This window comes from Chitinophaga sp. Cy-1792 (assembly GCF_011752935.1).
Classification (GTDB): domain Bacteria; phylum Bacteroidota; class Bacteroidia; order Chitinophagales; family Chitinophagaceae; genus Chitinophaga.
This window is the reverse complement of record NZ_VWWO01000002.1, coordinates 2,017,735-2,133,077: the sequence shown is the minus strand read 5'-3', so window position 1 is coordinate 2,133,077 and position 115,343 is coordinate 2,017,735. Positions and strand designations below refer to the sequence as shown.

Here is a 115,343-nt window from a genome sequence, read left to right as displayed (position 1 = left end):
GTTTCCTACTCTCAGAACTGGCAGGCCCTGATCAATGCATACGTACCTGCATGCGATCCCCAGGTGAAGCTGACAGTATTCAATGCCAACGGACATGATGCATGGTCCAAAGCTTATGATCCCGCTTATCGTGAAAACGGAATGAACGTTTATGAATGGATGCTCCAGTACAGTAAAGACAAAAGACGTACGGTCATCTCTCCACCAACCACTACACCTCCGGTAACAACACCCACCAATAAACGCGTGGTGCTGAAACCAAACTACGGAACAGACCCTACTTTCTATTACCCGGATGCCATGAACCAACTGGGCCTTATCCCCGGTGATACCATCTGTATCCCCGCCGGAGATTATATGGATATGAACCTGGCCTGGCTTAAAGGAACTGCTGAAAAGCCCATCGTAATCACCAACTGCGGCGGCCTCGTACGCTTCGGCGTTGGCAGTAAAGGCAACCAGTGGTCTTCTGTTGTACAAATCGAAAACAGCCAGTTCGTGGAATTCACCGGCACCGGCGACCCCTCCCTCGAATACGGCTTCGATATCAAAGGAAGTAACCTCCGCAACGAACCCATGTTCGCCATGTACTGGACCTACGGCTCCTCCGACTTCAACGTACATAACGTGTACATCCATGATGCAGGCATGTTCATCGTTGCCAAAACAACGATGGAATGCAATGCGCCACAGTACTGGGAAGCCAACTACATTATGAAAAACTGCCGGATCCACCATATCAAGGGCCGGACCTCCAGTAATGAAGGATTCTATATCGGCAACTCCTGGTATATCGCAAAGCAGGCCTGCGGAGATAGTATCCGCTCTCACCACGTAGCCAACCTGGAAATTTACGACAACGACCTCCAGGACATGGGCAACGATGGTATCCAGGTAGGTATGGCCTACGACGGTACCAACCTTATTCACCACAACCGCGTTGTCAACTACGGCAAAAACGGAGATAACGCCAACGGCTATGGGATTCTCATGAACCCCGGTACCAAAGCGGATGTCTACAATAACATTATTGATAAAGGTTTTGGTGATGCCATCTGCTTTTTCGGCTCCGGCACCAGCAGGGCGTATAATAATGTGGCGTCCAATATCAATGCTGCCGGATTCCTGGTGGCAGACAGGCCCGTGTTTGAACCGGTTTCGGCATGGGTATATAATAATACCTTCGTCAACGTTCTGAGAGGGGGCACCGTGTATGACTGCGGTGGCGTGCCCGGTCATAAGATCATCAACAATGTGATTGTTCAGCCACAAGGCGCCGGCGCCGACAAACCTTACCCGGGCTTCTATATCTGGAATACTGACTGCACCATCAAATATGAATTTTCACACAACCCTTTCTATACAAAGGCCGATGATGTGAAATTCGTGAACGCCGCCGCTGGCGACTACCATCTGCAGGCAACGTCACCACTGGTCGATTCCGGCACCAACGTCACACAGTCCCTCAACCTGACCATCGATTATGATGGTGTTACCAGGCCGCAGGGAACCGGTGTCGATATCGGTGCATATGAATACCACAGTACTACTACCAATCAGCCGCCACAGGTATACGCAGGCGCAGATGTAATCCTTACCCTGCCCACCAACTCCACCCAGCTGGATGGTTCGGCCACCAGAGACCCGGATGGCACCATTGCCAGCTATGCATGGTCGCAGGTAAGCGGCCCCAATACGGCCGGTATTTCTTCACTGAATACCGCTAAAACGGTTGTATCAGGTCTGGTAAAAGGCGTATATACGTTTAAGTTAACTGCCGTAGATAACGGCGGCCTGTCCGGCACTGCCACCGTGAAAGTGACAGTCCAGGATGCTGCAGCAGGTCAGCACCCGCCGGTAGCCATTATCGGCGCCGATACCACGATCGTGCTGCCGGTAAACAGTATTGTGCTGGACGGCTCTCCCAGCTATGACCAGGACGGCACCATCACTACCTACGCCTGGACGCAGACCAGCGGCCCGCCGGTGACCATCAACGCTGCTTCGGCGGCAAAGGCTTCTGTGGCTAATATGCCACTGGGTACTTATACTTTTAAACTGGTGGTGACGGATAACGACGGGTTGTCAGGTACGGCCACGAAAAAAGTGAACGTAATAGATACAAACGATAATAACGCTACTACCAATATTATCAGCTTCTATCCAAACCCTACCCGGACAAAAGTACGGCTCGACCTGAAAAACCCTACTGTCAGGGCTATCTGGGTAAGCATCTATACGGTGAGCGGTGTCCGCGAATCCACATATGCGTACCCGTTAGGCGGTAACTTCTATGTAGATCTCGATATCAGCAGTCTCCCGAGTGGGGTACACCTGGTAGAGGTATTGGGGGATACTTCCTTCAAATGGACGGGGCGGATCGTGAAACTCTGATCCTTTTATCAACTTATTTTTAGCCCATCTCTATACGGAGGTGGGCTTTTTTATGGCATCGATGGCGGCATAAATGCCCGCTACCGAATTTTCCCAGGTATGTGACAAAGCAAAGGCACGGCGTGCGGCCCCCAGGTCCGGATTGTTTTCTGCCAGCGCCCGGGCAGCCAGCTGGATATATTCGTTGACGTTAGCTGCCAGGTATACATGTTCCCGGAACAGCTCCATGGTAGGCGTAGCTGTTGCCAGCACCGGTTTGCCCATGGCCAGGTATTCATCTACCTTCAGTGGGTAATTGCCGACGGTCATATCATTCACCAGCTGCGGGTTCATACATACATCAAAATATTTTACATACCCGGATAGCTCCGTCATCGCTTTTCTTCCTAAAAAATAAACATTCGGCAAATGGTGCAGTGCGGAGGCTTTGAAGTCCTCATCTTCCGGACCCACCAGCACAAAGTTCCATTCCGGCCGTTGCTGCGCCATGTCATATATTAATGGTATGTCCAGGCGTAAGCTGGTCAGCGCGCCCACATAACCGATAATAGGTTTGCCGTCTGCCGGCAGATCTGCTGGCCTTGCGATGGGCTGTTCCGGATCGAACAGGCCCAGCTCACAGCCCTGACCTATATAATAACTGTTAGGGTTATACGATTTTAACCGGTCTGCCAGGTATTTGGAGTTGGCAACGCCGATATCTGCCTTGGCAATATGCAGCGGTTCTATGACCTCCCCGTGTTTGCGCCAGTAGTCTACCGCCAGGAGATAATCCCTGCTGTAATAGATATAGATATCAGGTTGAAGTAATTCTTTCAGATGGTATCCGCGGAAGATGTCATTATCGTTGAACAGGATAATATCCCTGAATCCCAATGCGTTGATGGCTTCCGTTATCGCGGCAGCAAACCTGCGGTTGTTTACTTTGTTAAATACCTGGAAGAGGTGGGTAGAAGGCAGCCAGTTGACGGATTCCATGACGGAAAGAGGGTACAGGTTCCACATATTGTCGTTTATCCTGACCAGGGAGCTGTCTTTTGCCTGTAATCTTTCCATGTGGTGCAGGATGTTGGCATCGCTCTTTTCGGTGTACATCGTTTTGCGGTCCAGTGGAACATTCACATATAAAACGCGGTTATGTCTGGAGAACTCCGTGGCGATATTCTTACAGTTACTACCAATAGGGGTATACCAGGGCTGAAGGCCAATGACAACTATGTCACGGTTTTGAACAGGCATAAGTGGTGCTGATTAAATCGTTGAATTAGGCGCAGGTGATTCGGTGGACGGTTAAAATTATCAGAAACTGTAAGGTAATAAAAATCCGGGAAACTTTAAGCCGCTGGCAGGGCTTCCCGAAACAGCCACCACGGCGTGTCGGTATTTATCTCCCTAAAAATGCTTAAATTAAGTATAATAATCATCCAGTTATGTCTGATATAGTAGAAATTCGAAATCTTACCGTGGAGGACTATTTCGATCTGAAACAATCGATGGTTTCTGCCTATAGCGATATGGAAGGCAGTTATTGGCGGGAACCAACGATCCGCAGACTGATCAGTATTTTCCCCGAAGGACAGATAGCCGTTACCGTTAATGACAAGGTAGTAGGCTGCGCATTGTCAATCATCGTTGATTACAATAAGTTTGGCGATGACCATACCTATGAGCAGATCACCGGGTATTATACCTTCAATACCCATAACCCCAAAGGCGATGTGCTCTATGGTATTGAAGTTTTTGTGGAGCCGGAATACCGGGGGCGGCGACTCGCACGCCGGTTGTACGATGCCCGCAAGATCCTCTGTGAAACGCTGAACCTCCAGGGTATAGTGGCTGGTGGCCGTATCCCCAACTATGAAAAGTATGCAGACAAGCTAACGCCCCGCGAGTATATCCGCAAAGTAAGAGATAAGGAAATTTATGATCCGACCCTCACTTTTCAGTTCTCCAATGATTTCCAGGTAACGAAGATATTACGGAATTACCTGCCTAATGATGAAGCCAGTAAAGGCTTTGCGACGTTGCTGAAATGGTACAATATCTACTACGAGCCCGACAGGGATAACGTCCGCTATACTAAATCCACCGTTCGTATCGGACTGGTACAGTGGCAGATGCGTGACTACCGCAACCTGGAAGGCTTCCTGCAGCAGGTGGAGTTTTTCATTGATGCCGTGAGCGATTACGGTTCTGATTTTGTGGTGTTCCCTGAGCTTTTCAATGCCCCACTGATGGCGGAGTTCAACCAGCTAGATCCGGCAGGGGCCATCAGGGGCGTGGCCAAGTATACGGAGCGTATCCGGGAAGTCATGCTGGCACATGCCGTGTCATATAACGTCAACATTATCACTGGCAGTATGCCGATCCTGATCGATGAGCTGCTGTATAATATATCCTACCTGTGCCGGCGGGATGGTACCTATGAAGAATATATGAAGATTCACCCGACACCCAGTGAGGTGCAGGCCTGGGGGATCAAGGGAGGCCATGAGATCCAGGTATTTGATACCGATTGCGGCAAAATAGGTATCCAGATCTGTTATGATGTAGAGTTCCCGGAGCCTTCCCGCATTCTGGCGAACCAGGGGATGCAGATTCTTTTTGTACCTTTCATGACCGATACGCAGCATGCGTATAACCGCGTGCGTTTCTGTGCGCAGGCGAGGGCCATCGAAAATGAGTGTTATGTAGCCATTGCCGGGTCGATCGGTAACCTCCCCAAGGTGAATAATATGGACCTGCAGTTTGCACAAAGTTGTGTACTGACGCCTTCAGATTTCCAGTTTCCGGTAACGGGTATTAAAGCGGATGCTACTCCTAATACAGAGATGGTGGTGATCGCAGATGTAGACCTGGTACTGCTCAAAGAACTGCATACATTTGGCAGTGTACAAACGCGGAAGGATATACGAAATGATTTGTATGGCGTGGTAGATAAGAGTAAGAAGAAGAACGTGTAGTCGTGTAGGTTAGGTAGATGTAAATCACTGATTGTTAGGTAGATGATCTACATTTGTTCATAGGAGGCTTTAAGGAGATTTTCGTCTTTTGCTGGTGTTTCAGAAAATAACTGCCGTCTAAAAGCATGTTTTTATTAAAGTAATAATTTAGATAATTTCAGATAAATAATTATAAATCAATAAATAAGTAAAAGAATAAAAGATGAGTAAAACTATCAATTTAGCCCTTCAGATCATCCCGTCTGTGCCATCAGAACAGGTTTATGCCGTCGTTGATGAGGCCATCGCCGTGATTAAGGACTCCGGTGTCAAATACCGGGTTTGTCCTTTTGAAACTGTCATGGAAGGTACCTACGAGGAACTGATGGAAGTCGTGAAAAAAACGCAGGAAGTATGTTTTAAAGCCGGTGCTTCCCAGTTACTGGTGTATATAAAAATGCAGATACGCAAAGACCAGGATGTGACTATGGAAGAGAAGGTTGGGAAGTACGATAACCAGGCGTAAGCTATTTAATTGCTATCGCAAATGAAAAGGGCTGCCTACGGCAGCCCTTTTCATTTGCGATAATGTTCGCGCACCGAAGGTGCGCGAACATTATCGCAATAACAGTATACTAATCTTTATGCTTTTGCTGAAAACGAATACTGCAATAAATACTAATAAACGCAATACCTGCAAAAAACACTATCAGCGACAGCGGATTATCATCAGACAGCCGGGCATGTTGCAGCAGCATATAACCCACCACCAGGTTGATCAGCGACCATACCACATTAACAACAGGACTTGACAATCCAATACCCCTTGGTTTGGAAAATGGGGTAGGGAAAGGGTTGCCGGAGATCCCATGAACGAAATGCGGGACCGTATTGGCCAAGAACATGCCGGCAAAGAAACCGGCCACATAATGAGTTGTCATCGTTAATATTTATGTCAGATGATCGAAAGATTTTCTGGAGATACAAATATGGGCGATTCTATTTTCTGGTTATCATACCTCCCGGTAAAACGGTCATTTATGATATTTAGGCGGACAGTTTGACCACTGGGTTGTATTAAAAATACAAAAGAACGACCTGCTGGTCGTTCTTTTCATAATATGTTAGCTATAAGCTGCTTAACCTACTTTATCATGGAAGAATAAATAACCCAGCAGTATCGCGGAAAGGATACCGCAGAAATCGGCTATCAGCCCCGCTGTCAGTGCATATCTCGTTTTCTTGATATTTACGGATCCGAAGTATACGGCCAGGATATAAAAGGTAGTTTCAGTAGTTCCCTGGATAATACTGGCGAGTCTTCCTACAAAGGAGTCTGGTCCGTTATGTTCGAGTATTTCCACCATCAGGGCTCGGGAGCCGCTGCCGCTCAATGGTTTCATGAAGGCTACCGGCAACGCAGGTACGAAATCCGTGTTGAAGCCCATCCAGGCAAAAAGTGCCCCGATACCGTTTACGAGATAGTCCATGCAGCCAGTGGCCCGGAACGCCCCAATCGCCACTAAAATCCCTACCAGGTAAGGAATGATACGCACGGAGATATTAAAACCTTCTTTAGCGCCTTCAATGAATACATCATAAACATTGATCTTTTTACGGATACCAGCTATCAGGAAGGATACGACTATCAGGAAGATAATTCCACCACCCAGACTCGCAGTCTTAGGCCCGATGTCATCTGCCGGCATGGACTTTACCCAGTAATACAATCCGGTGACGATCACCCCAAATCCTGCCAGGAATATCAGTACTGGTAATTTAAACAGGTTGATACGCTGGTAGATAGCGATAGTGATCATGCCTGCAATAAATGCAATGAACGTAGATATCAGGATAGGAATGAAAACATCAGCAGGGTTTTTGGCATGTGCGGAGAGTCGCAGGGCGATGACCGAAGTAGGAATGAGGATTACCCCGGCAGTATTGAGTACCAGGAACATTATCTGGGCATTGCTGGCCTCGTCTCTTTCTTTACCGTCTTTGTCTACATTGAGGGTTTGCAGCTCTTTCATGGCTTTCAGTCCCATCGGCGTAGCCGCATTGTCCATGCCGAGCATGCTGGCGGAAAAATTCATCAGCATGGAGCCCATCGCCGGGTGACCTTTGGGAACGCCTGGAAACAGCTTGGAAAAGAAGGGGTTGACGAACCGCGAAAACCGGTCTATCATACCGCCGGCTTCACCCACGCGCATAATACCCAACCAGAAGGTCATGATACCAGCCAGCCCGAGGGAGATTTCCGCACCTGTTTTTGCATTGGAGAGCATAGCGTTCATGACGGCACCAAATACGGTGGTGTCTTGCAGGATGAACGTCTTAAACAGGGCGACAACAAAAGATATAAGGAAAAATGCCAGCCAGACGTAGTTTAAAGCCATTGATTTTTTGGTTGTTTGATCCGTGAAGATAGTTTTTTCCCGCATATACGCAAGGGGACAAGGAAACTTGCACCGCTCCGGAACGGCTTACCGCTCTGCCATAGCGCATTTCAAAAGCAACTATCCGTAATCCCCTGACAGAAAGCGATTTCGGGCTTTGCAAGACAAAAAGAAAACATTATCTTTGCGCAAATTTTAAAAAATGGCTTTGCAAGTTGGAATTGTAGGACTGCCGAATGTAGGAAAATCAACACTGTTTAACGCGGTTAGTAACAGCGCTAAGGCACAGGCCAGTAACTACCGTTTCTGTACCATTGAACCAAACGTAGGCCTGGTAGATGTACCAGATACCCGTTTACAGAAACTGGAAGAACTGGTGAAACCTAACAGGGTAGTACCAACTACTATTGAATTCGTAGATATCGCCGGATTGGTGAAAGGCGCCAGTAAAGGTGAAGGTCTGGGAAACAAATTCCTGGCTAATATCCGTGAAGTGGATGCCATCGTTCATGTGATCCGTTGCTTCGAAGATGATAATATTCTCCGTGAAGAAGGTGCTATCAACCCGGTTGGTGATAAAGGCATCATCGATACCGAGTTACAGCTGAAAGACCTCGAAAGCGTGGAGAAAAAAATCCAGCGCACCGAGAAAATGGCTAAAACCGGTGGCGACCCTAAAGCGAAAAGAGAATTCGAAATACTGAAACAGTGCCAGGAACACTTGGAACAAGGTCGCAATATCCGTGAACTGGGACTGAGCAAAGAAGACCGCGTAGCGATCGCTGACCTCTTCCTGCTCACTGAAAAACCAGTACTCTACGTTGCCAACGTAGACGAAGGTTCCCTGCTCACCGGCAACAAATACTCTGTAGCCCTGCAGGAAGGCGTTAAAGCTGAAGGTGCCCAGGTAATTGTCATGAACAATACCATCGAAGCGCAGATCTCCGAAATGGAAGAGCTGGCTGATAAAGAACTCTTCCTCTCTGAATACGGTCTTACAGAACCTGGCCTCAACCGCCTGATCCGCTCTGCCTACGACCTGCTCCAGCTGATCACCTACTTTACCGCTGGTGTACAGGAAGTACGCGCATGGACAATCGGCAAAGGCTGGAAAGCACCACAGGCTGCCTCTGTCATCCATACCGACTTCGAGAAAGGCTTCATCAAAGCGGAAGTAATCTCCTACGACGACTATGTAAAATTCGGTTCCGAGGCAGCAGCCCGGGATAATGGCCGCTTCCGTATCGAAGGTAAAGAATACATCGTGTCTGATGGTGACGTAATGCACTTCCGCTTCAACGTTTAATCTGCGTCTTATATATACCTATATATTTAAAAGGACTTCATATTCTTTATGAAGGTTACAACAAAATCTGAAGGGTCTTCTCTGCTTAGAGAAGGCCCTTCGCTATTTTCAGCTATCCTTCTGATTACTATATTGTTAATTATCGCTATATTGATAAAAATAAAAATACATCAGGACTCCAAACTCTACCTATAATTCATATCTTAGCTGACTAATTCTGGTTAACTCATGAAATTTGTCAGGAACGTGAAGCTCTTCTTCCGGGAAGGGAACTCAGATAAAACCTATGAAATCGACTTGTGTGAACTCGCCCCGGATCAATATGTTGTCAACTTCAGATACGGTAAGAGAGGTGCTGCCCTGAAAGAAGGTACCAAAACCACCAGTCCTGTAAACCTTGCCAGCGCTACTACCATATTCGATGCACTCGAAAAGGAAAAAAGAAGTAAAGGCTATATCGGTGAACAGGAATCAGAACAGGCAACGATACCGGCGGCCGACAATTCCGCTGTACTGGACGCAATCACCAATCCCCGCCATAAGGCCATCCTGCGCCGCCTGCAAGGTAATCCTGCCGGCAAAAATGCATGGAAAACCTCCCGGGTAATTTGGAGAGCCGGTGAACTGCATATTAAAGAATCAGTCCCTTATATTATCAAGCAGGGCGACAGAAAGGATGCGCTGCAACGCTATTCTGCTATATGGGCTTTGTCCCGTACCGGCGATCCCGTTGCCATCCCCACACTGAAGGCCTACTACGAAAACAGCTCTTACCCGCTGAATATCCGTATGCTGGCCGCCAATGGCATGCTCATGCTGATGACGCCCGAAGAACGTACCGCCTTCGCACAGCAGATCATTGCCGGCATGCCGGAAGTGCTGCAGCAAGCCATTGCCAAAGGGGATATCCCGGAACTGATCACCCTCATATACAACCTGGTAGTGGTACAGCAATCGCCGGATTACAATATCCTGGAAGAAATGTACCTGGTATCCGCTGCCGTGCCGGTGCTGTGGCAAGCGATGTACCATACACTGGTACGCCTGCCCATGCGGCCGTCCTGGTTTCGGCATATCCGCCATATTTATAAGCAGGCGGAAATGCGGGAAGACTATATGATTGTTGCGCTACTGGTACATCGTATCCAGAAAACGCAGCCCATGTTTAATATGCCGGTGGTATATTATGATGAGCACCAGCCAAGTGTGTTTATTAAAGAAATCAATGCTAACGTTAAAGTACAAACGGAGTTAAAAAAGCCGGGCAGCCGGGTGGCATTCTCCAACCTGACCCGCCGTTACTTCAACAGAAGGGCCTTCCGCAACCTGAAACGCCTCGGCGAAGCTGGGGATGTACAGTACGTTCGCTATGCTACCTCCCTGTTGCTCCACTACCACCAGGAAACGGATTTTTCCAAAGCCTTCGAAGAACGCTACTATGGCTACCAGAACGGACGTTACCAGTCGCTCCAGCGCCAGTACCCGGAAAACTCAAAAGCTATCTACCTTACCTATATATTAAGAGGTAACGACCATACATTACAATACCGCGCCCACCAGGAACAATGGGTGTTCAAACCGCAGGAGCCGGATACGCAAACGCAGAATGGCAGACCAACCATTCAGCCTAACCCGGATCTGTTGAAAGCCAACGAAAACAGCGGCCTCCTGAAAAAGCTCTTCGGCTGGCTCGGTGTAGATAAACAGCCTGCTTCTGCCGTTCCGCAGGAATCTGCGGAAGCTGTACTGAAAACCACGGTGCCTGTCCAGGAAAACCATCCGTCTATTCCTTTCCTGGAACTCTGGAACCAGCTGCCACAGGCCTTCCTGCAACTACTGATCAGCGGACAGATGGAAGCTGTTCATGCCTTTGCGATGGAGCATCTGCGTGCACACCCGGAGTTTAGTGCTATGAAAGAGCGTATGGGCGAAGACGTTATTGGTGCCCTGCTCGCCAACAGGTTTAGTATTCCATCCCTGTTCGGCCTGGAACTGGCAAGAGAAAAATACAATCCGGCCAACCCTTCACTGCCACTGCTGAAAGTAATGATTGGCAGTCCGTTGCAGGAAGCAAGGGAACAAGCCATGGAGTGGATCAAGGCTGCATCAGCCTTATGTTTTGGTGATACAGGTATGCTGCTGGACCTGATGTTCTGTTATTATGAAGATGTCAGAAAATTCCTCAAAGCAAACCTGGACCCTGCCACCATTCCTTTCCAGCTACAGCAGGAAGTTACCGGCCGTGCCGTCGCACGCCTCATGGCAGTAGGCAACCTCAACGAAGTACAGACCGCCATCCTTACGGACTGCTGCCAGCTGGTAGAATATTATTGCGCCAAACCACTGTCGCAATTGGATATGCAGGTTATCGCCGACCTGATGGACCAGGCATCCGTAGCAGTGCAGGCATTTGCCGCCCGCCTGCTGTTACTCAGGGACCATGATTTCGATTTCTCCCAGATCTCTAATGTACTGGTAAACAAACTACTCAAAAATTCGTACAGGCCTGTACGTGATGCCGGCTGGAACATCCTGCTGAAAGCAGGAGATGCTCCCGTTATCAACAAACCGGAAATTCTCTTCAGCGCCTGTACCAATGAATATAAAGATATACGCCAGAAAGCTGCCCTGCTGGTAGAAAGGCTGGTAGCGCAGGACAACCGCCTTGCGCACTGGCTGGTCAACGAGCTGGTGCCACTGCTGATGCGTACCGAAAAGGCAGAAGGAATGCACCAGGATATTGCGGCACTCCTCAGCGGGCCGCTGGGTAATTACCTCCAGGAAGTGGATACCGCCACCGCATTGCGCCTGCTGTACGCCAACTATCGCCCGGCACAGGAGTTTGGTGTCGTTTTATTACAGCGATATATCCCTGCCGGTGCACTGACATTGAAACAGGTGATCGCCGCCGGTGCACACGAACTGCTCCAGGTAAGGGAATGGTGCTGGAATTTCTTCCGCCAGCAACTGCCACGTGTAAAAACAGAAAGGGATACTGCTGTAGCCCTGCTGGATAGCAAATGGGATGATACCCGCGCCTTTGCCATCAGCTTCTTCAGGGATAACTTCCAGGACGAAGACTGGACACCGGAGAGCCTCATCGGTATAGCCGACAGCGTTAGACCCGACATCCAGCAATTTGGCCGTGAGTTGCTGATGCGCTTCTTCAAAGCGGAAGATGGTGTGCAATACCTGCTGAAGTTAAGCCAGCACCCAAGTGCAGCCATGCAGCAGTTTGCCACCAACTACCTGAGTCAGTATGCCGCCGGTAACCTGGAATATATCCGCCAGCTGGAACATTACTTCAGAGCCGTACTTACCCGTGTAAACAAAGCCCGTGTAGCAAAGGACAGAGTATTTGGTTTCCTGGAGGCGGAAGCGATGAAATCGCCGGAAGCCGCTGCGTTTATCGGTGGCGTTATCACGGATATTTCCGCTACTGTGGCCATTGGCGATAAAGCCAGATGTATCAGCATCATGCGTAACATCAGCCAGCAATTTGATCATGTACAACTACCGATAGTATTTGTGGAAGCACCGGTGCGTCTGCAATAAAACGTTTATCCATTTATGTTATTTAACTACAGATATAGTGGTAATTCCCAGGTGTTTAGCGATGCATCCGGCACAGGTATTTCCTTTGCCCCGGATACATTTCGTCAGCCAACTTTTTTTGTAGGCAAACTGCACAAAAAGATCGCTTTCAGGGAAGCCATCTCCGCATTGCATGATGTGGTGGTGTCTGACCTGCGCTTTAAACCAAAAGATAAAACCGCTTATAAGGAATGGGCCGCTGAACAGGAAGCCCTCTGGCTGGCAGAATACATGAACGGCTACAATGCCGAAGCCGCCAGCGAAAAAATCGCCGGACTGGAAACACAGCTGCGCGCCATCAGGGAAGAGAAAGATAAGGTGATGTCGCCCTTCTATAAGGCCCGACGTCATTACTTTGATTACCTCTACGAAAAGGACAGGGATGCCTGGTTTGTGCTGGACCCTGTGATCAGCGTACATCCGGACGAGCTGTTCTTCGAATGCTTCAGCCAGGACGAATCTACCTATGGTAAGTTAAGCGCCAGCTACAACGTATTCAAGGAAGTGAACGAATTTGAATGCGGTACCACCAACATCGATTATTCGTCTGCGTTATATAATGAATTTCAGAAGATACGCGATTATAAGGAAACAGATTTTAAAATAGACCCGGGAGGGTTCCAGGTGCAAACCAGTCAGGAAGAGCTGTACCACGAGGTAAAGATCGACCTGCCCGATAGCTGGGTACGTGGGTTCCTTCAGGTAAGCTCCGCGATGACGCTGCCGGCAGCTACCTTCGACCTGCACCCCATGGACGTCTACAATTTCTGCTCCTGGCTTCGCAGGTTTAAGGAGAAGAAGGGCCCGCGCAGTATCCGTTTTGTGCTGGAACCAGGCAAACCGGTGAAAGCCATCTTTGAGCCATGGAACCAGGAAATCGTATGTGCGAGATCGTTATATACAGGAACGCATGCACGCGAAATACGTATATGGGGAAGAAGACGCCTGCTGATACTGGAAAGACTCATTCCGATCGCACGCAAATTTACGGTACACCTCATGGGTAGCGGCTTACCATCTTTCTACGTGGCAGACCTGGGCGATATGCAGTTTACGCTCGGACTGTCCGGCTGGACAACCAACGACTGGTCACGCGCCGGGCAATTCGATCTCATGGCGCCCAGAGCAGAAGTCAGTACGGCCGATAAACAGAAGGTGTATGCTGCACTGCAAACCCGCTGGATGGCCACGCCATCAGACCTGGCTGCCGCCGCCGGCCTTAATACCGCTACGGTGCTGGGTGCATTGAGCCTCTTCACGCAGGCAGGAAAGGTGATCTACGACCTGCATTCAGGCGTATACCGACTCAGAGAACTGAGCAGGGAACCACTGCCGATGGATATGCTGCGCTACAGCAGCCCGGAAGAAGAAGGTGCGGAACAACTGCTGAAACAATCAAAGATCGCTTATCAGCAGGATGAAATAGAAGGAGTGGGGACGCAACTGAAAGGAAGTATCACCACACCTTATGCCACCTATCATCCTACGATTGTAATTGATAAAGATGAAAGAATGACCAATCCGCAATGCGATTGTGATTTCTTCCGTCAGAATAAATTATATAAAGGACCGTGCAAACACATGCTGGCATTACGAATGGCGTATAGTTCCAAATAATTTCCGTTACATCTTTTTGTAATTAGAAATTATTGTATATCTTGCCGACTCATTTAACACAAAGATCTTTATAAAGAGGAATTGATTGCACTTGCGCTCCTTACGGAGATGAATGATGTTTCGTCATTCAGGTATACTGACTATACATGCTTCACTAAATGCAATCTTTACTTTGGGAGGGGCGTACTAGTATGATATTTACTGTACAAGCCCCTGGGGCTCAAATATCACACTAGTACGCCCCTCCCTGGAGTTGATTGATTTAGTCAATGGCTTGCACGAAGCGCCTGTTCCTCTTTATAAAATTCCTTGTTCCACTATCCCCGGCAGGCATATACTCCACCCATTCTTCTTGTCACTTTACTTTAACTGATTGTAGTAATAATTTTAAGTGAATTACTATGCCTGAAGGTTTAACCCGTCAACAGCTATACGATAAAATACGCGAGTCTTCCAAAGAGGAATATATCCTGGAGGAAATGGTACGACTTGGATTCTGGCAGCGAGATACAGAAAAACCTTCTGTACCGGAAGTGCTGATAAAGCAGGAAGGTGCCCTTAATAAAGAGCTGAACCAGCTCCTGCAGGAGAAATACCGCTACCGCAATAAACAGCTTATGCTCACGGAAATGCGCAAGGCGCGCATGGCCAGGGCAAAAGCAAAGCGTGCGGAAACAAAGAAACGCAACGAAGAGAAACGTATCGCGCGCGCTGCCGCATGGGCAGAACAAAAACAACAGGATATCGTCTACCTGGGAGAGAATGTCTCCGCAGGCCTCAATAAAAAAGTTTCAGACGAAGCACAGCTGCGTAAGTTCAATTTACCGGTATGGCATACTGCGCAAGACCTCGCCAATGCCATGCAGCTTTCGCTGGGCAAACTTCGCTTCCTGGCATTCAACAGAACAGTTGGCCATCAGACGCATTACCAGCGTTTCCAGATTCCTAAAAAATCTGGCGGCACCCGCGTGATCTCTGCCCCGATGCCACAGCTGAAAGCTGCTCAGCACTGGATCCTGGAGAACGTACTGTACAAGATAACTAACAGTACATCTGCCAACGGCTTTGTACCGGGTAAGTCTATTGTCACCAACGCCATCCCGCATATCGGAAAAGATGTTGTTGTCAATATAGATCTGAAGGATTTCTTTCCTTCCATCGCCTATAAAAGGGTGAAAGGAATGTTCTGCAAACTGGGCTACAGCGAACAGGTTGCCACCATCCTGGGACTGATCTGTACAGAACCGGATGTGGATGAAGTTATGCTGGACAACCGCAAATTCTTCGTAGCTAAAACAGAACGCAGACTCCCGCAGGGAGCGCCTACCAGCCCGGCTATCACCAATATCATCTGTTTTAAATTGGACAGAAGGTTTGAAGGCCTCTCGGCTAAATACGGGTACGCCTATACGAGATATGCCGATGATATGACCTTCTCTGCAAAAGGAGAGCCTGCTGCTAAAATCGGTCAGCTACTCTGGGCCGCTAAAAAGATAGTGGCTGAAGAAGGGTTCGTACTGCACCCCGATAAGCTGAAAGTAATGCGGAAAGGCGACAGGCACGAGGTGACGGGCATTGTGGTAAACGAAAAACTGAGCCTCGACCGTACTACATTACGCAAGTTCAGGGCCCTGCTGCACCAGATCGAACTGACCGGACTGGCAAATAAAACCTGGGGCAAAGGAAATATTATCAGCAGCATGGAAGGCTACGCCAACTTTGTTGCAATGGTAAAACCTGAACAGGGAACAAAGCTGAAGAATCAATTGAATGCTCTGCTGCAACGTAATGATATCAAAGCAGAAGCACAGGCGATGTGGAAAGGGGAAGAAGTCGCATCGGCCAAACCTGCTGAGCATCTGCCTGAAAAAGAAAATAAAAAAGATAATACCAGCAACAATAATAAAACACCAGATAACGATAAACCCTGGTGGAATATACTGTAGGTGAAATCTCATAATTAAAAGGGCCGGCCTGTCAGAAAGTACAGGCCGGCCCTTTGTTGTTTTCAGTCGGAATAAATTTATGCTATATTGCTGGAAATGATAAACACCGGCTGTACTCCGCAATCATGTTCCCCTATTAAAAAGTAGCAGGGATCCTGCTTACGGATGGCGTCAAGTTTGCCCTGGTCATACAGTTGCTGTAAAGCACTATGCAATGCCAGGTAGGCATGGTACAAATAAACTTTCAGTAATTCCTCATAGCCCTCCAGTTTATATATTTCTATTTCTCCAAATACTTCTTCATCGATATTATAGGATGCAAGTTGGGCTAAATCGTTCCAGCAATCCATGGTAATACCAGGTACAGCGTAGAACCCATCTGCGAAATCATAGTGGCTATTGTTGTTGAATGGTTCCAGCTTAGAACTGTATGGTGTTCCCAGCACACTGATGCCATAGGCGTCCGCATCTATCTCAGCACCCTGAAATATATCATTGTACTCAAACAGCACTGCATACAGCGGGGCGTTTACATCGATATCTGTTTCCGGGTTTGTCCACCATTCCCGGATATTTATTTCCAGTTGTTCAAAAAAGGCAAGCGTATTCGTTTCTACATTGAGCACACTTACTTTTTCTTTCCATGGCGCCAGTAAAGGATGAAGGTTATTTATCGCCAGAAAAGCTGATTTGTTTGCTGTCAGCTCATTGGTAAAAAATGTTTTGATAGCAGTATTCATAGTTGGATCAAATCGGTGTTATTGGATTTTTCCGTTTTTATCTCTTGGGCCATTCAGCAACGCCATCAGTGTATCGGTAGCACCTGCGGGCGCCTGCGGGATTTTCTCCACCAGTTTGGCCAGGCGGGCTTTAGTTACCGGCGAATTTAACTGTTCAGCAATACTGGAAGAATAGAACATATTTCCTTCAGAATCAGTGATGGCATCTTCCGCAGCTTTGAAGAGCGTTGACTTATAAGCCGGAACATTAGGTATCTGGAAAGTAAGCACGTAGTCCTTATAAGAATAAGGGATCAGGCTCTTCGGGTTTAACGGGTTGATTCGCGTATCTCCCTGTTTGAGCAGGATGTCTGCGGAAGCATATAACGTCACCTGCCCCGCATAAGTGGAATCAGTCTGAAAATCGAACTCCGATTCAATAATCGATGGCTTATGGTTATCAATCTGGAGTCTTAAGGAATATAGTTTCTTTCCGGTAAGGGTTTTGTCCATGTAACCGGCCGAAAAATGGCAGGAACTAAATAGTGCTGCAACAGACAGAATTGCGATGATCCTTTTCATAGATAGGAAATAAATAATTACGATTGGCGCAAATATACTGATCCTGTTTGTTTATTGATAAAGTTGTTGGCCAGATGATTGTTGAGAAATCAGATAGGCATCTACGTTAGCATAGGATCATATAATAGGTTATTCCTTTTCGGGCTGTTCTATTTTCCCGTGAACAACTTCATCCAGCGGTACCTCATCCATACCCTGTGGGTCTTTCAGATAACCATTATTCCTGAATGGGTATTCGAAATATACATTGTAAGAACCTTCCTCATTAATCTGATAAAATTTACCTTTTCCGTAGAAGAATTCTCCCGGCAGCCATTTGCCTTCTACATCTTTAGTGAGGATGGTATTGTCTTTAATCATAGCATAAACGGTATCAGTAGCACGATGCTTATTTTTATAAGCGGTATTCTTTTTGCCGGGAAAACTTCGGATCTCCAGGTTGTAGTCCCAGTGTGTTACAATAATTCGCCAGTAGAAATCACTGTCAGTAAATTCAAGTGTGTTCATAAAATATTCCTTGTTGTCCCTTACCACGGGATAATTCGGATTATCTTTCACTGTTCCGCGATAGGCCTGAAAGTTTATTATTTCAGTGAATGATTTATTAGACAAATTGGTACCGGCTAATATATCAGATACACTTTTCAGATATTTCTCATTATAATGGAATAGTGCGTCTAGCACATCATCTTGCAGCTGATAGTCTTTAGGCATCAAAGTGGCGAGTGCACTGATCTCAGCAGGAGTGTAGTATTTTTTGCGAAGGTAGCTTTCTACCCAGGTTTTCAGCGGACCACTTTTAAGTTTTGCATTCATGGCAGTCACAAACTCCTTACGGGTAGTAGCAGAGAGCTTTCTTATATCGGAGAAGTCTGACTGTGCTGCCACAAAGGTAGGTAGGCCAACAAGGAGCAATAGGAATAATTTTTTCATAGGGATACAGAATAGATTTAATATAATATATTGTAGATGTAAAGATATAGTCTTAAACTTTATTATATTAAAAATGGCCACCTCTACGCAGTAGAGGCGGCCATTTTTTTATTCCTTGATAAGATGATTATCAGAGATTATATCCCAGGGAGATATACCATTGAGAGCCGACAGTAGGGTTACCCCATGACTGAATATATTGTTTATTCAGAATGTTGGCACCACCTAATTTAACCGTGGTTTTTACTTTAGGGAACAGTTTGGTTACCTGCGCGTCTAAGGTGCCATAGGCAGGGATTTCACCGAGGTTCATCACGTTGATGATGTTGTTGACGAAGCTGGACTGCCAGATGAATTTATCCTGCCATCTCCAGGTAACGTTAACGCCTATATTAGATTTTGCAATGTTTCTGTTACCTATATAGAGGTTGTAACGCACTTTAGGTGTGTTGTACATTGGCAGGAAGCTTCCCAGGTCGTTGGCATTCAGTAATTCATTGTAGGAGATATTACCGCCAGCAACAAAGTTCAGCGGCATGGTGTAGTCTATACCCAGTGCCCATCCCCATGATTTAATATCCTTGTCGAAGCTAACCGGGACAGAGAAAATATTCTGACCGGTGGTAGTAGGCTGTACCAGGATTTGAGGACCATTGAAGTTTTTGAAGTTATTCGTATATACGTAAGCGTCTACGAGCACACGATTGGCAAATAAGCCCTTGTAGCCTACTTCCCAGGCGCGGATTCTTTCCGGCTCATAATCGCGGAAGGTATACTGAGCAGGTTTTCCGGCCTGAATGGATTCCAGTGTATACAGTGGTCCGGTGTTCAGATGATAACGTTCACGCAGGAACGGTAAGCCACCGATAAGGTGTGCCTGTGGTGTCTGGAGATCGATGTACTGGTCCTGGTTGGTAGGGATACGGAAACCTGTCTGGTAGGAAGCGCGGATGTTGTGCGATTGCAGGAAGGTATATACGGCAGATAAACGTGGGCTGAACTGGCCTTTAAAATTCTGGTTCTTATCATAACGAATGGAACCGGTCAGTTTAACGTGTTCGTCCAGGATATTCTTCATGATCTGCGCATAGCCACCATATTCTTTTACGCGGAATTCGTTGCCATTATCATCCACCGCAAAAAGTGTTTTCTCAGAGTTGAGTGCATACACGCGATAGTTGCCACCAACAAGGATTTCAGCAAATTTTACCAGGTCTTTGAAGTTGTACATGAATTCTGCCTGATAGAGATTTGTTTTATCCAGGAATTTGGCGCCTACACCGGTAGCATCACCAGGGATAGGTTTACTTTTCACTTTGTCTGCAGCAGCGTTGAATTCAGGCGTACCTGGCAACAGGCGGCCCTGATCAGCTTTTGCTCTTGCTGCAGCTGCCATGGTGCCACGGGCGTTGTTTACGGCAGACTGAGCAGTTGCATAAGCGGCGGCTGGTGTTGCTCCTCCACCAAGTGCGGCTCCATATGCCTGTGCAAAGGCATTAACAGCAGCTCCGGTATAGGTAGTAAAGTATTCGCCATACCACTGCTGGCTTGTTTTCCATGCTTCATTAATACCTGAGGCCAGCGTGCCGATGGCATAGCTGTCGCCGGATCTTTCCTGGGTGGTATAAAGTCTTACATAGAAGTTGGAGCCTCTTAGTTCGGCTTTATACTGGCCCATGCGGAAGTTCTTGATGGAATATCTGTCGGCGCCGGTATAAACAGTGGTACCTGTTCCATAGCTGCCCTGGATCAGTGCTTCCAGGTTTTCATGGATTTTATAGTGGAATGCCGCATTGAATTTCAGGTTTTTGGTATTGTAATCTGCCACGGAGCTTTCGTCGTATCCGGTGCGGGTTACATAACCATTAGTTGCCGAAGGCATGGCTGCTGAGATGATCTGCTGAGGAGTGACTGTTCCGCCAAAGAGTGCCGAAACACCAGCCAGCTGCTGTGCCAGTGCGCTTGTTGGTGTATTTGCCTGTCCGAATATGGTGTTGGTCATGTTTTCATAATGCTCATCACCATACACATTAACACCATTATAGGCTTCATTATTGGCCCTGGTGCCATCCTGCAGGGTATGACCGTTCTGCATGCTCTGGTCACGCTTGTCGTAGGCCTGCCAGTCGTCTGCTTTGAGGTAGCCGAAGTTTAACTTGAATGCGAATTTGTTGTTGAATGCTTTTGCATAACGGAGGGCTATGTCGTAATAGCCGGTTGTAGGTGTGGTACGGCCGCCTTCACTAAGGATACCTGTTTTTACATTGGCGCTGAGGCCCTGGTACTGGAAGGGGTTTTTGCTGTTCAGCAGTACGATACCATTGAGTGCATTGGGGCCATAAAGAGCCGAGGCAGCTCCTGGTATCAGCTCCACGTTGTCCATGTCCAGCTCTGAAATACCAACGATATTTCCCACGGAGAAGTTGAGGCCTGGCGCCTGGTTGTCCATACCATCGGTCAGCTGTAATACCCTCGTGTTGCCGTTGGCGTTAAAACCGCGGGTGTTTACAGATTTGAAGGTCAGACTCTGGGTGCTCATTTCCACGCCTTTGAGGTTGGCAAGCGCGTCATAAAAGGTAGGAGCGGGGCTGTTTTTGATGGCCCTGGAATCTAACTTCTCAATGGATACCGGCGATTTCAGGATGCTTTCCTGTACACGGCTGGCGGCAACCACTACTTCGAGGCCCAGGATTTCCGTGGAGGCCAGCTGTACGCTGATATCCGTTTTAGGTCCTGTAACGGCCACTTCCTCGGTCTTATACCCTACAAAGGATAATACCAGCGTCAGTGGGAATGCATGCGCGGTTTTAAGCTGAAAATTACCACTGTTGTTGGTAACAGTACCAATATTACTGCCTTTGATCGCAATGCTTACACCTGGGAGGGCGTTGCCTGTTGTCTTGTCTTTTACATTACCACTAATAGTGGCCTGAGTTTGGGCGAAGAGGAATGTCGGGATAAATACTAAAGCACACAGCACTCCCCATAGGAATCGGAATTGATTGCTTTTCATAAACAGCGGAAGGGTTTAGTTTGATTTCAGTTGACACTTATCTTAAATATAAGTATTTTCCCTTACCATCAGCACTCCCGCTGTAAAATAAATAGGAATCTTTTCCGGTATGAAGCTACAAAAAGGCTAAATCCACGACTGTAGTATCTTTCCGATTTTCTCGAATTCGATCAGGAAGCCGTCATGCCCGTAAGAAGAATCGATTTCATGATAGGTGGCTTCAGGAAGATGTTTCGCCATGAACTGTTGTTCTTCCGGCGGACATAATATATCGCTGGTAATGCCTATCAGCAATACCGGCATTTTTATGTGCGAGAGGGAAGCGGTAATGTCTTCATGGCGGCCACGGGCAATATTATGGCTGTCCATCGCCTTGGTAAGCAGCCAGTAGGTTTGTGCGTTAAAACGCTTTACCAGCTTGTCGCCCTGGTAGGTGATATAGGAAGATGCCCTGAAATGGTCTGTTTTTTCCTTGTCAGGGTCCGATTGGGTACGCACAAAAGTCTGGTAGTTGCGGTAGGTAAGCATACCGATCGCCCTGGCGGCTTTAAGGCCTTTATGCCCCGCATGGGCTGTTTCCTGCTCCCAGGTGTGATCTGCCTCGATTGAGAGGCGCTGGGCCGTATGAATGGCGATGCCCCAGGCACTTTCAGCGGCTCCGGTACATAACAGGAAAAGTTTACCGATCGTATCAGGTTCCATCAATGCCCATTCCAATGCCTGGTAACCACCCATGGATCCGCCTACCAGCAGTTGAATGTATGGTATCTGCAGATGCGCACGCAGTAGCATATGCGCTTTTACAATATCCCTGATGGTGACAGCCGGGAAACTGCGGTACCAGGGCTTGCCGGTAACCGGGTTCACGGTGGAAGGACCGGAAGTACCATAGCAGGAGCCAAGAATGTTGGCACAAACAATAAAATGACGCGCAGGATCTATCGCTTTCCCTTCTCCGATAAGACCTGTCCACCAATCTGCCACATCACTGTTGGCCGTCAGTGCATGACAAACCCATACCACATTGCTGCCATCAGGCTGCATGGTGCCGTATGTATGATAGGCGATTTGTAACTCGGGTAACGTCTCCCCGGATTCAAGATGAAATACTGCTTTGCTATGAAATACCTTTGCCGACAACTAAATTAAATTTTCGCAAAACTAAGACATCAGTAACTAAAAATGCAATCAAATTGCAGAAAAATACCGTAAATCATCTGTAGCATAGGGCTGAAATACCCCGCCATGGCTGTATAAATGCCTATGCTTTGCAATGAGCTGATGAATAATTATCTTTGATATAGAAAATTATAGTTATGAAGATAGCATTACAAAGAATAGACGACGGATTCAATATGGAAGCAGTAGATGAAAACGGCCACAAAGTGCTGATGGATTCTTCGCTCGAAAATGGTGGTAAAAATAACGGCGTACGACCAATGCAGATGATCATCATGGGCCTCGGTGGCTGCTCTGCCATCGATATCGTTATGATCCTGAAAAAACAACGCCAGGAAATCACCGACTTCCGTATCGAAATTGAAGCGGACAGAGAAAAAGGTAAAGAACCTTCTCTCTGGGAAAATGCACATCTCATATTCCATCTCTTCGGTACCATCGATGCAGATAAAGCCGCACGCGCCGTTGAACTCTCCATGAACAAGTATTGCTCTGTCGCAGAAACACTGCGTAAAGGTAATACCAACCTCACCTGGGAAGTTAAAATCAACGAATAATTATAGAATCTCGAGCGATGCAAAAGGAAAACCAATACCAGCCGGAAACCAACGCAGTCAGGATCCAGATACCACGGACCGACCAGATGGAACATTCCACACCCATGTTCCTCACTTCCAGTTTTTGTTTCGACAATGCGGAAGAAATGAGAGCCACCTTCGCGGATGAAACCGACTTCAATATCTACAGTCGTTTCATGAACCCCAATGTGGACGAATTTGTAAACAAAATGGTAGCCCTCGAAGGGGGAGAAGCCGGCTTTGCAACCGCCTCTGGTATGAGCGCTGTATTTGCCAGCTTTATGGCACTTCTGAAAGCAGGCGACCACCTGTTATCCGCCCGCTCCATCTTTGGGTCCACACATACCGTAGTGACTAAATTCCTCCCTAAATGGGGTATTGAATATTCCTACTTCGATATGAACGACCCCGCCAGCATTGAAGCGATGATCAAACCGAATACCAAAATGATCTTCGTGGAAACACCATCCAATCCTGGCCTCGAAATCATAGACCTCGAACTGCTGGCCAATATCGCCAACAAACACAATATCATCCTCAATGTCGACAACTGCTTTGCCACACCGGTGCTCCAACGCCCGCTGGCTTTAGGCGCCCACCTGGTAACACATTCCGCTACCAAATGGATCGACGGACAAGGACGCGTTTTAGGCGGCGCCATCGTAGGTAAAAAAGAACTGATCAAAGAAGTATATACCTTCTGCCGAAGCGCAGGTCCGGCACTGTCGCCGTTCAATGCATGGGTGCTCAGCAAAAGCCTGGAAACCCTCTACGTACGCATGGAACGCCACTCACAGAGTGCGCTGGCCATCGCGCAGGCACTGGAAGGAAACTCACACCTCAGCTTCGTCAAATATCCTCTGCTGCCCAGCCATCCGCAATATGAAATCGCTAAGAAACAAATGAGCGGCGGCGGCGGCATCGTATGCTTCGAACTGAAAGGTGGTATCAGCAGCGGCGTTAAATTCCTCAACGCATTACAACTCCTGACACTCACCGCCAACCTCGGCGACAGCCGTAGTATCGCCTCTCACCCGGCCAGTACCACGCACGCCAAACTTACCGACGCCGAAAGAGCCGACGTAGGCATCAGCCCCGGACTTATCCGTATCTCCGTTGGCCTCGAAAACGTAAAGGATATCCTCGATGATATCCTCCAGGCACTGGAAAAAAGTAAATAATAACCGATATTTTAAAAAAGAATCCTGCCCCCATAGGCAGGATTCTTTTTTTCAGTTATATTAGAATTATGAAATCCTTTGCCCAATTTTTACTCATCCTCATCCTGTCCTACGCGGCAGGCATGATACTGCCCTGGTGGAGCGCCGCGCTGGTAGCTTTCCTGATCACAGCACTCTATCCTTCCTCCCCCGGAAAGTCGTTTTTTATCTCCTTCATGGCGGTTTTTGTACTCTGGTTAGTGCTCGCATTCTACCAGGATATCCGGAACGACCACCTCCTGGCTAATCGCATGAGCATTACCATCATGAAAGTAAAGAGCGCCCCGCTTATTGGCGTGGTGAGTGCATTCATCGGTGGACTCACAGCTGGTTTCGCAGGATTAACGGCCGCGTATATACGCAGCAAAAAACCTGAGAAGGCAACAGCTCGATAAAAAAGAGCTGTTAAAAATCTTCTAAAGCCTGCATACCCTGATGCGGTAATAACATCGTAGCCTTATTTTTGGATGATGAGAAAATTAGTAATCCTGCTGACCCTACTCTGTTCCTACTGTATCGTTACTGCTAATACCCTCAGAGGTATCGTTACTGACGAAAATAACCAACCACTCCCTTACGCCACTGTCATGGTAAAAGGTACCACATCCGGTACCACCGCCAATGCCAGAGGACAGTATCAGCTGGAACTCAATCCCGGTACATACACCATCGTCTGTCAGTATATCGGCTATAAAAAAACAGAACAACAAATAAAACTCACCGAAGCCGTACAGACATTCGACTTCAAACTGCCTGCTGTCAGCATGCAGATAAAAGAAGTCGTGATAAAATCCAACGGTGAAGATCCTGCCTACGCCATCATCCGCGAAGCAATCAAAAAGAGGAAAACCTACCAGCAACAGGTGAAGGAATTCCAATGTATGATCTATAGCAAAGGCACCCTCCAGGCACTTAAAATGCCCGATAAAATACTGGGTAAAAAGACGGATAAACAGGATATGGGCCTCGACAGTGCAGGTTCCGGCGTATTGTACCTGACCGAATCCGTCAGTAATATCGCCTGGCGCCAGCCAGACAAACTTAAAGTTACTGTTGTCAGCTCCCGTAAAAGCGGCGGCGGCTTCGGAATCAACTTCCCCGCCTTTATCAATTTCTATGATAACAATGTAGAAGCCATTATAACAGAAATGGGCCCACGCGGCTTTATTTCGCCCATCGCAGAAAACGCCCTCAGCTTTTATAAATATAAACTGGAAGGCTCCTTTATTGAAGATGGTAATTCAGTATATAAGATAACAGTAACGCCTAAACGTAAATATGAACCCCTGTTTACCGGAACGATATTCATTACGGACCACGACTGGCGGATTCATAGCCTCGACCTCACACTGACACCGGAATATACACTGGAAATGCTGGATCTGCTGCGCATCCGGCAAACGCATGTCCCGGTATCGGCAACTGTCTGGCGCGTGAAAGACCAGGTGGTACACCTCGAATTTGCAAAATTGGGTATGTCCATTGCCGGCAATTTCGTGGATGTATATTCGGATTACAATCTCCAACCCAACTTCGGTCCTAAATATTTTGATAACGTCATTCTGAAGCTCAGCCGCAAGTATAATCAGCATTCAAAAAATTACTGGGACAGTATCCGGCCGGTGCCACTGGAGCCTTACGAAATGCGTGATTACAAAACCAAGGATAGTACGGCCAAAGCTAATAAAGACAGTGCTTTCAGCAGGTACCGCATAGATTCCCTGCGCAAAAAACAAGGTCCGGTGAAGCCACTGCAGCTATTGTGGAGTGGTATCAGCCGAAAGGATTATTTCACCCGAGATTCCCAGATCGTTTATAATACCTTTCGCATGAAAGGATTGGCTCAATCTCTCAAATACAATACAGTAGAGGGTTTGGTGCTGGCTGTTGAACCTTCTTTTACCTTTGATGCCGGCGAAGACCGTGCATTGACAGTAACACCGTATTTCAGATATGGCACCAGCAATACCCATTTCAATAGCTATGTAAATGTGAACTATGCCACCAGGGGGAAACTCTTCAACAGCAAAGGCACGAATTCCTTTCTGCTGGCAGGAGGGAAGCAGGTTTCACAATTCAACCACGACAACCCCATCGACAATCTCATGAACGAATTCTATACGCTGCTGCTGCACGAGAATTTCATGAAGATCTATGAAAACTGGTTCCTGAAAGGCGCCTACCTCCGCAACTTCGACAATAAAACAAGTTTCCGGTTGTCGGCTACCTACGAAAACAGGATTCCGCTGGAAAATACCACCGACTTCAGCTTCTTTGGCCGCAATAAAACATTCACCCCTAATCATCCGTACGAGCTGGCCAATGTGCCTTTCGATCGTCACAGCGCTGTAGTGCTGGAGGCAAGCTTCAAGTTCCAGCCCGGACAGAAATTCTGGGAGTTCCCGGACCGTACCATTGCCTACGGATCTAAATATCCGACCTTTGAAATTGGCTATGGTAAAGGAATTCCGGGAATTGCAAACAGTGTGGCCGACTTTGATAAGTGGAATTTCAATATCAGGGATAACATGAATTTTAAACTCTTTGGAGAGTTCAGGTACAACCTTGGTGTGGGCGGATTCCTGAACGCAAAAGATGTGGAAATTCCTGACTACAGACACTTTAATGGCAACCAGACCTTCTACAACATCAAATACCTGAACAGCTTCCAACTGGCGCCGTATTACCTGTACAGTACCACCGCCGCATTTTATGCCACCGCTAATGTGGAGCACCACTTTAACGGGCTGCTCACCAATAAAATTCCTTTGTTTAACCGGTTGAAGTGGAACCTGGTAGTAGGTTCCAATGCCTTTTATGTAAACAGCGATAATAATTACGTAGAGGTATTCGCCGGACTGGAAAATATATTGAAAGTGGCCAGGGTAGATGTTATAGCGGGATATCAGAGTAAGGATAATACGCGTATAGGCGTTAGAGTAGGATTTGGCGGCCTCCTGGGCAACCTGATTATGCCAAAAAATAATTAATAAAAAATGGCATGCCGCGTATGCTGCATGCCACCGTCCCATGCTTTTAGCTTATCTCCCTTTTCTGCGCACTTCTTTTTTGTCATCAAAAAAATAGGCGAGCAGGCGATAAATCCAGATAGCCACAATAGCGTAAAAGAAATAAGTAATGTACTGACTCATGACCTAACATTTTTGGGTTAAACAATATAATTCTCGATACAATTTCAAAATGAATGCCAATCGGAGTAACTTGACTTTATGCTTTAGATATATACAATAATAATCAAATAGTTATAAAATTCATTATTATTTTTTTCACATTTTGTGTGCGGATAATCCTTTTATATTATTATAATATATATGTTATTTACTACCTGATTCTGGCTCTGGATATCACACATTAATGTTATTGGTAATTGATCGGTATAAGATTTTTCGAAAGATTTTGGTTTATAGATATAACGCACCTGCCCATTTAATGTTTAGCGGTAACGGGAAAGTATAAACAAAAAAATACACCAGGTAGAAACCTGGTGTGTGATTATCGTTTGAATCGTAAAAATTATAGAAATGTTTTAAGATCCGGCTAATAAGTCGGACGAAATATTTGCTGTTATGGCGATTATTTTTATCAGTAATGATGAAAGATCTTTCTCGTTTTTCGGGACACATGCCATAGCGCCTGCTTCCAGGTATTTTGCTTCTGCGGTGTTGCTTAAAGCAGAACTGATGATAACGATGGCTGCTGAAGACTGTTGTTTTATACGGGAGATGATTTCCAGGATATCGTATCCTTCCCAGTAATCGTCCAGTATGACTAGTTCATACGGTGAAGATTGGAGTTCCTGTAATGCATATTCGATGGAGGTGCTGGTACATGGAATAAAACGTACCCCTTGAAGTATGGCTGAAACGACATTTGCAAATGTTTCATCAGCGTCCGCAATCATCACATGTCGTTGTTTTATTTCCTGAAACCTGCCAGAATGGAGCATGGGGAATACAATCGATTTTGGTGATCAACAAGTCCCGGAAATAAAAAAACGCGGGACTCTTGCATTGCCGCTCTGGTAGCCGTAGGAGACTGGAAAACGGACAAAGAAGAGCCCGCGCTAAATGCACGAGCTTTATCTTCTCCTCGTTTTTCCTTTTTGAAATTTCCTACGTTTCCAGAGGACGAGTAAAGAATCAGCTTCAATATTTTGGAGCTGCAAGATAGCAATTTAATGCATTTCCCACAATTCCAGTTGAAAAAGATCCTCTGATTCTAAAATTAAAAATAATTGTTGAAATTTTACCGAAAAAATATCGCAGTGGATTTTTTTGTGATAAAAATAACATCAGAATAATCAGGGGAAAATCATCGTGATAAGATGATTCGCGCGAATACCTGCCTTATATTTTTAGTATCAGGGAGATAGAAAATTGTTTTAAAAAACAGCAATCTGGATAGATTTTTGTTTTCTTTTAAATATGAAAAAACTACTATTGCTAATCTCCCTCTGCCTCGGAGTTACCCAGTTAATGCAGGCACAGAACAGTCCCTATCAGTTTTATAAGCTGCAGAACCAGAACGTAATTTTCGAAAAAGTATATGCAGCCGATAGCCTGAACCAGACTGATTTATTAAAGCAATTGCAGATTGCAATTCCCAGAATTCAGGGTTTCACCCACTACCAGGAAAACGGCAACGTCATCACAGGCCGTATCATCAATGGTATTGTCGACTACAGAAGATTCGGACATCCGCTGTTGTCCGCCCCGGCGCTGATCATGTTCCCGTATGAGGCATCCGTTACCATTGAAGTAAAAGACGGTAGATACCGCGTTACCATGGCAGGTATTACGTTTATTGATAACTCCGGTAGATACCGTGAGCCGAATCCGATTGATGGCTTTCTGGCCAACAACTCAAAAACAGAATGGAAGACAGGTAAAACCGCACTGAAAATAGGACAGTTTTCAGAAGAGTATTTTTCGTCAATATTTACTGTAACGCCTTCCATGAACTGGTAAACAGGCAGTTATTTCTGCAGATGATTGTGTGAATATTATTCCTGTAAAATACAGGAACTGAGCTTTTCTACTGCCAGCACTAAAACTAACTTTCAGCGAAATATCGCGCTCTTATAGATTGGCGTATTAAGTATTTTTTTAATTTTTCAAATAGCCGCGGACCGTTTAAAACAATGGAATTCAATGACAAATCTCATATTTCTGTAAGGAAATTATTTAATAATTTTGCAACGTCTGAATGAACCGTCATTCAGGCGTTTTTTATTTATTGGTGAGTTTTAGATTATTGTAAATCAAGAAGTTACCGAAATTTTGTTCACAAGGCAAGTGTCCTGAAAATTTCAACTTTTAAATGGCATTACACAACAGAGTATCTGCTGTCGAGCTCAAGCAACGACTGCAGGAAGAGACATTCAAACGCGTTACTATTTCTTTCTACCAGTACGCGAAAATCGAAGACCCACAGGCTTTCCGCGACGCCCTGTATTCCACCCTCTTCGATCTCCAGGTTTTCGGACGTATTTATGTAGCCCATGAAGGTATCAACGCGCAGATCAGCGTGCCTGAAGCCAATGTGGACGCTTTCCGCGAAGCATTATACCTTATCCCTTTCCTGAACGGTATCCGCCTCAACATCGCCGTAGATGATGATGGTAAATCTTTCTTCGTACTGAAAATTAAAGTACGGGAGAAAATCGTTGCCGATGGTATCGAGGACCCAACCTTCGATATGGACAACAGGGGTAAATACCTCAATGCATCCGCATTTAATGAAATGGTAGACTCGTCTGAAACCATTATCGTAGACATGCGTAACCACTACGAATACGAAGTGGGCCATTTCGAAAACGCCATCGAAGTACCTTCTGATACCTTCCGCGAACAGCTGCCAATGGCGGTAGACATGCTGAAAGACCAGAAAGACAAAAACATTATCATGTACTGTACCGGCGGTATCCGCTGCGAAAAAGCTTCTGCCTACATGCTCCATAACGGCTTCCAGAACGTTTACCACCTGGAAGGTGGTATTATCGAGTACAGCAACAAGGCCAAAGAACAAGGCATCCCGGTTAAATTCAAAGGGAAAAACTTTGTATTCGACGACCGCCTCGGCGAACGTATCACTGAAGACATCATCAGCGAATGCCACCAATGTGGCAAACCTTGTGATACGCATACCAACTGTGTCAACGATGGCTGCCACCTGCTGTTTATCCAGTGTGAGGAATGTGCCGCCAAATATAACGGCTGCTGCAGTGAGGAATGTAAAACCGTTCACGCATTACCGTTAGAGGAACAGGCCGAACTGCGTAAAGGGGTAGAGAAGGGGCTGATGTTCAATAAATCAAGAAGAAAAAAGCATCGTATCTAAAATAAAAAATCCACCCCGCGTGGTTTCATCTCGGCAGGGTGGAGCGATTGAGTTTGATTACAGGAGGCTGGACATTGTCCGGCCTTCGCTATTTTCAGACCCATTCTATCAACCTATATGCGAACTAAAAATATATAAGACAGCATTGCTGCTGTGACTTTTAGCTAGTTGATCGCCCCCGGGGTATTTCTCCCCGGAGGCTAAAAATGTATCTTATCTGGCCACTGTCTCCTTTTTTCTATAGGCTGTATAGAAGATAATCGGAAAGACCAGCAATGTTAAAACGGTCGCAGTGATTAAACCCCCTATTACCACAATGGCCAAAGGTTTTTGTGTTTCGGACCCGATTCCATGTGACAATGCCGCCGGAACCAAGCCTATAGCGGCCATTAGGGCTGTCATGACCACCGGACGGATCCTGCTTTGCACCCCAAATTTTATTGAATCATCTAAATTTATTTTTTGTTCCAGGTTTTTATGGAACACAGAAATCAAAATCACCCCATTCTGAATACATATCCCGAAGAGGGCAATAAAACCTACGCCGGCCGAAATACCGAAGTTCATCCCGGTAACGTGCAAAGCCAGAATACCCCCGATCAGGGCAAAAGGAACATTCATCAGTACCAATCCGGCGTCCTTTACACTACCCAGCATAATGAACAACACCAGGAATATCGCCACAATACTGATGGGTACCACCTGCCCTAAACGCTTCGTAGCGCGCACCTGGTTCTCAAATTCACCTGTCCAGCCAATGCTGTAGCCTTTTGGCAACTTTACGGCCTTACTTACCATATCCTGGGCTTCTGCTATGGTACTTCCCAGGTCGCGGTCGCGAACAGAGAATTTAACCCCTATAAATCGTTTGTTGGAATCTCTGTAGATAAATGCAGGGCCGGTAATCGTCGTGATTTCGGCAATTTCCTTTAACGGCACCTTATTGCCATTAATAGTAGGCACCATCAGGTTAGCCAGGTCTTCCTCCGTTTTGCGGTAGTTCTCGTCATAACGGATACGGATATCGAATTTCTTTTCGCCCTCATATAACTGTGTGGCCGTTTTTCCACCAATAGCCATCTCAATAACTGCCTGGGCATCGCCGGTAGATACACCATACTGCGCCATCTTATTATCGTCGAGGTTAATGCTCATTTCCGGCTGACCAATATTCCGGATGACGCCAAGGTCTTTAATACCTTGAACATGCTTTAATTGCGCTATTACCTGCTGTGATAATGCTTCCAGTTTCACCAGGTCGTCACCGAAAATCTTCACGCCATTGGCGGCCTTGAAGCCGGCTACTGCTTCTGAAACGTTATCACTGATAGGCTGGGAGAAATTCAGGATAATGCCCGGGTACTTACGCAGTCGCTGTTCCATCTGTGTAATGAGCTCGTCCTGGGAGATTTTTCTGGTCCACTCAGCCTTCGGCGCCAGGTCTACCTGGTACTGCACAAAATAAAATCCATTCGGGTCTGTACCGTCATTGGAACGGCCTACCTGCGATAATACCCGCTTCACTTCCGGAAATCCGCCCAGGTCCTGACGGATATCATGGGCCATTTTCACGCTTTCTGTCAAAGACATACTCATCGGCAGTTCCGTGGTTACCCATAGCGAGCCTTCATTTAACTGTGGCAGGAACTCCGTTCCCAGGAACTTCGCTGATCCAAAGGTGAGCACCATAAATGCCAAAGCAAGTGTTAAGCTCAGGCGCTTGTTCCGGTAGGTTTTGTTGAAGCCACTGGTAACAATGCGATCGAAGAACTTAACGAGGATATTATTTTTCTCTTTTACATTTTTATTGAGAAGAATGGAGCAGAGTACAGGCACCAGCGTCAGTGTAAACAGCAATGCGCCCAGTAAAGCAAATCCCAGGGTCCAGGCGAGGGGAGAGAACATCTTTCCTTCTACTTTCTGGAAAGAAAATATTGGTATCAGAGAAATGATAATGATGAGTTTGGAGAAGAAAATGGCTTTCGCGAGATCTCCACCAGTTTGCTTGATCCATCCCAGCTTGGCCATCTTGTTAAACCGCTCCATCCCATATTTATGGGCCTGATGGTCGAGCATTACAAAAATCCCTTCTACCATCACCACGGCACCATCTATGATAATACCGAAGTCGATGGCCCCCATAGACAGGAGGTTGGCACTCATACCCTTCAAACGCAGGCACATAAAGGCAAACAGCAGTGCCAGCGGAATAATGATCGAAACAATCACCGTGGTACGCCAGTCGGCCATAAAGAGGAATACGATCACAGTTACGAAGATGATTCCCTCTACAAGGTTATGCATAACCGTATGTGTACAGAACTCCATCAGTGTATCGCGGTCATAAAATGTAACCATCTTTACATCGTCCGGCAATACCGTCTCATTGAGCTCTTTCAGCTTTTCCTTCAGGCGCGCCAAAACTTCTGAAGGGTTTTCTCCCTTTCGCATCACCACAATGCCTTCCACGATATCATCACCTTTATCAATGCCTACCTGACCCACGCGCGGTGCGGAGGCCTCATGTACATTGGCGAGGTCTTTCACCAGTAAGGGAACACCATTAATACTTTGTACAATGATGTTGTTGATGTCGTTAATGCTGTTGAGCAGCCCGATACCGCGTACTACATAGGCCTGGCCGTTTTTCTCGATGACATCGCCGCCTACGTTGACGTTGCTCTTATTTACTGCCTGATAAAGTTCCAGCGGGGTGATGTCATATTTGGCGAGTCTTACCGGATCAGCGCTGATCTCATAAATCTTTTCCTGTCCGCCGAAGGCCACTACATCCGCTACTCCCGGCACACTTCTTATCTGGCGGTCTATTACCCAGTTCTGCCAGGTGAGCAATTCCCTGGAATCGCGTTTCGGGCTCTTCAGGTAATAGCGGAAAATCTCCCCGGTAGGGCCATATGGAGGCTGTACTTCCGGATCGGCGCCTTCCGGCAGGTTAACACCTGTCAGCATATTATTTACCTGCTGACGGGCAAAAAAATCTTCTACATCATCTTCAAAAATAATTCTGACTACAGATAACCCGAACATGGTTACTGAACGCACGCTGGTCTTACGCTGTACGGCGTTCATGGATACTTCTATCGGAAGGGTTACAAAACGTTCCACTTCCTGTGCACTTCGTCCGTTCCATTTGGTAACGATAACGATCTGGGTATTGGTAACATCGGGGAAAGCCTCGATAGGCGTATGTACAAAGGAAAATACCCCTGCAATGATGAGCGTGGCAACCCCGATGAAAACAAACAATTTGTTCTTTAGCGAGAATGCTACAATATTTCGTATGAATTTATTCATATCATTTACTTTAGAACGCAGTCTGGTTGTGATATTCTGGCAAGTGAGCTAAAGCTGGCTAATCTTTCAGTGCATCATAAATCAGCAGCTGATTTTTAGATATAACTTGTTCATCTGGCTGCAGTCCGGACTGGATATAGGTTAATTCGCCGGAAGATTTTGCTACTTCTACCTGACGTATGCTAATATTAAATTTGTCTTTAAAGACCAGTACATAATTCCTGCTGTTGTCGAAGATGACAGCGCTGGATGGAATCGCGACCTTTTCATCTTTGTCCTTATAGGTCACATATACGGTCGCAAACATTTCGGGCTTCAGTTCCATCTTCTTATTATCGATGCTGATACGTATCTGCATGGTTTTGGTAGCCGGGTCCAGGAAATTGTAGATCTTGTCGATACGGCCGGTAAAGGGCTGGTCAGGATAGCTGACAGTAACCACTTTGGCTTCATAGCCTTCTTTGATGCGGGAAATATCTGTTTCAAAAACATTGGCCACTACCCATACATCGTCCAGCTCAGATACCGTGAAGATATTGGCACTGTTGTCGGAGCGGATTTCCATGTTATTGTTGATATTCTTTTCGATCACATAGCCGGAGATAGGAGCGGTAACAAGGTAGGTGGCGCCGCTGCCTTTGCGGTATATTTTAAAGAGATCGTTCAGCCGGATGATTTCTGCATTGGCCTTCTGTACATCACCTCTGGCGTTTACCACATCTTTTTCTGTGGCCAGGCGGCTGTCGTACAGGTCCTGTGCTACTTTCAGGTTCTTTTCAGCAACGCCCTGGTCAGATTTTGCCTGCGATAACTGCTTCTCATAATCGGCAATCTCCGCACTATGTATGACTGCCAGCACCTGGCCTTTCTGTACATAATCGCCCAGTTGTACTTTAATATCTTTCACATACCCACTTACCAGCGGATATACTTTTAATACCTTACCGCCATTGGGAGTAACCTTGCCGGATAAACGAATTTCATTTCTTACCGGCTCCATACGGGCGGTATCTATTCTTACACTCCGGAGCATGGTGTCGCTCAGTACGAAGGTGCTTTTCTCGGTATCTTCTACAGGTGCATGTTTACATCCGGTTCCTGTAACCGCTGCCAGCAGGGCGAATCCGACGATCACGGTGATGCGGTTCATAAGTTTAGTTTTTAAATAGTTCTTGTCCTGTTGCATAGTTAAGTTCCTCATAGGCATTTATCCTGTTGGATAAAAACCGGTTGATATTTTTTGCGTTGTCGCTGTAGCTGTTGAAATAATCGATAAACTGTAGGAGGGAGATATTTCCTTTGCGGAAATTTTTCGCTACTTCTTCGATAAGGGTATCAAATTCAGTCTGGAACTGGTGAAGGTCAAATCCTTTGTACCGTTTTTCGAGTTGTACGATACGCTGATAGGCATTTAATACTTCCGTCTGTGCAACGGATTGCTGCTGTTTGAACTGCTGTTCTACACTGCTCACCTGGTATTGTGCGGCGCGAATATTGCCCTGGTTGCGGTTCCAGAGGGGAAGGTCTATGCCTAGGGTCAGGCCTACGAAATTATTGACATAACTGCCGGATTTGTCATAGGTGGCGCCTACATGCAGATCTGGTACCGCGATCGATTTTTGCAACCGGTAATTCAGTTCCGCAGTCTGATACTGCAATGCGGCCAGCCGTACATCAGGACGGTTCTGGGCGGCGCTGTCGAGCAGCTGCGGTAACTGAATATGGTCCAGAGAATAATGGGCCAGATCTGGTGTCTGTAAACTGGCTTCATAGAATTCCTGGCTATGGAGTAACTGTTGTAGGTTTTTCTGTGATTCGAGTTCCTGTTGCTTCAGATCAGCATAGTCATTTTCCAGCCCCACCTGTAAGGCCTGCAGCCTTACCAGGTCTGCATGTGCCACGCTTCCTTTTCTGTCGGCCTCTACATAGGCATCCACAATTTTCTGCAGGTTTTCCAGTTGTTCTTTCAGGATAACTGCTGTCTGCTGCTGATAGTAGATATTATAAAAATTCTCTCTCAGCTGTAACTTCAATGTTCTTACCAGTTCATCAAAGGTGGCCTCGTTCATTCGGGCTGCAGTGCCGGCAAGCTGGATACCTTTGTTCCGCTTACCTGCCAGCTGAATCAGCTGGTCAATATTGTACTGCGTTTCACCATTGGCGCCAACATCAAATGGTTTGATGTGGTCGGTGCTGCCAAATCCCAGTACAGTACTGAAGTTGGGGTTACTCCAGATTTTAGCCTGCCTGATGAGTGCTTTGGAGGCATCTATCTGATATCGTTGTGCCAGTAATGCATAATTCCGTACAAGAAATGAATCTTCAACAGACTGCAAGGTTACTGGTGTAGCCTGACGCTGTGCGAATATAGGTTGAATATAGCCCAGGCCTGTCATGCATACTGAAGTGATCAGTAATTTTAATCGTTGCATACGCCTTTATTTCAGCCTGCAAAAATCTTAAAGCCAGATTAAAGGCTCCTTTAAGGCGTATTAAAATGATATTAAAATTAAATTAGTTAACTGGGAAAGGGAAGAAGGAGTGAGTTGTAATTCCTTGACTGCTGCCGGTTTACAGATGCGGGAGTATCACCGTAAAGGTAGTGCCGTCTTCCGGGGTAGACGTTACCGTTATATGTCCGTTGTGTATCTGTACTATCTTTTTACAGATAGATAAGCCCAATCCATGGCCACGGACTTTCTGTGCATTCAGTCCACGGTAGAAGGGTTCAAATATTTTATTGATCTCGTCCGCTGGAATACCGATGCCATTATCTTTTATCTGTACCATAATATACTGGGTATAGAAATCAATAAAAACGTGTGCCGTATTGTCTTTACTGAATTTGCAGGCATTGTCTACCAGGTTGATGAAAAGGACTTTCAGCAGGCTTTCATTGCCGAAACAGGTGACCAGCAAGTCGTTGTCCGGGAATTTATTGAACTGTATATCGATCTTGCTTTCTCTTTGTTTCAGGCGGATAAGGTTGGCCATATCCATCAGCAATTCGTCTATTCTCACATCACCGAACACGAATTCCTGTTCTTTCATCTCCGACTGTGCCAGCTGTAAAAGGCCATTGGTAAGGTCTGTCAGACTTTCGGCATCTTCCAGTACGGAGCTTAATACGCTCTGGTATTCTTCTGCGCTGCGTTCTTTCGACAGCGTTACCTGTAACTGACTGATAATAGAGGCGAGGGGCGTCCGCAGTTCATGGGAAGCATTGCTCACAAAGCTTTTCTGCAGATCGAATGAGTCGCTGAGTCGCTGCAGCATCGTATTGAAGTTGGCAGCCAGCTTGGCAATCTCGTCCCGTCCCTGCACGGCCACTTCTCTGTCCTGCAGGTTGTTGGCGTTGATACTGTCCACTTCCTTCACCAGCTTATCAATGGGTTCCACCATTTTACGGGCGAAGAAATAACCCACGCCCACCAGTACCAGAATGGCTGTGGCCAGCTCCAGGAGCAGGATACGGCTCAGGTTCTGGAGGTTCTGGTAACCATATTTGTCAAAGGAAGATACAATTACAATCACCGAAACATTCTCTTCGGTATAATAAATACCTACTTCTTCGCCACTGCCTTTTTCGTAACTGAAGGTTTTGTTTTGCCTGATATAATCCAGCAGGCTGCGGTGGGTGCGAATGGTGGTATCTTTCAGGTTGCTGTAGAGGAGATCGTAATTGGTATTATATACAAGAATGCTTTCTTTGTAAAGGTCCTGGAAGGTAGTGCGGTCCAGCTTGCGAAGCAGGTCCACTTTTACATGGCCATCTTCGATGATCACATTGGCAATGGAGCGGGCACGGTATTCCAGGCGTTCCAGGTATTCTGCTTTCCTGGATTTTGAAGAAAAGTAATACACCAGCACGGCAAATATCATCAGCATCAGCGTTGCTGACACCGTATAATAGAGCGCTATTTTGTATTTGATCTTCAATGGAGGCTATTCTTCTGAGAGGTAATAACCCATACCTGTTTTGGTATGCAGGAGTTTATTTTCGAAATCCTTGTCAATTTTTTTACGAAGGAAGTTCATATATACTTCGATCACATTGGTACCTGTGTCAAAGTCGATATCCCATACTTTCTCGGCAATGGTAAGTTTGGAAATAACTTTTCCTTTATGGAGGGCCAGGAATTCCAGCAGCTGGTATTCTTTGGCAGTAAGGGCTATTTTTTTGCCGCTACGGCTCACTTCTTTCTTTTCCCGGTCGATTTCGAGGTCGCCTATAACGATTTTGTATTGGGTACTTTGTGAAGTTTCGGAGCCGGCACGTTTGAGGAATACGCGTATTCTGGCAAGTAGTTCTCTGAAGTCGAAGGGTTTTACGAGGTAATCATCTGCCCCTAGTTCAAAAGCCTGCATTTTATCATCCATACCACCTAAGGCCGTCAGCATAATAATGGGAATACGGATGTTTTTCTGTCGTATCACCTCGCAAAGTTCGTATCCGTTGCTGTGGGGCAGATTGAGGTCGAGGATAACCAGGTCGTAATTGTTGCTGTTGACGAGGCTTTTAGCCATACGGCCGTCATAGGCAACGTCCACATCAAAACCATTTTCTTCCAATCCTTTTTTTACAGCGTTGGCAACTTTCACTTCATCTTCTACTACAAGAATTTTTTGCATGAAAATGTTTGTTTTTGTGAGATGATATACCCCGGAGAAGCCTGTGTTACAGGTATTTCCGGGGTATGGGGGCGGCATTAGCTCATCAGCGCTGCTTCCAGCTGCATGATTTTGTCGAACAGCCCTTCATATTGTTCATTCGCTCTTTCGAGGAATTTGAGTACATCATTGTATTCACTTTCCACAGAAGCGAATTTATCCTTGTTGCCGTAGATATCCGGATTGCCAAGGCTGGCTTCCAGGTCAGCCTTGCGGGCTTTCAGACTGGCCAGCTGTCCTTCCAGGTTACTAAACTGCTTCTGTTGTTTCTGCAGTTCACGCTGCACATCTTTATTGATGGCGCCTTTAGGGGCTACAGCTTCCGCTTTGGTTTCTTTTTTCGTTTCTGCGGCAGCGTTACCATGGGAAGGAGTGGTTTTCTCCTTTTCCTGGATCTGCTGATTGGCAGCCATACGTTTTTTCCATTCTTCCCATTCCCCGTAGGTGCCTTTAAACTCTTTGATTTCACCATCTACGATTTCCCAGATTTTGTTGGCTGTCTGGCTAACGAAATAACGGTCGTGGGAAACGAGTACGATACTACCTTCATATTTCGCGAGTGCATCGATCAGCATCTGTACGGAGTTCATGTCCAGGTGGTTCGTCGGCTCATCGAGCATGAGGAAGTTGGCCTGGCTGATAATGGTTTTAGCCAGTGCTACGCGGGCTTTTTCACCACCGGAAAGGATACGTATCTTTTTAAATACGTCGTCGCCGGTAAATAGGAAGCAGCCTAACAGCTGACGGAGTTCCAGTTCTGTTTTACCGCTGCCGGCATTTTTCAGCTCATCCAGGATCTCGCTGTTGAGGTCCAGGGATTCCAGCTGGTGCTGGGCGTAGAAACTGGTAACTACGTTATGACCCGGCGTGCGCTCACCTTCGTGGGTTTCGGTGCCGGCAATGATGCGGAGTAGGGTAGACTTACCTTTACCGTTTGCACCGATAAGGGCAATTTTATCACCACGGTTGATCTCTGCACCGGTATTTTTAAGAATGACGTTGTTGCCAAAGCTTTTGCTGACATCGGTCAGGGTAGCGAGGATTTTTCCCGGCATCTTTTCAACGGTGAAGTTGATACGGATTTTGGAAGGGCCGCCATCTACCTGTTCGATTCTATCCAACTTATCGAGGCGCTTGGCTATACTCTGTGCCTGTGCGGCTTTGGAAGCTTTCGCCTTGAATCGTTCGATAAATCTTTCCTGCTGGCGGATATAGTCCTGCTGATTTTCGTAGGCACGTTGCTGCATTTCGCGGCGCAGTTCTTTCTCTACTTCGTAATCTTCGTAGTTACCGGAGTAGTGGTGTAACTGCTGCTGGTAAACTTCTACGATACCATTTACCATACGGTCCAGGAAGAAGCGGTCGTGGGAAACGATGATCACGGCGCCGTTGTAACCAATCAGGTAACGCTCCAGCCATTCGATGGAAGGAAGGTCAAGGTGGTTGGTAGGCTCATCGAGCATGAGTACATCCGGCTGCTGGAGGATAAGACGGGCGAGGAGTACACGCATACGCCAACCTCCGGAGAACTGGCTGTAGGGACGTTCCAGGTCTGCCGTGCTGAAACCGAGACCTTCCAGTACCTGGGCGGTCTTGTGTTTCATATTATAACCGTCGAGGGCTTCGAATTCGTGTAACTTATCACTGAATTCGTTGAGCAGTTCGTCGGTCTGGTTATGTTCGAGTTCTTTGGTGATCCTTTCGATGTCTTTTTCCAGCTCGAGTGCTTTACCAAAGGCCATCATACCTACGGTGAGGATAGATTCGTCTGTTTCAAAGCTCAGGAGGTCCTGGTTGAAGAAACCGATACTCAGGTTTTTACTTTTATTGACACTTCCTTTGGAGACAGAGTATTCGCCATTGATGATGCGCAGCAAAGTGGATTTACCAGTTCCGTTCAGGCCTATCAGGCCGATACGGTCGCCGGGTTCAATATGCCAGGAGGAATTTTCCAAAATCACCCTGGAGCCAAACTCAAATGTTATGTCCTGTAATGCGATCAACATAAAAAATACAAATACAAAGGTTGAATAAAACGTGCAAAGTTACTGATTATAAGGATAATTATCAGATTATAATCCTTATGAATACAATTCTTTAGTTTTGTTTAACAAATTAGAAAAGATGAAATTAAAAATATTTCTCCCGTTTGGAGCCATGATACTCTCTGCCAGCCTGTTTTCCTGTCATAATCAGGGTGCTGAAAAAGGGGGAGAAGATACAGCCGTTGCGGCCACAACCGCCTTACAGGCACCCTATAATGACGTTTATTATGACTCCCTGAACCAGGTAATGGGGGCATATTACCAGCTCTCTGCCGCATTTGCAGGTTCTAATGCTACGGCCGCCAGTGCGGCAGCGGCAGTGCTAAAATTGCATGTGGATAGTCTGCCGGTGCAATTATTGCAGATGGATAGTGCCCGCCTGGGTAATATCACGGGTATTACGGGCAGTATCAGCGCTGAGCTGACTGGTTTGCAGGGGGAGCAGGATATTGAAGGCAAAAGGGCCTCTTTCCAGATGATATCTGACATGCTGTATGATCTTATTAAAACCACCGGCTATAAAGGCCATACGGTTTACCACCAGTTTTGCCCGATGGCATTTGATGACAAAGGTGCTTATTGGCTGAGTGAAACTGAAAAGATCGTAAATCCGTATTTTGGAGAGAAGATGTTAAGTTGCGGGTCTACCAATGATTCGTTAATTTATAAATAAGCATTTTTATCCCATTTTTGTCGGCCACCGCAGGCGGCCGACAAAAATGGGACTGGGCCCGATGCCGAAGGCATCGGGCCCAGTCCCGGAAGGATATTATAACGGAAGCCGCATCCGCCGAAGGCGGCCAGGGAAGCGGGAACAAAAGCTTAACTATCTTCCGGAAAGAAAAATTAATGCTTACCATCAACTGCCGTCAAATTGCTGTGCTGCACCTTATTTTCGGAGATATTGCGGTTAGTGTTAACCTGTTAGCTCCTAAGTTTAAAATGTATAATTTGCAAATTCTGCCGGAGTTTGGTTAAAAAACAAGAGCTATTGCTTAACTTCGCAACCTATTTAAAAGGAACACAGTATCTGCTAAAAAATTGGATACATTAGAATAACGTATGATAAATATCACTTTTCCAGATGGCGCGGTGCGACAGTATGAAGCTGGCGTAACTGCTTTGGACATCGCCAAATCCATCAGCGAAGGATTGGCGCGTAAGGTATTGGCTGCAAAGGTTAACGGGGACGTTGTGGACGCTACCCGTCCTATTACGACGGATGCGAATCTGCAGTTACTTACGTGGACGGATACGGATGGCAAGTCTACCATGTGGCACTCTTCAGCCCACCTTATGGCTGAAGCGCTGGAAGCACTGTACCCTGGCGTAAAACTGGGTATAGGCCCTTCAATTGAAAACGGTTTCTATTACGATATCGACCTGGGTGGTCGTGCCATTACAGAAGAAGATCTGAGAAAGATCGAAGCTAAAATGGTAGAGCTGGCAAAACACAACAGCGAATACACCCGCAAGGAAGTCAGCAAAGCTGATGCCCTGCAATATTTCACCGAAAAAGGAGATGAGTACAAGCTGGAACTGATCAGCGACCTCCAGGATGGTAGCATTACCTTCTATACACAGGGTGGTTTTACTGATCTGTGCCGCGGACCACACATCCCGAACACCGGTTTTATCAAGGCGATAAAACTGACCAACATTGCCGGCGCTTACTGGCGTGGTAATGAAAACAATAAAATGCTGACCCGCATCTACGGTATCACCTTCCCGAACGCAAAAGAACTGGAAGAATACCTGACCCTGCTGGAAGAAGCTAAAAAACGTGACCACCGTAAGCTGGGTAAGGAACTGGAACTATTTACCTTCTCTGAAAAAGTAGGTCTGGGCCTCCCTATGTGGCTGCCTAAAGGTGCGCTGCTGCGTGAACGCCTGCAACGCTTCCTCCAGGATGCACAGATGGCTACCGGCTACCTCCCGGTTGTTACACCGCATATCGGTAACAAAAACCTGTACGTGACTTCCGGTCACTACGAAAAATATGGGAAAGACAGTTTCAGACCTATCACCACACCTGAAGAAGGTGAGGAGTTCATGCTGAAACCTATGAACTGTCCGCATCACTGCGAACTGTATAAAGCTTCTCCTAAATCCTACAAGGATTTACCGGTACGCTTTGCTGAATTCGGTACCGTTTACCGCTACGAACAGCATGGTGAGCTGCACGGTCTTACCCGTGTAAGAGGCTTTACTCAGGATGATGCGCATCTTTTCTGCCGTCCTGATCAGGTGAAGGAAGAATTCATGAAAGTGATCGACCTGGTGCTGTACGTATTTAACAGCCTTGGTTTCACTAACTATACCGCCCAGGTTTCCCTGCGCGATAAAGAAGACCGCAGCAAATACATCGGTTCCGAAGAAAACTGGGAACTGGCGGAAAGCGCGATCATCGAATCAGCAAACGAAAAAGGCCTGCCTACTGTAGTTGAATATGGTGAAGCAGCGTTCTATGGTCCTAAGCTGGACTTCATGGTGAAAGATGCGCTGGGACGTAAATGGCAGCTGGGTACCATCCAGGTGGACTATAACCTCCCTGAGCGTTTTGAACTGGAATACATCGGTGCTGATAACGCCAAACATCGTCCGGTAATGATTCACCGTGCACCTTTCGGTTCACTGGAACGTTTCATCGCCGTACTGATCGAACACTGTGGTGGTAAATTCCCGCTGTGGCTGGCACCTACCCAGGTGAAAATCCTGCCAATCTCTGACAAGAGTCAGGAGTACGCGGAAAAAGTGGCAGAATTGCTGAAAAAAGCAGACATTCGTGCTGAGATCGACGACAGAAGCGAAAAAATAGGTAAAAAGATCCGTGAGGCAGAGTTGGCCAAGATCCCTTACATGCTGGTATTAGGTGAAAAAGAGGCAGCAGATAATCTCGTTGCTGTTCGCCGCCAGGCTAAAGGTGATCTGGGTACCATGAACCCCGATCAGTTTATCAGTCTTGTGAATGAAGAAGTGGTAAACAGGAAACCGTTCGAATAATCGTTCACAGATGTGGGAAAAAATGATATAGGCAGGTGAACATTACCATTTTCAGGTATGTTTATTGCTAAAGATTTTCACATTAAATTTGCAAAAAATTGTTTCTGGTCCATGGATTATCTTTGTGGACCATGGACACCGGGCAATTAATTATTTAACTTTTATTTTTTTAATGCAAAACAGACCCAAACCAAGTTTTAACAACAACAACCGGGGTAGAAACCCTAACTTCCGCAGAGAGCAACAACAAGAACACCGCACCAACCGGATGATCCGTGTGCCTGAGGTTAGACTTGTAGGCGAGAACGTTGAGGTAGGTGTTTACAGGACCGAGGATGCGCTGCGTATGGCAGAAGAGCAACAATTGGACCTGGTGGAAATTTCCCCAAATGCAGTACCCCCAGTTTGCCGTATCATTGACTATAACAAATTCCTCTACGAAAAGAAGAAGAAGGAAAAGGAAATGAAGGCAAACGCGCACAAAAGTGAAGTGAAGGAAATTCGCTTTACACCGAATACCGATGATCATGATTTCGATTTCAAAGCTAAACACGCAGAGAAATTCCTGAAAGACGGTAACAAGGTGAAAACTTACGTGCAGTTTAAAGGTCGTGCTATCATGTTCAAGGAACGTGGTGAGCTGATCCTCCTGAAATTCGCTGAAAGACTGGCAGAAGTAGGTGGCCTCGAAGGTATGCCTACCATGGAAGGTAAGCGTATGATCGCCATCTTCGCGCCTAAAACAGCCAAGAAAAAAGACAAAGCCCCTAAAGAACCTAAAGAGAATAAAGAAGCGCCTAAAGTTGCAGAAAGCAAACCTGAAGGCGACGCTCAATAAGGGTTTCGGGTTTAATATTATAAGTAGCCACCAGGTCAAAAGCCTGGTGGCTTTAATTATTGCTGTACGCTCAGGTACTGATGCATACGCGCTTTCATACGCGCAATATCTTCCGGGGTAACTGCCATCTCCGTTTCCTTACCCATATCATCCCATATACGCAGCTGAATATACTGATGAAACAACGGGTCCGCATGGAACTCCGCTGCTTCTCCTTCGGTCATGGGACCGCCCTGGTATTCCAACGTTTTCTTGCTGGTTTCTGATAAGGTATCGTAATAGGCACTGTCCGAAAAAGTCAGGTAACGCTTGGCCTGCACGTGACTGCCCACCAACTTTACCAGCTGCTCGGGGAATCCGCGTTCACGCAGGAAACGCTGCCCCAGTTCATCATGTGCCATCGTTCCATAGCCTTCCATCTGGTCTTCGCCTTCAAAGAAATGGCCTATGTCGTGCAGAAATGCTGCCAGCACCATCTCGTCGCTGAAGCCGGTGCGTTCCGCTATCAGCGCGGCCTGCATCATATGCATCAGCATGGTGACATCCTCTCCGTAAGCGTGATGTCCGTGTTGTTCGTACAGCGAAAAAATTTCTTCTGTAATCGCATGTTTGTCTTCCATAACTAAATTTGTCCTGATTAATAATCTAACGTAAATGCATATATTAAGATCGGAGATTTCGAAAGAATTGTGATGCAGAAAAATCGGATATAACAATTTGTTTACCTTCGCTGTTTACATTTGCATAAAATCTGAACCATTGCTAAAAAGAGAGTTACGTGTCATCCTGATTTCATTAGTGGTGAGCTTTCTGCTTACTGCCCTGAAATTCCTCGCATATGGCATGACCCATTCCGTTGCTATATTATCTGATGCCCTTGAATCCATTATCAACGTTGTTGCAGGTGGTTTTGCCAGTTACAGTATTTATCTTGCCGGTAAACCCAAAGATGAAAACCATCCTTACGGCCATGGTAAAGTAGAATTCTTCAGCATAGGTTTTGAAGGCGCCATGATCTTCTTCGCTGGAATACTGATCCTTGTGAAAGCAGTACAGTATTTCATCTTCCCGAAAGAACTGCACAAAATGGAATCCGGCCTCTGGCTGCTGGGCGCTACCACTGTTGCCAACCTCTTACTGGGACTATATTTACGTCAGTCGGGAAAGAAGCTGAACAGCATTACCATCACCGGTAACGGGCAGCATATTATGACAGATGTATACAGTAGTGCCGGACTGATCGTCGCGTTACTGGTGATACATTTTACCGGCTGGTTCTGGCTGGATCCCGCCGTATCTGTTGTAATGGGAGTACTGATCCTGGTCAATGGCTATAAGCTGATGCGTAGGTCTATCTCTGGTCTGATGGATGAAACAGATATGCAGTCTGTGGATCGTGTGATTGATATTCTCTCCAAAAACAGGGTACCAAACTGGATCGATGTACATAATATGCGCATACAGCAATATGGCAATAATTATCACATCGATTGTCATATTACCTTACCGTATTACCTGAAACTGAACGAGGCACATGACGAAATGAAAAGGGTGGAAGTGCTGGTGAATAAAGAGTTTGGGAATAGTGAAGTGGAATTTTTCATTCATATGGACCCGTGTATTCCGATCTGTTGTCATTATTGTCTGAAAGCTGAATGCCCCGTGCGCAGCCATCCGTTTACCGGGGAAATTGTCTGGAGCCGCGATAATGTTTTGCCTAACAGGAAACACGGCGTGTAATCGAAATTCATCTTTAGCAAAGCATTCCCGCCCCTTAAGGGCGGAACAGACAAAAGGGTAGCGAAGCTACCCTTTTCAATTATATCTAACGTCTTAGAAAATACCTGCGTTATACTTTTTATGTGGTGGGCTATCGCCCGGATTTAAACAGCAATCATTTATTCATCACCTGCTTCCTCACCATCGCCATGGCCAAGGATATCACGTACCGGTTTCACTGCCTGATAAATGGCGCGGTTATATTTATTTCCAAGGATGATCAGCGTGGTGGTATCCTGTACAAAACGATAGAACACGGTGTTGTTGCCATGCCACCATCCGTTATGATATACAATATTCTTACTGCTGTCAGGATAAACCATTAGTCGCCATCCGAGGCCGTAATTGCGCACGCCTGGTTTTTCATGGCTATAAGGTGTATAGGCAGCTTTTAGTGTTTCAGGTTTAAGGAAATGGCCGGAGTATAACGCCTGGTCCCATTTCAGCATATCCTGTGCAGAGCTGTAGATGCCTTTGTCGCCCATGACGCCATCAAAATAGGTATCTGGTTCCGGCTGGCCGTTATACTTGTGGCTTTGTGTCTGATGTGCTCTGACGGGCGTTGCGGGATCATATACAAAGGTATTGTGCATCTGCAGGGGCTTGAAAACAGAGTCCTGCATAAAGGCCGCATATTTCTCGCCGGTTACTTTTTCTATAATAGATGCCAGCAGCATGTAGTTGGTATTGCAATACTGAAAATGCGTACCCGGCTGATGCTGGATGGGTGGTTTGTGTTTGATCATCAGTTCTATCACCTCATTATTGGTAATATAACGGGATGGCTCTTTCCAGAGGCTATCGCAGAAATACAGGTAGTTTGGCAGTCCGCTGCGATGACTCAGCAGCATACGTACCGTAATACCTTTGTAGGGAAAGTCCGGAAAGAATTTTTGAAGGTGATCATCCAGGGAGAGTTTATCTCTGTCTGCCAGGTATAAAACTGCGGCCCCTGTAAATGTTTTGGACACGGATGCCAGCTGAAAGGAGCTGCTGTCAACGATCGGGGTTTTAGTCCTGAAGTTTTCCAGTCCGTGATATTTTTCGAAGATGATAACACCTTTGCGGGCCACGATCATGGCGCCGTTAAAACCGGTACGAAGGAATTTGTTATTATAGAAGTAGTTTAATTCCTGCTGTATCTGTACCGTGCGGGGTGAGTTCAGAATGGCTTCCTTTTCGGCCGCTGTAAGGCCTAATGTATATATAGCACTATCTGATGCTGTTTTATTTTTCTCTGTCGCTTTTCGTGCGGCTGTGCTCTGACAGCTCGTAATAATGACAACCCCCGCAAATATGAGTATGCCTGCTGCTTTCAATCGCTTCATTAGAAGTGTAATGTGACTCTTTAACGCTAAATTTCTCCCGAACTAATTAATACAAAACACGAAAATACTCATCAATGTTAAAGCCAGCCAAATAAAAATCTCTCAATCATAGCCTTTTAACGCTATTTTAAGGCTAAAAGCGGTAAGTGCTTAAAAAAATAGCAACGCGACGCTGGTTTTTTTGATAATATCTAAATTGAAAGGATTAGTATTTGAAAATTCGTAAACATCCAGTAGGTTTGTGCTTTGTTAATGACCCGCCAAGCAGCAATTATTAAGCCAATTGCATGAAAAGGATATACATATAATTTTATATAATACTATGGATCAGCAGAAATTGACAAGTTATCCGAAAGAGAAGATTAGCATTTTATTGTTGGAGAACATCAGCGATGCCGCTGTTGCGGAATTCACCAACGCCGGCTATTCGGTACGTAAGTTGTCGGGCGCGCTGAGCGAAGAAGACCTGATAGCAGAAATTAAGGATGTACACCTCTTAGGCATTCGTTCGAAGACACAGATTACCGCCAAAGTGCTGGAGGCAGCGAAGAAATTACAGGCGATTGGTTGTTTTTGTATCGGTACCAACCAGGTAGACCTGAAAGCCGCTACAGAAGCAGGGGTGGTCGTATTTAACGCGCCTTACTCCAACACCCGCTCGGTAGCTGAACTGGTAATCGGGTTGTCGATCATGTTGATTCGTCGTATTATCGACAAAAATACTGCGGCTCACAACGGCATCTGGATGAAAGAAGCCAAAGGGAGCTATGAACTCCGCGGTAAAACGCTGGCCATCGTTGGTTATGGAAATATCGGTTCCCAGGTGAGCGTACTGGCGGAAGCGTTAGGTATGAACGTTATCTATTATGACGTGGAAACCAAGCTGCCACTGGGTAATGCTACACAGATCCGTTCCCTGAAAGACCTCTTCGGACAGGCAGACATCATCTCCCTGCACGTTCCTTCCAGTAAGTCTACCGAAAATATGATCACTGCAGAAGCATTGTCATATGTAAAACCAGGTGCTATCTTTATTAACTATGCACGTGGTGAGGTAGTAGACCTGGAGGCCCTGAGAGATGCGCTGGTAAGCGGTCAGATCTCCGGCGCTGCCGTAGATGTGTTCCCGGTAGAACCAGAGAAAAACGGTGCGGCATTTTCCACGCCTTTGCAAAAACTGCCCAATGTTATCCTTACGCCGCATATCGGTGGCAGCACGGAAGAAGCACAGCATAATATCGGGCTGGATGTCAGCAGCAAACTGCTCAACTACCTGGAAAAAGGCGCGAGCTTCGGTTCACATACCGTTCCTGCGATCAGCGTACCGGCTGTTGAACATACGCATCGTATCCTGCACATTCACAAAAATGTGCCGGGTGTACTCTCCGCGATCAATACGGCATTATCTGCCAATAAAATCAATATCCTGGGTCAGTACCTGAAAACCAATGACCAGATCGGTTATGTGGTACTGGACGTGGATACCCAGCTGTCGCAGGAAGCCCTGGCACTGCTGAGAGGCGTTGAACACACGATCAAAACCAGGTTGTTGTACTAATAAACTGGTAATCATACAGAAAGCTGCCTCCACGCAAGTAGGGGCAGCTTTTTTTATGCGAAAGCCCTAAAGGGATTATTCAGCTGGATTTCCTGCCTTTTCATCGACTGCTTTGAGGATGGAAAATGTTTTTGCGTACCTTGTCTATAAATAGCTATCTTGAAGGCAAAAATAATTGCTACAGTAAAATGAAAATCAGAAAGTCAATTTTTGCCGGTGCAGGTTTGATAGCCGGACTATTTATGTCTACCATGGCCATGGCGCAGGATGAAGATGTGAACAAATGGGCGCCGGCTAATATTCATATCGACGGAAAAGCCAGTGAATGGTCTAAACCGCTGTCCTTTTACAATAACGATGCAAAATTATTTTATACGATAGCGAACGATTCCAACAATCTGTATGTTGTAATAAGTGCACCGGATGCGCAGAACCAGATGAAAATAATGAGAGCAGGTTTTACGTTTTCTGTAAACGCAACCGGCAAGAAGAAAGTGGTATCGTCTGTTACTTTCCCTATCCTGGGAGAAGATGCACCGGAAGTTGTTGAATCCCAGAATCAACGCAATTCAGTAGAGTGGAGAAGAAGCGTGCTGCAAAATGCAAAGCAGATCAGTGTGGAAGGCCTGGTTGGCGTACCAGATGGCATCATGTCTGTTAAAAATGATAAGAATATCCTCTCCGCAGCATCGCTGGATGACCAGGGAAACCTCATCTGCGAACTCGCCATACCTTTATCCTATATTGGCATTACTTACGGCAACGATAAACCAATAGCTTACAGATTTAAAGTGAATGCACTCAACCGCGACGATCGTAAAGCAAAAGAGAAAGAGGAGAAAGAACGTATCGCAGCCCTGCAAGCCGCTGAGAAAGAAGGCAAAACGCCGCCGGCTGGTGCTCACAACGGTATGCGTAACGGCTTAAATGGTCCCGGAATGGAAAACCTGTTTTACCCTAAGGACTTCTGGACCAGACAAATCCTGGCTACGCATAAATAATATCCTCCGGTTATCTTATTTCATATAGCCATAATCGTTATTATGCATAAAAGAATACGCACCCTGGCTGTCAGGTTGATGCTGGTTTCAGGCATCAGTACCCTGACTTATTCCTGCAAGAAAGACCTCAAAGCTGACCCTTCCGGTAATGGCGGCAGCGGAACCGGTGGCAGCACCACTGCACTTTCTGCAGAAGATTCCCTCAAATACCTGATGTATAATATCATGCAGGTATCCTACGGTGATGGCGGCAGGAATAAAAGCGCCGGTTTACCTACCTACTACTGGTACACTTCTGTTGCTACCATTAATCCGCTCGATGGAAAATATACTACAGCAGATGACCTGCTGACAGCCATGAAAGGATATGCAGTCAACCCGGATACCAAGAGTCCGTACGACCGTTACAGCTTCCTCGACCGTACCGGAGCACTCACCAATAAACTGATCAACGGCGTTTCTGCTACAACGACCGTAGCAGCCACCAACGGAGATATCGGGTTGGAATATGCGCCTGTATTGGACGCAAACAACAACCTGCGCATCTTTATATTATATGCTGATAAAAACAGTCCTGCAGGTCAGGCTGGTGTTACCCGCGGATGGGAAATCACTTCCATCAACGGTAGTAGCAACTTTCAGAATACTACTGCCTGGTTGACACAAGCATATAATTCTATTTTGAATTCGGCTTCTGTTACCCTTGGTTTTAAATTACCTGGTGGAGCCACCAAAACACTCACCCTCAACCAGGGTACATATAACGTGAACCCGGTAGCTTTCGACTCCGTACTCACCATGGGTACCAGTAAGGTAGGCTATTTTGTGATGTACACGTTCTCCAGTGTTATCAACTCTTCCGGTCAGGCTACCTATACCAAAACCGCTATAGATAATGCTTTCAGCAAATTCAAAGCGGCGGGTATCAATAACCTGGTCATCGACCTTCGCTATAACGGCGGTGGTGCAGTAACCACTGCAGAGTACCTGGACAGCCTGATCGCGCCTTCCACAGCGGCCGGCAAGGTAATGTACAACTACAAGTACAATGATGTGATGCAGGCAAATGCAGCACAGATAGGACTTGAAACAGTAGTGAATTTTCCTTCAACACTCGGTGGCCTCACGCTCAGCAGCAACAACGTATTCTTTATCACCTCCAGGAATACAGCTTCTGCAAGTGAGCTGACATTAAACAACCTTCGCCCGTACATGAACGTACACGTAGTAGGAGATACCACCTACGGAAAACCGGTAGGGTTCATCGACTTCAATATCTCCATGTACGACAGCACACATACCAAAAAGTATCTGGCTGACCTGTACGCGATCAACTTCGCTACTACCAATGCAAACAACTCCGGTGGCTATTTCACAGGTATTGCACCTGATGCAAACGCATTGGCAACAGACTATGTAAATGTGCCCTGGGGCGACGCTACCAATGATCCAAACCTGATAGCGATAGCCAAATTCCTGAGTGTAGGTAATTTCAGAAGTGCAGTAAATGCCCGTACAGAATCGCTGGGAATAACAGGATTCAGTCCGCTGAAAGGTAGCGCCAGCGTGGAAGCTAACTTTAATGGCATGGTGGATTATAAGCTGAGTAAGAAAATTCAGCAGCTGAAGAAATAAATATCTTTCCAATAAATAAAAAGCGGAGATCAGCATTATGCTGATCTCCGCTTTTTTTATCTGCAAAAATTATCTCTCTTAATACACAATTACCTCATCTGCAAACAAAAATCCATGTTGCTTATTATGCGCTTTAACACGGATATACCTCGCCTGGCGGCCTTCCAGGTTGAAGTTAAATGCCTTGAAGGTAAGTGCATGCTGACTTTCTGGAACATCATTATCTATATGCTGAACCGTAGTAAAGTTAGTGCCATCATCAGAAACAGCAACTTCTACAAAAGAGGGCATATAAATACCAACACCTTCCAGTTGCATGAAATTGATGCTTACTGATTGCAGTTTATCTTTCGTCTGCATGTCAATCGTTACATCCATATCGTTGCTTTCAAACCCTTGCCAGAGGCCATCCCCATACGATACGGTACCGCGGTAGCCATCAGTTAAAGTGGCTTCGTTTTTCGCAGGATATTTTTTGCTGTAGGGAAGATTATAGGTCACCGGTTTGCCGATGGCTTTATGATAATCCGCGCGCAAAACAGTTGGTGTGCCTTTCAGCAGCGTATCCTGGAATACAGCAGCAGTAATGGTTGCAGAGCCTTTGAAAGAAAACGGTTTCGTATATACAGGCGCGTTAGCAGCAGGCGTGGTACCATCCATGGTATAATGAATCACCGGATTGTATTGTTCGGTATTCAGGGAAATGGTCGTTTGCTGTTGCTGATAGTCGATCTGCGGTACTATAGTTACCGTATAGGATGGGCGGCAATAGTTGACGTTGAGACGCTGCAGCAGCAGGTATTGCGATTGCAGTCTGGTTTTGAAATCGGCAAAAGTTCTTTTTTCCTGTGGTGTCCAGACTACCTCAGCGAGGGCGAGGAGTCGGGGATAGACCATATATTCCAGGTGAGTAGGATTAGGAATATATTCTGCCCAGAGGTTTGCCTGTGCGCCCAGAATATGTTTGGCCTGATCGGCAGTAAGTTCCGCTGGTACCGGGTTATAGCTGTATACTTTTTCTACCGGGAGATATCCACCCTGTGCTTCCGGTTGTGTGGCAGGATCTGCCTGGTAATGATCGAAGTAGCAGTAGGTGCCCGGCGTCATGATGACATCATGGTTTTCCTTTGCAGCTGCGATTCCGCCGCTTTCTCCTCTCCACGACATAACGGTAGCTGCAGGCGCCAGTCCGCCTTCCAGGATTTCATCCCAGCCGAGGAGCTTACGGTGGTGGGCTGTCAGGAATTTCTCCATTCTCCTGATCGCATAGCTCTGCAGTTCATTTTCGTCTTTCAGGTGTTCTGTTTTAATGCGCTGCTGGCATTTAGGACATTTTTTCCAGGCGGATTTATTGGCTTCGTCTCCGCCAATATGGATATAGGTAGATGGGAAGATATCCATTACTTCCACTAACACCTTTTCCAGGAAGTCGAACGTCTGGTCGTTGCCCAGGCAGAATTCGTTGTTTTTATAGGGTTGGCCGGAGCAGGAAAGCTGCGGGTATACCGCCAGAACTTCTTCCGCATGGCCGGGCATTTCTATTTCCGGGATGACGGTGATACCGCGTTTGGCAGCATAGGCTACAATGTCGCGTGCTTCATCCTGGGTATAGTAGCCGCCATAGGCGTTAGGGTCGCCTTTGCTGGCATAACGGTGGTGATTGGCAGCCCATTCTCTCCAGGTAGCGCCGTATCGCCATGCGGCGGTGTCTGTCAGGGCGGGGAACTGCTTTATCTGCAGGCGCCAGCCTGCGCCATCAACCAGGTGCCAGTGGAAGGTATTAATTTTATACAACCACATCAGATCGAGGTATCTTTTGATATAACTGGCAGGGAAAAATGTTCGGCTCACATCGAGATGCAGACCACGATACCCAAATCGGGGATGATCTTCTATTACTGCGCAGGGTATGAGTTGCGTATCCGGTTGCAGGAGTTGCAGCTGTACCAGGCTTTGGATGCCATTGATAGCAGCGGCGCGGCTTCGTGCCAGGATGGTAATTTTTGCCGGCGTGATATGCAGGCGGTAGGTATTGGTATCTGGCAGAACATCAGCAGTAGCCTGCTGGACATAAATGTAGTTGGTAGCTTTTGGACCCGGTGCGGTGGCATTGATATTAAGCAGTTGTCCGGAAAAGGAAAGCAGTGTGGCCGCTTCTTTAAAGGCAGGAGCTGCATAAATTTTCGTTTGTGCATTCCAGTTAAAAGTGCCTGTGGTAGCCTGTAGCTGAACCGGTTTAGGAATGATATCCAGGTTGGGTTTCAGCTGGGCCTGCACGGAGCATACGGAAATAATGGTGAGGGCCAGTGCGCTGGCATAGTGCTTCAGCATAAACGTAATAACTATTTGAAAGGGGCTAAAATAGCATAAAAAAAGTCCTCCCACAAAGCGGGAGGACTGAATTATGTTGAACGGTAACGGGTTATTTGGTTCCCAGCTTCCGGATCATGTCTGCGGAGATGTCTTCGCTGTAGACGCCATATCCGTGCATAAGTACGCCTTTGGTGCCGTCTTTGGCGCTGATGGCGTATACGATATCTTCATCTGCTGGATTGGTATTGCCTTCGAACCGATAGGTTTCTTCGATTTCAAAATCCTGCGGATGGAGTTTGTAGTTATTATCTGCGCCCTGGATACAGTCGAACTGCATATTAAAATCCCGGGTAAATCCGCGTTGGCGGAGATCCTGTAGTGCTTCTGTAACTGTTTCGTAAGTCTTCATAGCTCAAAATTTCGTTAATGAATTTACTGAATTCAGGCCAATGGTAAAAATGATAATGCAGGAAAATCCCTGTTTATCATCTCCCGGAAAAATATACAAAAATGGCACCAGTAATGTTTGAAAAAGAAAGCCGCCTCTGCGTTGCAGAGACGGCTTTCAGATTTATGGCGGTTACCGGTTTTACCTGATAACTGTTACTTCGCCTTTGATAACATTTGCTGTACCGTTGGCAGACTTCTTATATGTCAGCCACCACACATATGTTCCGATATCCACAGGTACGCCTTTGTATTTACCATCCCATCCTCTGTGTTGATCAGAAGAGATGAAGATCAGTTCACCCCAGCGGTTGAAGATGCGCAGTTCGTATTCGTACATTGGTCCGCGAACCACTGGTCTGAATACATCGTTACGTCCGTCGCCGTTAGGAGAGAAGGCGTTAGGGAATTCCGGTTTAGGTTCACATTCTGTGAAGTTTACGGTGATATTATCGGTAGCGCTGCCGCAATCATTGAACACGGTTACGGTGTAGTTACCGCTTTGTGTCACATTGAGTGTTGGAGCAGTGGAACCATTATCCCAGCGTACAGCAGTGATGCCAGTTCCCAGAGCACGGAGTGTGAGGGTTTCACCTTTACACATTACCGTGTCGTTACCCAGGTTCACTTTTGGTAATCCTGTTACAGCCACTTTCACGCTATCCATGTACACGCGCTGACAGAATTTATCCATTACTGCGATCTTGTATTTACCGGCAGCGGTGATAGCCTTAACCGGGTTAGGATCGCCGTCGTTCCAGAGGTAAGAGATAGCATTATCTGTAGTACCATCCAGTGTGATCGTGGTGCCAGGGCAGATATTTCTGTCAGGTCCCAGATCTACTTTGATTTCTGGTTTCAGTCTTACGTTAACGGTATCACGTACCACGCAGTTGTCTCTGCTTACAGCTACCCAGTATCCGCCAGGTTTGTTGACGATGATGGAGTTGCTGGTTTCACCTGTCAGCCATTGTACACGGCCTCCGTTGGTGTTTACTGTCAGCATGATAGACTGGTCAGGACAGATAGTCGTGTCGCGACTCAGGCTGATATCTGGTGGAGGGTTCACGCTTACTTTAACAGTATCGATCGTGATACAACCGCTCTTGGTAACTTTCACCCAGAAGTCTTCCTGTGTGCTTACCAGGATGGAAGAAGCGGTAGAACCGTTACTCCAGAGGTAAGTGGCGCCATTTACATAAGCATCCAGTTTAACTGACTGACCGCGGCAGATGGTAGTATCAGGGATCACTACCAGAGGAGTTGGTATCAGTCCAACTTTGATGGTATCGGTGGTCGCACATTGACCGTTAGATACATTCACCCAGTAAGTACCTGCTTTGGTTACGTTGATACGTTGTGTTGTTTCGCCGGTAGACCATTTGATGGTGTATCCGAAGTTAGCAGCACCTGCATCGAGTACCAGGCTGTTACCACCGCAGATGGTGGTGTCTTTGCCCAGTTTAACCACAGGTTTCTGGATGTATTTCAATGCATAGGTAACTGTATCAGAAGAACAGCCCGTGTTACCGTCAGTGATAATGAAGGAAGCACTTGTTGCGCCGTTCAGGTTGAATATGTTACCTGACTGTGTCATTGGCAGGCCGGTTACTGCATTTGAAGGCGTAACTGCTACCAGGGTATAGGTTGGACGGGTTACGTTACCTACACTTTCCAGGACTATTCTAGGATTGTCAGAACAGTTGGTTGGGATATTCGGATTCAGTTGTGGTTTATCACAAGGTTTGATGAATACATGCTGGATAACATCATTGGCTTTGTTGCCACAAGCATCGAGCACGGTCCATCTTCTGGTGATGGTATAACCCTTACAGATATCTTTCACATAAGGATCTTCACTGTAGGTAGCTTTCTTAGGGAAGCTTGGGTCACAGTTGTCCGTTGCGATGAGTGTCACCGGAGCCGGGATTTTATCCTGACAGTAGATGGTGATATCTGCTGGTTGACCGATGACTACCGGACGGGTAGTATCTACCACGGTAATTACCTGACGAACCACTGTTTTATTAGTACATGCATCGATGGCAGTCCATGTTCTGATGATGCGGTAGTTGTTGCCGCAAGCACCAGGGATGCTTTCAGTGGTGATGGTCCTGGTCACTTTCAGGCTTGTACCGGAGCTACAATTGTCTGTTGCTGTCACGTTAGGGTCTGGAGCAGGGATTGCATCACAGCTCACTGTTGTGTCGGCAGGAGGCATAATTGTAAACACAGGTTTGATCGTATCCTGAACGGTGATCATCTGCTGCATTTTAGCTACGTTGTTACAAGCATCTGTAGCAGTCCATGTTCTTACTTCTACATAGCTGCCGCTGCATGAACCAGGCAGTTTAACAATTTTAGAGTTAGTGACTACCTGAATACTGCCTGTGCAGTTGTCGGAAGCGCTGATAACAGGCCATCCTGGTACTTTGTCGCAATCAACCACGGTATCTTTAGGCGCCTGCATACTGAATACCGGACGGGTGGTATCCTGTACGTTGATGATCTGCTGAACAGTGGCTGCGTTACCGCATTCGTCTGTAGCTGTCCAGGTACGGTAGATCGTGTATTTGCTTTGACAATCACCTGGCTGACGTACGGTTACATCTTTGAATGTGGCCGTAATCACACCGGCAGTACAGTTATCGCTCGCTGTGAGGTTGGTGCCTTGCGGTACTTTATCACAGTCTACGGTAGTATTAGCCGGAGTAGGCATGGTGAACACCGGACGGGTAGTATCCTGTACAGTGATAATCTGTGTTAATGTAGCACCTGTGTTGCAGGCATCTCTGGCGGTCCATGTGCGGATCAGCTGGTAGCTGTTGGCACAGTTGCCTGGGATATCTTTTCTTACTTCCACAGGAACGATGGTGATATCGCCGCCGCAATCATCTTTAGCGATGAGGTTTACTTTGGCAGGTACTTTATCACAATCAACAGTTACGTTGGCAGGAGCAGTTGTTTTGAATACAGGAGCTTTTGTATCTACTACTGTAATTGTTTGAGATGTTTTCACACTCAGACCGCATCTGTCCATCGCAACCCATGTACGGGTGATTGTTTTCGTACATGCGTTAATGATAGTTGTTACATCGCTGAAGGTAACAGTCAGTTGTTCGTTGATATACGGCGTGTGGCTGAATACCGGTGTGCCGAACATGGTGGTATAGTCTTTATTCAGGACGCATTCGGTCGTGAATGAAGGCGGTGTAGTAGTTACGATCGGATTCTGGGTAACTACCACCAGGTTAACCACGTTGCTGATGTTGCTGATACAAGCACCAGAAGTAACCAGTCTTCTGTACCAGGTGTTGGCTGCGAGGATACCAGGTTGGTAGGTATCGTTGGTTGCGCCACTGATATTAGTGAACGGACCGGCTGCGCCATTGGTGCTGGACTGCCATTGGTAGGTATAGGTACCGTTACCGCCGGTCAGGATGCCACCAGTGAGGGCAGCAGCAGTTTCTGATTTACAGAGTGTCTGATCGCTGCTGATGGTGTTGTTCAGGATAGGTTTACGGTTGATCAGTGTTAAGCTGCTGCTGGAAGCATTACATACACCGTTGCTAACCACCCATGTCATCTGAACAGTTTCACCTGCCTGAACAGTGATTACAGCGTCTTTATCATTTTCGTTGCTGATAGTCACTTTCGTTTTGTCGCCACCAGTTACGATCCAGGTACCGATTGCACCCGCTACACCAGGATCACTTGCATGCATCTGGAAGTTAGCGTCGTCGCAATGTTCCTGGTTAGCGCCGGCAACGGCATCAACAGGTTTTTTGTAGTTGATGATGGTCACTTCATCTTCAGTAGAAGTACAGTTACCGTTAGAGATGGTCCATCTGAGAACGATGGTATCGCCAGGTTGTACTGTTACTGTTGCGTTATAAAGGTTTTTGTCAGAGATAGACGCGATACCTTTTACGATTGTCCACATACCGGTAGCAGTACTTACACTTGGTTTGTTAGCTGCGAGGGTAAATGGAGCGGCCTGGTTACATGCTGACTGATCAGGGCCTGCATCAGCTTTGTCAGCCGCGGCATAGTTGATCAGCGTTACAGTGCTACTGGTAGAAGTACAGCTTCCGTTGTAGATAGTCCACTGGAGAACTGCGCTGTTGCCAGGAGTCACGGTTACTGTTGTATTGTAAGCGTTAGGAGCGTGGATGGTTGCATTACCGGAAACCACTGTCCAGGTACCAAATGCTGTTGAAACATCCGGTTGGTTAGCTGCCATTACAAAGTCATCGCTGCTGTTACATTTTTCCTGGTTGCTACCTGCCACTGCTTTGCTCGCAGTTTTATAGTTAACAAGCGTAACAAGACTGGTGGTAGTGTCGCAGGTTCCGTTGTGGATAGTCCAGCGTAATACTGAGCTGTCACCAACAGGAACAGTAACAGGAGAAGCGTAATTATTTACTTGTTTAACGATAGCGTTACCATAAACTACTGTCCAGGTTCCAAATGCGGTCGTTACATCTGGTTTGTTGGCGTTCATGATAAAGTCGTTAGACGTAGCACATATTTTTTGATTAGTGCCTGCATTTGCAGCAGCAGCTTTCTTGTAGTTTACTACAGAGATCATTGCGCTGTCGCTTGCACAGTTACCACCTTCCACTTTCCATTTCAGTACAACACTGTCGCCAGGGAGTACATTGATTTCAGCATTTACGCTGTGTGGGTTGATGATAGAAGGTGTTGCATTACCAGACTGGGTAGTGAAGGATACCACACTCCATGTACCTACCTGTGGAATTGTTCCGGTTGCAGGCAGTGGAGTGGCATTCAGCATGAATGCGGTTTGTCTTTCACACTCTTTCAGGTCTTTACCTGCAATGGCTTTCGCTGCTGCAGCGTAGTTTTTGATAACCATGGTATCCGAAGTAGTAGCACAAGTACCACTGTATACAGTCCATACCAGTATTGCACTGTCACCTGGCTGTACATAAACACCTGCGTTATGAGCGGTGTCCGGAGTAGGCACAGGAACCTGTTGGTTACCGGAATAGATTACAGTCCATTTACCTGTCTGACGGATGTTACCAGTGATGGCAGGTACATCAGCAGCCAGTTGGAAGGTATCTTTTTTCTGACAAGCTTCTCTATCCAGCCCTGCGTAAGCTTTTACAGCAGGAGCGTAGTTATAGATAGCCATGGTGTCGGTATTAGCGGCACAGTTACCAGAGGTTACTGTCCATACCAGTTGAACGCTATCACCTACCGGAACTGAAACAGTTGCAGCTGGGTTGTTGAGCGAGGAAACCACTGGTACAGGGTTGGTTCCTTTATAGATTACTTTCCATGTACCAACCTGAGGAATATTTCCGGTAGTTGGTATTGGAGTTGCAGCCAGTTGGAAAGGAGTTGTTCTGTTACACTCTTTCTGATCAGCACCTGCGTTCGCATTTGCTGTAGCAGCATAATTGTAAATGGCAACGGTATCGGTAGTAGCAGCACAGTTACCGGCAGTTACTGTCCATACCAACTGTACGCTATCACCAGGAGCAACAGTGATGGTTGCATCAGGTTTGATGAGCGAAGAAGGAACCGGCGCTGCGTTGGAACCTTTATAGATCACGGTCCATGTACCTACCTGTGGAATGTTACCGGTAGTAGGCACCGGTGTTGCAGCCAGTTGGAACGGCGTAGTTCTGTTACATTCTTTCTGGTCAGCGCCTGCTTTAGCAGTAGCTGAAACAGCGTAGTTGTAAATCGATACGGTATCAGTAGTAGCAGCACAGTTACCGGAAGTTACGGTCCATACCAGTCTTACACTGTCACCAACAGGAACTGCAATTGTTGCAGCCGGGTCGTTGAGTGAAGAAACCACTGGTACAGGGTTGGTGCCTTTATAGATGACAGTCCATGTACCTACCTGTGGAATATTACCGGTAGCAGGTACTGGTGTAGCAGCCAGTTGGAACGGCGTAGTTCTGTTACATTCTTTCTGGTCAGCACCCGCTTTAGCAGTAGCAGTAGCAGGGTAGTTGTAGATCGCTACGGTATCGGTAGTAGCGGCACAGTTACCGGAAGTTACTGTCCATACCAGCTGAACGCTATCACCAACTGGAACGGTAATCGTTGCTGTTGGATTGTGGATGTCAGAAGGAACCGGCGCTGCGTTGGAACCTTTATAGATTACGGTCCATGTACCTATCTGTGGAATGTTACCGGTAGTAGGCACTGGAGTTGCTGTCAGTGTGAACGGCGATGTTCTGTTACATTCTTTCTGATCAGCACCTGCGTTAGCTTTAGCCGTAGCAGGGTAGTTGTAAATCGCTACGGTATCGGTAGTAGCAGCACAGTTACCAGAAGTTACTGTCCATACCAGTTGAACACTGTCACCAACAGGAACAGTGATGGTTGCTGTTGCGAGGTGAATGTCAGAAGGAACCGGCGCTGTGTTAGCACCTTTATAGATCACGGTCCATGTACCTACCTGTGGAATGTTACCGGTAGTAGGCACTGGTGTAGCAGCCAAGGTGAATGGCGTTGTTCTGTTACATTCTTTCTGGTCAGCACCCGCTTTAGCAGTAGCAGTAGCAGGGTAGTTGTAGATCGCTACGGTATCAGTAGTAGCGGCACAGTTACCAGAAGTTACTGTCCAAACCAGCTGAACACTGTCCCCAACAGGAACCGTGATGGTTGCTGCCGGATTGTGGATGTCAGAAGGAACTGGAGCGGTATTGGAACCTTTATAGATTACTGTCCATGTACCTACCTGTGGAATGTTTCCGGTAGTAGGCACTGGTGTAGCAGCCAGGTTGAATGCAGTAGTTCTGTTACATTCTTTCTGGTCCGCACCCGCGTTAGCTTTCGCTGCTGCCGCGTAGTTGTAAATCGCTACGGTATCGGTAGTAGCGGCACAGTTACCGGAAGTTACTGTCCAAACCAGCTGAACACTGTCACCAACAGGAACGGTAATAGTTGCTGTTGCGAGGTGAATGTCAGAAGGAACCGGCGCTGCGTTGGAACCTTTATAGATTACGGTCCATGTACCTATCTGTGGAATGTTACCGGTAGTAGGCACTGGAGTTGCTGTCAGTGTGAACGGTGTAGTTCTGTTACATTCTTTCTGGTCAGCACCCGCGTTAGCTTTGGCAGTAGCAGGGTAGTTGTAGATCGCTACGGTATCGGTAGTAGCGACACAGTTACCGGAAGTTACTGTCCAAACCAGCTGAACACTGTCACCAACAGGAACCGTGATGGTTGCTGCCGGATTATGGATGTCAGAAGGAACCGGCGCTGCGTTGGAACCTTTATAGATTACTGTCCATGTACCTACCTGTGGAATGTTACCGGTAGTAGGCACTGGCGTAGCAGCCAGGTTGAATGCAGTTGTTCTGTTACATTCTTTCTGGTCGGTACCTGCGTTAGCTTTCGCTGCTGCCGCGTAGTTGTAGATCGCTACGGTATCGGTAGTAGCGGCACAGTTACCAGAGGTTACTGTCCAAACCAATTGAACGCTATCACCAACTGGAACGGTAATGGTTGCTGCCGGATTGTGGATGTCAGAAGGAACCGGCGCTGCGTTAGCACCTTTATAGATTACGGTCCATGTACCTATCTGTGGAATGTTACCGGTAGCAGGCACTGGAGTTGCTGTCAGTGTGAACGGCGATGTTCTGTTACATTCTTTCTGATCAGCACCTGCGTTAGCTTTAGCCGTAGCAGGGTAGTTGTAAATCGCTACGGTATCGGTAGTAACGGCACAGTTACCAGAGGTTACTGTCCAAACCAGCTGAACACTGTCACCAACAGGAACAGTGATGGTTGCTGTTGCGAGGTGAATGTCAGAAGGAACCGGAGCGGTATTGGAACCTTTATAGATAACAGTCCATGTACCTACCTGTGGAATGTTTCCGGTAGTAGGCACCGGCGTAGCAGCCAGGGTGAACGGCGTAGTTCTGTTACATTCTTTCTGGTCAGCACCTGCATTGGCAGTAGCTGCCACCGCGTAGTTGTAGATTGCTACGGTATCGGTAGTAGCAGCACAGTTACCAGAGGTTACTGTCCATACCAGCTGAACGCTGTCGCCTACAGGAACAGTAATCGTTGCTGCCGGATTGTGAATGTCAGAAGGAACCGGCGCTGTGTTGGAACCTTTATAGATAACAGTCCATGTACCTACCTGTGCGATGTTACCGGTAGTAGGTACTGGTGTAGCTGTCAGGGTGAACGGCGTAGTTCTGTTACATTCTTTCTGGTCAGCACCCGCGTTAGCTTTCGCTGCTGCCGCGTAGTTGTAAATCGCTACGGTATCGGTAGTAGCGGCACAGTTACCGGAAGTTACTGTCCAAACCAGCTGAACACTGTCACCAACAGGAACGGTAATAGTTGCTGTTGCGAGGTGAATGTCAGAAGGAACCGGCGCTGCGTTGGAACCTTTATAGATTACGGTCCATGTACCTATCTGTGGAATGTTACCGGTAGTAGGCACTGGAGTTGCTGTCAGTGTGAACGGTGTAGTTCTGTTACATTCTTTCTGGTCAGCACCCGCGTTAGCTTTGGCAGTAGCAGGGTAGTTGTAGATCGCTACGGTATCGGTAGTAGCGACACAGTTACCGGAAGTTACTGTCCAAACCAGCTGAACACTGTCACCAACAGGAACCGTGATGGTTGCTGCCGGATTGTGAATGTCAGAAGGAACCGGCGCTGCGTTGTAACCTTTATAGATTACTGTCCATGTACCTACCTGTGGAATGTTACCGGTAGTAGGCACTGGCGTAGCAGCCAGGTTGAATGCAGTTGTTCTGTTACATTCTTTCTGGTCAGCACCTGCGTTAGCTTTCGCTGCTGCCGCGTAGTTGTAGATCGCTACGGTATCGGTAGTAGCAGCACAGTTACCGGAAGTTACTGTCCAAACCAGCTGAACACTGTCACCAACTGGAACGGTAATCGTTGCTGTTGCGAGGTGAATGTCAGAAGGAACCGGCGCTGCGTTGTAACCTTTATAAATAACGGTCCATGTACCTACCTGTGGAATGTTTCCGGTAGTAGGCACCGGCGTAGCAGCCAGGGTGAACGGCGTAGTTCTGTTACATTCTTTCTGGTCAGCACCTGCATTGGCAGTAGCTGCCACCGCGTAGTTGTAGATTGCTACGGTATCGGTAGTAGCAGCACAGTTACCAGAAGTTACTGTCCAAACCAGCTGAACACTGTCACCAACAGGAACGGTGATGGTTGCTGTTGCGAGGTGAATGTCAGAAGGAACCGGCGCTGTGTTAGCACCTTTATAGATAACAGTCCATGTACCTACCTGTGGAATGTTTCCGGTAGTAGGCACTGGTGTAGCAGCCAGGTTGAATGCAGTTGTTCTGTTACATTCTTTCTGGTCAGTACCTGCGTTAGCTTTCGCTGCTGCCGCGTAGTTGTAAATCGCTACGGTATCGGTAGTAGCGGCACAGTTACCGGAAGTTACTGTCCAAACCAGCTGAACACTGTCACCAACAGGAACGGTGATGGTTGCTGCCGGATTGTGGATGTCAGAAGGAGCAGGAGCGGTATTGGAACCTTTATAAATAACGGTCCATGTACCTACCTGTGGAATGTTACCGGTAGTAGGCACCGGCGTAGCAGCCAGGTTGAATGCAGTTGTTCTGTTACATTCTTTCTGGTCAGCACCCGCGTTAGCTTTCGCTGCTGCCGCGTAGTTGTAGATTGCTACGGTATCGGTAGTAGCTGCACAGTTACCGGAAGTTACTGTCCAAACCAGCTGAACACTGTCACCAACAGGAACGGTGATCGTTGCTGCTGGATTGTGAATGTCAGAAGGAACCGGCGCTGTGTTGGAACCTTTATAGATTACTGTCCATGTACCTACCTGTGGAATGTTACCGGTAGTAGGCACTGGTGTAGCTGTCAGGGTGAATGGCGATGTTCTGTTACATTCTTTCTGGTCAGCACCTGCGTTAGCTTTGGCAGTAGCAGGGTAGTTGTAGATCGCTACGGTATCAGTAGTAGCAGCACAGTTACCGGAAGTTACTGTCCAAACCAGCTGAACACTGTCACCAACAGGGACAGTGATGTTTGCTGCCGGATTGTGAATGTCAGAAGGAACCGGAGCGGTATTGGAACCTTTATAGATCACGGTCCATGTACCTACCTGTGGAATATTACCGGTAGTAGGCACTGGTGTAGCAGCCAGGTTGAATGCAGTTGTTCTGTTACATTCTTTCTGGTCAGCACCTGCGTTAGCTTTAGCAGTAGCAGGATAGTTGTAAATCGCTACGGTGTCGGTAGTAGCAGCACAGTTACCAGAGGTTACTGTCCAAACCAGCTGAACACTGTCACCAACAGGAACGGTGATCGTTGCTGCCGGATTGTGGATGTCAGAAGGAACCGGAGCGGTATTGGAACCTTTATAGATCACGGTCCATGTACCTACCTGTGGAATATTACCGGTAGTAGGCACTGGTGTAGCTGTCAGGGTGAATGGCGATGTTCTGTTACATTCTTTCTGGTCAGCACCTGCGTTAGCTTTGGCAGTAGCAGGGTAGTTGTAGATCGCTACGGTATCGGTAGTAGCAGCACAGTTACCAGAGGTTACTGTCCAAACCAGCTGAACACTGTCACCAACAGGAACGGTAATCGTTGCTGCCGGATTGTGGATGTCAGAAGGAGCAGGAGCGGTATTGGAACCTTTATAGATAACAGTCCATGTACCTACCTGCGCGATGTTACCGGTAGTAGGTACTGGCGTAGCAGCCAGGTTGAATGCAGTAGTTCTGTTACATTCTTTCTGGTCAGCACCCGCTTTAGCAGTAGCAGTAGCAGGGTAGTTGTAAATCGCTACGGTATCGGTAGTAGTGGCACAGTTACCGGAAGTTACTGTCCAAACCAGCTGAACACTGTCACCAACAGGAACGGTAATCGTTGCTGCTGGATTGTGGATGTCAGAAGGAACTGGAGCGGTATTGGAACCTTTATAAATCACAGTCCATGTACCTACCTGTGGAATGTTACCGGTAGTAGGCACCGGCGTAGCAGCCAGGTTGAATGCAGTTGTTCTGTTACATTCTTTCTGGTCCGCACCTGCATTAGCTTTCGCTGCTGCCGCGTAGTTGTAAATCGCTACGGTGTCGGTAGTAGCGGTACAGTTACCGGAAGTTACTGTCCAAACTAGCTGAACACTGTCACCAACAGGAACGGTGATCGTTGCTGCCGGATTGTGGATGTCAGAAGGAGCAGGAGCGGTATTGGAACCTTTATAGATAACAGTCCATGTACCTACCTGTGGAATGTTACCGGTAGTAGGTACTGGCGTAGCAGCCAGGTTGAATGCAGTAGTTCTGTTACATTCTTTCTGGTCAGCACCCGCTTTAGCAGTAGCAGTAGCAGGGTAGTTGTAAATCGCTACGGTATCGGTAGTAGCAGCACAGTTACCAGAAGTTACTGTCCAAACCAGCTGAACACTGTCACCAACAGGAACCGTGATGGTTGCTGTTGGATTGTGGATGTCAGAAGGAACCGGAGCGGTATTGGAACCTTTATAGATCACTGTCCATGTACCTACCTGCGGAATATTACCGGTAGTAGGCACTGGCGTAGCAGCCAGGTTGAATGCAGTTGTTCTGTTACATTCTTTCTGGTCAGCACCTGCATTGGCAGTAGCTGCTGCCGCGTAGTTGTAAATAGCTACGGTATCAGTAGTAGCAGCACAGTTACCAGAGGTTACTGTCCAAACCAGTTGCACACTGTCACCAACAGGAACCGTAATGGTTGCTGCCGGATTGTGAATGTCAGAAGGAACCGGAGTGGTATTGGAACCTTTATAGATAACAGTCCATGTACCTACCTGTGGTATGTTACCGGTAGTAGGCACTGGTGTAGCTGTCAGTGTGAATGGCGATGTTCTGTTACATTCTTTCTGGTCAGCACCTGCGTTAGCTTTGGCCGTAGCAGGGTAGTTGTAAATAGCTACGGTATCGGTAGTAGCGGCACAGTTACCAGAGGTTACTGTCCAAACCAGCTGAACACTGTCACCAACAGGAACGGTAATCGTTGCTGTTGGATTGTGGATGTCAGAAGGAACCGGCGCTGCGTTGGAACCTTTATAAATCACGGTCCATGTACCTACCTGTGGAATGTTTCCGGTAGTAGGCACAGGTGTAGCAGCCAGGTCGAATGCAGTTGTTCTGTTACATTCTTTCTGGTCAGCACCTGCGTTAGCTTTGGCAGTAGCAGGGTAGTTGTAAATCGCTACGGTATCGGTAGTAGCGGCACAGTTACCGGAAGTTACTGTCCAAACCAGCTGAACACTGTCACCAACAGGAACGGTAATCGTTGCTGTTGGATTGTGGATGTCAGAAGGAACCGGTGCAGTATTGGAACCTTTATAAATCACAGTCCATGTACCTACCTGTGGAATGTTACCGGTAGTAGGCACCGGCGTAGCAGCCAGGTTGAATGCAGTAGTTCTGTTACATTCTTTCTGGTCAGCACCTGCGTTAGCTTTCGCTGCTTCCGCGTAGTTGTAGATTGCTACGGTATCAGTAGTAGCTGCACAGTTACCAGAAGTTACTGTCCAAACCAGCTGAACACTGTCACCAACAGGAACGGTGATAGTTGCTGCCGGATTGTGGATGTCAGAAGGAACCGGTGCAGTATTGGAACCTTTATAAATAACGGTCCATGTACCTACCTGTGGAATATTACCGGTAGTAGGCACTGGTGTTGCTGTCAGGGTGAATGGCGATGTTCTGTTACATTCTTTCTGGTCAGCACCTGCGTTAGCTTTGGCAGTAGCAGGATAGTTGTAAATCGCTACGGTATCGGTAGTAGCAGCACAGTTACCAGAGGTTACTGTCCATACCAGCTGAACACTGTCACCAACAGGAACAGTGATAGTTGCTGCCGGATTGTGAATGTCAGAAGGAACCGGAGCAGTATTGGAACCTTTATAAATCACTGTCCATGTACCTACCTGTGGAATGTTACCGGTAGTAGGCACTGGCGTAGCAGCCAGGTTGAATGCAGTTGTTCTGTTACATTCTTTCTGGTCCGGACCTGCATTAGCTTTCGCTGCAGCCGCGTAGTTGTAAATCGCTACGGTATCGGTAGTAGCAGCACAGTTACCGGAAGTTACCGTCCATACCAGTTGAACACTGTCACCAGGTGCAACAGTAATGGTTGCATCAGGTTTAGTATAAGATGAAGGAACTGGTGCGGTGTTGGAACCTTTATAGATTACTGTCCATGTACCTACCTGTGGAATATTACCGGTAGTAGGAAGTGGTGTAGCCGCAAGTTGGAATGGCGCAGTTCTGTTACATTCTTTCTGGTCAGCACCTGCATTGGCAGTAGCTGCTACCGCGTAGTTATAGATTGCTACGGTATCAGTAGTAGCGGCACAGTTACCAGAAGTTACTGTCCATACCAGCTGAACACTGTCACCAACAGGAACCGTGATGGTTGCTGCCGGATTGTGGATGTCAGAAGGAGTAGGAGCGGTATTGGAACCTTTATAAATCACAGTCCATGTACCTACCTGTGCGATGTTACCGGTAGTAGGTACTGGTGTAGCTGTCAGTGTGAATGGCGATGTTCTGTTACATTCTTTCTGGTCTGCACCTGCGTTAGCTTTGGCAGTAGCAGGATAGTTGTAAATCGCTACGGTATCGGTAGTAGCGGCACAGTTACCGGAAGTTACTGTCCAAACCAGCTGAACACTGTCACCAACAGGAACGGTAATCGTTGCTGCTGGATTGTGGATGTCAGAAGGAACCGGTGCAGTATTGGAACCTTTATAGATTACGGTCCATGTACCTACCTGTGGAATGTTACCGGTAGTAGGCACTGGCGTAGCAGCCAGGTTGAATGCAGTTGTTCTGTTACATTCTTTCTGGTCGGTACCTGCGTTAGCTTTCGCTGCTGCCGCATAGTTGTAGATTGCTACGGTATCAGTAGTAGCGGCACAGTTACCAGAGGTTACTGTCCAAACCAGCTGAACACTGTCACCAACAGGAACGGTGATCGTTGCTGCTGGATTGTGAATGTCAGAAGGAACCGGCGCTGCGTTGGAACCTTTATAGATCACAGTCCATGTACCTACCTGTGGAATGTTACCGGTAGTAGGCACCGGTGTTGCTGTCAGGGTGAACGGTGTAGTTCTGTTACATTCTTTCTGGTCAGCACCCGCTTTAGCAGTAGCCGTAGCAGGGTAGTTGTAAATAGCTACGGTATCGGTAGTAGCAGCACAGTTACCAGAGGTTACTGTCCAAACCAGCTGAACACTGTCACCAACAGGGACAGTGATAGTTGCTGCCGGATTGTGAATGTCAGAAGGAACCGGAGCGGTATTGGAACCTTTATAGATTACGGTCCATGTACCTACCTGTGGAATATTACCGGTAGTAGGCACTGGTGTAGCAGCCAGGTTGAATGCAGTAGTTCTGTTACATTCTTTCTGGTCAGCACCTGCATTAGCTTTCGCTGCTGCCGCGTAGTTGTAAATCGCTACGGTATCGGTAGTAGCAGCACAGTTACCGGAAGTTACCGTCCATACCAGTTGAACACTGTCACCAGGTGCAACAGTAATGGTTGCATCAGGTTTAGTATAAGATGAAGGAACTGGTGCGGTGTTGGAACCTTTATAGATTACTGTCCATGTACCTACCTGTGGAATATTACCGGTAGTAGGAAGTGGTGTAGCCGCAAGTTGGAATGGCGCAGTTCTGTTACATTCTTTCTGGTCAGCACCTGCATTGGCAGTAGCTGCTACCGCGTAGTTATAGATTGCTACGGTATCAGTAGTAGCTGCACAGTTACCAGAGGTTACTGTCCAAACCAGCTGAACACTGTCACCAACAGGAACCGTGATGATTGCTGTTGGATTATGAATATCAGAAGGAACTGGCGCTGTGTTGGAACCTTTATAGATCACGGTCCATGTACCTACCTGTGCGATGTTACCGGTAGTAGGCACTGGTGTAGCTGTCAGGGTGAACGGCGTAGTTCTGTTACATTCTTTCTGGTCTGCACCTGCGTTAGCTTTAGCAGTAGCAGGATAGTTGTAAATCGCTACGGTGTCGGTAGTAGCGGCACAGTTACCAGAGGTTACTGTCCATACCAGCTGAACACTGTCACCAACAGGAACCGTGATGGTTGCTGTTGGATTGTGGATGTCAGAAGGAACTGGAGCGGTATTGGAACCTTTATAGATAACAGTCCATGTACCTACCTGTGGAATGTTACCGGTAGTAGGCACCGGAGTTGCTGTCAGTGTGAATGGCGTTGTTCTGTTACATTCTTTCTGGTCAGCACCCGCGTTAGCTTTCGCTGCTGCCGCGTAGTTGTAAATCGCTACGGTATCGGTAGTAGCAGCACAGTTACCGGAAGTTACTGTCCAAACCAGCTGAACACTATCACCAACAGGAACAGTAATCGTTGCTGTTGGATTGTGGATGTCAGAAGGAACCGGAGCGGTATTGGAACCTTTATAGATTACTGTCCATGTACCTACCTGTGGAATGTTACCGGTAGTAGGCACTGGCGTAGCTGTCAGGGTGAATGGCGATGTTCTGTTACATTCTTTCTGGTCAGCACCTGCGTTAGCTTTGGCAGTAGCAGGGTAGTTGTAAATAGCTACGGTATCGGTAGTAGCGGCACAATTACCAGAGGTTACTGTCCATACCAGTTGAACACTATCACCAACAGGAACCGTGATAGTTGCTGCTGGATTGTGAATGTCAGAAGGAACCGGAGCGGTATTGGAACCTTTATAGATTACTGTCCATGTACCTACCTGTGGAATGTTACCGGTAGTAGGCACTGGCGTAGCAGCCAGGTTGAATGCAGTAGTTCTGTTACATTCTTTCTGATCAGCACCTGCATTAGCTTTCGCTGCTGCCGCGTAGTTGTAAATCGCTACGGTATCGGTAGTAGCAGCACAGTTACCGGAAGTTACCGTCCATACCAGTTGAACACTGTCACCAGGCGCAACAGTGATGGTTGCATCAGGTTTAGTATAAGATGAAAGAACTGGTGCGGTATTGGAACCTTTATAGATTACGGTCCATGTACCTACCTGTGGAATATTACCGGTAGTAGGAAGTGGTGTAGCCGCAAGTTGGAATGGCGTAGTTCTGTTACATTCTTTCTGGTCAGCACCTGCATTGGCAGTAGCTGCTACCGCGTAGTTATAGATTGCTACGGTATCAGTAGTAGCAGCACAGTTACCAGAGGTTACTGTCCAAACCAGCTGAACACTGTCACCAACAGGAACCGTGATGGTTGCTGCCGGATTGTGGATGTCAGAAGGAGCAGGAGCGGTATTGGAACCTTTATAGATAACAGTCCATGTACCTACCTGTGCGATGTTACCGGTAGTAGGTACTGGTGTAGCTGTCAGGGTGAATGGCGATGTTCTGTTACATTCTTTCTGGTCAGCACCTGCGTTAGCTTTGGCAGTAGCAGGATAGTTGTAAATCGCTACGGTATCGGTAGTAGCGGCACAGTTACCAGAGGTTACTGTCCATACCAGCTGAACACTGTCACCAACAGGAACAGTAATGGTTGCTGCCGGATTGTGAATGTCAGAAGGAACCGGTGCAGTATTGGAACCTTTATAGATTACGGTCCATGTACCTACCTGTGGAATGTTTCCGGTAGCAGGCACTGGTGTAGCTGTCAGGGTGAATGGCGTAATTCTGTTACATTCTTTCTGGTCAGCACCCGCGTTAGCTTTCGCTGCTGCCGCGTAGTTGTAAATCGCTACGGTATCGGTAGTAGCGGCACAGTTACCAGAAGTTACTGTCCAAACCAGTTGAATACTGTCACCAACAGGAACGGTGATCGTTGCTGCCGGATTGTGAATGTCAGACGGAACCGGCGCTGCGTTAGCACCTTTATAGATAACAGTCCATGTACCTACCTGTGGAATGTTTCCGGTAGTAGGCACTGGTGTAGCAGCCAGGGTGAATGGTGTTGTTCTGTTACATTCTTTCTGGTCAGCACCTGCATTAGCTTTAGCCGTAGCAGGGTAGTTGTAAATCGCTACGGTATCGGTAGTAGCGGCACAGTTACCGGAAGTTACAGTCCAAACCAGTTGAACACTGTCACCAACAGGAACGGTGATGGTTGCTGCCGGATTGTGAATGTCAGAAGGAACTGGAGCGGTGTTGGAACCTTTATAGATTACTGTCCATGTACCTACCTGTGGAATGTTACCGGTAGTAGGCACTGGTGTAGCAGCCAGGGTGAATGGTGTAGTTCTGTTACATTCTTTCTGGTCAGCACCTGCGTTAGCTTTAGCCGTAGCAGGGTAGTTGTAAATTGCTACGGTATCGGTAGTAACGGCACAGTTACCGGAAGTTACCGTCCATACCAGTTGAACGCTGTCACCAGGCGCAACAGTGATGGTTGCATCAGGTTTAGTATAAGATGAAGGAACCGGTGTGGTGTTGGAACCTTTATATATAACAGTCCATGTACCTACCTGTGGAATATTACCGGTAGTAGGTAGCGGTGTGGCCGAGAGTTGGAATGGTGTAGTTCTGTTACATTCTTTCTGGTCAGCACCTGCGTTAGCTTTAGCCGCCACCGCGTAGTTATAGATTGCTACAGTATCGGTAGTAGCGGCACAGTTACCGGAAGTTACTGTCCAAACCAGCTGAACACTGTCACCAACAGGAACAGTGATCGTCGCTGCCGGATTATGAATGTCAGAAGGAACTGGAGCGGTGTTGGCACCTTTATAAATAACAGTCCACGTACCTACCTGTGCGATGTTACCGGTAGTGGGTACTGGTGTTGCTGTCAGGGTGAACGGCGTAGTTCTGTTACATTCTTTCTGGTCAGCACCTGCGTTAGCTTTAGCCGTAGCAGGGTAGTTGTAAATCGCTACAGTATCGGTAGTAGCGGCACAGTTACCAGAGGTTACTGTCCAAACCAGCTGAACACTGTCACCAACAGGAACAGTAATCGTTGCTGCTGGATTGTGAATGTTAGAAGGAACTGGAGCGGTGTTGGCACCTTTATAAATAACGGTCCATGTACCTACCTGTGGAATGTTACCGGTAGCAGGCACCGGAGTTGCTGTCAGTGTGAATGGCGTAGTTCTGTTACATTCTTTCTGGTCAGCACCTGCGTTAGCTTTCGCTGCTGCCGCGTAGTTGTAAATCGCTACGGTATCGGTAGTAGCGGCACAGTTACCAGAGGTAACTGTCCATACCAGCTGAACACTGTCACCAACAGGAACAGTAATCGTTGCTGCCGGATTGTGAATGTCAGAAGGAACTGGTGCGGTGTTGGAACCTTTATAGATAACGGTCCATGTACCTACCTGTGGAATGTTACCGGTAGTAGGCACCGGAGTTGCTGTCAGTGTGAATGGCGTAGTTCTGTTACATTCTTTCTGGTCAGCACCCGCGTTAGCTGTAGCTGTAGCCGGGTAATTGTAAATGGCTACAGTATCAGTAGTAGCAGCACAGTTACCAGAGGTTACTGTCCAAACCAGCTGAACACTGTCACCAACAGGAACCGAGATGGTTGCTGCCGGATTGTGAATGTCAGAAGGAACCGGAGCGGTATTGGAACCTTTATAGATTACGGTCCATGTACCTACCTGTGGAATGTTACCAGTTGATGCTGGTTTGGTAGCTGTCAGGGTGAATGGCGTAGTTCTGTTACATTCTTTCTGATCAGCACCTGCATTGGCAGCAGCTGCGGCTGCATAATTATAGAGTGCAACTGTATCTGTTGAAATGCCGCAGGTACCACTGGTGATCGTCCATACCAGGCGAACACTGTCGCCGACAGGAACCAGGATAGCCGCATCCGGAGATGTGGCACTGATTACAACAGGAGTAGCTTTGCTACCATAATATATTACGGTCCATTTACCAGTTTGAGGAATATTACCAGTTACAGCAGGTGCATTACCATGGATACGGAATGAATCTGTTTTCTGACACTCGCTCTGGTCCGGGCCGGCATTTGCTACAGTTGGTGTAGCGTAGTTAAAGAGTTTTACTGTTGCACTTAAAGAGTCACAAATACCATTACCCACAGACCATTTCAGCATTACTGAATCGCCCGCAGGAACAAATACATTGGTAGTAGGACTGTTTGGATTGGCAATATTGATGCCACTAGGATTGGAACTGATGATGGTCCATACACCTGCGGCGCCTGGAGTCGTAATTGCACTTGCATTTACAGTGAATGAACTGTTATTACACTGTGGAGAAACATTGGCAATTGTTGGCTGTGCAGGTTTTGGATAAACAGTTATCGGAATGGCAACACAAACGCTGTTTCCACATACGCCTGCACTTTCTGCTCTGACATAATAAGTGGTGGAAGTGGTAACGTTTCTGAATACGACAACAGAATTATCTGCGCTGGCGCTGTCTGGTGTTACGGCAACGCTGCCGGCAGTACCAGGACATGCACCTTTATACCATTTCCAGGTGGCATTGGTAGTACCATCAGGAGCTGTTCCCAGTGAACCGCCCTGTAATGCAAGCCTTACATCTCCCTTGTCACAGAAGCTGGCAACTGCCGGCGTGATGCTGGTAGGAGGGGTAGATGGCTTGGTCAGCACTACGGTGAAGGTTACATTAGTCGTACAGCCATCGTATGGATTACCGGTTGTTGTATTGGCTTCCCATACAGACATCACAAAGGTATAGGTACCAGGTGCTGTATTGGCAGGGATGGCCAGATCATAATTACTGTTGGTATTCAGTTTACCACCTGTTATGGTAGTAAATCCAGGCATTGCATTTGGTGCAAGCGCAGAAATGCTGAAGTTGGTAATATTTGAACTTGCAGTACCGATGTTCAGCGTTACTTTGTTATCGCTGCTACAACCTGTTACCGGTGTATTGGTAATAGTAATAGATGGCGGTAATTTCAGCGTCAGCTTCATGGTACCGGTAGTGTTACCGGCGCAATAGGTGCTGGTGATTTTGTAAGTCAGGGTAACAGTAGTAGCACTGGACATTGTATAGTTGGCCTGTGTGCTATAGCTGTTAGGGTTAGTGAATGTCACTGCACCACTGCTGGATGTCCATGTTCCGATTTCGCCCGGACCAGGAGGTGTAGCTGTAACCTGAACACTGCCTTTTGAACCAACTGCGGCGCAGAGCGTTACGTCGGTCATTGGCAGCTGCGATGTAATCGGCGGAACGTTGAACAATATAATCTTCGCACTGCTGGAGCAATCAGACTTGTTCACGTTGGAAATTGTCCATACCAGGGTATCTCTTACGCCTGGAGGTACGGTTACTGTTGTGGTCGGGCTATTATAATTATTAATAACACTACCATGACTGAAACCCGAATAGAATGACCAGACACCCTGCTCTCCTGTAGCTGGTTTTGATGCAGCCATGGTGAAGGATGTGTTGGTACACTGGATTAAACTATCATAGGTGGTTTTGGCAACAGGAATTGCATAGACGTTCACCGGAATAGAATCTTTCACGGTACATACGCCTTTGACAACTGTTGCCTTGATATAGTTCAGGCCTGCATGACTGAACACAGCATTTGTTAACTGATTCGTTTTGCTGGCATAGAGGGTGTCAGCAGCTGTAAATGGTGTCCATTTACCGTTCCAGGTAATATTATAGGCATTATTTGCCGCATCGATATAGAATCTGGACGGTACAGTGGAACCCAGACAGAATGAGGTCACATCCGCACTGACTTTTACAGTCGGAGGATCATCTACAACTACCTTGGCATAACCGGTATCTGTACAGGTACGGCCATTACCATAGTCGGCAATACCCACGGCTGAGTATTCCGTATTTACTGTCGGGTAATCGACGACCGTTATATCAGTATACCCGGGTGGTTGTATCCATTCATACCGGGAGAAAAGACCCGTAACCGTCATTTCCAGTTTGTCGCCCTTACATATTCGTCCCGACGACAGATTTACGATCGGTTTAGGAAGAATGGTAATGGTGATTGGGCTGGACGGCATTGCACAGGAACTGGTGCTCCCTAATTCAAACATTGTTAAACGATAATACCGGACGATCGGTTTAGTTGGATCTCCGGTTAATGCGCCTGGTAAGAAATGTAGAATGGCCGATTTGCTTCCGTTTCTGATGGTTTCTGTCAGATGTGTTGATGTATTGACTCCTACAGAATCCTGGAGATTAAACCAGGTGGAATCGTCGTAACTATATTGCCATTGAAATTGTGGGTTTGTGTAATAGGTTTTGTCGTAGGATGCTGTCAGGTCAATAGGAGAACCGGCACATTGTACTGATTCTGTTACACCGTCTTCTACCAGACCATCTACATATCCCGCAAATTGTGGGGGACAGTAACTAAAGTTGATATCATCTATCGCAATATCATTTCCACATCCTCCTTTATTATTATTTCTGATTTTTAGTATCAGCTTTGTATCTGTAGCATTTACACGGAACGATCCGCCATATTGTAACCATTTGGTGGAGTTGGAGTCCAGGTTCATGGATACGTCGTAGGTATTGAAAGATGCTCTTAGGTTAGTACCTGTCGCATCCCATATCTCAAAGGTTACCCCGGCGTATCGATATCCTCCGTCTGGATTTCCCTGTCTACAGGTAGAGTTGAATACTTCAGGGGTATTTACGTTCAGGAACCAGGCCGTAAAGTTATAGTTGGACCCCGGGCATACCGTCACTGTTGTCTGATAAAAGACGTTAGGGGCGAGTGCCGCATTTGCGATCAGCATACCGCCATGATAAACGGTATCTTTTGTGACACTTAATGAATCCCCTGTGTGATCCAATACATTATCCCACTCTTGTTTTAACCTGGAATTCCAGTAAATAGCATAGCTATTGTCCGGGAAGCTCCCCGTTTTACTATCATTGTAATATATATTTGAATTTTTGTTATACCCGATAACTGCGCTGGAAAAACGCGGTATAGTGTCTGGGACGATTTTATAGGGAACTTTTGCCGTTTGTGGTACTGCCAGTTTTGCAGCCCTGAAAAAGCCAAAGTTTTCCGTAAAGTCTCCGACCATTTTAGCCGTGCTATTGCGATAACATTTCGGGATGGCGCAGTCTTTTGCAAAAATTGTTCTTGTAACCGTGGCGTTGTAGATCTTTGTTGCATCCTTGCCAATGTAATAATAAATTTTAGCAGTGACTGTGTAAGTCGTGTTCGGTAGCAATAACCGCAGGGTCAGGGCGTTGGAATTATAAGGTCCCCACGCAGGCTGGCCGGTCAAACTCGACAGTGGCGCCTGCCCCGCACCGTTGTTATTGAACAATACAGTAAAGGCACCGCTGGTTCCCGGTGTGATCGTCCAGTCCACCTTCGTATTCGTGTAGTTATAATTGCCGTTCCACATGAAGGCGTTTATACTCACATACGAAGGGTTGTCCGTAGTGCTGGTACAGGTGGTCGTTGGGATGTTGATGTAAGGTTGATCCCCAACACCATCAGGTGGCGACGCCTGCGCCAGGAGTTTGTCTGGCAGCGCGAACGACAGTATCAGCAATATGAGGGTAAGAAATCTTTTCATAGGTGTATTCAGTTAAATCAAAAAAGCATTAGGATCAAACGGTTAGGTAGCCGTCAATCCGTACAATACTGATACTGTATACATCGATGAAAATCGGCGGGAATACGCTCCCGGCGAGTGTTGACAGGTGTGTAGAATGTTTTCATAGGCATCGGTATTTAAACGCGATATGGCTAAAATAATGGTACTATTGAAATTAAAATTAACAATAATATACAAAAATAAAAAAAGTGATAATAATTATAATATGATAAAAATAACTAGATTAATTGACATGAATGGCCGTGCTGGCTGATAGTCAATAATTTAGCTGACATTAAAAAAAACTTAAAAAAGTTTTCCACAAGAAGGGTGTGGAAGGAGAATTTTCAGAGAGGTTGTTCTTTTATAATATTTTTCCCTACCTTTGCAGACCAAATTTGATGTAAGATGCCTAAATTTAAGACACATTCCCGTGCTAAGAAAACATTCAAAGTTGGCGGGAACGGACAGATTAAGCGATTCAAGGCCTTCAAAAGTCACTTACTGACCAAAAAAGCTACTAAGAGAAAACGTAGCCTGAGAGGTAGTACGCTGGTTAACGAAGCAAACCTGAATCTCGTTAAGAGAATGCTTTGCATGCGCTAATCTAAGAAATCGAATTTTATAACCTGAGAAAAAAAACAAGACATGCCTCGTTCAGTTAATGCCGTAGCTTCAAGAGCCCGCAGAAAAAGGATCTTAAAGCAAGCCAAAGGCTTCTATGGCAAAAGGAAGAATGTTTACACCGTAGCCAAAAACGTCCTTGAAAAAGGTCTTACTTACAGCTACGTAGGTCGTAAATTAAAGAAAAGAAATTACCGTCAGCTGTGGATCGCTCGTATCAACGCTGCAGTAAGAGCAGAAGGTCTGACCTATTCTGTTTTCATGAACAAATTAGCAGGTAAAGGTATCGAACTGAACAGAAAAGTTCTGGCTGACCTGGCTATGAATGAACCAGCAACTTTCAAAAGCCTGGTTGCTTCTGTAAAGTAATTTACCTTCTATCTGATCGTAAATACTTAAAAGGGCCCCTCTACATCGTAGAGGGGCTTTTTTGTGCGCAATAAAAAAAGCCTCCCGAAGGAGACTTTGCAAAATATCTTTATATCTGTAGATCATCTACCTGATACTAAATACCTGGTATTCTTCCTGCCAGCTCAATTCCGGTACAGCACCCTTCGGAAAAATACCCAAAACAGCCGAACCACTGCCGCTCATACTCGCATGAACGGCGCCACTGTTATACATTCGCTCTTTTATCTGACCTATAACCGGATAAGATTCAAATACCGGTAACTCGAAATCATTAGTAATCTTTCCCCGCCATTCAGCAACAGGTAACTGTACCAGCTCCTTCAGTGAATGTTTGGGCGCCTGTGGCGTCAGCTGCCGGAAGGCCCAGCCGGTATTGACATGTATCCCCGGATAAACCAGCAACATACTGTAACCACTCAAGTCCAGCGCTACCGGCTCCAGTATTTCACCACGGCCAGTTGCAAAACAGGGCTCGTTGAGTATAAAAAACGGACAGTCGCTACCTAACTGCGCGGCATAATTAATCAGTGCGGCTGTATCCAATCCCAGCTGCAGCTTGTCATTCATCAGCTTCAGCACGAAGGCTGCATCTGATGAGCCGCCACCAAGGCCGGCGCCTATAGGTATATGTTTGTGAAGATGTATCTGTACAGGGGCAATCTCCGGAAAGTCCTGCTTCAGCAAATAGTATGCCTTCAGGCAGAGGTTGCTGTCTGCATCACCGGGAATGGGGATGCCACTGCTTTCAAAACGGACTGATGGCGCTGCCAGTACCTCCAGTGCATCCTTTACCGGCACAGGGTAGAAGATGGTTTCCAGGTCATGAAACCCATCCGGACGCTTTGCGGTGATATTTAATCCAAGATTGATCTTGCAGTTGGGAAATACTACCATAGCTTGTAGTGTGTTATGGGTCTGGACTTACATCAATTAAACAGCAGACAGACTACCTAAAGCCCGCCGGAAGGATTATTGAGTGGTAAGCTGGGATTATTTGCTTTTTCGGCTGTTGATTTCATCGCGGATGGCAATGGCCCGGATATAGTCCTCCTGTTCAAGTACTTCCTGTAACAGCGTTTGCAGTTCGTCCAGATTGAGTGCTTTCAGGTCATCTTCGGCACCTTTTTCGTGCTCCTGGATAGTTGGAGTGGAAGAAGATTTAACGGTCTTTTTGCCCGCCGGATCGTCCAGTAGGATGCCGGCACTATTGAGGATATTTTCGAAAGTATAAATAGGGCAGCCGAAACGTACCGCTAAGGCAAGCGCATCGGAAGTTCTGGAATCAATTTCTATCGTTTCGTCGTTATTGGAACAGATGAGCTTGGAATAAAAAATGCCTTCCTGAAGGTTGCTGATCACTACTTCATGCAATTCGACGTTAAAGGCATTCATGAAGTTTTTCATCAGATCGTGGGTAAGCGGACGGCTGGGTTGCATTTTCTCCAGCGCTACGGCAATCGCTTGCGCTTCAAAGCCCCCAATAACTATGGGTAAACGGCGTAAACCATTTACCTCTCCCAATACCACGGCATATGAATGAGTTTGCGTAATGCTGTGCGATAAAGCAACTATTTCCAGTTCTATTTTTCTCATATCTGTCTTGCGTTGTCGCTGAAGGTTTTATAAGACCGTGAAGTTAGAAAATTATTCCTTATCTAAAAAAAAACTGTAATGATTCTTGGGGCACAAAGTATATTTTCCAGCGCACAACTACAAAATTGCAGGGAGATGATGCATACGCCTTGCGGTCATCATCTCCCTGTAATTCCTGGATATTATCAGCTGATGCCTTTGTATTTTTTAACAGCGGCAGTCAGTTTGGGTACTATTTCAAAGGCATCGCCTACAATGCCGTAGTCGGCTGCCTTGAAGAATGGTGCCTCCGGATCTTTGTTGATTACGACAATGACCTTACTGCCGTTTACCCCGGCCAGGTGCTGGATAGCGCCGGAAATACCGATGGCAATATAGAGGTTAGGACGTACGGTCAGGCCTGTTTGTCCTACGTGTTCGTGGTGTGGACGCCAGCCGGCATCTGCCACCGGGCGGGAGCTGGCCGTTGCTGCACCGAGTGCATGCGCCAGATCTTCCACGATACCCCAGTTTTCCGGTCCTTTCAGACCACGGCCACCAGATACGATGATTTCTGCCTCTGTCAACGGAATTTCTCCGCTCAGGGTATTTTTCTTCACCACTTTTACCTTAAAGTCTGCATCATTGATAGCGGGAGCAAATGCTTCTACGCTGGCAGTTGCAGTACCGGTATTTACCGGGAATGTATTAGGTATAATGGAGATGATTTTCTTGTCTGAAGTGATGTTTACATTCGCAAAAGCTTTTCCGGAAAACACGCTTTTCTTTACCACAAAGCCATTGCTGGTATCAGGGTAGGAGATAGCGCCAGCCACCAGGCCTGCTTTCAGCCTTGCTGATACGCGTGGTGCGATCGCCTTGCCATCGAAATTATGTGGGAAGATGATAACAATGGCATTCTCTTTTTCTGCTGCTTCTGCTACTATTTTAGTATACACAGTGCTTTCTACTTCATGCAGGCGGGCATCGGCGGCATGTAATACTTTGGTGGCGCCATAGTTACCCAGGGCAGCCAGTTCAGCAGCATCAGCTGCGCCCAGCACAAGTGCAGTTGCTGTGGTACCTAATTGTGCAGCTACTTTTGCGCCATAGGATATGGCTTCAAATGCTGCTTTTTTTATTTTTCCTTCTGCCTGATCGGCGAATATTAATACTGACATGTGTCTAAATTTGAAGTGGTGAAATGGTGTACCGGTGTGATTAGATCACTTTTGCTTCTTCGTGCAGTAAAGTAACCAGCTCCTCTACATTGTCAGGACTGATCAGTTTTACGCCGCTTTTGGCAGGAGGCAGTTCAAAGCTGACAACACTTGTCAGGGTTGGTGCATCCACCGGTTCGGTTACTGTCAATGGTTTGGTTTTAGCTGCCATGATACCACGCATATTAGGGATACGCGCTTCTGCCATACCTTTCTGACAGGATACTACTACCGGCAGTTCTACTTCACATACTTCTTCACCACCTTCAATCTCTCTGGCGATGGTGGCTTTATTGCCATCCAGGTCAAATTTTGCTGCTATAGATACATAAGGCAATTCCAGCAGTTCCGCTACCATACCACCAATGCCGGAACCATTGAAATCAATGGTTTCTTTACCGGTAAATACGATATCATACTGGTTGGCTTTTGCATGTGCTGCTATCTGTGAGGCAATATAAAAACTATCTCCGCTGTTCGCATTGATCCTGTAGGCATGATCTCCTCCCAATGCCAGCGCCTTGCGAATAATAGGATCGCAGTCTGCACCGCCTACAGTAATCAGGTGTACATCCGCACCAATGGTTTCTTTCAGCTCCAGCGCTCTCACCAAGGCATACCATTCATCATATGGGTTAATTATAAACTGGACACCAGCTTCATTGAATTTCGTGTTATTGTCCGTGAAAGCTATTTTTGCAGTCGTGTCCGGAGTCTTACTGATACATACTAAAATCTTCATGGCCGTAAACTGTTTTGTTTAATAATGCGGTATTAGCAAATATATCTAAATAATATATGCTAACCGCATCATCCAGGGATGATTTTAATCAGGTAATTATATCCGGGTATAATATAATATATTTAGCTTTTTGGTTGATTTACAGAAATTTATAAACATATTTGCAGGATGGACAGAATCGCACAGTTAAAGCAGTTCCTGGAAAGCTCTCCAAACGACAGTTTCCTGAAACATGCGCTGGCCCTGGAATATATTAAACTTGGAGATGATATATCCGCCAGGAAATTATTTGAGGAATTACTGGCATATGAACCAGGTTACACCGGCTCCTATTACCATCTTGGTAAATTACTGGAGCGGGCGGGCGACAATGACGCTGCTGTTAAAACCTATGAGAAAGGGATGGAGATGGCCAAAGCTGCCAACGAAAGACATACCTATAATGAATTACAGGCTGCCTACGAGGACCTGGTTTATTAATGCAACAATCTAAGAATGCCGCATCAACTGCTTAATAATTTACTCAATTTTATCAGGGAACATTTCCTGTTTGATCCTTCTCAGAAGATACTGCTGGCGGTAAGCGGCGGTGTCGATTCTATGGTAATGGCCAGTCTTTTCAAAGAGGCCGGTCTGCTGGCAGGTATTGCCCATTGCAATTTTCAGCTCCGTGAAGAAGAATCTGTACGCGACGAAAATTTTGTACGCAACCTGGCCGAAAAACTGGAAATGCCTTTCCACGAAACCCGCTTCGATACGGAAGCCTATGCCACTTCCAATAAAGTATCCATTCAGATCGCTGCCCGGGAACTCCGCTATCAATGGCTGGAAGAAATCCGCAGTACTAACGGTTACGCCTATATTGCAACGGCACATCATCTGCAGGACAGCGTTGAAACGGCGCTGATGAACTTTGTGAAAGGTACCGGCATCGCAGGTTTGCACGGTATACTACCTAAAACCGACAAGATTATCCGTCCGCTGCTGTTTGCGGAGAAAGATACTTTGCTGGCCTGGGCTGCGCGCCGGCAGCTGACTTTCGTGGAAGACAGCTCCAATGCAACGGATAAGTATACACGTAATTTCTTCCGCCATCATGTTATTCCTATGATGCAGGAAAGCATGCCGGCTGCGGTAAAAAATATGGCGGCGAGCATCGAAAAGATGAAGGAGGCTGAAATCCTTTACCAGGAAGCGTTAGGCCGGCATAAAAAAAGTCTGCTCACCCAACAGGGTGAAAACTGGCTGATACCCGTATTGAAATTACAGAAATCAGTACCACTGCAAACCATTGCCTGGGAAATATTCCGGGAGTTTGGATGTACTTCCAACCAACTGCCGCAGGTTTTAAATTTGCTGGAGAGTGAATCAGGAAGATACGTAGAAACCAGCACCCACCGCGTCATCAGAAACCGTGCATGGCTGATGATCACGCCTGTGCAGGCAGATGAATCGCCGGTGGTGGCCATCAGTGAAGAACAATCACATGTGCATTTTGGCGGCGGACAATTACAGTTCCGTACCATAGAAAAGCAACATGCCGGCAGTATTCCGCAGTCGGCAGATGTTGCATGGCTGGATGCTTCCCAGGTGGTGTTTCCGCTCATCCTTCGTAAATGGAAACAGGGAGATTACTTCTATCCGTTAGGTATGCGCAAGAAGAAAAAACTGAGCAGGTTCTTTATTGACCAGAAACTCTCCATTCCTCAAAAGGAACAGGTGTGGGTACTGGAATCGCAGAAACGCATATTATGGATCGTAGGCATGCGCATTGATGACAGGGCGAAGGTGTTGCCTTCTACCTCGGAAATCATCTCCATACAATTACAAAAATAAAATGCAGGTATAAAAAAAATGTCTCTCTCTATAAAATAGGGAGAGACATTTTTTTATACAGCTGCTTGTATTATCTGCGCAGCAAGGCATCAATAAAATGCTGGAGTAAGGAATGGTCAAGGAATATCGGTGCAATGAAACCGAAGATAGATCCCCATAAGTGCGCCGCATGCCCGATATTGTCTCCACCACGTTTAGCCATATACGAAGAATAGGCAAGATATAATACCGCGAAGAGAATGCCTGGCACCGGGATAAAAAATACACCGATCATCTGCCATGGTGCAATCAATATAGAAGTAAATAAGGTAGCCGAAACCGCACCGGAAGCACCACAGGAAGTAAAACCACTATAGTCCTTATACTTGAAGTAGTCCGGAATGTTACCTACTACTATCGCGATCAGATAGAAAAAAAGATAAGTGGCCCGGGTATCGGTAATGCCTGTCAGCAGCCTGTCTGCATAACTTCCAAAGAAATACAGGGTAAGCATGTTGAAGAACAGGTGCATCATATCCACATGTACGAAGCCGCCGGTAATCATGCGATACCATTCGTTGTTGTGCCTTACATTGTATGGCTTCATGGCCAGTTTGTCCCACTGTCCGCCATTATTCAGAGAGGTAAGTGATATTACACAAGTGATGATGATTAATATTAAAGTCGTAGACATAGTCCTGGGTTCTTATAATATGTAAATGTAGTTATTGATGATGATATTTCTCTCTGTTAAGAACAGTATATGCACGATAAAGTTGTTCTGTAAAGATCAGGCGTACCAGTTGGTGTGGAAATGTGAGCGGGGAGAGGGACATGGTCAGTTGTGCGCGTTGCAGTACCGACTGGTCTATCCCGAAAGCGCCGCCAATTAATATGATCAGCTGCCGGGTGCCGGCATTGGTGCGTTGCTGCAGGAAATCCGCAAATTGCACAGTGGTCATCGACTTTCCCTTTTCATCCAGTGCCAGCAGGAAATCTGTTGGTTGTAAGAGGTCCAGAATAATTTTAGCTTCCTGTTTTTTGAGTTCCGGAACGGAAAGACTGGCGGCCTGTTTTACGGTCGGGATTAGTTTTACCTCGAAATCCACATAATGTTTCAGGCGTTTCTGGAATACTTCCATCCCGTCTTTGATGTAGGCATCATGCTCTTTTCCTATGCTCCAGAGTTGAATCTTCACTTGTTATTACTGTTTGTTATAATTGTAAAAGTAAGTGTAAATCAGAAAATTACAGGAATTTTTAGCAAAGAATTTGGTAGAACGGAAAAAGTTATTACCTTTGCAATCCCATCACAAATGGAACGGCTGCGTAGCTCAACTGAATAGAGCATCTGACTACGGATCAGAAGGTTTCAGGTTTGAATCCTGACGCGGTCACAGAAAAAATGAAAAATAAGACGGCCGCTGCAAAGCGGCTTTTTTTATGCCCGTAAATTTATAAAGCGCCTTTGGGCGCTTTTCTTTTTTACATAGATGCATAAGATTATCAGCCGTCGCTGCAAGACGCCGGTTGGATGAATGAAAAGGTTAATGCCATCCTTATTTCGATAACAGGACGTATGCAAGCAATGCAACGAAAACGATGATGAGTTCAATAGCAAGTAGCCGCTTTAAGGATTGAGTTCTTTTTCCTGGTGTCATATGGGTTTCTGTAAGCGATACAAATTGATTGTAACCAATGTAAATAATAACGTGAATATCAGAAGCAGGGGAGTAGTAAAAGCTTTTTATGATACTTTATGCTGCTATACCTGCACATATTTTTCTAAATTTATAAAAGTCTGCGCACTATACCAAGTATTTGTTTTTGCCGCTGAAATGCAATGCTGTACGGTGTTTGGTAGAAAATGATTTTAACGTATAGGTGTTGACGATAGTACAAGTTGGAAAAAATGTTTGAAAAATATTTGTCAAATTAAAAACTAATCATACATTTGCAACCCCTTCAACGAGGAATGGCTGCGTAGCTCAACTGAATAGAGCATCTGACTACGGATCAGAAGGTTTCAGGTTTGAATCCTGACGCGGTCACAAAAACAAAATGCTGTCTCTGATAGACAGCATTTTTTTACAAGTTCTTTAATTCTTACAAAATATTTTTAATTCATAAAAAGTTGAAAATAAATTTGTTAGATAAAAATAAAATACTACTTTTGTAGTCCCAATACGGGAATTGGCTGCGTAGCTCAACTGAATAGAGCATCTGACTACGGATCAGAAGGTTTTAGGTTTGAATCCTAACGCGGTCACCAATAAGAATGCAGAATAAGGCTGCGTAGCTCAATTGAATAGAGCATCTGACTACGGATCAGAAGGTTTCAGGTTTGAATCCTGACGCGGTCACCACAAGAAAAGCTTCCACCATGGAAGCTTTTCTGCTTTTAACAAGGTTCCGGATGATTTTACAACGGAAGCTGTAAATGAATATCCGGCCGGTATATCTCCAGGATATTGTCCGGACTTTTAAGCGCCGTAAATCCAAACTGACGATAAAGACCATGCGCATCGCTTGTATTCAGCATGGTCCTTCTCAAACGCTTCGCCCAGTCTTGCTCCAGCACTTCCGATAACATTTTTTTGGCCACACCCTTACCCTGAAATGCTGGTGATACCCAGAAATCTGCCAGCCAGCCAAATGTCGCATAATCTGTAATGACTCTTCCAAAACCAATCTGCCGCCCATCCAGGAACGCACCCACGCAAAAAGAGTTACTGAGGGAATGGTCTACCAGCTCATACGAGATGCCGCGGGCCCAATACGATATCACGCTTAGAAAATGATGCACCGCTGCCACGTCCATATGTTCTTTTCCTGTTCTGATTACTACGTTCTCCATTTTTAATGATTTATATAGCAAAGTTATTTCGCTGGCAGTGATGGATACAGTCTCAGTTTTGTATATATAGATGGATACAGTTAATTTTAGGTATGAAAACAGACTTTCTCTATATAGACATATCGGGCAAGATTGCACGGCTTATTAAAGACAAAGTATTAAAGGCGGGTGATCGCCTGCCTTCTGTGAGAATGTTATGCAAGGAGCATAACATCAGCATGAATACGGCAAAAAGAGTTTTCTGGGAACTGGAAGCACAGTCGCTGATTGAATCAAGGCCACAGTCGGGCTATTTTGTATGCCAGTTGCCCTATCAGCGCCTGCCACTGCCAGCGTTGACGAATCCCCTGCCATCGGGCCGTACCAGCGAACCGGATGAACTGATCCGGAAAGTTTACAGCACCATGGGCAAAAAAGACCTGACACTTTTTTCTATAGGAGCGCCTGCAAAAGAATTCCTTCCGCTGGCTAAACTGAATAAGGAAATTGTGAATGCCACCAGGGCGCTCCCGGCAAGTGGTACCGCCTATGAGCAGCTGCAGGGAAATGACCTGCTGCGTAGAATGATTGCTGCACGCGCTATCTCCTGGGGTGGTCATCTCCAGGAAGATGATTTGATTACGACGGCTGGTGGCATGAATGCAATATCTTTCTGCCTGATGGCACTCACTAAACCAGGCGACACCATCGCCATGGAAAGCCCCTGCTATCCCGGTAGTCTGCAACTGGCCAGAAGCCTGGGTTTGAAGGTGATGGAAATACCTACTCATCCAGTTACAGGACTTGATATTGCCACATTAAAAAATCGAATTGATAAAATAGATATTTGCCTGCTGGTGCCCAACTTCAATACGCCATTAGGTAGTTGTATGCCGGAAGAAAACAAAAAAGCAGTAGTAAAACTATTGGCAAAACATAATATCCCGCTGATTGAAGATGATATATATGGAGAGCTCTACTTCGGTACACACCGGCCTAAGTGTTGTAAAACATTTGATCGGGAAGGAAATGTGCTTTTATGTAGTTCCTTCTCTAAAACCCTTGCCCCTGGCTATCGGGTAGGGTGGGTAGCTCCGGGAAAATATAAGGAACAGCTGCTTAAATTAAAACTGGTACACGCGATATCATCTTCCGCTATTACACAGGAAGCCATCGCCAACTTTCTTAAAACAGGAAGGTATGATCATCATCTCCGTAAAATGCGCGCCATGGTCCAACAGAATTACATCCAATATGTGAATGCAGTCGCGGAATATTTTCCCGCAGACACCAGGGTAAGCAGGCCACAGGGCGGACTCGCCATGTGGGTGGAGTTTAACAGAAATGTAGACACCACCGCATTATTTGATATTGCCATCAAACAGAAAATCAGCATCGCTCCCGGCAGAATGTTCACGTTGCAGCATCAATATGAAAACTGTATGCGCCTTTCCCTGGGCTTATTGCTGACAGATGAAGTACGACAAAAATTAAAGCAGCTGGGAAAGATGGTAAATATGATGATATAGGCGTATGTACTAAACGATCGGGAGGTGATTCATTTCCCCAAAAATTTCCTTACATTTCAACAATGAAATTGTGGTCATACCTATTCGCCATCTGCCTGTACGCCAATATCACCAAAGCACAGCTGAATGTAGACAGTCTGAATACATCGCTTTCCAATAAAAAAATGACTAGTGTTGAGCGGATCAACGCACTCAATACACTTGCCGCCTGGTATAATAAGGACTCCACCAACCTGGCTCTTGTAATGGCCAACGAAGCCTATCTGCTTGCTCTCAGGGAAAATAATCCCGGGTTGCAGGCTGCCTCGCTGCTTAATCTGTCTGAGGGCTACCTGTATAACGACCAATACGACCAGGCGCTCAGCTATGGCTATAGTGCCCTCGATATCTGCCAGGCCATAGGTAGCGATAGCGCTATAGCGCGCGCTTATACCAACCTGGGCTGGATTTTCTATGATACTGAAAACAGTTATTTCGCCCTGCAATATCACCAGCAGGCATATGATCTCAGCAGGAAACTGGGCAACAAACACCGCATCACCCTTGCCCTGAATGCATTAGGCCTGGTATACCTGCTCAAAGATGAATTTGAAACCGCCCGTAAATATTTCGACAGTACCATCGCTCTTGCCAGCCAATACCACAGCGAAGGCATGATTGCCAGCGCACTTAGCAACAGAGGCATCTGTGAAAATGAATTCGGTAAATACAATGAAGCCCTTGCCGATCTGCAAAAATCATTGACGCTACTGGGTACCGCTGATCCGCTCTCACATGCTGAAGTGCTCAATCAGATGGCCTATTCGCGTATCAAACTGAAAGAATATCCGGTAGCAGAGCAACTGCTGGCAGATGCACGTACCCTTATCAGCCAGTCCAATTCCAATACAAGAAAAGAGAAGCTGCTGGATAACCTGACCAATGCCGTATTACTTTACCAGGACCTTGGCGAATACAAAAAGGCCTTTTCTGCCTTGCAGGAATATACCGAAGTTCGCAACCAGATACTTTCCAAAAGCAAAAGCGAGGCAATATCTGCCCTGAAAATCCAACGGGAAGCAAAGGAGAACGAACGCCATATCATTACCCTCGAGGCGCAGAAAGAACTCAGGGCCTTCCAGCGCAACGCCCTGGCCGCAGGCGTACTGCTCGTGATCGTCATCGGACTGCTGTATATCAGCAAAATGAAACAAAAGCGTAAAAAGGAGAAGGAGCTGGAAGAGATGCGTCAGGCACTCATTAAAAGAGAGCTCGAAGCAGCCATTCACGAAAAGGAATCACTCAATAATAAACTGGAGTTCCGCGACAACGACCTGAAAAATTATGCGCTCTTCATTTCCCAGCGTAACGACATGATCCGTAATTTCATCGATGAACTTACCGTGATCGATATCAAGGGAGACGCCAAAACAGAAAATATCGGCAGGTTCAACCGACTCGTTCATAAATTTCAGCACGACCTGGACAGCAACAAAGACACCCAGGATTTTAATCTTTCCGTCAATGAAATCCACAAAGATTTCTTCTTCAACCTGCTGCAAAAGTTCCCGGACCTTACCGAAAATGAACGCCGCCTTTGTGCCCAGATTCGCTTAAACCTCTCCATAAAAGACATCGCTTCACTCAATAATATCTCTGTAAAATCAGTCGAAATGGCCCGGTACCGACTCCGGAAAGCCTTCAACCTGGAACACAAAGAGAACCTGTCGGATTTCCTGCGACAATTTTAAGTTATTGATTATTAATTTGTTATTCCCCTTGTAGAGGTCGTGTAGAGGTCTCTGTAATGCCTGTATAGAGGTAGCAAACCCCGCTGCCCTGAATTTTCCTTTCTACTTTACTTCCTGCCCGGCACTGCCAGATTCACGTGTGAGAAACTTTAACCTATGTCGCAGTCCGGAGAGACAGTCCATGTTAAATTTTAAAAAGCAGAATTAAAAACCAAAATGCGTATGTGGAAACTACTACGGAGAAACGGAATACTATTATTCCTATTATTTACCGGGCTAACCGTCTATGCCCAGATACCTACCCTGAACCTGACAGGGAAGGTGAGGGATGCTAAAGGCAACGCGATCCCCGGTGCCAGCATTGCCCTGAAAAATACCAGCAGAGGTACCTCTACTGATGCCAATGGCGACTTTACCCTTAGCGCCGTTCCGGAGAATGCAATCCTGGTGGTATCAGCCATGGGTTATGCCGCCAAAGAAGTGAAACCAACCGGCAAGAACCTGGTAATATCCCTGGAAGAAAATGTAAAAGGCCTGGATGAAGTACTCGTCATCGGATATGGCACCCAGAAAAAAGGGGATGTCACCGCTGCCATCGCTTCTGTAAATACCAAAAACCTGGCGAAACAGCCGGCAGGAAATATCGGTACCATGCTGCAGGGACAAGCTCCCGGCGTAGTGGTAAGTTCCGGTACAGGCAACCCTTCCGCCCAGCCGGTAGTGCTGGTACGTGGCCTCAATAGTATCAACAACGCGAACCCGTTGTATGTGGTAGATGGTATTCCGCTGGGATATGCCTACGATATCAACCCCAACGATGTGGAGGCTATCAGCGTACTGAAAGACGCCTCTGCAGCCACGATCTACGGTGCCCGCGCAGCAGGTGGCGTTATTATCATCACCACCAAAAAAGGGAAATCCGGTGAGCCCCGTGTCAATTTCAGCGCCTATAACTCCATCCAGCAGCTGAACAATAACCTGCCGCTGATGGATAAGGCGAGCATGAACAAAGTGGTTCGGGAAGCCTTTGCCAACGACAATACCACCGCCCCCATCTATGTACAGGACGATAGTAAATATGCTAATTCCGACTGGGTAGGCGCCTTCACCAAACGAGGTGTCGAACAGAAATACGACGTGGATGTTTCCGGCGCTTCTGAGAAGCTTTCCTACCGCCTGTCTTACGGCCACTGGGAAAACTCCGGTACCATCATCAACACGGGTTCTCAAAGGGATAACGTACGCCTGAACAGTGAAATAAAATTACTGGACAGCCGCCTGAAAATTATGCCTATCGTTGCCTATACCCGTTTTAACAACAAAGACTATGGTGATGCCGACGGCGATGGTAATGCTGGCTGGTCGCCTATCATGGAAATTTATAAAACGTTGCCGCATAAACGGATTTATGATCCAACGTCTATCAATGGCTATGCGAAACCGGAAACAGAACTGGGTTCCGGTAACCCGGTGGGTGAAAGAATGCTCTGGAATGGCAGGTCAATAGATGACCACCTGCAACTCAATGTGGCGGCAGACCTGAAACTCTGGTGGGGTTTCTCCTACAACTTCACCGTTGGGAAGAATGTAGTGAATACCTACAGCTATAGCCAAACGGAGCCTTATGATTTCGGTGCGCTGTCGTTCGTAGAAAATCCAAGCCGCTCCGAAAGCCGTGGCAGAACTGAATATTCTCTCTTCACGCATCTCCTCAACTATGAGAAGCAACTGGGTAAGCATAACTTCAAGGCGATGTATGGCTTCTCCCGTGAGAAGAACGTGAGCCAGGGTACTACCGGCGCCGGCAATCACCTGAGCAGCCCGCTGATCGAATCGCTGTCGGGCCTGATCGTAGAAGGTAAGAGCGATTATATCCGCGTTAACGGCTGGAACTACGGCAATACGTTGCAATCTTACTTCGGCCGTGCAAGCTACAACTACGATGATAAATACTTCGTACAGGGAAGCCTTCGCCGCGATGGTTCTTCCCGTTTTGGTCCGCTGAACCGCTACGGTACTTTCTATTCTGTTTCCGGCGGATGGAATATCCACAAGGAAAACTTCTTCAACATCCCATGGATCTCAGAACTGAAGCCACGTGCCAGTTATGGTACCGTGGGTAACCAGAACGTCAGCAACTTCCAGTACCTGGCGAAAATATACTTGTCTGGTTCTGATCCTTTCCTGAACTATCCATTTGGTTCCGCATTGAGCCAGCCGGTATATGTAGGTGCTATCGCAGCCACACTTGCCAATAATAATATTAAGTGGGAGCAGACCGCCACCTTCAACGCAGGGCTGAACTTCAGTCTGCTGAAAGGCTCCATCAGCGGTAGTTTTGATTACTTCAAATCTAAAACCAGCGACATGCTGGCGGAAACACCTATTCCTACTTCTTCCGGTATTACTGCCATGCCACTCACCAATATCGCAGATATGGAAAATAAAGGCTGGGAGTTTACAGTTACCTACAGAAGTCCTGCCAACAAGGAATTCCACTGGGACGTTACAGCGAACCTCTCTCACAGCCGCAACAAAATCATTCGCCTGGGATACGATGAAGGCGTGATCGCTGATGGTTATGTAGACTATAACAACCGCGGTACTACACTGACGAAAAAAGGTATATCACTGGCATCTTTCTATTTATATAAAACAGATGGCATATTCCAGTCTCAGGCTGAAATTGATAACTATAAAAGTAAAACCGGCGAACTGTTACAGCCAAACGCAAAACCTGGGGATCTCCGCTTTGTGGATACCAATGGCGACGGACAGCTCGACGATAACGACAAGCAGCTGATGGGCAACGGCCTGCCTAACCTCGATTACGGTATCACCTTCAATGCCAGCTACAAAAATTTTGATCTGATGATTTTCCTGAATGGTAAACAAGGTCAGAAAATGTACAACGGTGCTAAAATGTTCCTGTACCGCTACTATCGTTCTGCTGACCTGCTGAATGCCTGGACACCAACGAATACCAATACGAATATTTATCGCCTGAGCAACGCGGATGAGAATGAAAACATGCGCGTATCAGACTACTACCTGGAAGATGCTTCCTTCCTGCGCCTGAGAAACCTCCAGTTGGGATATACCCTGCCACAGAAACTGGCTACCGCCTTACACCTGGACCGCCTGAGAATTTATACCGGCGCCTACAACCTGCTGACATTTACCAAATACACCGGCTTCGATCCGGATTTATCTAATACCGGAATCTTCAGCCGCGGCGTAGACAGGGGTTATTACCCAATGAGCCGCTCTTATGTGTTCGGTCTTAACGTGGGATTCTAATCTGAAAAATTAAACTGAGATTTATGAAACTTAAAATAACAGGTCTGTTTTTCTCTGCTGTGCTGCTGTTCTCCGGCTGTTCGGACAAGTACCTCGATTTGCAGGATAAACAAAACCTTACAGAAAATACCTTCTGGACAACCAGGCAACATGCCCTCCAGGGTATCACCGCCACCTATGCCGCACTACAGGCGCATGATGGTGATAAGTGGACTTTCTTTGAGCAGGTATATACTACGCTTGCATTCAAGGCGGATGATATCGACAATAATAAAAATGAACCTTACGGGAAAAATCTCGCAGCTTTTGTTAACAGCGCTGATGAATCAGGTCCATGGAACCTTTGGGCTACCTGCTACGCCGGTATTGGCCGAGCCAACCAGGTAATAGAAAAGGTGCCTGGCATTACCGTGATGACAGAAACTGAGCGTGGCCAGATAGTAGCAGAAGCGAAATTTCTTCGCGCCTACAATTATTTCGTGCTGGTGAATGGCTTTGAAAATGTACCGCTGGTATTGAAATTTGAGAAAGACCTCACAAAGCTGCAAGTGCCACAGGCGCCACCAGTGGAAGTTTGGGCACAGATAGAAAAAGACCTGACAGAAGCAGAAGGCTTACTGCCGGAAAGCTATTCGAGCGAATATAAAGGTCGCGCTACTAAAGGCGCCGCAAAAGCACTGCTTGCAAAAACTTACCTGTACCAGGAAAAATGGGCACAGGCAGAAGCCAAGTTCAGAGAAATCTATGGTAAATATTCCCTCAATGCCAACTACGTAGACAACTTCAACGGTACGAAGGAAAACGGCCCTGAGTCTGTATTTGAGATACAGTTCAGCGGCGACCGCTCTGTGTCAGATGAAAGGCATCCTTTCAACTTTGAAGGCAGACCTTATGCATTGGATGGCTGGGAGATTTTTTACCCATCTGACTGGGTAGTTACGGAGATGAAAAAAGATAAAACCAGCGATGGCGGCTACAGCGATAGGGTTTATGGCAACATCTTCTTCGATGATCCAAAATCAACCATGTGGGACCTGAATACGCCCGCTAATCAGATTCCTTATGCAGATGTGGCCTCTTCTTTATCACGCCCTGCCTACTATAACAAGTACGCCTATCCGAACGACAGAAGCGGTGCCTATGTTGGTTATAATATCTCCCTGATACGCTATGCAGATGTACTGCTGATGCTGGCAGAAGCAGCCAACGAAAACGGTAAAACAGATGAGGCCATCGGCTTTGTAAATGAAGTACGTGTTCGTAGTCATGCTACCGCATTAGCCACTGGTAGCCTGAGTAAAGATCAGCTCAGACAACAGATCCGTAATCATGAACGTCCTGTGGAACTGGCCATGGAATTTGGTATCCGCTGGTTCGACCTGGTACGCTGGGGCCGTGGCAATACTGCTAAACAGCCAGTCAAAACACTATTGCAGGACCATGCAAAACCTTTCGCTGGTAACTACGTAGAAGAGAAGCATATCCGCTATCCTATACCACTGAAAGAAATCAATACCAATCCGCTCCTGAAGCAAAACAATTTGTATTAAAATCTTTGCCGGCAGGTGATTGCCTGCCGGCAATATTTTTTCAAAAGCACGGTTACAGAGATGAAGAAATATAGTTTTGGATGGATAATGGCCCTCTTGTTGTTTTTTAACGCAAGTGCTCAGCAAAACCCGCAACCATGGTCGGACCCGAAGGTACAGACCGAAAATGCCCTGGCACCTCATGCCTGGTTTATTCCCGCAGTGAGTGAAAACGCTGCATTACAAAATGCACCCACACCATTTATGCTTTCACTCGACGGTGTGTGGAAATTTCGCCTGGACTCCGCGCCGGCAGCACGACCGCAACAATTTTTTGCGGATAACTATGACGTGAGCAACTGGAAAGATATTAAGGTGCCTGCACACTGGCAAACAGAAGGCTTTGATCGCTTTATTTTTACAGATGTAGAATATCCGATCCCCGTAAACCCGCCATACCCGCCGGAAAACAATAATCCTATCGGTTCCTATCGCCGCAACTTTACGCTTCCCGACAACTGGAAAGAAAGAGATGTTATCCTCCACTTCGGTGCCGTAAATTCATTTTTCTTCTGTTGGGTAAATGGAAAATATGTTGGTCTGGGAAAAGATAGTAAAACCGCTACCGAATTTGATATTACCCACTTCCTGCGCAAAGGACAAAATACCGTATCCGTACAGGTATTCCGCTTCAGCGATGCCACCTACCTCGAAGGCCAGGATATGTGGAAACTAAGCGGCATCGAACGCAGTGTACAACTCATCGCCCGGCCTAAAACCGCTGTACAGGACTTCTTCGTAAACGCCGGCCTGGACAATACCTTTACCAATGGTACCCTCAGCCTGGACGTTGCCTTTAATACCGCCGCAAAAGGTGGTTATGTACAGGCTAAATTACTGGATGACAAAAATTCCGTTGTCTGGAAACAACAACAGGCACTCAGCGGCAACAATAAATATCACTTCAGCGCTGCCGTGGGAAAAGTAAAATCATGGAACGCCGAGAATCCTTATCTCTACAACTTGCTGATATCTTACTATGATAAAAACGGTAAACTGGTAGAGGTGATCAATCACCGTACAGGTTTCAGAACAGTGGAAATCCGCAACGGGCTGCTGCTGGTAAATGGTGCGGCTGTGAAGATCAAAGGCGTAAACCGCCATGAACATAACATGTACACCGGCAAAGTAATTAACAGAGAAGGGATGCTGGCAGATATTAAACTGATGAAGCAGTACAATATCAATGCAGTGCGTAGCAGTCATTATCCCAATAGTCCGGAATGGTACGCACTATGCGATGAATACGGTTTATATATCGTAGATGAAGCAAATATCGAATGCGACGGTATGTCCTTCTCTCCGTTGAAAACCTTGTCAGACAAGCCTGAATGGAAAGATGCATACCTGCATCGTACCCGCAGAATGTTTGAAACAGATAAAAATCATTGTTCCATTATTACCTGGTCGCTGGGAAATGAAAGTGAATTCGGCGAAAACTTTATTGCTACCTATCGCTACCTGAAAGCGCAGGACAGCACACGTCCGGTACAGTATGAAGCCGCCGGCAGAAATGAATACACAGATATCGTTTGCCCGATGTATAAATCTCCCAGTTTTATGCTGGAGTATGTAAAGAGATGGAACAACCGTCCGTTTATTCAATGTGAATATGCGCATATGATGGGTAATGGTGGCGGTAACCTGAAAGAATACTGGGACCTGATCTACCGTCATCAGCAATTGCAGGGCGGGTTCATCTGGGATTTTTCTGACCAGACATTTAAGAAAAAAGATAAAAATGGCCGTGATATCTGGGCCTATGGCCGTGATATGGGTCAGGTAGGATTGACCAGCGATACCAGCTATTGCGCAGATGGATTGTTTGCGGCTGACAGAACACCACATCCGCAGGCATATGAATTGAAGAAAGTCATACAGCCAGCCACATTTGAAACGGTACCATTATCACCTGACCAGGTAGTGATTACCAACAGACTTGACTTTACTAACCTCGATCAATATACGTTTTCATGGTATATCCGTTCCAATGGAGAAACCATCGCAAAAGGTCCGCTGGAAGCGGGATCTATAGCGCCACATGCATCTAGGCACATTGCATTGTCGTTGCCTGTCCTGAAAGCAAAGCCAGGAACGGAATATTTCCTGACTATAGAAATGCGCAGCAAAAACGAAACTGCCGCAGTACCTGCCGGTCATCTGCTGGCATGGGAACAGTTCGAACTACCTGCATCTATATACGAAACAGCAAATGCTCCTGTTACACAGAAAATAAGCATCTTCCGGAATGCTGATCAGGTAAAGGTTTCCGGTGATGATTTTGAATTAGCTTTTGAAAATAATACAGGATGGTTAACTGCCTATAGCTGGAAGAAACAGGCGATCATGCAATCGCCACTGGAGCCACATTTCTGGAGAGCGCCAACAGATAACGATATCGGTAATAGTCAGCAAATCCGTTGTGCGGTATGGAAAGATGTGCTTCATACGGCTCATCTGGATTCTATGAGTGTTACGCAGGATGACCCCTATACCGCAACTGTTCGTACCTGGCATTCATTCCCTGCGGTGAAAGCTGTTTATTCAGCGGTTTATACGATCAGCGGCGATGGCGCCGTACAGGTGAAAGTGGCGATGAAAACAGGAAAAGAAACTATACCGGAACTACCTCGTTTTGGCATGCGTGTCATCCTGCGCGGTGAATATGATAATGTTGCCTGGTTGGGTCGCGGACCGTTCGATAACTATGCCGACAGACATACTGCCGCCGCGGTAGACTTATACCGTATGAAGGCAGATCAGTTATTTCATCCTTATCCGCGCGCACAGGAAAGTGGCTACAGAACAGGTGTCCGGTGGATGTCGCTCACCAATGCACAAGGTATTGGCCTCACTGCTAAAGGAGAACCACAGCTCTCTGCAGGTGTACTGCATTTCAATATGGACCGTATGGAATTTGACCGGGATGCAGCTGAAAATAATCATGGTGGAAGTATGACCAATGAAGACCTGGTATGGTGGAATATAGATTATAAACAATCTGGTGTTGGAGGAGATAACAGCTGGGGCGCTACGCCACATGCAGAGTTTATGCTGCCTTACCAGGATTATAGCTATTCATTTATACTGCGTCCTGCAACAAAATAAGTGCTTATGAGAAGATGGATGATTTTACTACTCGGCCTGACAATGCAACAGGCCAATGCACAGCGCAGCAAATATGCTGATGTGCTGGACCTCCGAACCACACCACCTACAGGTAAAAGTATCCTGGATAATGTTTTCAGTGATATGGGAGCATGGCACGCCTATGCTTTGCCTGCACGAAAAGAAGACAATGGTGCCTTTATCGGTCCACTGATAATGGGTATGGAGGGAGAATGGCTGTCGGGCGCATTTTCCAGGTTGGCAATCAGTGAAAACGGTCAGCCACTGGACCTTTCAGCAGCGCATGCTGATATAAGGTATTTCCCCGGAATGCTTCAACAGCAGCTGGAAATAAATCAGCTGGTTATCCTGCTGCAATTGATTTTTGTTTCCGGAAGAGAAGCATTGCTGCATACGGCTATTACCAACAAAGGTACTGGTGGTAGAAAGCTGGATATCCGCTACTATGGCCAGTCCAGAAAGCATGTAGTGATAGATGCTGCGTCGTCTTCGCTGCAATCAGGAGGTTTTGTTGTACAATTTCCGGCAGGAACAGTAATAACTGCTGATAGTCTTAATTACAGTGCTGTCAACAAAGAAATTGTAATAGCCGCAGGCAAAGAATATCAGCAAACGCAGGTACAGGCCTATTATCCGGATGCTATCAGGAAGCCGGCTACCTATGATTTTGACCAGTCTTTGACAGCGAATAACCAGCGTTGGAACACCTATATGTCGCGCTATATCTCCGCTGCTCCGCATCTTACAGACGCTGAAAAACGGTTGGCGGTGAAATGCATGGTAACATTAATCACCAACTGGCGGAGCAGTGCAGGAGATATCTTACATGACGGTGTTTTCCCATCCATCAACTACCAGGGCTTTTATGGCGTATGGAGCTGGGATAGCTGGAAACAGGCCGTTGGCATTGTTACCTTCCATCCTGAGCTGGCGAAGGATAACATCCGCTCCATGTTCGATTATCAGGATGAACATGGTATGGTGGCAGATTGCATTTATGCCGATAAGTCGGAGAACAACTGGCGTGATACCAAGCCGCCACTGGCAGGATGGGGTGTTTATGAAGTGTACCGGCAAACACACGATACTGCTTTTGTAAAAGAGATGCTGCCCAAACTGATCCGCTACCACGAATGGTGGTATGCCAACAGGGACCATGACCAGAATGGTTTATGCGAGTATGGCTCCACTGACGGCACCCGCATCGCGGCGGCATGGGAAAGTGGTATGGACAATGCCGTCCGTTTTGATAGTGCCGTCATGGTGAAAAACAATGATGAGGCATGGTCGCTCAATCAGGAAAGTGTTGATCTCAATGCATACTTATATGCCGAGAAAATATACCTGGATAAGCTGCTGGCAGTAGCAGGTGAAAAGCCACGCTATGCACAACAGGCAGTCCTGCTGGCGAACCTGATCCGCACAAAATTTTATGACGCCGGACGCGGTTTCTTCTATGATCTTCAAACGAAAACAGGTAACCTGGTAACAATAGACGGCCCGGAAGGCTGGATTCCTCTCTGGACAGGTGTGGCCACCAAAGCGCAGGCAGCACAGGTACTAAAGAAGATGAAAGACCCGCGCAAGTTTAATACGAAAGTTCCGCTGCCTACGCTGGCAGCTGATCATCCGGCTTTCGACCCGATGAAAGGGTACTGGAGAGGGCCGGTATGGCTCGACCAGGTGGCCTATGGTGCGCAGGGACTACGCCGCTATGGTTACGTCAAAGAAGCTCGGATGTTCGAACAGCAACTGCTGAACAATGCAGCAGGCTTACTTACCAACGGGCCCATCTGTGAAAACTATCATCCTGTTACAGGAAAAGGACTGAATGCAAAAAATTTCAGCTGGTCCGCAGCACATTTGTTAATGATACTGAAAAATAAATAACGTCATGGAATTTACAGCAAACGAAGTAAAACAGCTGGTACAGAAACATTACCTGCTGGCAGTAGAGGTGGACCCTCTCCAGGGTTACGATGAATTTAATTACAAGATTACTGATACCTCCGGGCGGAAATTTATCCTCAAAATAACAGGGGAGGAGAAGCAATATTCCTTCCTGGACGCACAATTGCGGATACTGGACCATCTTACCGTGACCGATGTAGCATGGAAATTCCAGCAGATACTGCGGAATAAAAACCGCCAGGAACTCACGCCTGTATTTAAAGACGGCAAACAGTACTACGTCCGCGTACTTACCTGGCTGGAAGGGGATTGCTGGGCCAAGGCGCCGGTAAAAACTAAAGCGTTGTACCTGGACCTTGGACGTTTCATGGGTAAAACGGATGAGGCCATGAAAGAATTTCAACATGATGCGCTGCACCGCCATTATACCTGGGATATCAGCACTGCGGCAGATTGCAATAAACTGCTACAGCATATTCATGACCATGAAAAGCGCAGACTGGCAGGATATTTCCTGTTGGCTTTTGATACGGAAGTAGTGCCGGTACTGCAGGAACTACGCCATGCCGCTATTCATGGCGATGCCAATGATTACAATGTGCTGGTGCAGGATGGCAAAATCAGCGGACTGATAGACCTGGGTGATATGGTATATACCGCCCTGGTAAATAATGTGGCTATTGCATGTACCTATGCGATGTTTAAGGCAGAAGACCCGTTGCAGGCCGCCGCATGGGTGATACAGGGCTACCACGAAGCTTTTCCACTAACAGAACAGGAAGTAGATCTTATTTATTACCTGATCGCAGCTCGTATGTGCATTAGCGTTACCCAGTCTGCCTACCAGGCCTCACTGGGCTCTTCCAATACCCACCATTTTGTTACGGAAGAAGATGCCTGGGAACTGTTGCAGACACTTATCCGCATCAATCCGCTCCGCGCGGCCGAGACCTTCCGCAATGCATGTGGCATGCCTTCCCTGATCAATAAAAATGACGACTACGGTAAGCTGCTGGAGGAACGCAAAGCTGTCATCGGCCGAAACCTCAGCATCAGTTACCGTAAGCCGCTCAAGATCGTGCGCGGTGCATTACAGTATTTATATGATGATAAGGGAGATACCTACATCGACTGTGTAAATAACCCCAGCCATGTAGGACACTGTCACCCGGTGGTAGTACGCGCCATGCAACGCCAGATAGCTACACTCAATACCAATAGCCGCTACCTGAGCGATCACCTCGTAGATTATGCAAAAGAGCTGCTGGCAACCTTGCCTTCCAATCTGGCAGTCGTTTATTTTACCAACTCCGGTAGTGAAGCCAATGATCTTGCGATACGTATGAGTCGTCATTTTACAGGCCGCAAAGAGGTGATGGTGCTGGATCATGCCTACCATGGCACTTCTACGGTAGCCATGGAAATGAGCCCGTATAAGTTCGACGGCAAGGGCGGATTCGGACAAATGCCATATATCCATAAAGCAGTTTCACCAGATCTCTATCGCGGCGAATTCCGCTACGATGAGCCACTGGCAGGAGAAAAATATGCAGCCGATGTACAGCAGATACTGGAAAAAAATCCGGGAAAAATAGCAGCATTCATCTGCGAAACCTTACTGGGCGTAGGTGGACAAATTCCACTGCCTGATCATTACCTCGAAAATGTATACAAACATATTCGTGCCGCCGGTGGCCTTTGCATTGCAGATGAAGTGCAGGTAGGCTTCGGCAGGGTAGGAGAAAAATTCTGGGGCTTCGAATTGCAGAATGTTCAGCCGGATATCGTGGTGCTGGGCAAGCCGATCGGCAATGGTCATCCTCTGGCTGCTGTTGTTGTAACCAGGGAGATTGCTGATGCCTTCAACAATGGTATGGAATACTTCAACACCTTCGGTGCAAACCCTGTATCGATGGTTACCGGCAAAACAGTATTGCAGGTGATCCAGTCTGAACAGATGCAGCAACATGCGCTCGAAACCGGCAACTTCCTGATGGAAGGCCTTCGCGGCATCATGCAGCAACATCCGATTATCAGTGATGTGCGTGGCTTCGGATTATTTGTTGGTGCTGAAATGGTGAAAGATCGCACTACCATGGAACCTGCGGTGGATGAAATTAATACTGTAGTGGAGAAAATGAAGGAGAGAGGATTTCTGCTGTCTACCGACGGGCCGCTATATAACGTACTGAAAATAAAACCTCCAATGGTATTCAGTAAACAAAATGCATCAGATATGGTGCGCCATCTGGATGAAGTATTAACTGAACTTAATTTCTAATAAATCATTGTCATGAATAAGCTGGAATTGATCCTGGAAGGATTGATGCGCCGCTATAGGGAGCGTGTGCCGGATGTGAACCGTGTGTTATCAGCCATGATTGCAGATGGGCTGATAAAGGATGCACAGGAAATAGAAAACGATCATATCGCTTTTCGCACCATTGGTGTGCCTCACCTGGGTATACAGTCGCTCGAAAAGATATTTATCTATCACGGCTATACGAAAAGAGATTATTTATATTTTGAAGAGAAGAAGCTCGATGCATACTGGTATGCACCGCCGGATCCTGCACTGCCACGTATTTTCATCAGTGAGTTGCGTGTAGGTGACTTATCTGAAAAAGCACAGCAGATCATACATAGCTATACCGATGAAGTAACCGCTGATCCGGTAGATACATTGGATCTGGATAATCCTGACCAAGTAGATGTGTTCCTTCACAGCGGTTTATGGCGACTGCCAACCTATGCGGACTTTTCCGCGCTGGCAGCGGAAAGCGAGTACGCTTCCTGGACGATTTACAACCGTTATTACCTGAACCATTTTACGATCAGTGTACATAATCTGAAAGAAGGCTACAACCATATTGAAGCATACAACCAGTTTCTGGAGAAGCACGGGCTACAGCTCAATGATGCCGGTGGTAAATTTAAGAAGAGTCCGGACGGCTTGCTGTTACAGAGTTCTACGGTAGCAGGTATGATCGCAGCTAATTTCGCAGATGGCGTTGTTCACCGTATTTCCGGCTCATATGTAGAGTTTGCGGAGCGCAGGCTGCTGCCGGAATATCAGCAGCTGCCGCAGGTTTCAGTGAAAAGGGAACATCGCCGGGATGGCTTTGAGGCAGCCAATGCCAACAAGATTTTTGAAAGCACGTATTCATCACAAACCAACAAGTAGCAATGAAATTTTTAGAAGAACTGGGTATAAAGACAATAAACCCCGGCGTGAGCACCGGCATTGAATGGATGCAGGGCAGTGAAGGGAATATTACTTCCTGGTCGCCGGTAGATGGCCGCCAGATTGGTCTGGTGGGCATGGCAGGTGTGCCAGAATATGAACAGGTGGTAGCCACAGCCACCAGGGCATTTGAACAATGGCGTCTCGTGCCGGCACCACGCAGAGGGGATATCGTTCGTCAGATAGGTGCCGCCTTGCGTGAAAAGAAACAGGCACTGGGTAGCCTGGTGAGTTACGAAATGGGTAAGAGTCTGCAGGAAGGTTTAGGTGAGGTACAGGAGATGATCGACATATGTGATTTTGCGGTAGGATTGAGCAGACAATTGTACGGATTAAGTATGCACAGCGAGCGTCCCGGGCACAGAATGTATGAACAATGGCATCCGCTGGGAATCGTGGGTATCATCTCCGCATTTAACTTTCCGGTAGCGGTATGGAGTTGGAACGCTATGTTGGCCATGGTTTGCGGAGATGTGTGTATCTGGAAGCCCAGCGAAAAAACACCTTTGTCTGCAATTGCCTGTCAGCATATCATCGCGGATGTATTGAAACACAATAATGTTCCGGAAGGAGTATTATGTATCGTTAATGGCGGCCGCGAAACAGGAGCGCTGCTGGCTGCGGACCCACGGGTACCGCTGCTGTCGGCCACCGGCTCCACACGCATGGGGAAGGCGGTTGCAACTACAGTGGCGGCCAGACTGGGGCGCTGCCTCCTCGAACTGGGTGGTAACAACGCGATTATCATTTCACAACATGCCGACCTTGATATGGCGCTGATCGGTAGCCTCTTTGGCGCCGTAGGTACTGCCGGACAGCGGTGCACCACCACGCGCCGATTGATTATCCACGAATCTGTGTACGACAGTTTCAGGGAAAAACTGGTGAAAGCCTATGGGCAGCTTCGCATCGGTAATCCACTGGATGAAACAAATCATGTGGGGCCATTGATTGATAATGATGCGGTAAATGCTTATTTGTCTGCCATTGCGGCTTGTAAGGCACAAGGAGGAAACTTTGTGGTACCTGGTGGCGTGCTGCATGGCGACGGCTTTGAGAGCGGCTGTTATGTAAAGCCTTGCATTGCGGAAGTTCAGCCAGATGATGCCATCGTGCAAACGGAAACTTTTGCACCTATTCTTTACCTGATGAAGTACAGCACTCCCGAAGAGGCGATCGCTATACAAAACAGCGTACCACAGGGGCTTTCCTCCGCCATTATGACGATGAACCTCCGCGAAGCGGAGTTGTTCCTCTCTGCCGCCGGCAGCGACTGTGGTATTGCCAATGTTAATATTGGCACTTCCGGGGCTGAAATCGGGGGTGCATTCGGCGGTGAAAAGGAAACTGGGGGCGGCCGGGAAAGTGGCAGCGATGCCTGGAAAAACTACATGCGCCGGCAAACAAATACCATCAACTATGGTACACAGCTACCACTGGCGCAGGGTATAAAATTTGATCTCTAAAATGTTGGAAAATGCCTGGGTTACCGCCGTATGCAGTAACCCGGCATTCAATAAATGATCATAAAATCATCTGCATAAAATCTTTTATATTTATAAATCACATAAAAAATTGAAAATAAATTTGTTAGAAACAAAATAATTCCTACTTTTGCAATCCCAACACGGGAAACGGCTGCGTAGCTCAACTGAATAGAGCATCTGACTACGGATCAGAAGGTTTCAGGTTTGAATCCTGACGCGGTCACCAAAAATAAAAAAGTCGACTCACGAAAGAGTCGACTTTTTTTATCTACTAATATTTCCGGTTTTTTCCGGGTCGCCGGTTTGATATACTTCGGTCTATTCTGATAAAAACCTTACATCTACTTCTTCAGCAAGTCGTCCAGTGCGGAGTTGCTGGCTGTACCTGCTGAAAGGTCCATTGGAAGTTTGACTCCCACTCTCGCATCTTCTTCGTCGGTTGATATAAGATTTATTTGTCTCGGTTTCCCGGACTTCAGCAATTCTGGCCCATAGGCTAAGGTTGCAGTGTTGGTAAGGTCCGGTTTATCTGACTTAATAAAAACGATAAAATCATTATGATGTTTCAGGGTAAGTTGCTGGCCGGCAGAAATCAGGAATTCCGGCTTAAAAAGAAATTTATGATAGGCAATAGTATCTGATTGCAGCGGGTGGGGAAGATATGGAATATTACTGCTGTCTGTCAGGTTATTGGTATTGATCAGTACAAATTTCTCTGCCTGGGTATCTTTCAGCTGGTGAACAAAAAATGTAAAATCAGTAGCACCGGGTTGGTTATTCTCTATTTCCAGTATACGGTAAACATAATAACAGCATCCCTGGTTGGTAAATGCCGTGTCCTGGATATTGTTGCCGTTTTTTAGTAATGCTCCCTCCAGCGAACTGAATACCGCCATTTTCTGATACCTGATACTAACCGCACCCGGAGAGCCAATATTGCAGGCAGGCAGCACCCCCAGTATGAATAAGGTTACAGTAGCAATTAAGAAATTTTTCATCGTGGTAAAAATTGTTTTTCCTTGTAAATGATAAAAGTTATATGACGATGTATAACAGGAAAAACAGTTATTGGTTGCCTGGCCCCATAATTTATTCCTCATCATCCATACGCACCATCGGCCCCCTGGCTGAAAGTTCGCTGTCCGGAATACGTGATTTTACAAATGGCCAGAGAAACTGCGCATACCATTCATCCTTTTCATAATGCGAAATGCCATATGCAGATGGATATTTTCGGGTAATCAGGCCAGTTCCGAAAATTACGTCCCATATAAAGAACATGTTACCGAAATTACCTTTATAGTAACCTATACCATCGTTAGACGTAACAGCGTGGTGTGCATGGTGAGTGGCAGGAGTGGAGATGAAACGCTCAAGTACCCAGGCTACAGGATGTAACCATTTGATCCGGTAAAGAGGTTTGTCCCAGGGAATACTGGAATGGGCGGCCGATACGATTATCGCTTTCATGCCGGCCACAAAAAGCGCGGGATACCCCAGACCAAGATATACCAGCATCACTACAAGGTATACCTGTGAGAATAGTAAAACATGCAGGAGGTTATTCCTGAAGTATACAGCTACTCCCATATACGGCGCAGAATGATGGGTGCGGTGGAAACGCCACAATGCCGGCACCTGGTGGTGCAACCGGTGATTCCAGTATTGTGTCAGGTCATCTGCTATGGCGATGATCAGTGCTCCCCAGACAAAGGGAATCCAGGAGAGCGTATGCTGTAACCCTGGCAATAATACAGGTAGTAACTTCAGACTGAAATAAGCCAGTACCGGAGGGAAAATGAGTTTGGGGACGGCAAAACTCAACAGGTCCAGCATAAACTCGTTCCTGTCTGCCTCTTTATTATACAGTCCGAAAAAAAATTCAATACAGCCAACCATAAGTAGTAACAGCGGAAGGCCCCAGCCATTCAGGTGCTGAAATACCAGCTCAATATATCTGATCATTGTATATATTATTATTTACCTGATTTAATTTGTAATTCCTTGTGTTGTTCTTTCCAGGGATGCTCTCCTTTCACATAGAACCAGAGAAACATCAGCAATACCGGAAGCGCATAAATGAAGAGGGAAATTATTCCATCTCTGATCAATTTCTTTGCGACGTTTTTTTCAATTTTCATACATGAATTTTTATCCAAAATGAGTGATCAGCCAGAACCCCAGAAAGAATATGAGGAACGGTACAGCTATCAGTAACAGGCCGAGCACAAGCTTTTTTAAGATTAGCAGTATATCTGTCATAACAGGCATTTTAAATCCGGATATTTTTCCATTTACCTTTTCTAAAGATGATTATGCAACCGGTTGCCAGCACAATTTCAGATAAGAGGATAGCACCAAAGATGCCTTTGGAACCCATTTTCAGGCCGATGCCGAGTCCATATGCCAGCGGTAATTGTATGATATAAAACATAAGGATATACATCCAGGTGACCACGCTCATATAACCAGCAGCGTTGAGTGACCGGGAGATAACCATCGTATACCCGAAGAAGAAAAATGCAACGGCCATACACTGTAAATAAAGCATGGCATTTATTTTTACACCGGGATCACTGGTAAATATGCCAACAATAGGTCCGGTAAACAGTAACAGTAAGCAGGCAATAATCCCAAGGAAATACATGTTGAACAGGCCGGTTTTCCATACGGACTGCTCGGCTCTTTCTGGTTTTCCGGCGCCAAGGTTTTGCCCTGTTAATACACCCGCGGCATTGGCAATCCCCCAGGCTGGCAACGTAGCGTATACGATAATACGGTCGGCAATGATGTATCCGGTGAGCACCTCCTTTCCCAACTGTGCTACAATGGTAATCATCAGCAACCAGCTGGAGGCTGGTATCAGATATTGTAAAGTACCAACAGCGCCAAGCTTCCAAAGCTTTTTCATAACGGAAGGAACTACGTTCAACTGTGACCGTCCAATGATCAGGGCCGTTTTTTTCTGACGGAAGTAATAGAATTGATAACTTACTGCCAGCATATTGGCGATGCCGTTGGCAATGGCCGCGCCGGTAAGTCCCAACGCAGGAACAGGACCAAATCCAAAAATAAAAATACCGCCCAGCAAGGCATTTAGTAAAAATGCCAGGATAAACGTGCGCATAGCCATTGCAGCATCGCCGGCACCACGGAAGATGCCATTCAGCAATACCCGCAGCATCAGGAAAATGATACAGCCAAACCGGATCTGCATATACTGTTGCCCTTCCTGTACCATCTGGCCGGTAGCACCTAAGGCATGCAGTATGGACTTACTGAAGGTAATCGCCAGCACACTGAAAAGAATAGCTGCCGCTACACCGGTATATATTGATTGCACCGCAGTTAAACCTGCAGTACGCGGCTTTTTCTCCCCTATACGCCTGGCGATGAGAGAACTGGCAGCAATATTAAGTCCAACAGGGATCGCGTAAACTACAAGGATAATGGAGCCTGTCATGCCGGCTACATTGATAGCATTATCGCCTAGCCGGCTCACATATAACAGGTCTATTACTACAAACAAAGACTCGATCAGTAACTCTATCATCGCAGGAAGCGACAACAGAAATGCAGCTCGGGCTACGCTAATGGTAGTGAAATTTTTTTCCTTCCCGGTCATGGCTACCTTTATCAGGCTGAAGACAGAGCGGGTGCGGACAATAAATGAGTTCATGTTAATCGTTTTACAAAACTTCTTACATTGTTATCATGTCAGCTTTTTCAGGGATATGCCGCACGCCGAAGTGCTGAAATGCTACCTGTTCTTCCAGCTTATATACTTCTCTGCCGGTAATATTGTTGATGATCCACGAATTGCGATAGGCACCAAGACTTAAGTCCGGTGCTACAAATCCGTGGGACTGTGTTTCGGCGTTTTGCACAAATATTTCACTTTCATGGACGTCTATCGTATAGTTCCGGTGTACGTGAAATGTTCCGTTATGGTTGTAGCGAATACGGTCACTAATACCTTCCAGGCAAGTTGGCGGGTTATACCTGTAGCCTGTGGCCAATACCACGTACCTGGTCTGGTGAGAAAAGTTTTCCTGTTGATCTGTCTGGATAAACTGCAGTGTATAACCTCCATGTTGGGCTATAGGAGTAAGGGAGGTCAATTCACAATTGGCATGTAGTTGAACGTCTATTGATTTTTTACCTACCGTCATCTCATATAGTAAATCGTAGATCTGGTCTATCAGACTGCTATTGATTCCTTTTGAGAGATTATCTTGTTTGGCCAGTATTCCGGCACGCCGGTCGGCGGGCAGATGCTGGAAATATTCTATGTAGTTGTGCGAACTGATCTCCAGCGTAAGTTTGGAATGTTCCATCGGAAAGAAGCGGGGAGACCGTGTGAACCAATTCAACCGGAAGCCGTCTTTTGCAGCTGGCAGCAGATCATGGAACACTTCTGCCGCACTTTGTCCTGAGCCAACGATCGTAAGTTCTCCCTGCTGTTGGATTTCTTTCCGGTGTGCCAGGTATTCAGAAGTGTGGATGACAGCTGGGAGTTTGTTTTTACTGATGAAAGATGGTATATGTGGCTGGGTGCCGGTGCCTAGCACCAGCCGTTCTCCGTGGTATGTCGTTATTGTTCCGCTACGTATATGCTGTACCGTTACAACATAGTGGCCATTTTCATATTGGATGCCTGTTACCCGATGGGAGAAACGGCAATTTGGTAGCTGCGCGGCCACCCACTGGCAATAGACATTATACTCGCGCCGTAGCATATAAAAGTCGTGACGGATGAAGAAGCGATATAACCTGCCGGTTTGTTTAAGAAAATTAAGAAAGCTGTATTGACTGGTAGGGTCGGCCATACTAACGAGGTCTGTTCCCATGAACGGGTCTTGCAGGGTGGTATTGTCCAGCATTAATCCCGGGTGCCAGTCGAAGTGCTCCGTCTGATCAAAGAAAATAGCGGAAACTTCTGGTACTGGTTGCAGCAATGCTGCCAGTCCCAGGTTAAAAGGACCGATTCCGACACCGATCACTGAATAAATTGTTTTATCTGTTTGCATGTGTTTTGTTTTTGTTCTGTGAATCCTTACCAGGATACACCCAGTTCCTGGAAAATAAAGCACCAGGCGTCGGCAGCTTCTGCAATCACTTTTTGTGTAGGTTTACCTGGGCCATGGCCGGAATTACTGTCTATGCGGATCAGGACAGGGTTGTTGCCACCTTGTTTTTGCTGGAGGGTAGCAATATATTTATAGGAATGCGCTGGCACCACCGTATCGTCGTGGTCACCAGTGAGTGCCATGACTGCAGGATATGACTTGCCAGTAGTAATGTTGTGCAGCGGAGAATACCTGATCAGATAGGCGAATTGTTCTTTATTATCGCTGGTGCCATATTCTTCCGCCCAGGTATTACCGATAGTAAACTTGTGATAGCGTAACATATCCATGCAGCCTGCCACCGGAATAGCTGCTCTGAAGAGGTCCGGATGCTGATTGATAGCAGCACCTATCATAACAGCACCTGTGGAAACACCGGTAATGGCGATCAGCGACGGACGAGTATATTTTTCCCTGATCAGGTATTCAGTAACTGCAATAAAATCATCCACTGCATTTTGCCGGTTGCCTTTCATGCCACCCTGATGCCATGCCTCTCCATATTCATTTCCGCCACGCAAATTTGGTTGAGCGTAAATGCCGCCTCTTTCAAGAAACAGCATCCGGGGTACATGAAAAAAAGGAGTGAGGTTACGTTTAAATCCGCCATGTCCCTGCATAAATACAGGATTGCATCCATCCAGCCGTAGCCCCTTTTTATATACTATAAAGAGGGGGATCGGTGTGCCGTCTTTCGATGGTACAAATACCTGTTTGGTTTCATAGCCGCTGGTAGCACCTTTATAACCGGGTTTCCGGTACACTACTGATGTTCCATCCTGAATGTTCAGACGGTAGACAGTTTCCGGAGTAGTAAAATCTGTGTAGATATAGAATATATCTTTATCACCTTTGCTCGCAGAAAAGTTGCGCGCGGTACCAATGCCGGGTAGTTGTATGTCCCTAACCTTCTTTCCGGAATAATCATATTGACATACCAGACTGCTGGCATCTTTCAGATAGCTGACCCACAGGTATCCTCCACCGGCGTCGATATTTTCAAGTGATGAAGATTGTTCTGGAATCATCGTTTGCCAATGTGTTTTTTCCGGATGTACTGGATCGAGCAGTACCAATTTGTTATTGGGTGCATCTTCGTCTGTTTGCAGGAGTAATTTTTCTCCTACATTATCAACGATGATATGATGATGCTCATACCCGGAAAGTAAAGGGAGCAGGTGACCATGGGGCAGCGAAAGATCCTGGTAATGCAAGGCGTTACCAGTGCTGCTTGTCATTTTATATCCCAGGAATGAACCGGGCAGGGAGGAAATAATCAGGAAGCGTTCATCCGATGTTACAAAAGCTGCTACGCTCATAGGTGCCTCATATATAAGACTATCATTTTCCTGTGCTGTACGCAGCTTATGAAAATATACCTGGTTCAGCGTATTCCGCGCAGTTAACGCGTGGTCGGGAGCAGGGGCCGGGTAGCGGCTGTAATAGAACCCGTTGCCTTTCCAGGCAGCTTTAGGGAATTTGACCCACTTCATTTCATCCGGCAACGTTCTCCGCGTTGCGATATCCATGATACGAATCGTATTCCAATCCGACCCGGCACTGGCCACAGCGTAAGCAAGGTAACGGTTGTTGCCGGAGAACCCCAGCATTGTTACAGCAGCTGTGCCATCATCCGATAATTTATTCGGATCAAGCAGCTCCTCAGCCTGCCCCTGTAGCCCCTTACGGAGGTACCACACGTTTTGTGGCTGCAACCCATTGTTTCTGGTAAAAAAATAGTAATTCCCCACCTTTACCGGTGGTGTTTCACGGGAAAAGTTCCAGGTGGCAGAGAGTTGTTCGGTCAATGCTTTCCTGAATGGGATGGCATCCAGGTAATGTTGTGTTTTTGTACGCTGAAGACTGATCCAGTTCCTGGTGTTTATAGCAGCATCATATTCCAGCCAGCGGTAAGGGTCAGCTACGGGCGTACCGCCATAGTTGTCAATGGTGGTATCCTGCATTACAGTTTGTGCATAGCCATGCAGCGTAGTAAGAAGGATAATTATCAGCGTCCGCATCTTTGTTTATAATTTAAATCTGGCAATCGGATTACTGACAGCGTTGATGCCTGGTACATCAAATGGATTGGAACGGTCACGCAGCTTACGGCTGTTGCGTATTTGCATCCTGTTCAGTGCATCTGGGGCGATAAACGGCGTAAAGAGGTCATACTGCCTGAATTTTTCTGACAACGCCGGGAATTCCTGCTGGTATTCCTGGATGCATTTCGCTGTTAATTGCCAGAATTCCTGTTCAGGCAGCCCTCCCTGCTCGTCCAGGATGGCTGCAATGAAGCGGAAGATGCCGTCAAACAGCTGAGTGAAAAGAGGACGTGTCCTGTATTCCTCCGGCACAGGAGCCATGATACGTTTTGCTGCCTCTGGCAATATGGTTGTTGTATCCATCAGTACTACTTCTTCTCCGATATCCTTCATGATAACCCTTACTGGTACATTGTTTTCCAATACCAGTATGATGTTTTCTCCATGTGGCATAAACACAAGGTTGTATTGGTAGAAACAATGTAGCAGCGGTTTCATGTAAAGGTTGAGGTATGTTGTTACCCAATCCTGCGCCTTCCTTCCTGAAACCTTGATGAGTTCTGGTAAAAGAGCATTGCCAGCAGGATCCTTATGAAGCAATGCTGCCATGGTAACCGGCCGTTGTTTCCCCTGTAGTTTGGGTACTGGACTTTCCCGCCAGAGAGAAGCCAGCATCTTCTTGTATGGGCTGTCTTCTTTCAGCGCATCTTCAAGATGCTGGTTCGTATAGCCAACAGCTGCTATTTCCCGTAAAACACAAAAGCGATGTTGTTGCAGATAGTCATCCTGTTCTACAAGCGCATATACCCAATCGTTGATAGCAGGGGTTGTGCGCATGAAGTAGGGTGAAAGTATCCGCACATAACCCATGTTCAGGATGCCGAGTGCTGTCTTTACATAGCTTTTCTCAGGATGACTGCAGTTAAAGAATGTTCTGATAGATTGTTGCGGTTGGTACTTATCGGTACTGTAACCAAGACATACCAGCAGGTTGGTAGCTATATCATGAGAAAAGAGATGTAATATTTTATTATACCACTGCCAGGGATGGACTGGTATGAAATAGTATTGTTCCACATCGAGTCCTTTTTCACTCAGTACCTGCCGGAATGAGGTCAGATCAGCAGGACTAAGTTCCTGCTGAATAAATTGGGAGTATTCCAGGCCTGCGCTACCGGTAAATTCTGCACGGCTCCTGTGGCCGGCCAGCCAGATCAGCTGCAATGGTACGGCGGCTTCCGGAGCATACAGGTGATAGTCACTCATGTCGAATCCTACCCGTCCATTATTGGTAATAAAACGGGGGTGTCCGGTCATCGCTCGTTCTATTGCCTGGTAATCTGCTGTGGCAAGGTAGCCCACCTCGGGCGCTTCCTGCAGCTGCACACTTCCATAGAGTGTTCCGGCCACTTCTTCCATATAATCTGGTAAGGTCTCTGGTGCGATGCCTATTTGACTGTTGAGTGACGTAATAAAACTGATGACTTCCAGCGGGGTAATATTACCATTTACAATTTTTTCAATGGAGTCAGGGTATAATACCCAGTGATTAAGCGCATATACCTTAGCTGAAAAACGGTAAATGATGCCAGTGTCATCTGTGTGAAGCGCGTAATTGCCATCCTGCCATACAGGCTGTAACGTTCCTTCGTGCGCCAGTTCTGAGATTATCTTACTAATGAATAACCTGGTAACTTTTTCTGTAATGGCAGGAGATGTTGCTATTGAGGTGGTGTTCATTGTTGATCAATTGAAGTTACTGGTTGCGGACTGAATGCTGCCAGCGGATTTTGAAGTGTACCGGCAAATTGCTGGCTTTTAAACGGATCATACATGTGGTCAACCATCTTTCGGTTGTTACGTATCTGTAACCTGTTCAGACAGGTTTTTATAATCTCAGGAGCGAAGAGATCTATTTTTTCATATTTCTCCTGTAATTGCGGGAACCGTTGCTGGTAAGTGGTAACACAATCGGCTACCAGTCCCCAGAATTGCGTTTCCGGGTAGGCGGCATGTTCCACAAGAATCTCCTGCAGAAAACGGAAAAAGCAATCAAATGCCTGTGTGAAGATGGATAGAATTTTCAGGTGGTCTGCCACTTTCATGTAAATCTGTCTGACATTTTCCGGCATAGGAAGGTCAGGATTAAGCACGGCTATTTCTTCCGCGATATCTTTCATAATAACCCCCGCTGGTACATTGTTTTCAATAATAAGGATGACATTCTCTCCATGCGGCATAAAGCGCATATCGTGATAATAGTAACAATGCAATAACGGGGTTAGATAGCAATCGAGGTACTGTTTCAGCCAGGCAGTGGTGCTCATGCCTGAAGCCTTGATCAGCGAAGGCAGTAATGCATTGCCGAAGGTATCCACATGTAGCAGTGCTGCCATTGTCATCAGTCTTTGCCCGGGCTTAAGCCTCTGCCGGGGACTTTCCCGCCAGAGGGCGGACAGCATGCCGTTATACGATGAGTTGTCATCTCTGATGATACTGGCATAATGTGGATTGGTATAGCCAACGGCGGCTACTTCCTGCAATAGCACGAATCCTTTCTCACGCAGAAAATCGTCGCTCTCCACAATATTGTTGACCCATTCGCAAATAGGAGGGGCGGTGAGTACAAAGCTGGCATGCAGGCCGCGCATAAAGCCCATATTGAGTATAGACAAAGAGGTTTTGGTATATCGCCGTTGAGGAGAGGTTATGTTATAGAAAGTGCGGATGGATTGTTGCGGAATATATTTGTCTTTCGCCGGGCCCAGGTATACGAGTTGCCCGCTGGACAAATCGTTGGCAAAAATAATGGCGAGTTTGTTAAACCATTGCCAGGGATGAACAGGAATGAAATAATAGTCGTTGCGATCGAGCTGCAGGTTGTCCAGTATTTGAAAGAACTGCGCCAGCGTGTCGGTGTCCAGTTCTTCGGCGATCAGCTGATCATATGGTAGTGCTGTTCCGCCGGTATAACCAGTTCTTTCCTTATGTGCGGCTACCCAGAGCAGCGGGAACGGGTCTGCCGATTCAGGGGCAAACCTGCGATAGTCTGTAGCGTCGAATCCGATGCGGCCATTGTTGGCGATAAAGCAGGGGTGACCGGCCATCATAGCCTGTTCTATTACCTGATAGTCTGAAATGGCCAGCGTTTCAGAAGTCAATGTGTTATAGGTATGGTGGTATGCGCTACTATAAAGTGTACTGCTGATTTCTTCCAGGTATACTGGTAGTACCGCTTCACTGATATTGATCTTTGTTTTGAACTCAATAATAAAGCGGAGAGAGTCAATCTCAGACTGTTCGCCATTTATATATTTACAGAGAGAAGTAATGTCGATATGCCAATGGTCCAGTTTCAGCACTTTTGCCCGGAAATGATATTCAATAGCCGGATCATCGGCGGAAAGTATATAGTGTCCCCAGGCATTTACCGTTTCTTTCAACTGAGGTACAATCAGTAACTCATGTGCAAATTCGCTGATTATTTTACGGACATGCAACAGGTTAACTTTTTTCCAGACCGCTGGTGTGAGATGTGCTGCAGCCTGTTGCGGACTAATATTAACGGGAGGTTTATTCATGATCTGATAGTTTATAGGGCTGGTGAAAGTTGTGGTTGCAGAAATGCGGCACCATGTTTTTTGATGATACCGATAATGTTCCTTATATCGTTGCTGGTGGTGAGCGGATTAAGTAAGGTGAATTTGAGGTAGAAGGCATCGTTGACCCTGGTGCCTGCCACGATAGCTTTTCCTTCCTGGAACATCTCTTTTTTGATATACTGATTCAACTTGTCGGAAAATAT

General features: G+C 46.7%; 69 protein-coding genes and 5 tRNA genes (2 of these 74 only partly in view). 38 read left to right on the top strand and 36 right to left on the bottom strand.

Annotation, left to right across the window (positions count from 1 at the left end):
- Nucleotides 1-2,394 carry the 3' portion of a PKD domain-containing protein gene (locus tag F3J22_RS22785; protein ID WP_167020230.1) on the top strand. The gene continues 657 nt to the left of window position 1, outside the view, so only the last 2,394 of its 3,051 coding nucleotides appear in the window; its start codon lies beyond the left edge, outside the window; it ends in the stop codon at nt 2,392-2,394.
- Nucleotides 2,395-2,424: 30 nt separating this feature from the next.
- Here F3J22_RS22785 and F3J22_RS22780 read toward each other — a convergent pair whose 3' ends face one another.
- Nucleotides 2,425-3,633 carry a glycosyltransferase gene (locus F3J22_RS22780; RefSeq protein ID WP_167020229.1) on the bottom strand — a complete coding sequence of 403 codons (1,209 nt, stop codon included), beginning with the start codon at nt 3,631-3,633 and terminating at the stop codon, nt 2,425-2,427.
- 191 nt (nt 3,634-3,824) lie between these two features.
- Between F3J22_RS22780 and F3J22_RS22775 the strand changes: the two genes are divergently transcribed.
- Entirely contained in the window at nt 3,825-5,357 is a 1,533-nt protein-coding gene (locus tag F3J22_RS22775; protein ID WP_167020228.1) for a carbon-nitrogen hydrolase family protein, read from the top strand.
- Nucleotides 5,358-5,559: 202 nt separating this feature from the next.
- Nucleotides 5,560-5,862 carry a thiamine-binding protein gene (locus tag F3J22_RS22770; RefSeq protein ID WP_167020227.1) on the top strand — a complete coding sequence of 101 codons (303 nt, stop codon included), beginning with the start codon at nt 5,560-5,562 and terminating at the stop codon, nt 5,860-5,862.
- A 109-nt stretch (nt 5,863-5,971) separates the two neighbouring features.
- On the opposite strand, the gene F3J22_RS22765 is transcribed toward F3J22_RS22770, so the two are convergent.
- Entirely contained in the window at nt 5,972-6,277 is a 306-nt protein-coding gene (locus F3J22_RS22765; protein ID WP_167020226.1) for a hypothetical protein, read from the bottom strand.
- A 198-nt stretch (nt 6,278-6,475) separates the two neighbouring features.
- Nucleotides 6,476-7,735 (bottom strand): nucleoside recognition domain-containing protein, encoded by a 1,260-nt coding sequence (locus F3J22_RS22760; protein WP_167020225.1) that lies wholly within the window; start codon nt 7,733-7,735, stop codon nt 6,476-6,478.
- A 202-nt stretch (nt 7,736-7,937) separates the two neighbouring features.
- Between F3J22_RS22760 and ychF the strand changes: the two genes are divergently transcribed.
- From ychF to F3J22_RS22740, 4 genes are all read left to right on the top strand, one after another.
- A complete protein-coding gene (gene ychF / locus F3J22_RS22755) occupies nt 7,938-9,041 on the top strand; it encodes a redox-regulated ATPase YchF (RefSeq protein WP_167020224.1) in 1,104 nt (367 codons plus the stop codon).
- A 228-nt stretch (nt 9,042-9,269) separates the two neighbouring features.
- Nucleotides 9,270-12,596, top strand: a complete 3,327-nt coding sequence (locus tag F3J22_RS22750) for a WGR domain-containing protein (RefSeq protein ID WP_167020223.1) — start codon at nt 9,270-9,272, stop codon at nt 12,594-12,596.
- 15 nt (nt 12,597-12,611) lie between these two features.
- Entirely contained in the window at nt 12,612-14,252 is a 1,641-nt protein-coding gene (locus tag F3J22_RS22745; protein ID WP_167020222.1) for an SWIM zinc finger family protein, read from the top strand.
- A 401-nt stretch (nt 14,253-14,653) separates the two neighbouring features.
- Nucleotides 14,654-16,198, top strand: coding sequence for a reverse transcriptase family protein (locus F3J22_RS22740; protein ID WP_167020221.1), 1,545 nt, complete (start codon nt 14,654-14,656; stop codon nt 16,196-16,198).
- 77 nt (nt 16,199-16,275) lie between these two features.
- Here F3J22_RS22740 and F3J22_RS22735 read toward each other — a convergent pair whose 3' ends face one another.
- From F3J22_RS22735 to metX, 5 genes are all read right to left on the bottom strand, one after another.
- A complete protein-coding gene (locus F3J22_RS22735; RefSeq protein WP_167020220.1) occupies nt 16,276-16,938 on the bottom strand; it encodes a hypothetical protein in 663 nt (220 codons plus the stop codon).
- A gap of 18 nt (nt 16,939-16,956) precedes the next feature.
- Nucleotides 16,957-17,499, bottom strand: a complete 543-nt coding sequence (locus F3J22_RS22730) for a hypothetical protein (RefSeq protein WP_167020219.1) — start codon at nt 17,497-17,499, stop codon at nt 16,957-16,959.
- 129 nt (nt 17,500-17,628) lie between these two features.
- A complete protein-coding gene (locus F3J22_RS22725) occupies nt 17,629-18,432 on the bottom strand; it encodes a hypothetical protein (protein ID WP_167020218.1) in 804 nt (267 codons plus the stop codon).
- Between the two features lie 130 nt (nt 18,433-18,562).
- A complete protein-coding gene (locus F3J22_RS22720) occupies nt 18,563-21,445 on the bottom strand; it encodes a TonB-dependent receptor (protein WP_167020217.1) in 2,883 nt (960 codons plus the stop codon).
- Nucleotides 21,446-21,571: 126 nt separating this feature from the next.
- Nucleotides 21,572-22,585: a homoserine O-acetyltransferase gene (gene metX / locus F3J22_RS22715; protein ID WP_167020216.1), complete on the bottom strand. Its 1,014-nt coding sequence runs from the start codon at nt 22,583-22,585 to the stop codon at nt 21,572-21,574.
- Nucleotides 22,586-22,761: 176 nt separating this feature from the next.
- Here metX and F3J22_RS22710 point away from each other — a divergent pair, with 176 nt between their 5' ends.
- From F3J22_RS22710 to F3J22_RS22695, 4 genes are all read left to right on the top strand, one after another.
- Nucleotides 22,762-23,181 carry an OsmC family protein gene (locus tag F3J22_RS22710; protein WP_167020215.1) on the top strand — a complete coding sequence of 140 codons (420 nt, stop codon included), beginning with the start codon at nt 22,762-22,764 and terminating at the stop codon, nt 23,179-23,181.
- 17 nt (nt 23,182-23,198) lie between these two features.
- On the top strand, nt 23,199-24,383 hold the full coding sequence (locus F3J22_RS22705; RefSeq protein WP_167020214.1) for an O-succinylhomoserine sulfhydrylase: 1,185 nt from the start codon (nt 23,199-23,201) through the stop codon (nt 24,381-24,383).
- A gap of 68 nt (nt 24,384-24,451) precedes the next feature.
- On the top strand, nt 24,452-24,817 hold the full coding sequence (locus F3J22_RS22700) for a hypothetical protein (protein ID WP_167020213.1): 366 nt from the start codon (nt 24,452-24,454) through the stop codon (nt 24,815-24,817).
- A 75-nt stretch (nt 24,818-24,892) separates the two neighbouring features.
- Nucleotides 24,893-27,412, top strand: a complete 2,520-nt coding sequence (locus F3J22_RS22695) for a DUF5686 and carboxypeptidase regulatory-like domain-containing protein (RefSeq protein ID WP_167020212.1) — start codon at nt 24,893-24,895, stop codon at nt 27,410-27,412.
- A gap of 557 nt (nt 27,413-27,969) precedes the next feature.
- Here the strand turns inward: F3J22_RS22695 and F3J22_RS22690 are convergent.
- Nucleotides 27,970-28,344 (bottom strand): response regulator, encoded by a 375-nt coding sequence (locus F3J22_RS22690; RefSeq protein ID WP_240155197.1) that lies wholly within the window; start codon nt 28,342-28,344, stop codon nt 27,970-27,972.
- A 523-nt stretch (nt 28,345-28,867) separates the two neighbouring features.
- On the opposite strand from F3J22_RS22690, the gene F3J22_RS22685 reads away from it, so the two are divergent.
- Together F3J22_RS22685 and F3J22_RS22680 are read left to right on the top strand one after the other, a co-directional pair.
- Nucleotides 28,868-29,410 (top strand): hypothetical protein, encoded by a 543-nt coding sequence (locus F3J22_RS22685; protein ID WP_167020210.1) that lies wholly within the window; start codon nt 28,868-28,870, stop codon nt 29,408-29,410.
- Nucleotides 29,411-29,762: 352 nt separating this feature from the next.
- Nucleotides 29,763-30,782 carry a rhodanese-related sulfurtransferase gene (locus F3J22_RS22680; RefSeq protein ID WP_167020209.1) on the top strand — a complete coding sequence of 340 codons (1,020 nt, stop codon included), beginning with the start codon at nt 29,763-29,765 and terminating at the stop codon, nt 30,780-30,782.
- A gap of 213 nt (nt 30,783-30,995) precedes the next feature.
- On the opposite strand, the gene F3J22_RS22675 is transcribed toward F3J22_RS22680, so the two are convergent.
- The 6 genes from F3J22_RS22675 to F3J22_RS22650 all read right to left on the bottom strand — a co-directional run bounded on the left by F3J22_RS22675 (nt 30,996) and on the right by F3J22_RS22650 (nt 40,774).
- Nucleotides 30,996-34,097, bottom strand: coding sequence for an efflux RND transporter permease subunit (locus F3J22_RS22675; protein WP_167020208.1), 3,102 nt, complete (start codon nt 34,095-34,097; stop codon nt 30,996-30,998).
- A gap of 58 nt (nt 34,098-34,155) precedes the next feature.
- Complete coding sequence (locus F3J22_RS22670; protein WP_167020207.1) at nt 34,156-35,247, bottom strand: efflux RND transporter periplasmic adaptor subunit; 1,092 nt, start codon at nt 35,245-35,247, stop codon at nt 34,156-34,158.
- Nucleotides 35,248-35,251: 4 nt separating this feature from the next.
- Nucleotides 35,252-36,529, bottom strand: coding sequence for a TolC family protein (locus F3J22_RS22665; RefSeq protein ID WP_167020206.1), 1,278 nt, complete (start codon nt 36,527-36,529; stop codon nt 35,252-35,254).
- A 139-nt stretch (nt 36,530-36,668) separates the two neighbouring features.
- Nucleotides 36,669-38,036: a cell wall metabolism sensor histidine kinase WalK gene (locus F3J22_RS22660; protein ID WP_167020205.1), complete on the bottom strand. Its 1,368-nt coding sequence runs from the start codon at nt 38,034-38,036 to the stop codon at nt 36,669-36,671.
- 6 nt (nt 38,037-38,042) lie between these two features.
- Nucleotides 38,043-38,729: a response regulator transcription factor gene (locus tag F3J22_RS22655; RefSeq protein ID WP_167020204.1), complete on the bottom strand. Its 687-nt coding sequence runs from the start codon at nt 38,727-38,729 to the stop codon at nt 38,043-38,045.
- A gap of 77 nt (nt 38,730-38,806) precedes the next feature.
- Entirely contained in the window at nt 38,807-40,774 is a 1,968-nt protein-coding gene (locus F3J22_RS22650) for an ABC-F family ATP-binding cassette domain-containing protein (RefSeq protein WP_205195528.1), read from the bottom strand.
- 118 nt (nt 40,775-40,892) lie between these two features.
- Here F3J22_RS22650 and F3J22_RS22645 point away from each other — a divergent pair, with 118 nt between their 5' ends.
- The 3 genes from F3J22_RS22645 (at nt 40,893) to infC (ending at nt 44,654) form a co-directional block, all read left to right on the top strand.
- Nucleotides 40,893-41,486 carry a DUF3347 domain-containing protein gene (locus F3J22_RS22645; RefSeq protein WP_167020203.1) on the top strand — a complete coding sequence of 198 codons (594 nt, stop codon included), beginning with the start codon at nt 40,893-40,895 and terminating at the stop codon, nt 41,484-41,486.
- 389 nt (nt 41,487-41,875) lie between these two features.
- Nucleotides 41,876-43,816, top strand: a complete 1,941-nt coding sequence (thrS, locus tag F3J22_RS22640) for a threonine--tRNA ligase (RefSeq protein WP_167020202.1) — start codon at nt 41,876-41,878, stop codon at nt 43,814-43,816.
- 172 nt (nt 43,817-43,988) lie between these two features.
- Nucleotides 43,989-44,654 (top strand): translation initiation factor IF-3, encoded by a 666-nt coding sequence (infC, locus tag F3J22_RS22635; RefSeq protein WP_167020201.1) that lies wholly within the window; start codon nt 43,989-43,991, stop codon nt 44,652-44,654.
- 56 nt (nt 44,655-44,710) lie between these two features.
- Here the strand turns inward: infC and F3J22_RS22630 are convergent, their stop codons facing one another.
- Nucleotides 44,711-45,274 carry an HD domain-containing protein gene (locus F3J22_RS22630; RefSeq protein WP_167020200.1) on the bottom strand — a complete coding sequence of 188 codons (564 nt, stop codon included), beginning with the start codon at nt 45,272-45,274 and terminating at the stop codon, nt 44,711-44,713.
- Between the two features lie 139 nt (nt 45,275-45,413).
- Between F3J22_RS22630 and F3J22_RS22625 the strand changes: the two genes are divergently transcribed.
- Nucleotides 45,414-46,394: a cation diffusion facilitator family transporter gene (locus F3J22_RS22625; protein ID WP_167020199.1), complete on the top strand. Its 981-nt coding sequence runs from the start codon at nt 45,414-45,416 to the stop codon at nt 46,392-46,394.
- Between the two features lie 158 nt (nt 46,395-46,552).
- Here the strand turns inward: F3J22_RS22625 and F3J22_RS22620 are convergent, their stop codons facing one another.
- Nucleotides 46,553-47,761 carry a serine hydrolase gene (locus F3J22_RS22620; RefSeq protein WP_240155146.1) on the bottom strand — a complete coding sequence of 403 codons (1,209 nt, stop codon included), beginning with the start codon at nt 47,759-47,761 and terminating at the stop codon, nt 46,553-46,555.
- Nucleotides 47,762-48,083: 322 nt separating this feature from the next.
- Between F3J22_RS22620 and serA the strand changes: the two genes are divergently transcribed.
- The 3 genes from serA to F3J22_RS22605 all read left to right on the top strand — a co-directional run bounded on the left by serA (nt 48,084) and on the right by F3J22_RS22605 (nt 51,955).
- Entirely contained in the window at nt 48,084-49,319 is a 1,236-nt protein-coding gene (gene serA, locus F3J22_RS22615; RefSeq protein WP_167020198.1) for a phosphoglycerate dehydrogenase, read from the top strand.
- Between the two features lie 188 nt (nt 49,320-49,507).
- Nucleotides 49,508-50,320 carry a hypothetical protein gene (locus F3J22_RS22610; RefSeq protein WP_167020197.1) on the top strand — a complete coding sequence of 271 codons (813 nt, stop codon included), beginning with the start codon at nt 49,508-49,510 and terminating at the stop codon, nt 50,318-50,320.
- Nucleotides 50,321-50,362: 42 nt separating this feature from the next.
- Entirely contained in the window at nt 50,363-51,955 is a 1,593-nt protein-coding gene (locus F3J22_RS22605; RefSeq protein WP_167020196.1) for a S41 family peptidase, read from the top strand.
- Between the two features lie 78 nt (nt 51,956-52,033).
- On the opposite strand, the gene F3J22_RS22600 is transcribed toward F3J22_RS22605, so the two are convergent.
- The 3 genes from F3J22_RS22600 to F3J22_RS22590 form a co-directional block, all read right to left on the bottom strand.
- Nucleotides 52,034-54,286 (bottom strand): family 20 glycosylhydrolase, encoded by a 2,253-nt coding sequence (locus tag F3J22_RS22600; RefSeq protein WP_167020195.1) that lies wholly within the window; start codon nt 54,284-54,286, stop codon nt 52,034-52,036.
- A gap of 91 nt (nt 54,287-54,377) precedes the next feature.
- Nucleotides 54,378-54,677 carry a phosphoribosylpyrophosphate synthetase gene (locus F3J22_RS22595; protein ID WP_167020194.1) on the bottom strand — a complete coding sequence of 100 codons (300 nt, stop codon included), beginning with the start codon at nt 54,675-54,677 and terminating at the stop codon, nt 54,378-54,380.
- A gap of 180 nt (nt 54,678-54,857) precedes the next feature.
- Nucleotides 54,858-77,204: a gliding motility-associated C-terminal domain-containing protein gene (locus tag F3J22_RS22590; RefSeq protein WP_167020193.1), complete on the bottom strand. Its 22,347-nt coding sequence runs from the start codon at nt 77,202-77,204 to the stop codon at nt 54,858-54,860.
- A gap of 429 nt (nt 77,205-77,633) precedes the next feature.
- On the opposite strand from F3J22_RS22590, the gene rpmI reads away from it, so the two are divergent.
- Together rpmI and rplT are read left to right on the top strand one after the other, a co-directional pair.
- The gene (gene rpmI, locus F3J22_RS22585; RefSeq protein WP_073087562.1) at nt 77,634-77,831 is read left to right on the top strand and encodes a 50S ribosomal protein L35; all 198 of its coding nucleotides are present in this window, start codon (nt 77,634-77,636) and stop codon (nt 77,829-77,831) included.
- 42 nt (nt 77,832-77,873) lie between these two features.
- Nucleotides 77,874-78,218, top strand: coding sequence for a 50S ribosomal protein L20 (rplT, locus tag F3J22_RS22580; protein WP_167020192.1), 345 nt, complete (start codon nt 77,874-77,876; stop codon nt 78,216-78,218).
- Between the two features lie 126 nt (nt 78,219-78,344).
- On the opposite strand, the gene ispE is transcribed toward rplT, so the two are convergent.
- The 4 genes from ispE to F3J22_RS22560 all read right to left on the bottom strand — a co-directional run bounded on the left by ispE (nt 78,345) and on the right by F3J22_RS22560 (nt 81,794).
- Nucleotides 78,345-79,154 (bottom strand): 4-(cytidine 5'-diphospho)-2-C-methyl-D-erythritol kinase, encoded by an 810-nt coding sequence (ispE, locus tag F3J22_RS22575; protein ID WP_167020191.1) that lies wholly within the window; start codon nt 79,152-79,154, stop codon nt 78,345-78,347.
- Nucleotides 79,155-79,250: 96 nt separating this feature from the next.
- Entirely contained in the window at nt 79,251-79,853 is a 603-nt protein-coding gene (locus F3J22_RS22570) for a bifunctional nuclease family protein (RefSeq protein ID WP_167020190.1), read from the bottom strand.
- 185 nt (nt 79,854-80,038) lie between these two features.
- Nucleotides 80,039-81,013, bottom strand: coding sequence for an electron transfer flavoprotein subunit alpha/FixB family protein (locus tag F3J22_RS22565; protein ID WP_167020189.1), 975 nt, complete (start codon nt 81,011-81,013; stop codon nt 80,039-80,041).
- A gap of 40 nt (nt 81,014-81,053) precedes the next feature.
- The gene (locus F3J22_RS22560; RefSeq protein WP_167020188.1) at nt 81,054-81,794 is read right to left on the bottom strand and encodes an electron transfer flavoprotein subunit beta/FixA family protein; all 741 of its coding nucleotides are present in this window, start codon (nt 81,792-81,794) and stop codon (nt 81,054-81,056) included.
- Between the two features lie 168 nt (nt 81,795-81,962).
- Here F3J22_RS22560 and F3J22_RS22555 point away from each other — a divergent pair, with 168 nt between their 5' ends.
- Together F3J22_RS22555 and tilS are read left to right on the top strand one after the other, a co-directional pair.
- Nucleotides 81,963-82,274 carry a tetratricopeptide repeat protein gene (locus tag F3J22_RS22555; RefSeq protein ID WP_167020187.1) on the top strand — a complete coding sequence of 104 codons (312 nt, stop codon included), beginning with the start codon at nt 81,963-81,965 and terminating at the stop codon, nt 82,272-82,274.
- Nucleotides 82,275-82,289: 15 nt separating this feature from the next.
- Nucleotides 82,290-83,630, top strand: coding sequence for a tRNA lysidine(34) synthetase TilS (tilS, locus tag F3J22_RS22550; protein WP_167020186.1), 1,341 nt, complete (start codon nt 82,290-82,292; stop codon nt 83,628-83,630).
- A 70-nt stretch (nt 83,631-83,700) separates the two neighbouring features.
- Here tilS and F3J22_RS22545 read toward each other — a convergent pair whose 3' ends face one another.
- Complete coding sequence (locus tag F3J22_RS22545) at nt 83,701-84,303, bottom strand: rhomboid family intramembrane serine protease (protein WP_167020185.1); 603 nt, start codon at nt 84,301-84,303, stop codon at nt 83,701-83,703.
- Nucleotides 84,304-84,334: 31 nt separating this feature from the next.
- Nucleotides 84,335-84,808 (bottom strand): 23S rRNA (pseudouridine(1915)-N(3))-methyltransferase RlmH, encoded by a 474-nt coding sequence (locus F3J22_RS22540; protein WP_167020184.1) that lies wholly within the window; start codon nt 84,806-84,808, stop codon nt 84,335-84,337.
- Between the two features lie 124 nt (nt 84,809-84,932).
- On the opposite strand from F3J22_RS22540, the gene F3J22_RS22535 reads away from it, so the two are divergent.
- From F3J22_RS22535 to F3J22_RS22520, 4 genes are all read left to right on the top strand, one after another.
- Nucleotides 84,933-85,006 (top strand) — tRNA-Arg (locus F3J22_RS22535).
- Between the two features lie 580 nt (nt 85,007-85,586).
- Nucleotides 85,587-85,660: transfer RNA gene (locus F3J22_RS22530), tRNA-Arg, on the top strand.
- 144 nt (nt 85,661-85,804) lie between these two features.
- Nucleotides 85,805-85,881, top strand: a tRNA-Arg gene (locus F3J22_RS22525).
- A gap of 17 nt (nt 85,882-85,898) precedes the next feature.
- A tRNA-Arg gene (locus F3J22_RS22520) sits at nt 85,899-85,975 on the top strand.
- A 56-nt stretch (nt 85,976-86,031) separates the two neighbouring features.
- On the opposite strand, the gene F3J22_RS22515 is transcribed toward F3J22_RS22520, so the two are convergent.
- Nucleotides 86,032-86,466, bottom strand: coding sequence for a GNAT family N-acetyltransferase (locus F3J22_RS22515; RefSeq protein ID WP_167020183.1), 435 nt, complete (start codon nt 86,464-86,466; stop codon nt 86,032-86,034).
- 92 nt (nt 86,467-86,558) lie between these two features.
- On the opposite strand from F3J22_RS22515, the gene F3J22_RS22510 reads away from it, so the two are divergent.
- The 10 genes from F3J22_RS22510 to F3J22_RS22465 all read left to right on the top strand — a co-directional run bounded on the left by F3J22_RS22510 (nt 86,559) and on the right by F3J22_RS22465 (nt 104,590).
- Nucleotides 86,559-87,974 (top strand): PLP-dependent aminotransferase family protein, encoded by a 1,416-nt coding sequence (locus F3J22_RS22510; protein WP_167020182.1) that lies wholly within the window; start codon nt 86,559-86,561, stop codon nt 87,972-87,974.
- Between the two features lie 62 nt (nt 87,975-88,036).
- Entirely contained in the window at nt 88,037-89,704 is a 1,668-nt protein-coding gene (locus F3J22_RS22505) for a tetratricopeptide repeat protein (protein ID WP_167020181.1), read from the top strand.
- Between the two features lie 222 nt (nt 89,705-89,926).
- A complete protein-coding gene (locus F3J22_RS22500) occupies nt 89,927-93,004 on the top strand; it encodes a TonB-dependent receptor (protein WP_167020180.1) in 3,078 nt (1,025 codons plus the stop codon).
- Nucleotides 93,005-93,027: 23 nt separating this feature from the next.
- Nucleotides 93,028-94,554 (top strand): RagB/SusD family nutrient uptake outer membrane protein, encoded by a 1,527-nt coding sequence (locus F3J22_RS22495; protein WP_167020179.1) that lies wholly within the window; start codon nt 93,028-93,030, stop codon nt 94,552-94,554.
- Between the two features lie 60 nt (nt 94,555-94,614).
- Nucleotides 94,615-97,701 carry a glycoside hydrolase family 2 TIM barrel-domain containing protein gene (locus F3J22_RS22490; RefSeq protein WP_167020178.1) on the top strand — a complete coding sequence of 1,029 codons (3,087 nt, stop codon included), beginning with the start codon at nt 94,615-94,617 and terminating at the stop codon, nt 97,699-97,701.
- A 6-nt stretch (nt 97,702-97,707) separates the two neighbouring features.
- Nucleotides 97,708-99,612: a trehalase family glycosidase gene (locus F3J22_RS22485; RefSeq protein WP_167020177.1), complete on the top strand. Its 1,905-nt coding sequence runs from the start codon at nt 97,708-97,710 to the stop codon at nt 99,610-99,612.
- A 4-nt stretch (nt 99,613-99,616) separates the two neighbouring features.
- Nucleotides 99,617-101,914, top strand: coding sequence for an aminotransferase class III-fold pyridoxal phosphate-dependent enzyme (locus F3J22_RS22480; RefSeq protein WP_167020176.1), 2,298 nt, complete (start codon nt 99,617-99,619; stop codon nt 101,912-101,914).
- Between the two features lie 12 nt (nt 101,915-101,926).
- The gene (locus F3J22_RS22475; RefSeq protein ID WP_167020175.1) at nt 101,927-102,817 is read left to right on the top strand and encodes a DUF1338 domain-containing protein; all 891 of its coding nucleotides are present in this window, start codon (nt 101,927-101,929) and stop codon (nt 102,815-102,817) included.
- A gap of 2 nt (nt 102,818-102,819) precedes the next feature.
- Nucleotides 102,820-104,343 carry an aldehyde dehydrogenase family protein gene (locus F3J22_RS22470; protein WP_167020174.1) on the top strand — a complete coding sequence of 508 codons (1,524 nt, stop codon included), beginning with the start codon at nt 102,820-102,822 and terminating at the stop codon, nt 104,341-104,343.
- Nucleotides 104,344-104,513: 170 nt separating this feature from the next.
- A tRNA-Arg gene (locus F3J22_RS22465) sits at nt 104,514-104,590 on the top strand.
- A gap of 115 nt (nt 104,591-104,705) precedes the next feature.
- On the opposite strand, the gene F3J22_RS22460 is transcribed toward F3J22_RS22465, so the two are convergent.
- The 9 genes from F3J22_RS22460 to F3J22_RS22420 all read right to left on the bottom strand — a co-directional run.
- Nucleotides 104,706-105,362 (bottom strand): hypothetical protein, encoded by a 657-nt coding sequence (locus F3J22_RS22460; protein WP_167020173.1) that lies wholly within the window; start codon nt 105,360-105,362, stop codon nt 104,706-104,708.
- A 91-nt stretch (nt 105,363-105,453) separates the two neighbouring features.
- The gene (locus F3J22_RS22455) at nt 105,454-106,329 is read right to left on the bottom strand and encodes a sterol desaturase family protein (protein WP_167020172.1); all 876 of its coding nucleotides are present in this window, start codon (nt 106,327-106,329) and stop codon (nt 105,454-105,456) included.
- 11 nt (nt 106,330-106,340) lie between these two features.
- On the bottom strand, nt 106,341-106,505 hold the full coding sequence (locus tag F3J22_RS22450) for a hypothetical protein (RefSeq protein ID WP_167020171.1): 165 nt from the start codon (nt 106,503-106,505) through the stop codon (nt 106,341-106,343).
- A gap of 131 nt (nt 106,506-106,636) precedes the next feature.
- Nucleotides 106,637-108,043, bottom strand: coding sequence for an MATE family efflux transporter (locus tag F3J22_RS22445; protein ID WP_167020170.1), 1,407 nt, complete (start codon nt 108,041-108,043; stop codon nt 106,637-106,639).
- 22 nt (nt 108,044-108,065) lie between these two features.
- Nucleotides 108,066-109,394 (bottom strand): lysine N(6)-hydroxylase/L-ornithine N(5)-oxygenase family protein, encoded by a 1,329-nt coding sequence (locus F3J22_RS22440; protein WP_167020169.1) that lies wholly within the window; start codon nt 109,392-109,394, stop codon nt 108,066-108,068.
- A 26-nt stretch (nt 109,395-109,420) separates the two neighbouring features.
- Nucleotides 109,421-111,514: a prolyl oligopeptidase family protein gene (locus tag F3J22_RS22435; protein ID WP_240155145.1), complete on the bottom strand. Its 2,094-nt coding sequence runs from the start codon at nt 111,512-111,514 to the stop codon at nt 109,421-109,423.
- A gap of 6 nt (nt 111,515-111,520) precedes the next feature.
- The gene (locus F3J22_RS22430; protein ID WP_167020168.1) at nt 111,521-113,278 is read right to left on the bottom strand and encodes an IucA/IucC family siderophore biosynthesis protein; all 1,758 of its coding nucleotides are present in this window, start codon (nt 113,276-113,278) and stop codon (nt 111,521-111,523) included.
- Nucleotides 113,275-115,119 carry an IucA/IucC family siderophore biosynthesis protein gene (locus F3J22_RS22425; protein ID WP_167020167.1) on the bottom strand — a complete coding sequence of 615 codons (1,845 nt, stop codon included), beginning with the start codon at nt 115,117-115,119 and terminating at the stop codon, nt 113,275-113,277. Before F3J22_RS22425 ends, F3J22_RS22430 begins: the two co-directional genes overlap by 4 nt.
- Nucleotides 115,120-115,130: 11 nt before the next feature.
- Nucleotides 115,131-115,343 carry the 3' end of an aspartate aminotransferase family protein gene (locus F3J22_RS22420; protein WP_167020166.1) on the bottom strand. It continues 1,302 nt past the right edge of the window, so the window shows 213 of its 1,515 coding nt (coding positions 1,303-1,515); its start codon lies off the right edge, out of view — the gene reads right to left on this strand; it ends in the stop codon at nt 115,131-115,133.

Coding starts and splice junctions, on each gene's coding strand:
- F3J22_RS22560 (WP_167020188.1), bottom strand. CDS start 81,794: ATGAAGATTTTAGTATGTATCAGTAAGACTCCGGACACGACTGCAAAA.
- F3J22_RS22685 (WP_167020210.1), top strand. CDS start 28,868: ATGAAAAAACTACTATTGCTAATCTCCCTCTGCCTCGGAGTTACCCAG.
- F3J22_RS22500 (WP_167020180.1), top strand. CDS start 89,927: ATGTGGAAACTACTACGGAGAAACGGAATACTATTATTCCTATTATTT.
- F3J22_RS22775 (WP_167020228.1), top strand. CDS start 3,825: ATGTCTGATATAGTAGAAATTCGAAATCTTACCGTGGAGGACTATTTC.
- F3J22_RS22485 (WP_167020177.1), top strand. CDS start 97,708: ATGAGAAGATGGATGATTTTACTACTCGGCCTGACAATGCAACAGGCC.
- F3J22_RS22735 (WP_167020220.1), bottom strand. CDS start 16,938: ATGAATACTGCTATCAAAACATTTTTTACCAATGAGCTGACAGCAAAC.
- F3J22_RS22505 (WP_167020181.1), top strand. CDS start 88,037: ATGAAATTGTGGTCATACCTATTCGCCATCTGCCTGTACGCCAATATC.
- F3J22_RS22595 (WP_167020194.1), bottom strand. CDS start 54,677: ATGAAGACTTACGAAACAGTTACAGAAGCACTACAGGATCTCCGCCAA.
- F3J22_RS22610 (WP_167020197.1), top strand. CDS start 49,508: ATGAAAATCAGAAAGTCAATTTTTGCCGGTGCAGGTTTGATAGCCGGA.
- F3J22_RS22445 (WP_167020170.1), bottom strand. CDS start 108,043: ATGAACTCATTTATTGTCCGCACCCGCTCTGTCTTCAGCCTGATAAAG.
- F3J22_RS22765 (WP_167020226.1), bottom strand. CDS start 6,277: ATGACAACTCATTATGTGGCCGGTTTCTTTGCCGGCATGTTCTTGGCC.
- ychF (WP_167020224.1), top strand. CDS start 7,938: ATGGCTTTGCAAGTTGGAATTGTAGGACTGCCGAATGTAGGAAAATCA.
- F3J22_RS22565 (WP_167020189.1), bottom strand. CDS start 81,013: ATGTCAGTATTAATATTCGCCGATCAGGCAGAAGGAAAAATAAAAAAA.
- F3J22_RS22570 (WP_167020190.1), bottom strand. CDS start 79,853: ATGAGAAAAATAGAACTGGAAATAGTTGCTTTATCGCACAGCATTACG.
- F3J22_RS22480 (WP_167020176.1), top strand. CDS start 99,617: ATGGAATTTACAGCAAACGAAGTAAAACAGCTGGTACAGAAACATTAC.
- rplT (WP_167020192.1), top strand. CDS start 77,874: ATGCCTCGTTCAGTTAATGCCGTAGCTTCAAGAGCCCGCAGAAAAAGG.
- F3J22_RS22770 (WP_167020227.1), top strand. CDS start 5,560: ATGAGTAAAACTATCAATTTAGCCCTTCAGATCATCCCGTCTGTGCCA.
- tilS (WP_167020186.1), top strand. CDS start 82,290: ATGCCGCATCAACTGCTTAATAATTTACTCAATTTTATCAGGGAACAT.
- F3J22_RS22650 (WP_205195528.1), bottom strand. CDS start 40,774: ATGTTGATCGCATTACAGGACATAACATTTGAGTTTGGCTCCAGGGTG.
- F3J22_RS22470 (WP_167020174.1), top strand. CDS start 102,820: ATGAAATTTTTAGAAGAACTGGGTATAAAGACAATAAACCCCGGCGTG.
- F3J22_RS22455 (WP_167020172.1), bottom strand. CDS start 106,329: ATGATCAGATATATTGAGCTGGTATTTCAGCACCTGAATGGCTGGGGC.
- F3J22_RS22620 (WP_240155146.1), bottom strand. CDS start 47,761: ATGAAGCGATTGAAAGCAGCAGGCATACTCATATTTGCGGGGGTTGTC.
- F3J22_RS22450 (WP_167020171.1), bottom strand. CDS start 106,505: ATGAAAATTGAAAAAAACGTCGCAAAGAAATTGATCAGAGATGGAATA.
- F3J22_RS22605 (WP_167020196.1), top strand. CDS start 50,363: ATGCATAAAAGAATACGCACCCTGGCTGTCAGGTTGATGCTGGTTTCA.
- F3J22_RS22425 (WP_167020167.1), bottom strand. CDS start 115,119: ATGAATAAACCTCCCGTTAATATTAGTCCGCAACAGGCTGCAGCACAT.
- F3J22_RS22725 (WP_167020218.1), bottom strand. CDS start 18,432: ATGAAAAAATTATTCCTATTGCTCCTTGTTGGCCTACCTACCTTTGTG.
- infC (WP_167020201.1), top strand. CDS start 43,989: ATGCAAAACAGACCCAAACCAAGTTTTAACAACAACAACCGGGGTAGA.
- F3J22_RS22600 (WP_167020195.1), bottom strand. CDS start 54,286: ATGCTGAAGCACTATGCCAGCGCACTGGCCCTCACCATTATTTCCGTA.
- F3J22_RS22490 (WP_167020178.1), top strand. CDS start 94,615: ATGAAGAAATATAGTTTTGGATGGATAATGGCCCTCTTGTTGTTTTTT.
- F3J22_RS22740 (WP_167020221.1), top strand. CDS start 14,654: ATGCCTGAAGGTTTAACCCGTCAACAGCTATACGATAAAATACGCGAG.
- F3J22_RS22515 (WP_167020183.1), bottom strand. CDS start 86,466: ATGGAGAACGTAGTAATCAGAACAGGAAAAGAACATATGGACGTGGCA.
- F3J22_RS22700 (WP_167020213.1), top strand. CDS start 24,452: ATGAAATCCTTTGCCCAATTTTTACTCATCCTCATCCTGTCCTACGCG.
- F3J22_RS22680 (WP_167020209.1), top strand. CDS start 29,763: ATGGCATTACACAACAGAGTATCTGCTGTCGAGCTCAAGCAACGACTG.
- F3J22_RS22780 (WP_167020229.1), bottom strand. CDS start 3,633: ATGCCTGTTCAAAACCGTGACATAGTTGTCATTGGCCTTCAGCCCTGG.
- F3J22_RS22665 (WP_167020206.1), bottom strand. CDS start 36,529: ATGCAACGATTAAAATTACTGATCACTTCAGTATGCATGACAGGCCTG.
- F3J22_RS22555 (WP_167020187.1), top strand. CDS start 81,963: ATGGACAGAATCGCACAGTTAAAGCAGTTCCTGGAAAGCTCTCCAAAC.
- F3J22_RS22460 (WP_167020173.1), bottom strand. CDS start 105,362: ATGAAAAATTTCTTAATTGCTACTGTAACCTTATTCATACTGGGGGTG.
- F3J22_RS22745 (WP_167020222.1), top strand. CDS start 12,612: ATGTTATTTAACTACAGATATAGTGGTAATTCCCAGGTGTTTAGCGAT.
- thrS (WP_167020202.1), top strand. CDS start 41,876: ATGATAAATATCACTTTTCCAGATGGCGCGGTGCGACAGTATGAAGCT.
- serA (WP_167020198.1), top strand. CDS start 48,084: ATGGATCAGCAGAAATTGACAAGTTATCCGAAAGAGAAGATTAGCATT.
- F3J22_RS22760 (WP_167020225.1), bottom strand. CDS start 7,735: ATGGCTTTAAACTACGTCTGGCTGGCATTTTTCCTTATATCTTTTGTT.
- F3J22_RS22670 (WP_167020207.1), bottom strand. CDS start 35,247: ATGAACCGCATCACCGTGATCGTCGGATTCGCCCTGCTGGCAGCGGTT.
- F3J22_RS22475 (WP_167020175.1), top strand. CDS start 101,927: ATGAATAAGCTGGAATTGATCCTGGAAGGATTGATGCGCCGCTATAGG.
- ispE (WP_167020191.1), bottom strand. CDS start 79,154: ATGGTAGTATTTCCCAACTGCAAGATCAATCTTGGATTAAATATCACC.
- F3J22_RS22675 (WP_167020208.1), bottom strand. CDS start 34,097: ATGAATAAATTCATACGAAATATTGTAGCATTCTCGCTAAAGAACAAA.
- F3J22_RS22730 (WP_167020219.1), bottom strand. CDS start 17,499: ATGAAAAGGATCATCGCAATTCTGTCTGTTGCAGCACTATTTAGTTCC.
- F3J22_RS22510 (WP_167020182.1), top strand. CDS start 86,559: ATGAAAACAGACTTTCTCTATATAGACATATCGGGCAAGATTGCACGG.
- F3J22_RS22440 (WP_167020169.1), bottom strand. CDS start 109,394: ATGCAAACAGATAAAACAATTTATTCAGTGATCGGTGTCGGAATCGGT.
- F3J22_RS22630 (WP_167020200.1), bottom strand. CDS start 45,274: ATGGAAGACAAACATGCGATTACAGAAGAAATTTTTTCGCTGTACGAA.
- F3J22_RS22645 (WP_167020203.1), top strand. CDS start 40,893: ATGAAATTAAAAATATTTCTCCCGTTTGGAGCCATGATACTCTCTGCC.
- F3J22_RS22710 (WP_167020215.1), top strand. CDS start 22,762: ATGAAGATAGCATTACAAAGAATAGACGACGGATTCAATATGGAAGCA.
- F3J22_RS22690 (WP_240155197.1), bottom strand. CDS start 28,344: ATGATTGCGGACGCTGATGAAACATTTGCAAATGTCGTTTCAGCCATA.
- F3J22_RS22655 (WP_167020204.1), bottom strand. CDS start 38,729: ATGCAAAAAATTCTTGTAGTAGAAGATGAAGTGAAAGTTGCCAACGCT.
- F3J22_RS22430 (WP_167020168.1), bottom strand. CDS start 113,278: ATGAACACCACCTCAATAGCAACATCTCCTGCCATTACAGAAAAAGTT.
- rpmI (WP_073087562.1), top strand. CDS start 77,634: ATGCCTAAATTTAAGACACATTCCCGTGCTAAGAAAACATTCAAAGTT.
- F3J22_RS22695 (WP_167020212.1), top strand. CDS start 24,893: ATGAGAAAATTAGTAATCCTGCTGACCCTACTCTGTTCCTACTGTATC.
- F3J22_RS22750 (WP_167020223.1), top strand. CDS start 9,270: ATGAAATTTGTCAGGAACGTGAAGCTCTTCTTCCGGGAAGGGAACTCA.
- F3J22_RS22435 (WP_240155145.1), bottom strand. CDS start 111,514: ATGCGGACGCTGATAATTATCCTTCTTACTACGCTGCATGGCTATGCA.
- F3J22_RS22705 (WP_167020214.1), top strand. CDS start 23,199: ATGCAAAAGGAAAACCAATACCAGCCGGAAACCAACGCAGTCAGGATC.
- F3J22_RS22495 (WP_167020179.1), top strand. CDS start 93,028: ATGAAACTTAAAATAACAGGTCTGTTTTTCTCTGCTGTGCTGCTGTTC.
- F3J22_RS22590 (WP_167020193.1), bottom strand. CDS start 77,204: ATGAAAAGATTTCTTACCCTCATATTGCTGATACTGTCGTTCGCGCTG.
- F3J22_RS22545 (WP_167020185.1), bottom strand. CDS start 84,303: ATGTCTACGACTTTAATATTAATCATCATCACTTGTGTAATATCACTT.
- F3J22_RS22720 (WP_167020217.1), bottom strand. CDS start 21,445: ATGAAAAGCAATCAATTCCGATTCCTATGGGGAGTGCTGTGTGCTTTA.